The 112,491-nt window shown below is 70.3% G+C and carries 114 protein-coding genes, 2 tRNA genes and 1 pseudogene (2 of these 117 cut by a window edge); 54 read left to right on the top strand and 63 right to left on the bottom strand.

Annotated features, from left to right (window positions below; genetic code table 11):
- Positions 1–570 carry the 5' portion of a hypothetical protein gene (locus tag KALB_RS03845; protein WP_025354406.1) on the bottom strand. It extends 627 nt beyond the left edge of the window, so 570 of the gene's 1,197 nt are visible here — the first part of the coding sequence; it begins with the start codon at positions 568–570; its stop codon lies beyond the left edge, outside the window.
- 110 nt (positions 571–680) lie between these two features.
- On the bottom strand, positions 681–914 hold the full coding sequence (locus KALB_RS03840; protein ID WP_148309340.1) for a hypothetical protein: 234 nt from the start codon (positions 912–914) through the stop codon (positions 681–683).
- 128 nt (positions 915–1,042) lie between these two features.
- On the opposite strand from KALB_RS03840, the gene KALB_RS03835 reads away from it, so the two are divergent.
- On the top strand, positions 1,043–1,987 hold the full coding sequence (locus KALB_RS03835; RefSeq protein WP_025354404.1) for a lysyl oxidase family protein: 945 nt from the start codon (positions 1,043–1,045) through the stop codon (positions 1,985–1,987).
- A gap of 57 nt (positions 1,988–2,044) precedes the next feature.
- Here the strand turns inward: KALB_RS03835 and KALB_RS03830 are convergent, their stop codons facing one another.
- Positions 2,045–2,764, bottom strand: coding sequence for an ABC transporter permease (locus tag KALB_RS03830; RefSeq protein ID WP_025354403.1), 720 nt, complete (start codon positions 2,762–2,764; stop codon positions 2,045–2,047).
- Positions 2,761–3,678, bottom strand: coding sequence for an ABC transporter ATP-binding protein (locus KALB_RS03825; RefSeq protein ID WP_025354402.1), 918 nt, complete (start codon positions 3,676–3,678; stop codon positions 2,761–2,763). The genes KALB_RS03830 and KALB_RS03825 overlap by 4 nt, the downstream gene beginning before the upstream one ends.
- Positions 3,679–3,839: 161 nt before the next feature.
- Between KALB_RS03825 and KALB_RS03820 the strand changes: the two genes are divergently transcribed.
- Both KALB_RS03820 and KALB_RS03815 read left to right on the top strand, forming a co-directional pair.
- Positions 3,840–4,511 (top strand): response regulator transcription factor, encoded by a 672-nt coding sequence (locus KALB_RS03820; protein ID WP_025354401.1) that lies wholly within the window; start codon positions 3,840–3,842, stop codon positions 4,509–4,511.
- Positions 4,508–5,788 (top strand): sensor histidine kinase, encoded by a 1,281-nt coding sequence (locus tag KALB_RS03815; RefSeq protein ID WP_025354400.1) that lies wholly within the window; start codon positions 4,508–4,510, stop codon positions 5,786–5,788. The genes KALB_RS03820 and KALB_RS03815 overlap by 4 nt, the downstream gene beginning before the upstream one ends.
- Positions 5,789–5,793: 5 nt before the next feature.
- On the opposite strand, the gene KALB_RS03810 is transcribed toward KALB_RS03815, so the two are convergent.
- Positions 5,794–6,705, bottom strand: a complete 912-nt coding sequence (locus KALB_RS03810; RefSeq protein ID WP_338033848.1) for a LysR family transcriptional regulator — start codon at positions 6,703–6,705, stop codon at positions 5,794–5,796.
- A 64-nt stretch (positions 6,706–6,769) separates the two neighbouring features.
- On the opposite strand from KALB_RS03810, the gene KALB_RS03805 reads away from it, so the two are divergent.
- The gene (locus KALB_RS03805) at positions 6,770–7,714 is read left to right on the top strand and encodes a DMT family transporter (RefSeq protein ID WP_025354398.1); all 945 of its coding nucleotides are present in this window, start codon (positions 6,770–6,772) and stop codon (positions 7,712–7,714) included.
- Here KALB_RS03805 and KALB_RS03800 read toward each other — a convergent pair.
- The 7 genes from KALB_RS03800 to KALB_RS03770 form a co-directional block, all read right to left on the bottom strand.
- A complete protein-coding gene (locus KALB_RS03800) occupies positions 7,627–8,688 on the bottom strand; it encodes an SWIM zinc finger family protein (RefSeq protein ID WP_025354397.1) in 1,062 nt (353 codons plus the stop codon). The two genes, KALB_RS03805 and KALB_RS03800, sit on opposite strands and share 88 nt — an antisense overlap.
- Positions 8,685–11,324 (bottom strand): SCO1167/SCO6262 family helicase, encoded by a 2,640-nt coding sequence (locus tag KALB_RS03795; protein WP_025354396.1) that lies wholly within the window; start codon positions 11,322–11,324, stop codon positions 8,685–8,687. Before KALB_RS03795 ends, KALB_RS03800 begins: the two co-directional genes overlap by 4 nt.
- Positions 11,324–12,115, bottom strand: a complete 792-nt coding sequence (locus KALB_RS03790; RefSeq protein WP_025354395.1) for an ABC transporter permease — start codon at positions 12,113–12,115, stop codon at positions 11,324–11,326. The genes KALB_RS03795 and KALB_RS03790 overlap by 1 nt, the downstream gene beginning before the upstream one ends.
- Positions 12,112–13,050, bottom strand: coding sequence for a daunorubicin resistance protein DrrA family ABC transporter ATP-binding protein (locus KALB_RS03785; protein ID WP_025354394.1), 939 nt, complete (start codon positions 13,048–13,050; stop codon positions 12,112–12,114). The genes KALB_RS03790 and KALB_RS03785 overlap by 4 nt, the downstream gene beginning before the upstream one ends.
- Before the next feature lie 81 nt (positions 13,051–13,131).
- The gene (locus tag KALB_RS03780; RefSeq protein WP_025354393.1) at positions 13,132–13,707 is read right to left on the bottom strand and encodes a PadR family transcriptional regulator; all 576 of its coding nucleotides are present in this window, start codon (positions 13,705–13,707) and stop codon (positions 13,132–13,134) included.
- A 157-nt stretch (positions 13,708–13,864) separates the two neighbouring features.
- Positions 13,865–14,761 carry a CU044_5270 family protein gene (locus tag KALB_RS03775; RefSeq protein WP_025354392.1) on the bottom strand — a complete coding sequence of 299 codons (897 nt, stop codon included), beginning with the start codon at positions 14,759–14,761 and terminating at the stop codon, positions 13,865–13,867.
- Positions 14,754–15,365 carry an RNA polymerase sigma factor gene (locus KALB_RS03770; RefSeq protein WP_025354391.1) on the bottom strand — a complete coding sequence of 204 codons (612 nt, stop codon included), beginning with the start codon at positions 15,363–15,365 and terminating at the stop codon, positions 14,754–14,756. The genes KALB_RS03775 and KALB_RS03770 overlap by 8 nt, the downstream gene beginning before the upstream one ends.
- A gap of 127 nt (positions 15,366–15,492) precedes the next feature.
- Between KALB_RS03770 and KALB_RS03765 the strand changes: the two genes are divergently transcribed.
- Positions 15,493–16,026, top strand: coding sequence for a M78 family metallopeptidase domain-containing protein (locus tag KALB_RS03765; RefSeq protein ID WP_025354390.1), 534 nt, complete (start codon positions 15,493–15,495; stop codon positions 16,024–16,026).
- Entirely contained in the window at positions 16,019–17,182 is a 1,164-nt protein-coding gene (locus KALB_RS03760; RefSeq protein WP_025354389.1) for an MAB_1171c family putative transporter, read from the top strand. The genes KALB_RS03765 and KALB_RS03760 overlap by 8 nt, the downstream gene beginning before the upstream one ends.
- Here the strand turns inward: KALB_RS03760 and KALB_RS49025 are convergent.
- The 7 genes from KALB_RS49025 to KALB_RS03730 all read right to left on the bottom strand — a co-directional run bounded on the left by KALB_RS49025 (position 17,179) and on the right by KALB_RS03730 (position 22,212).
- A complete protein-coding gene (locus KALB_RS49025) occupies positions 17,179–17,595 on the bottom strand; it encodes a helix-turn-helix domain-containing protein (RefSeq protein ID WP_268872262.1) in 417 nt (138 codons plus the stop codon). The genes KALB_RS03760 and KALB_RS49025 overlap by 4 nt on opposite strands.
- 2 nt (positions 17,596–17,597) lie before the next feature.
- A complete protein-coding gene (locus tag KALB_RS49745) occupies positions 17,598–17,726 on the bottom strand; it encodes a hypothetical protein (RefSeq protein WP_268872285.1) in 129 nt (42 codons plus the stop codon).
- A gap of 655 nt (positions 17,727–18,381) precedes the next feature.
- Positions 18,382–18,454: transfer RNA gene (locus KALB_RS03750), tRNA-Ala, on the bottom strand.
- 73 nt (positions 18,455–18,527) lie between these two features.
- Positions 18,528–19,295 (bottom strand): divisome protein SepX/GlpR, encoded by a 768-nt coding sequence (sepX, locus tag KALB_RS03745; RefSeq protein WP_025354387.1) that lies wholly within the window; start codon positions 19,293–19,295, stop codon positions 18,528–18,530.
- A 141-nt stretch (positions 19,296–19,436) separates the two neighbouring features.
- A complete protein-coding gene (locus KALB_RS03740) occupies positions 19,437–20,093 on the bottom strand; it encodes a GNAT family N-acetyltransferase (protein WP_025354386.1) in 657 nt (218 codons plus the stop codon).
- The gene (gene glp / locus KALB_RS03735; RefSeq protein WP_025354385.1) at positions 20,090–21,313 is read right to left on the bottom strand and encodes a molybdotransferase-like divisome protein Glp; all 1,224 of its coding nucleotides are present in this window, start codon (positions 21,311–21,313) and stop codon (positions 20,090–20,092) included. Before glp ends, KALB_RS03740 begins: the two co-directional genes overlap by 4 nt.
- Before the next feature lie 8 nt (positions 21,314–21,321).
- Entirely contained in the window at positions 21,322–22,212 is an 891-nt protein-coding gene (locus tag KALB_RS03730) for a UTP--glucose-1-phosphate uridylyltransferase (RefSeq protein ID WP_025354384.1), read from the bottom strand.
- 38 nt (positions 22,213–22,250) lie between these two features.
- Here KALB_RS03730 and KALB_RS03725 point away from each other — a divergent pair, with 38 nt between their 5' ends.
- From KALB_RS03725 to mscL, 4 genes are all read left to right on the top strand, one after another.
- A complete protein-coding gene (locus KALB_RS03725) occupies positions 22,251–22,838 on the top strand; it encodes a 5-formyltetrahydrofolate cyclo-ligase (protein ID WP_025354383.1) in 588 nt (195 codons plus the stop codon).
- Between the two features lie 102 nt (positions 22,839–22,940).
- On the top strand, positions 22,941–23,282 hold the full coding sequence (locus tag KALB_RS03720) for an FmdB family zinc ribbon protein (RefSeq protein ID WP_025354382.1): 342 nt from the start codon (positions 22,941–22,943) through the stop codon (positions 23,280–23,282).
- An 82-nt stretch (positions 23,283–23,364) separates the two neighbouring features.
- Positions 23,365–24,006 (top strand): SAF domain-containing protein, encoded by a 642-nt coding sequence (locus KALB_RS03715; protein WP_025354381.1) that lies wholly within the window; start codon positions 23,365–23,367, stop codon positions 24,004–24,006.
- A gap of 57 nt (positions 24,007–24,063) precedes the next feature.
- Positions 24,064–24,447, top strand: coding sequence for a large conductance mechanosensitive channel protein MscL (gene mscL, locus KALB_RS03710; RefSeq protein ID WP_025354380.1), 384 nt, complete (start codon positions 24,064–24,066; stop codon positions 24,445–24,447).
- An 11-nt stretch (positions 24,448–24,458) separates the two neighbouring features.
- Here mscL and KALB_RS03705 read toward each other — a convergent pair whose 3' ends face one another.
- Entirely contained in the window at positions 24,459–24,644 is a 186-nt protein-coding gene (locus KALB_RS03705; RefSeq protein WP_025354379.1) for a hypothetical protein, read from the bottom strand.
- Between the two features lie 39 nt (positions 24,645–24,683).
- On the opposite strand from KALB_RS03705, the gene KALB_RS03700 reads away from it, so the two are divergent.
- Positions 24,684–24,968: a hypothetical protein gene (locus KALB_RS03700; protein WP_025354378.1), complete on the top strand. Its 285-nt coding sequence runs from the start codon at positions 24,684–24,686 to the stop codon at positions 24,966–24,968.
- Between the two features lie 45 nt (positions 24,969–25,013).
- Here the strand turns inward: KALB_RS03700 and KALB_RS03695 are convergent, their stop codons facing one another.
- Positions 25,014–25,514: a MogA/MoaB family molybdenum cofactor biosynthesis protein gene (locus tag KALB_RS03695; RefSeq protein WP_030109015.1), complete on the bottom strand. Its 501-nt coding sequence runs from the start codon at positions 25,512–25,514 to the stop codon at positions 25,014–25,016.
- A 94-nt stretch (positions 25,515–25,608) separates the two neighbouring features.
- Between KALB_RS03695 and KALB_RS03690 the strand changes: the two genes are divergently transcribed.
- Complete coding sequence (locus tag KALB_RS03690; RefSeq protein ID WP_025354377.1) at positions 25,609–26,670, top strand: NAD-dependent epimerase/dehydratase family protein; 1,062 nt, start codon at positions 25,609–25,611, stop codon at positions 26,668–26,670.
- 121 nt (positions 26,671–26,791) lie between these two features.
- Here KALB_RS03690 and KALB_RS03685 read toward each other — a convergent pair whose 3' ends face one another.
- From KALB_RS03685 to KALB_RS03675, 3 genes are read right to left on the bottom strand one after another with little or no spacing between them, the layout of a single operon-like run.
- Positions 26,792–27,796 carry a sensor histidine kinase gene (locus KALB_RS03685; protein WP_042221610.1) on the bottom strand — a complete coding sequence of 335 codons (1,005 nt, stop codon included), beginning with the start codon at positions 27,794–27,796 and terminating at the stop codon, positions 26,792–26,794.
- A 22-nt stretch (positions 27,797–27,818) separates the two neighbouring features.
- A complete protein-coding gene (locus tag KALB_RS03680; RefSeq protein ID WP_025354375.1) occupies positions 27,819–28,508 on the bottom strand; it encodes a response regulator transcription factor in 690 nt (229 codons plus the stop codon).
- A gap of 5 nt (positions 28,509–28,513) precedes the next feature.
- On the bottom strand, positions 28,514–29,788 hold the full coding sequence (locus KALB_RS03675; protein ID WP_236650165.1) for a hypothetical protein: 1,275 nt from the start codon (positions 29,786–29,788) through the stop codon (positions 28,514–28,516).
- Between the two features lie 133 nt (positions 29,789–29,921).
- On the opposite strand from KALB_RS03675, the gene KALB_RS03670 reads away from it, so the two are divergent.
- The 5 genes from KALB_RS03670 to KALB_RS03650 are packed head-to-tail and all read left to right on the top strand — an operon-like array spanning position 29,922 to position 33,427.
- Entirely contained in the window at positions 29,922–30,575 is a 654-nt protein-coding gene (locus KALB_RS03670) for a glycosyltransferase family 2 protein (RefSeq protein WP_025354373.1), read from the top strand.
- The gene (locus KALB_RS03665) at positions 30,572–31,255 is read left to right on the top strand and encodes a TIGR04282 family arsenosugar biosynthesis glycosyltransferase (RefSeq protein WP_025354372.1); all 684 of its coding nucleotides are present in this window, start codon (positions 30,572–30,574) and stop codon (positions 31,253–31,255) included. The genes KALB_RS03670 and KALB_RS03665 overlap by 4 nt, the downstream gene beginning before the upstream one ends.
- Positions 31,252–31,890: a methyltransferase domain-containing protein gene (locus tag KALB_RS03660; protein ID WP_025354371.1), complete on the top strand. Its 639-nt coding sequence runs from the start codon at positions 31,252–31,254 to the stop codon at positions 31,888–31,890. Before KALB_RS03665 ends, KALB_RS03660 begins: the two co-directional genes overlap by 4 nt.
- Positions 31,887–33,002 (top strand): molybdopterin-dependent oxidoreductase, encoded by a 1,116-nt coding sequence (locus KALB_RS03655; RefSeq protein WP_025354370.1) that lies wholly within the window; start codon positions 31,887–31,889, stop codon positions 33,000–33,002. The genes KALB_RS03660 and KALB_RS03655 overlap by 4 nt, the downstream gene beginning before the upstream one ends.
- Positions 32,999–33,427 carry a hypothetical protein gene (locus KALB_RS03650; RefSeq protein ID WP_025354369.1) on the top strand — a complete coding sequence of 143 codons (429 nt, stop codon included), beginning with the start codon at positions 32,999–33,001 and terminating at the stop codon, positions 33,425–33,427. The genes KALB_RS03655 and KALB_RS03650 overlap by 4 nt, the downstream gene beginning before the upstream one ends.
- A gap of 70 nt (positions 33,428–33,497) precedes the next feature.
- Here KALB_RS03650 and KALB_RS03645 read toward each other — a convergent pair whose 3' ends face one another.
- The 4 genes from KALB_RS03645 to KALB_RS03630 all read right to left on the bottom strand — a co-directional run bounded on the left by KALB_RS03645 (position 33,498) and on the right by KALB_RS03630 (position 38,966).
- A complete protein-coding gene (locus KALB_RS03645) occupies positions 33,498–34,970 on the bottom strand; it encodes a S1C family serine protease (protein WP_025354368.1) in 1,473 nt (490 codons plus the stop codon).
- A 66-nt stretch (positions 34,971–35,036) separates the two neighbouring features.
- On the bottom strand, positions 35,037–36,122 hold the full coding sequence (gene galT, locus KALB_RS03640; protein ID WP_025354367.1) for a galactose-1-phosphate uridylyltransferase: 1,086 nt from the start codon (positions 36,120–36,122) through the stop codon (positions 35,037–35,039).
- Between the two features lie 29 nt (positions 36,123–36,151).
- A complete protein-coding gene (locus KALB_RS03635; protein WP_025354366.1) occupies positions 36,152–36,955 on the bottom strand; it encodes a DeoR/GlpR family DNA-binding transcription regulator in 804 nt (267 codons plus the stop codon).
- 1 nt (position 36,956) lies between these two features.
- Positions 36,957–38,966: a beta-galactosidase gene (locus KALB_RS03630; protein WP_030107882.1), complete on the bottom strand. Its 2,010-nt coding sequence runs from the start codon at positions 38,964–38,966 to the stop codon at positions 36,957–36,959.
- Positions 38,967–39,195: 229 nt separating this feature from the next.
- On the opposite strand from KALB_RS03630, the gene KALB_RS03625 reads away from it, so the two are divergent.
- From KALB_RS03625 to KALB_RS03615, 3 genes are read left to right on the top strand one after another with little or no spacing between them, the layout of a single operon-like run.
- Positions 39,196–40,488 (top strand): ABC transporter substrate-binding protein, encoded by a 1,293-nt coding sequence (locus KALB_RS03625; protein WP_025354364.1) that lies wholly within the window; start codon positions 39,196–39,198, stop codon positions 40,486–40,488.
- A 5-nt stretch (positions 40,489–40,493) separates the two neighbouring features.
- Positions 40,494–41,387 (top strand): carbohydrate ABC transporter permease, encoded by an 894-nt coding sequence (locus KALB_RS03620; RefSeq protein ID WP_025354363.1) that lies wholly within the window; start codon positions 40,494–40,496, stop codon positions 41,385–41,387.
- A complete protein-coding gene (locus tag KALB_RS03615; RefSeq protein ID WP_025354362.1) occupies positions 41,384–42,250 on the top strand; it encodes a carbohydrate ABC transporter permease in 867 nt (288 codons plus the stop codon). Before KALB_RS03620 ends, KALB_RS03615 begins: the two co-directional genes overlap by 4 nt.
- Here the strand turns inward: KALB_RS03615 and KALB_RS03610 are convergent.
- Positions 42,236–43,684 carry a HAMP domain-containing sensor histidine kinase gene (locus tag KALB_RS03610; protein ID WP_025354361.1) on the bottom strand — a complete coding sequence of 483 codons (1,449 nt, stop codon included), beginning with the start codon at positions 43,682–43,684 and terminating at the stop codon, positions 42,236–42,238. The genes KALB_RS03615 and KALB_RS03610 overlap by 15 nt on opposite strands.
- Entirely contained in the window at positions 43,681–44,379 is a 699-nt protein-coding gene (locus tag KALB_RS03605) for a response regulator transcription factor (protein WP_025354360.1), read from the bottom strand. The genes KALB_RS03610 and KALB_RS03605 overlap by 4 nt, the downstream gene beginning before the upstream one ends.
- A 159-nt stretch (positions 44,380–44,538) precedes the next feature.
- Here KALB_RS03605 and abc-f point away from each other — a divergent pair, with 159 nt between their 5' ends.
- Positions 44,539–46,146, top strand: a complete 1,608-nt coding sequence (gene abc-f / locus KALB_RS03600; RefSeq protein ID WP_025354359.1) for a ribosomal protection-like ABC-F family protein — start codon at positions 44,539–44,541, stop codon at positions 46,144–46,146.
- On the opposite strand, the gene KALB_RS03595 is transcribed toward abc-f, so the two are convergent.
- Positions 46,147–46,749 carry a trimeric intracellular cation channel family protein gene (locus KALB_RS03595; RefSeq protein WP_035971223.1) on the bottom strand — a complete coding sequence of 201 codons (603 nt, stop codon included), beginning with the start codon at positions 46,747–46,749 and terminating at the stop codon, positions 46,147–46,149. It lies immediately after the preceding gene.
- A 184-nt stretch (positions 46,750–46,933) separates the two neighbouring features.
- Between KALB_RS03595 and KALB_RS03590 the strand changes: the two genes are divergently transcribed.
- Positions 46,934–47,596, top strand: coding sequence for a histidine phosphatase family protein (locus KALB_RS03590; protein ID WP_025354357.1), 663 nt, complete (start codon positions 46,934–46,936; stop codon positions 47,594–47,596).
- Between the two features lie 39 nt (positions 47,597–47,635).
- Here the strand turns inward: KALB_RS03590 and rpmF are convergent, their stop codons facing one another.
- The 3 genes from rpmF to mrf are packed head-to-tail and all read right to left on the bottom strand — an operon-like array spanning position 47,636 to position 49,285.
- A complete protein-coding gene (gene rpmF, locus KALB_RS03585) occupies positions 47,636–47,797 on the bottom strand; it encodes a 50S ribosomal protein L32 (RefSeq protein WP_025354356.1) in 162 nt (53 codons plus the stop codon).
- Between the two features lies 1 nt (position 47,798).
- Positions 47,799–48,053 (bottom strand): type B 50S ribosomal protein L31, encoded by a 255-nt coding sequence (locus tag KALB_RS03580; RefSeq protein ID WP_025354355.1) that lies wholly within the window; start codon positions 48,051–48,053, stop codon positions 47,799–47,801.
- Entirely contained in the window at positions 48,050–49,285 is a 1,236-nt protein-coding gene (mrf, locus tag KALB_RS03575; protein WP_025354354.1) for a ribosome hibernation factor-recruiting GTPase MRF, read from the bottom strand. The genes KALB_RS03580 and mrf overlap by 4 nt, the downstream gene beginning before the upstream one ends.
- 104 nt (positions 49,286–49,389) lie before the next feature.
- Here mrf and rpmB point away from each other — a divergent pair, with 104 nt between their 5' ends.
- Genes rpmB through rpsR form a run of 4 tightly spaced genes read left to right on the top strand, consistent with a single transcriptional unit; the run spans position 49,390 to position 50,346 of the window.
- Complete coding sequence (gene rpmB / locus KALB_RS03570; protein WP_025354353.1) at positions 49,390–49,626, top strand: 50S ribosomal protein L28; 237 nt, start codon at positions 49,390–49,392, stop codon at positions 49,624–49,626.
- Complete coding sequence (gene rpmG / locus KALB_RS03565) at positions 49,626–49,790, top strand: 50S ribosomal protein L33 (RefSeq protein ID WP_025354352.1); 165 nt, start codon at positions 49,626–49,628, stop codon at positions 49,788–49,790. The genes rpmB and rpmG overlap by 1 nt, the downstream gene beginning before the upstream one ends.
- The gene (rpsN, locus tag KALB_RS03560) at positions 49,790–50,095 is read left to right on the top strand and encodes a 30S ribosomal protein S14 (protein ID WP_025354351.1); all 306 of its coding nucleotides are present in this window, start codon (positions 49,790–49,792) and stop codon (positions 50,093–50,095) included. The genes rpmG and rpsN overlap by 1 nt, the downstream gene beginning before the upstream one ends.
- A gap of 11 nt (positions 50,096–50,106) precedes the next feature.
- Positions 50,107–50,346 carry a 30S ribosomal protein S18 gene (gene rpsR, locus KALB_RS03555; RefSeq protein ID WP_025354350.1) on the top strand — a complete coding sequence of 80 codons (240 nt, stop codon included), beginning with the start codon at positions 50,107–50,109 and terminating at the stop codon, positions 50,344–50,346.
- On the opposite strand, the gene KALB_RS03550 is transcribed toward rpsR, so the two are convergent.
- Complete coding sequence (locus tag KALB_RS03550) at positions 50,291–50,683, bottom strand: hypothetical protein (protein WP_148309336.1); 393 nt, start codon at positions 50,681–50,683, stop codon at positions 50,291–50,293. The genes rpsR and KALB_RS03550 overlap by 56 nt on opposite strands.
- 119 nt (positions 50,684–50,802) lie before the next feature.
- On the opposite strand from KALB_RS03550, the gene bluB reads away from it, so the two are divergent.
- The gene (gene bluB, locus KALB_RS03545; protein WP_025354348.1) at positions 50,803–51,435 is read left to right on the top strand and encodes a 5,6-dimethylbenzimidazole synthase; all 633 of its coding nucleotides are present in this window, start codon (positions 50,803–50,805) and stop codon (positions 51,433–51,435) included.
- A 107-nt stretch (positions 51,436–51,542) separates the two neighbouring features.
- A complete protein-coding gene (locus KALB_RS03540; protein WP_236650164.1) occupies positions 51,543–52,994 on the top strand; it encodes a GGDEF domain-containing protein in 1,452 nt (483 codons plus the stop codon).
- A 180-nt stretch (positions 52,995–53,174) separates the two neighbouring features.
- On the opposite strand, the gene KALB_RS03535 is transcribed toward KALB_RS03540, so the two are convergent.
- Positions 53,175–53,822: a response regulator gene (locus KALB_RS03535; RefSeq protein ID WP_025354346.1), complete on the bottom strand. Its 648-nt coding sequence runs from the start codon at positions 53,820–53,822 to the stop codon at positions 53,175–53,177.
- Between the two features lie 178 nt (positions 53,823–54,000).
- Positions 54,001–54,249 (bottom strand): hypothetical protein, encoded by a 249-nt coding sequence (locus KALB_RS03530; RefSeq protein ID WP_148309335.1) that lies wholly within the window; start codon positions 54,247–54,249, stop codon positions 54,001–54,003.
- A gap of 115 nt (positions 54,250–54,364) precedes the next feature.
- On the opposite strand from KALB_RS03530, the gene KALB_RS03525 reads away from it, so the two are divergent.
- Positions 54,365–57,628, top strand: coding sequence for a penicillin acylase family protein (locus KALB_RS03525; protein WP_030111644.1), 3,264 nt, complete (start codon positions 54,365–54,367; stop codon positions 57,626–57,628).
- Between the two features lie 16 nt (positions 57,629–57,644).
- On the opposite strand, the gene KALB_RS49740 is transcribed toward KALB_RS03525, so the two are convergent.
- Both KALB_RS49740 and KALB_RS03515 read right to left on the bottom strand, forming a co-directional pair.
- Positions 57,645–58,529: a hypothetical protein gene (locus KALB_RS49740; protein WP_025354343.1), complete on the bottom strand. Its 885-nt coding sequence runs from the start codon at positions 58,527–58,529 to the stop codon at positions 57,645–57,647.
- A gap of 12 nt (positions 58,530–58,541) precedes the next feature.
- Positions 58,542–60,263, bottom strand: a complete 1,722-nt coding sequence (locus tag KALB_RS03515; RefSeq protein ID WP_025354342.1) for a hypothetical protein — start codon at positions 60,261–60,263, stop codon at positions 58,542–58,544.
- 210 nt (positions 60,264–60,473) lie between these two features.
- Between KALB_RS03515 and KALB_RS03510 the strand changes: the two genes are divergently transcribed.
- Together KALB_RS03510 and KALB_RS45040 are read left to right on the top strand one after the other, a co-directional pair.
- A tRNA-Arg gene (locus KALB_RS03510) sits at positions 60,474–60,549 on the top strand.
- A 134-nt stretch (positions 60,550–60,683) separates the two neighbouring features.
- Positions 60,684–62,255, top strand: coding sequence for a site-specific integrase (locus tag KALB_RS45040; protein ID WP_148309334.1), 1,572 nt, complete (start codon positions 60,684–60,686; stop codon positions 62,253–62,255).
- A 12-nt stretch (positions 62,256–62,267) separates the two neighbouring features.
- Here the strand turns inward: KALB_RS45040 and KALB_RS45035 are convergent, their stop codons facing one another.
- Entirely contained in the window at positions 62,268–62,978 is a 711-nt protein-coding gene (locus KALB_RS45035) for an NUDIX hydrolase (RefSeq protein ID WP_081789176.1), read from the bottom strand.
- Positions 62,979–63,221: 243 nt separating this feature from the next.
- On the opposite strand from KALB_RS45035, the gene KALB_RS03500 reads away from it, so the two are divergent.
- On the top strand, positions 63,222–63,437 hold the full coding sequence (locus KALB_RS03500; RefSeq protein ID WP_025354340.1) for a hypothetical protein: 216 nt from the start codon (positions 63,222–63,224) through the stop codon (positions 63,435–63,437).
- Positions 63,438–64,600: 1,163 nt separating this feature from the next.
- On the opposite strand, the gene KALB_RS03495 is transcribed toward KALB_RS03500, so the two are convergent.
- The 5 genes from KALB_RS03495 to KALB_RS45030 all read right to left on the bottom strand — a co-directional run bounded on the left by KALB_RS03495 (position 64,601) and on the right by KALB_RS45030 (position 68,574).
- Positions 64,601–66,736 carry a cell division protein FtsK gene (locus tag KALB_RS03495; RefSeq protein WP_025354339.1) on the bottom strand — a complete coding sequence of 712 codons (2,136 nt, stop codon included), beginning with the start codon at positions 66,734–66,736 and terminating at the stop codon, positions 64,601–64,603.
- A gap of 2 nt (positions 66,737–66,738) precedes the next feature.
- Entirely contained in the window at positions 66,739–67,533 is a 795-nt protein-coding gene (locus tag KALB_RS03490; protein WP_236650313.1) for a hypothetical protein, read from the bottom strand.
- A 98-nt stretch (positions 67,534–67,631) separates the two neighbouring features.
- A complete protein-coding gene (locus tag KALB_RS03485) occupies positions 67,632–67,967 on the bottom strand; it encodes a hypothetical protein (protein WP_025354337.1) in 336 nt (111 codons plus the stop codon).
- Complete coding sequence (locus KALB_RS03480; RefSeq protein WP_025354336.1) at positions 67,964–68,299, bottom strand: WhiB family transcriptional regulator; 336 nt, start codon at positions 68,297–68,299, stop codon at positions 67,964–67,966. The genes KALB_RS03485 and KALB_RS03480 overlap by 4 nt, the downstream gene beginning before the upstream one ends.
- A complete protein-coding gene (locus tag KALB_RS45030) occupies positions 68,296–68,574 on the bottom strand; it encodes a helix-turn-helix domain-containing protein (RefSeq protein WP_030110929.1) in 279 nt (92 codons plus the stop codon). The genes KALB_RS03480 and KALB_RS45030 overlap by 4 nt, the downstream gene beginning before the upstream one ends.
- A gap of 168 nt (positions 68,575–68,742) precedes the next feature.
- On the opposite strand from KALB_RS45030, the gene KALB_RS03470 reads away from it, so the two are divergent.
- The 4 genes from KALB_RS03470 (at position 68,743) to KALB_RS46275 (ending at position 71,822) form a co-directional block, all read left to right on the top strand.
- Positions 68,743–69,171 (top strand): helix-turn-helix domain-containing protein, encoded by a 429-nt coding sequence (locus KALB_RS03470; RefSeq protein ID WP_025354335.1) that lies wholly within the window; start codon positions 68,743–68,745, stop codon positions 69,169–69,171.
- Positions 69,172–69,305: 134 nt separating this feature from the next.
- Positions 69,306–69,977 (top strand): NUDIX hydrolase, encoded by a 672-nt coding sequence (locus KALB_RS45025; RefSeq protein WP_081789175.1) that lies wholly within the window; start codon positions 69,306–69,308, stop codon positions 69,975–69,977.
- A complete protein-coding gene (locus KALB_RS45020; protein ID WP_081789174.1) occupies positions 69,970–70,389 on the top strand; it encodes an NUDIX hydrolase in 420 nt (139 codons plus the stop codon). Before KALB_RS45025 ends, KALB_RS45020 begins: the two co-directional genes overlap by 8 nt.
- Before the next feature lie 65 nt (positions 70,390–70,454).
- A complete protein-coding gene (locus KALB_RS46275; RefSeq protein WP_148309333.1) occupies positions 70,455–71,822 on the top strand; it encodes a hypothetical protein in 1,368 nt (455 codons plus the stop codon).
- A gap of 49 nt (positions 71,823–71,871) precedes the next feature.
- Here KALB_RS46275 and KALB_RS46270 read toward each other — a convergent pair whose 3' ends face one another.
- Both KALB_RS46270 and KALB_RS03465 read right to left on the bottom strand, forming a co-directional pair.
- Positions 71,872–72,192, bottom strand: coding sequence for a hypothetical protein (locus tag KALB_RS46270; protein WP_148309332.1), 321 nt, complete (start codon positions 72,190–72,192; stop codon positions 71,872–71,874).
- A 17-nt stretch (positions 72,193–72,209) separates the two neighbouring features.
- Positions 72,210–72,719 (bottom strand): nucleoside-diphosphate kinase, encoded by a 510-nt coding sequence (locus KALB_RS03465; RefSeq protein ID WP_025354334.1) that lies wholly within the window; start codon positions 72,717–72,719, stop codon positions 72,210–72,212.
- Positions 72,720–73,200: 481 nt separating this feature from the next.
- Here KALB_RS03465 and KALB_RS03460 point away from each other — a divergent pair, with 481 nt between their 5' ends.
- Entirely contained in the window at positions 73,201–75,348 is a 2,148-nt protein-coding gene (locus tag KALB_RS03460; RefSeq protein WP_025354333.1) for an ATP-binding protein, read from the top strand.
- Here the strand turns inward: KALB_RS03460 and KALB_RS03455 are convergent.
- Both KALB_RS03455 and KALB_RS03450 read right to left on the bottom strand, forming a co-directional pair.
- A complete protein-coding gene (locus KALB_RS03455) occupies positions 75,277–75,741 on the bottom strand; it encodes a hypothetical protein (RefSeq protein WP_025354332.1) in 465 nt (154 codons plus the stop codon). The genes KALB_RS03460 and KALB_RS03455 overlap by 72 nt on opposite strands.
- Positions 75,738–76,862, bottom strand: a complete 1,125-nt coding sequence (locus tag KALB_RS03450; RefSeq protein WP_051913301.1) for a hypothetical protein — start codon at positions 76,860–76,862, stop codon at positions 75,738–75,740. Before KALB_RS03450 ends, KALB_RS03455 begins: the two co-directional genes overlap by 4 nt.
- Positions 76,863–77,119: 257 nt before the next feature.
- Between KALB_RS03450 and KALB_RS03445 the strand changes: the two genes are divergently transcribed.
- The 6 genes from KALB_RS03445 (at position 77,120) to KALB_RS03425 (ending at position 84,403) form a co-directional block, all read left to right on the top strand.
- A complete protein-coding gene (locus KALB_RS03445; protein ID WP_025354330.1) occupies positions 77,120–80,137 on the top strand; it encodes an AfsR/SARP family transcriptional regulator in 3,018 nt (1,005 codons plus the stop codon).
- Positions 80,138–80,246: 109 nt separating this feature from the next.
- Entirely contained in the window at positions 80,247–80,423 is a 177-nt protein-coding gene (locus KALB_RS47435) for a hypothetical protein (protein ID WP_158510705.1), read from the top strand.
- A 330-nt stretch (positions 80,424–80,753) separates the two neighbouring features.
- Positions 80,754–81,404 carry a cupin domain-containing protein gene (locus tag KALB_RS03440; protein ID WP_025354329.1) on the top strand — a complete coding sequence of 217 codons (651 nt, stop codon included), beginning with the start codon at positions 80,754–80,756 and terminating at the stop codon, positions 81,402–81,404.
- A complete protein-coding gene (locus KALB_RS03435; RefSeq protein ID WP_025354328.1) occupies positions 81,401–82,612 on the top strand; it encodes an Nramp family divalent metal transporter in 1,212 nt (403 codons plus the stop codon). The genes KALB_RS03440 and KALB_RS03435 overlap by 4 nt, the downstream gene beginning before the upstream one ends.
- Positions 82,613–82,628: 16 nt before the next feature.
- The gene (locus KALB_RS03430; RefSeq protein WP_025354327.1) at positions 82,629–83,861 is read left to right on the top strand and encodes a chloride channel protein; all 1,233 of its coding nucleotides are present in this window, start codon (positions 82,629–82,631) and stop codon (positions 83,859–83,861) included.
- Positions 83,862–84,028: 167 nt separating this feature from the next.
- The gene (locus KALB_RS03425) at positions 84,029–84,403 is read left to right on the top strand and encodes a nuclear transport factor 2 family protein (RefSeq protein WP_025354326.1); all 375 of its coding nucleotides are present in this window, start codon (positions 84,029–84,031) and stop codon (positions 84,401–84,403) included.
- A 19-nt stretch (positions 84,404–84,422) separates the two neighbouring features.
- Here KALB_RS03425 and KALB_RS03420 read toward each other — a convergent pair whose 3' ends face one another.
- The 6 genes and pseudogenes from KALB_RS03420 to KALB_RS03395 form a co-directional block, all read right to left on the bottom strand.
- On the bottom strand, positions 84,423–85,388 hold the full coding sequence (locus KALB_RS03420) for a 4-hydroxy-3-methylbut-2-enyl diphosphate reductase (RefSeq protein WP_338033847.1): 966 nt from the start codon (positions 85,386–85,388) through the stop codon (positions 84,423–84,425).
- The gene (locus KALB_RS03415; RefSeq protein WP_025354324.1) at positions 85,378–86,418 is read right to left on the bottom strand and encodes a family 2 encapsulin nanocompartment cargo protein polyprenyl transferase; all 1,041 of its coding nucleotides are present in this window, start codon (positions 86,416–86,418) and stop codon (positions 85,378–85,380) included. The genes KALB_RS03420 and KALB_RS03415 overlap by 11 nt, the downstream gene beginning before the upstream one ends.
- 7 nt (positions 86,419–86,425) lie before the next feature.
- Positions 86,426–87,826: a family 2B encapsulin nanocompartment shell protein gene (locus KALB_RS03410; RefSeq protein WP_025354323.1), complete on the bottom strand. Its 1,401-nt coding sequence runs from the start codon at positions 87,824–87,826 to the stop codon at positions 86,426–86,428.
- 3 nt (positions 87,827–87,829) lie between these two features.
- Positions 87,830–90,076: a terpene synthase family protein gene (locus KALB_RS03405; protein ID WP_025354322.1), complete on the bottom strand. Its 2,247-nt coding sequence runs from the start codon at positions 90,074–90,076 to the stop codon at positions 87,830–87,832.
- A gap of 43 nt (positions 90,077–90,119) precedes the next feature.
- Positions 90,120–91,172, bottom strand: a pseudogene (locus tag KALB_RS03400) (terpene synthase family protein); the annotation flags it as partial.
- A gap of 22 nt (positions 91,173–91,194) precedes the next feature.
- Positions 91,195–92,613 (bottom strand): family 2B encapsulin nanocompartment shell protein, encoded by a 1,419-nt coding sequence (locus KALB_RS03395; protein WP_042220182.1) that lies wholly within the window; start codon positions 92,611–92,613, stop codon positions 91,195–91,197.
- A 606-nt stretch (positions 92,614–93,219) separates the two neighbouring features.
- Between KALB_RS03395 and KALB_RS03390 the strand changes: the two genes are divergently transcribed.
- From KALB_RS03390 to KALB_RS03375, 4 genes are all read left to right on the top strand, one after another.
- The gene (locus KALB_RS03390; RefSeq protein ID WP_025354319.1) at positions 93,220–94,020 is read left to right on the top strand and encodes an SDR family NAD(P)-dependent oxidoreductase; all 801 of its coding nucleotides are present in this window, start codon (positions 93,220–93,222) and stop codon (positions 94,018–94,020) included.
- 228 nt (positions 94,021–94,248) lie between these two features.
- Entirely contained in the window at positions 94,249–94,839 is a 591-nt protein-coding gene (locus tag KALB_RS03385) for a TetR/AcrR family transcriptional regulator (protein WP_025354318.1), read from the top strand.
- A gap of 79 nt (positions 94,840–94,918) precedes the next feature.
- Positions 94,919–95,515, top strand: coding sequence for a TetR/AcrR family transcriptional regulator (locus KALB_RS03380; protein WP_025354317.1), 597 nt, complete (start codon positions 94,919–94,921; stop codon positions 95,513–95,515).
- A 122-nt stretch (positions 95,516–95,637) separates the two neighbouring features.
- A complete protein-coding gene (locus KALB_RS03375) occupies positions 95,638–96,000 on the top strand; it encodes a helix-turn-helix domain-containing protein (RefSeq protein WP_025354316.1) in 363 nt (120 codons plus the stop codon).
- A gap of 162 nt (positions 96,001–96,162) precedes the next feature.
- On the opposite strand, the gene KALB_RS03370 is transcribed toward KALB_RS03375, so the two are convergent.
- The 5 genes from KALB_RS03370 to KALB_RS03350 all read right to left on the bottom strand — a co-directional run bounded on the left by KALB_RS03370 (position 96,163) and on the right by KALB_RS03350 (position 100,656).
- Complete coding sequence (locus tag KALB_RS03370; RefSeq protein ID WP_025354315.1) at positions 96,163–96,912, bottom strand: thioesterase II family protein; 750 nt, start codon at positions 96,910–96,912, stop codon at positions 96,163–96,165.
- Between the two features lie 26 nt (positions 96,913–96,938).
- Positions 96,939–97,931, bottom strand: coding sequence for an acetamidase/formamidase family protein (locus KALB_RS03365; RefSeq protein WP_201771880.1), 993 nt, complete (start codon positions 97,929–97,931; stop codon positions 96,939–96,941).
- A complete protein-coding gene (locus tag KALB_RS03360; protein WP_025354313.1) occupies positions 97,928–99,310 on the bottom strand; it encodes an APC family permease in 1,383 nt (460 codons plus the stop codon). Before KALB_RS03360 ends, KALB_RS03365 begins: the two co-directional genes overlap by 4 nt.
- 46 nt (positions 99,311–99,356) lie before the next feature.
- Positions 99,357–99,503, bottom strand: a complete 147-nt coding sequence (locus KALB_RS47430; RefSeq protein ID WP_158510704.1) for a VOC family protein — start codon at positions 99,501–99,503, stop codon at positions 99,357–99,359.
- Between the two features lie 103 nt (positions 99,504–99,606).
- On the bottom strand, positions 99,607–100,656 hold the full coding sequence (locus KALB_RS03350; protein ID WP_030108807.1) for an alpha/beta fold hydrolase: 1,050 nt from the start codon (positions 100,654–100,656) through the stop codon (positions 99,607–99,609).
- Positions 100,657–100,858: 202 nt separating this feature from the next.
- Here KALB_RS03350 and KALB_RS03345 point away from each other — a divergent pair, with 202 nt between their 5' ends.
- The 5 genes from KALB_RS03345 to KALB_RS03325 all read left to right on the top strand — a co-directional run bounded on the left by KALB_RS03345 (position 100,859) and on the right by KALB_RS03325 (position 106,582).
- Positions 100,859–101,683: an SAM-dependent methyltransferase gene (locus KALB_RS03345; RefSeq protein ID WP_025354311.1), complete on the top strand. Its 825-nt coding sequence runs from the start codon at positions 100,859–100,861 to the stop codon at positions 101,681–101,683.
- Positions 101,684–101,731: 48 nt separating this feature from the next.
- Positions 101,732–102,982, top strand: coding sequence for a cytochrome P450 family protein (locus KALB_RS03340; RefSeq protein ID WP_081789171.1), 1,251 nt, complete (start codon positions 101,732–101,734; stop codon positions 102,980–102,982).
- A 27-nt stretch (positions 102,983–103,009) separates the two neighbouring features.
- Positions 103,010–103,606 (top strand): phosphatase PAP2 family protein, encoded by a 597-nt coding sequence (locus tag KALB_RS03335; RefSeq protein WP_025354309.1) that lies wholly within the window; start codon positions 103,010–103,012, stop codon positions 103,604–103,606.
- Between the two features lie 104 nt (positions 103,607–103,710).
- The gene (locus KALB_RS03330; RefSeq protein WP_030108809.1) at positions 103,711–105,198 is read left to right on the top strand and encodes a glycoside hydrolase family 10-like protein; all 1,488 of its coding nucleotides are present in this window, start codon (positions 103,711–103,713) and stop codon (positions 105,196–105,198) included.
- Between the two features lie 73 nt (positions 105,199–105,271).
- On the top strand, positions 105,272–106,582 hold the full coding sequence (locus tag KALB_RS03325; RefSeq protein ID WP_025354307.1) for a C39 family peptidase: 1,311 nt from the start codon (positions 105,272–105,274) through the stop codon (positions 106,580–106,582).
- Here KALB_RS03325 and KALB_RS03320 read toward each other — a convergent pair whose 3' ends face one another.
- Positions 106,583–107,212, bottom strand: coding sequence for a TetR/AcrR family transcriptional regulator (locus tag KALB_RS03320; protein WP_025354306.1), 630 nt, complete (start codon positions 107,210–107,212; stop codon positions 106,583–106,585).
- Positions 107,213–107,306: 94 nt separating this feature from the next.
- On the opposite strand from KALB_RS03320, the gene KALB_RS03315 reads away from it, so the two are divergent.
- Positions 107,307–107,894, top strand: coding sequence for a TIGR03086 family metal-binding protein (locus KALB_RS03315; RefSeq protein WP_025354305.1), 588 nt, complete (start codon positions 107,307–107,309; stop codon positions 107,892–107,894).
- Position 107,895: 1 nt separating this feature from the next.
- Here the strand turns inward: KALB_RS03315 and KALB_RS03310 are convergent, their stop codons facing one another.
- Positions 107,896–108,708, bottom strand: a complete 813-nt coding sequence (locus KALB_RS03310; RefSeq protein WP_025354304.1) for a polysaccharide lyase — start codon at positions 108,706–108,708, stop codon at positions 107,896–107,898.
- Positions 108,709–108,851: 143 nt separating this feature from the next.
- The gene (locus KALB_RS03305; protein ID WP_025354303.1) at positions 108,852–112,067 is read right to left on the bottom strand and encodes a bifunctional cytochrome P450/NADPH--P450 reductase; all 3,216 of its coding nucleotides are present in this window, start codon (positions 112,065–112,067) and stop codon (positions 108,852–108,854) included.
- Between the two features lie 106 nt (positions 112,068–112,173).
- Between KALB_RS03305 and KALB_RS03300 the strand changes: the two genes are divergently transcribed.
- A protein-coding gene (locus KALB_RS03300; protein ID WP_025354302.1) for a LuxR C-terminal-related transcriptional regulator crosses the window boundary here: on the top strand, positions 112,174–112,491 show its 5' portion. The gene runs 303 nt beyond the window's last position; 318 of the gene's 621 nt are visible here — the first part of the coding sequence; it begins with the start codon at positions 112,174–112,176; its stop codon lies off the right edge, out of view.

Here is a 112,491-nt window from a genome sequence, read left to right as displayed (position 1 = left end):
GGCCACCGGGTCGGTGCCGCGCAGGGTGCCCGCGGCCAGCGCCTCGCGTGCCGCCTGCCAGCTGGGGCTCACCTCGACCGGGACCAGTGCTCCGGAGTCCGGGTGCCGCAGGTAGTGGATCAGTTCGCCGAGCAGCCACGCCTGGCCCGGTTCGGGCACCGCCAGGTGCTCGTGCTGCGCCAGCGCCTCGCACAGCACCTCGGTCCAGGTCAGGTGGTGTCCTCCCGGCTCGGCTAACCCGGGGCCGGTGGCGGAGATCGTGACCAGTGCGTCGTGCCCGCGCCGGGCGACCGGCTCGGGCCGTTCGGCGTCGGTGTACACCTCGACCAGCGCGGTCCAGGTGCGGTGTCCCCTGGTCACCCGCAGCAGCCCACCGGGTTGCTCCGCGCGGGTGAAGGTCCGTACCGGTCCGGCCGGGGCGCCCAGCCGCTGGGTCAGCGCGCGGGCGAAGTCGGGTACCGCGCCGAGCACCGCCATCAGCGCGGATCCCGCCCTGCGCCTTCGTTCGCGGGTGTCGTGCAGGCCTGAGGTGGGGAGCAGTTTCGCTGCTTGCCAGCTGTCCTCTGACATGCCTGCATCCTCTCGCCCGAGCGGGGTGCACCGTCAATGCGGTCTCTCACCCTGTCGGCGACCACCGGCCCGGTGTTAACCCGGGCCGGTGATCGGGAGTGGGTGCTCGGTCAGTCCTCGGTCAGCGTGGACTCGATGGTGGCCCGCCACGGGTTGTCGCAGCAGGGCCGTTCGATGCGCTGGCCCGCCTCGACCTCGGTGACCACGGCGCGGATGCGCGCCGCCACCTCCTTGTCCCGCTTGCCCACCAGCACGGCGAGGGCGTCCAGCACGAGCGCGGCCTCCCTCAGTGCGGGTGCGGCCACCACCCGGGCATCGGCCAGTGAGGGGATCGGTGCGGTCACCGGATCGATCGTGGAAACCTGCGAAGTCGACACGGAAGATCAGACTAGGCAGCGCGACCTCGGTCCACACTGGACCACTCGGCGATATCACCCGATCGAGGAACACCGTGCGGAGCTACCTTGTCGCCATGCGGCCGAGAACCCGACTGGCACTGGTGATGAGCGCTCTGCTCGTGTTGGGGCTCGCGCCCTCGGCGCAGGCGACGGAACCCTTCCTGCTGCCCGATCTGCGCCAGGCGCCGGTGGGCTGCCCCGGCGGGTACCGCGGGGATCCGGTCCAGTGCAAGGACTGGGACGTGTGCATGGTGGCTGACGTGTCCAACCCGAACGCCCCGTGCGTGCGGGACGGGGAGGTGCGGGCCGTCCGGCTGCGCTTCACCTCCGCCGAGGAGAACATCGGCGACGGTCCGCTGCTGTTCTACGGGCACCGGGACAGCACCGCGCAGCCGGAGATGACTGTGCGCCAAGCATTCCAGGTCGGGTACCACGGGAACATCCCGAGGTCCTACGACCAGGCGCAGCGCTCCTCGCGGACCTCGGCGTACTACGAACCCGCGCCCGCGCACGTGCACTGGCACCTGTTGCACTTCGAGCGCTTCCAGCTGCGCACCCTGAGCGGCAACACCCTGGTCACCGACCGGAAGAACGGGTTCTGCCTCGGTGACCGCTACTCCCCCGCCGACGCGGACACCATGCCGCACCGCGTGCACGAGGGCGACACCCCCGAGGCCCAGCTGCACGAGTTCCTGGGGCCCAACATGTGCGGGCACCACAACCCGCAGGCCCTCGACGTCACCGAGGGCATCTCGGTGGGCAGCGGGGACGACTACACCTACAAGGTGGACTTCCAGTGGCTGGACATCACCACCGTGCCCTCGGGGATCTACACGCTGGTGAACACGGTCAACCCGGAGCGCACGCTGATCGAGAAGGACTACGGCAACGACTCCTCCTCCGTCGCGCTGTCCATCCAGTGGCCCGGCGCGGCGAAGGCGGCGCCCGCCAGGATCACGGCGCCCCCGGTGGTGCAGCTGCTGCGCAGTTGCCCCGGCGAGGAGTTCTGCGCCGCCTGACCACGCCGGACGGGGTCGCGCGCTCCCCTCTGCCACGCGACCCCGCCCTGGTCGTGCTCACGCCCGTGCCGCGTCCCTGCGGTACCGGACGATCACCAGCACACCCGTGACCAGCAGCCAGGCGAACATCGTCACCAGGCCCTGCGCGGCGGGTGCGGTGCCCGCGAGCGCGTCGCGGCCGAACTCGGCCAGCCAGTAGGTGGGCAGCGCCCTGGCCACGGCCGCCAGGAACCCGGGCAGCAGGTCCACCGGCACCCACAGGCCGCCGAGCAGGCTCATGGTCATCATCGCCACGGCCGACATCGCCTGCGCCGAGTCACCGGTGGCCAGCATGCCGATCAGCAGGCCCAGCGCGGCGATCGGCAGCACGCCGAGCCAGCAGGCCAGCACCAGCCGGAGCCAGGTGCCCGCGTCCAGGCTCACGCCCTGGGTGAACGCGCCGACCAGGAACACCAGCAGTAGCGCGGGCAGCGCCACCACCATCGAGGCCAGCACCTTCGACACCAGGTAGCCGGGGGTGGGCAGCGGGGTCATCCGCAGCTGCCGGTTCCAGCCCACCTGCCGCTCGACGGCCACCCGCGAGCCGGTGTTGATCGCCGCCGACACCGCGCCGAAGGCCGCCATGCCCACCATCAGGTAGGCCGCCGCACCCGGCCCGGACCTGCCGTAGACGTTGCTGAAGATCAGGAAGAACACCACCGGGAAGCCCACCGTGAACAGGGCGAACCGGGGTGAGCGCGCGATGCGCCGGATGTCGAACAGCAGCAGCGCGGTCATCGGGCCGCCCCCTCACTGGTCAGTGCGAGGAACGCCGCTTCCAGGCCCGCACCGCGCACCTCGATGTCCATCGCCTGCGGATACCTCGCCAGCAGCTCGCGCAGCGCACCGTCGGAGTCCACACAGGACAGTTCCACGGCGTCCCCGCGTGACTGGACGTCCACCACACCGGCCACAGTGGACAGTTCGGCCGCGCTGACCCCCGGTACCCGCGCGCTGATCACCCGGCCCGCCGCCCGCGCCCCGATCTCGGCCACCGAGCCGTCCGCCGCGACCCGGCCCGAACGCAGCAGCACCACTCGGTCCGCGTAGTCCTCCGCCTCGGCCAGGTAGTGCGTGGCGAACAGCACCGTGCGCCCGGTCGAGGCGTAGGCCCGCATCGCCGCCCAGAACTCGCGCCTGCCCTCCACGTCCATCGCCACCGTGGGCTCGTCCAGCACCAGCAGGTCCGGGTCGCTGGCCAGCGCCGTCGCGAACCTGACCCGCTGGCGCTGGCCGCCCGACAGCGAGCCGATCCTGCGCTTGGCGAACTCCGCCACCCCCGCGCGCCGCATCGCCTCCGCGGCGGACAGGGACTTCGGGTAGACCGCCGAGAACAGGCCCACGGTCTCGGCCACCGTCGCGTCCTCCAGCAGGCCGCCGGACTGCAACATCGCGCCCACCAGCCCGGCGCTCACCGCCTCGCGAGGCGAACGCCCGAACAGGGTCACCGCCCCGCTCGTCGGGGTGCTCAGGCCCAGCAGCACGTCGATAGTCGTGGACTTGCCCGCTCCGTTCGGGCCGAGCAGGGCGACCACCTCGCCCGGTGCGATCGTCAGGTCCACCCCGTCCACCGCACGGACGCCCCCGTAGTGCTTCACCAGGCCCTGGAGGCTGACCGCCGCGCCCCGGACAACCGTGTCTGTCTGTTGCATACCCCGATCGTGGCCGGGCGGACCCGGTCGGCCCTGGCACGACTGTCACGACCCGGCCGTGACAGGTGTCAGGGGCTGTCATGAAGGTGCCGTTCACGACGTTCAACGTCCTGAACGGCACCTTCATGACGCCGGGAGTGCGCGCAGGTAGCGTCGTCACCATGCGTGTACTGGTCGTGGACGACGAGTTGGCCGTCCGGCAGTCGGTGGCACGCGCACTGGTCGTGGCGGGCCACGAGGTCCGGGAGAGCCAGGACGGGGCGGGAGCGCTGGCGGAGGTCAGGGCGTGGCGGCCGGACCTGGTGGTGCTGGACGTGCTGATGCCGTTCCTGGACGGACTCACGGTGTGCCGCCGACTGCGGGCGGACGGGGACCGCACGCCGATCCTGGTGCTGACCGCGCGCGACGCGTACGAGGACCGGGTGTCCGGTTTGGACGCCGGGGCGGACGACTACCTGGTCAAGCCGTTCGACCTGGGCGAGTTGCTGGCCAGGGTGCGGGCACTGGCGCGGCGCAGCCACCCGGCGGACCCGGCGGTGCTGCGCTGTGCGGACCTGGTGGTGGACGTGGCGGCCAACCGGGTGCGTCGCGGCGACCGCGAGGTGGAGCTGTCCCGCACCGAGTTCGCGCTGCTGGAGGTGTTGGCGCGCAACAGCGGCCGGGTGCTCACCCGCGAGGTGCTGATCGACCGGGTGTGGGGCGCGGACCCCGGCATGGTGTCCAACTCGCTGGCGGTCTACATCCGCTACCTGCGCCTGAAGTTGGAGGCGCACGGGGAGGTCCGCCTGGTGCACACGGTGCGCGGGGTCGGCTACCGGCTGGACGCGCCGTGAGGCTCGCGCTGCGCACCAGGGTCGCCGTGGCCGGGGCGTTGGCGGCGGCAGCGGCGGTCACCGGTACGGCGGCGGTCGCCTACGTGGTGGTGGACCACGAACTGCGCCGGTCCCTGGACCTGGAGCTGAGCCGGGACGTCACGAGGCTGGGCCGCACCACCGGCTGGTCCCCGGAGGGGCCGTGCCAGTTCCTGGCGGCCCCGCTGTGCGAGCAGAAGATCACCGACTCGGGCGCGACCGGCTCCCCGCTGCCGATCAGCGCCGAGGCCAGGCAAGTCCTTGCCGGGCAACGGGATTCGTTCTACAGCGATGCGGTGTTCGAGGGCCAGCCGGTGCGCATGCTCACCGCGCCGCTGCCGCAGGGCGGGGTGGTGCAGGTCGCGGCGCGGGCCGACCGCATCGAGGAGAGCCTGCACCGGATCGGGCTCGCCCTGCTGCTGGCCGGGTCCGTGGGCGTGGCGCTGGCCGCACTCGCGGGCTTCCTGGTCGCGCGCACCGGGCTCAAGCCGGTGCGCGAGCTCACCAGGACGGCCCGCGAGGTGGCGGCGACCCGCGACCCCGCACGGCGCATCGAGGTGGGCGGGCACGACGAACTGGCCAGCCTCGGCGCGAGCATGAACGTGATGCTGGCGGAGTTGCAGGCCGCCAGCCAGGCGCAGCGCAGGCTGGTCGCCGACGCCTCGCACGAGCTGCGCACCCCGTTGACCAGCCTGCGCACCAACATCGACCTGCTCGACCGGCTGGACCCCGAGCAGCGCGCGGAGGTCATGGCGGCACTGCGCGCGCAGGCCGCCGAGCTGACCGGGTTGATCGGCGACCTGACCGAGCTGGCACGGGACGAGCCGCCGCAGGAGGAGCCCGAGCCGCTGCGGCTGGACCTGCTCGTCGCGCGCTGCGTGCACGCGGCTCGCCGCAACTGGCCCGCGATCACGTTCACCGCGGACCTCGATCAGACCACTGTGGACGGTGTGCCGCCGCGGCTGTCCCGTGCGGTGGCCAATCTGCTCGACAACGCCGCGAAGTTCAGCCCCGGCAACGGAACCGTGGAGGTGAGCCTGCACGACCGCGAGCTGCGCGTGCGCGATCACGGCCCGGGCATCCCCGCCGAGGACCTGCCGCACGTGTTCGACCGGTTCTACCGCGCCGACTCCGACCGCGGACTGCCCGGTTCCGGCCTGGGACTGGCCATCGTCAGCCAGGTCGCCGCGCGGCACGGCGGCACCGTGACCGTGCGGTGCCCGCCCGAGGGCGGCACACTGATCACGCTTCGGCTGTAGAACCGTTACGCCATCACGGTTTGCACGGCCGCTGACACGGCGTCCACACAGGCGCGGATCGCGGGCCGGTCGGAGTCCGAGCGCCAGGCCGCGTAGATCTTGCGGGTGATCGGCGGGCGGGTGGCCATCAGCCGCACACCCTCGGGGATCGGCAGGCGTCCCAGCCGGGGCACGACGGCCGCGACCAGGTCGGCGGCGACCAGGGCCAACTGGGTGTCGTAGTCCGGCACCGCGCAGGTGATCGTTGGCGTGACGTGATGACTGCGCAGGGTCTGGACCAGCCACTCGTAGCAGGCGCCGTGCTGGGTCCAGCCCGCCCACGGCGTGCCGTCCAGTTCCTCGATGGCCACGACCTTGCGGTGCGCCAGCCGGTGCTTGGCCGAGATCGCCACATCGGCCATGTCGGAGAACAGCAGCTCGCGCGAGATGCCCGCGGGGATCGGCGTGGGCTGGTTGTCCCAGCTCTCGATCAGCGCCAGGTCCAGGTCCCCGCGCAGCACCGCGGGCAGGTTCTCGTCGTACTCGCCCTCGGTGAGGGTGACCGCGAGCCTGGGGTGCTTGTCGCGCAGGGTGGACAGGGCCGGGGGCATCAGGGTGCGCGCCGCCGTGGAGAACGCGCTGATCCGCAGCGGCCCAATGATCTCGCCGTGCAGTTGGTCCAGGTCCGACTGGGCCTCGGCGAGCTGGCTGAGCACCCGTTCGGCGTGTCCGTCCAGCACGTACCCGGCCCTGGTCAACCGCACTCCCCTGCCCTCGGGTTCGAGCAGTTGGTGGCCGACCTCGCGCTCCAGCTTGGCCAGCTGCTGGGAGACGCCGGAGGGCGTCACGTGCAGTGCCGTGGCGGCAGCGGCGACCGAGCCGTGTGTGGCCACGGCGTGCAGCGCACGCAGGCGTTCAAGGGAATACACGGTAGACATGCTACTGGTTTATCCGCAGAAACATTCACTTGTAGTCAACAGTGCTGGTCACGATGCTGGACACATGGACTCGGCACGGGTTGATCCCAGGGTGATGGCGGCGCTCGGCGCCTCGGTGATCTCACTGTCAGCGATCCTCACCAGGCTCAGCGGCACGACCCCGGCCACCGTGGCCTTCTTCCGCGGTGGCCTGGCCCTGCTGGTGCTGATCCCGCTCGCGGTGTGGGAACGCCGCAGGACCGGCGCGCGCTGGCGGTGGGCCGACCTGGTCGGCGGCCTGTTGCTGGGCCTGGACTTCGTGCTGTGGGGACAGGCGATCCTGGACGTGGGCGCGGGCATCGCCACGGTGATGGTCGGCGTGCAGGTGCTGGTGCTGCCGCTGCTTTCCCTTGCCCTGAACGGGGAACGCCCGGGCCTGCGGTTCTGGCTCACCGTGCCGGTCATCCTGGGCGGGGTGGCGCTGGCCGCCGGGCTGGCCGACACCACCGCCTTCGGCGAGCACCCGGTGCGCGGGGTGCTGTTCGGCACCCTCGCCGGGGTGGCCTACGGGGTCTACCTGTTCCTGCTGCGCCGCGGCGGCCAGTCCGGGCAGCGCTACACCCCGGTCTGCACCGCCACGGTCGGCACGGTGCTGCTGGCACTGGTCACCGGCGGGCTGGTGGACCGGATCGACTTCACCCCGGGCTGGACCGCCTTCGCCTGGCTGGTGGTGCTGGCCCTGTCCGCGCAGGTGCTCGGCTGGCTGCTGATCGCCAACGCACTGCCCCGGCTCAGCTCCAGCGTGGGCGCCACCCTGCTGATGATCCAGCCGGTCGGCGCCGTGCTGTTCGGCATGCTGCTGCTGCGCGAACGGCCCGGCACCTGGCAGCTGGTCGGCTGCGCCGCGGTGGTCGCCGCGGTGTGGGTCACCGCGATGAGCCGTCAGCCGAGGAGCAGTTCCGCCAGCGCCGTGGCGGGCAGCCCCGCCGGGGACCCGGCGGGCCACCAGCCGGTGGGCTCCGCACGGTAGGGATACCAGCGCTCGTCCCGCCCGTACCGCAACTGCACCCCCAGTTCCGCCGCGGTCCACCAGTTGTGCGCCACCTCCAGTTCGGGTTGGTCCTCCTCCCATGCCTCCCGTGCCCTGCGGTCCACGGACCTGGGCGGGTCCCAGGTCTCGGTGAGCACGGCCAGCCCCGGCAGCCCGCCGAACTCCCAGGCCCGCGCGGCCAGCGGCAGATCCGCACGGCCGCTGGCCTCGCCCAGCCTGGGAGCCAGTTCCCGGTGCTGGGCGGCGATGCGCACGGTGTCCTGCCACAGGTCGAGTTCCGGCTCGGGCGTGGCCGAGAGCAGGTCGCGGGCGCGGGACGCGGCGTTGGCCACGAGGAACTCCATGGCCACGGGGTCGATGCCCGCCGGCTGGTCGGCGGTGATCGGCGCGGCCTCGCGCGAACGCAACTCCGCCAACAGTTCCTGCTCACCTCGGCCGCGCAGCAACAACAGCACGAACGGGTCCTCGTCCAGCAGCCAGGCCGCCTGGAAGCACAGTGCCGCCGCGTGCATGCAGGGGTGCTCCCAGCCCGGGCAGCCGCATTCCGGTTCCAGGTCACCGATCCCCGGCAGCAGCGGCACCCCGGCGGTGTCGGCCGCGTCCACCAACTCGCGCGGCACGTACCGGTCCAGCAGCGCGGCGATGTGCCCGGCCTTGCCCGCCACCTGGTCCAGGAACCGAGCCCAGTCCCGGTCGCTGAGCTGGTCGACCAGTACCACGGTGTGGTGCGGGGTCTCGTCGGCCTCGTACACGGTGGCCGCGATCCGGCCCGCGCTGACCGTGATCGGGCCGACCCTGCCCGCCGCCGCGTAACGACGGCCCTTGCGGAGTTGGGCCTGGTCCATGGAGGTGTCCTCCAGGGCCTGGAGCCAGGCGTCACCCCACCAGGACCGGCTGGCCGCCGTGCGCCGCTTCCCCTTGGGGAACGCGGGAAATCCCTTGACCTCGCTCATGCTCGCCCCCTGAGTTCGACCAGCCCGGCCAGTTCGGTGTCGGACAGCTCGCTGAACGCGGCCTCCCCCGCACCCAGCACCGATTCGGCCAGCCCGCGCTTGGCCCGCAGCATCTCCGCGACCCGCTCCTCCACGGTGCCCTCGGTGATCAGCTTGTGCACCTGGACCGGCCGGGTCTGCCCGATGCGGTAGGCACGGTCGGTGGCCTGGTCCTCCACCGCCGGGTTCCACCAGCGGTCGTAGTGCACGACGTGATCGGCCCGGGTGAGGTTGAGCCCGGTGCCCGCCGCCTTGAGGGACAACAGGAACACCGGGACCGCACCGTCCTGGAAGCGCTGCACGAGTTGCTCGCGCACGGCCACCGGCGTGCCTCCGTGCAGGAACTGGGTGGGCACGCCCCGGTCGGCCAGGTGCCGCTCGATGAGCCGGGCCATGCCCACGTACTGGGTGAACACCAGCACCGCCCCGCCCTCCGCGAGAATGGTGTCCAGCAGCTCGTCCAGCAGCGCGAGCTTGCCCGAACGCCCGGCGAGCACGCTGTCCTCCCGCAGGTACTGGGCCGGGTGGTTGCACACCTGCTTGAGCGCGGTGAGCAGCTTGAACACCAGCCCGCGCCGGGCCATGCCGCTGCTGCCCCTGATCTCGGCCATCGCCTCGCGCACCACCGCCTCGTACAGGGCGGCCTGCTCCCTGGTCAGCGCGACGGCCTGCTCGGTCTCGGTCTTGGCGGGCAGCTCCGGCGCGATGCCCGGGTCGGACTTGCGCCGCCGCAACAGGAACGGCCGCACCAGCTGGGCAAAGCGCTGTGCCAGTTGACTGTCCCGGTCCGACTCGATGGATTTCGCCCACCGGGCGCGGAAACCCGCGAGCGAGCCGAGCAGTCCCGGTGTCGTCCAGTCCAGGATCGCCCACAGCTCGGACAGGGTGTTCTCCACCGGGGTACCGGTCAGCGCGACCCGGGCCCGGCCGGGGATGGTGCGCAACGCCCTGGCCGTGCCGGAGGCGGGGTTCTTCACGTGCTGGGCCTCGTCGGCGACGACCAGGTCCCAGTCCTGCTCGGCCAGTTCGGCCGCGTCCAGCCGCATGGTGCCGTAGGTGGTGAGCACGAACCCGCCGGTGATCCCGGCCAGGTTCCGGCCGCCGCCGTGGTAGCGGCGCACCTGGGTACCGGGCGCGAACCGGCGGACCTCGCGCTCCCAGTTGCCCAGCAACGAGGCCGGGCACACGACCAGGGTCGGCCCGCCGCCCCGGTGCAGGTGCAGTGCGATGAGCGTGATCGTCTTGCCCAGGCCCATGTCGTCGGCAAGGCAGCCGCCCAGCCCGAGCGAGGTCATCCGGTCCAGCCAGCGCAGCCCGCGCAGCTGGTAGTCGCGCAGGGTCGCGGCCAGCGCGGCGGGCTGCGCCAGCGGCTCCTGCCCATCGTCGGCCTCGGCGATGCGCTGGCGCAGCTCCTCCAGCCAGCCCTCGGCGCTGACCGGGACCTGTTCCCCGTCCACCTCGGCGGTGCCGGTGAGCGCGGCACCGAGCGCGTCCATCGCGCTGAGCGGCTTGAGCCCCCGTTCACGCGCCTTGCGGGCCAGCTCGGGGTCGACCAGCAGCCACTGGTCCCGCAGCCGCACCACCGGCCGGTTCGCCTGCGCGAGCTGGTCCAGTTCGGCCGCGCTGAGCTGCTGACCGCCGAGCGCCAGCTGCCAGTCGAAGGCGAACAGCTCGCCGCCACCGAGCATGCTGGGCAGGTCGGAGGGCGGACTGTCCGGCCCGCTCAACACAGCGCGGGCGGCGAGGTCCCGCACCAGTTCCCTGGGCCAGTGCACCTCGACTCCGGTGGCGGCCAGCCGGGTCGCGGCCCAGCCGAGCAACTCGCCGACCTCCTCGTCGGCGAGCACCAGCTCGTCGGGCACGCTCAGGTGCAGCAGCCGGTCCAGCGGCGACCAGACCCGTGCCGCGCGCCGCAGGATCACCGCCGCCTCGACCAGGGCGCGGGGCCCGAACCCGTGCTCACCGCCCAGGTCGGCGACCAGCGCGGGATCGGCCAGGCTGTGCAGCTGCACCACGGCGGTGAAGGCCCCGCGGTGGTAGTCCCCGCCGGGCACCTCCACCCGCAGGGAGACCCGGATCGCCGAGTCGAACCCGGCCGCCCAGCCCCGCAGGTGCTCCACCCGCTGCGGGGCCCGCGCGGCGAAGGCGTGCTGCCCGGTGGCCCGGATCGCGGCGGGCGAGCGCGGCATGCCGTCGGCCACCGCGTCCAGGAACTCGCGCACCAGCTCGGGATCGGGCCCGAGCCCGGTGACGCGCTCGGCCTCGGCGGCCTCCAGCGGGCCGACCCGCCAGGCGTCGAAGCCCCCGCTGGTGACGGCCGGGCGCAGCCGTCCCCGCGCGACCAGTTGTAGTGCCAGCACCGTGGCCTGACCCCACAGCTGGGCGGACGGGTGCGCCCGGCCGTCGGTCCGCGCCTTGCTGAGCACACGGACCGCTGCGGCCACCGGCAGCCGCAGCGCCGGATGGCCGTGCGCCTCGCCCGGTTCGCCGATGCCCTCGGGCAGCTCGGCGCCATCGGGGTGCCAGAACACCACGCGTCCCTGACGTGGCGGATCGGCGGGTTCGAAGTCGACCGAGCACCGGGCGAGGTAGTCCACTAGCGGCTCATCCTCCGGAAGGCGCGGACGGACAACGGGAAGAACACGGCCAGGATGACCAGCGGCCACAGCACCGCCATCAGCATGGCGTGCTGCGCGATCCAGGATCCGCCGCCCCAGCCGGGGTTGCCGAACAGCTCACGGGTCGCTGTCACCGTGCTGGACAACGGGTTCCAGGAGGCGATCGTGCCCAGCCAGCCCGGCATGGTCTCCGGGGCCACGAACACGTTGGACAGGAAGCCGATCGGCCACACCAGGATCTGCACCGCCATGACCGCGCCCGGGTTGGCGAACACCAGCCCGAGGTAGATGCCCACCCAGAGCAGGGCGAAGCGGAGCAACAGCAGGAGCACGAAGGCGGTCAGCGCGGCACCGGCCGAGCCGTGCCAGCGCCAGCCGACCAGCAGCCCGCAGGCGACCATCACCAGCAGGGCCAGCATGGAGTTGAGCATGTCCGCCCCGCTGCGCCCGACCACCACCGCCGAGGGCGCCATCGGCATGGAGCGGAACCGGTCGGTGATCCCGCGCGAGGCGTCGGTGGTCACGGCGAGCATGGTGCCCTCCACGCCGAAGGCCACCGTCATGGCGAACATGCCGGGCAGCAGGAACTCCCGGTAGTCCCCGCCGCCGGGCACGCTGATCGCACCGCCGAACAGGAAGCCGAACATCAGCACCATCATGATCGGCATCAGCAGTCCGACCACCACCGGAGCGGGCTGGCGCACCCAGTGCAGCAGGTCCCGCTGGGTGACCGTCCAGCCGTCAGCCACCGCCCACCGCAACCGGTTCACGCGGCCACCCCCGATCCGGTCAGTTCCAGGAACACCTCGTCCAGGGTGGGCCTGCGCAGCGCGATGTCCTGGACCGGCACCCCGCGCTCGGCCAGTGCGCGGACCACGTCGGTGAGCGCGGCCACCCGGTCCCGCACCGGGGCGCTGACCCGCCTGCCGTCCCGGTCCACCTCCACGGCGGCCCCGCTCACCCGCCGCACCACCTCGGCCGCCGCCGGGAGGTCGGACTCCTCGTGCAGCACCAGCTCCAGCTGATCACCGCCGATCCGGGACTTGAGCTGCTCGGGCGTGCCCTCCGCGATGACCCGCCCGTGGTCGATCACCGAGATCTGACCGGCCAGCTGGTCGGCCTCGTCCAGGTACTGGGTGGTGAGCAGCACCGTGGTGCCCTCGGCGACCAGCGCGCGAACGGCGGACCACACCTCGTTGCGCGCCCTCGGGTCCAGCCCCGTGGTCGGCTCGTCCAGGTAGAGCACCGCGGGCGCCAGGATCATGCCCGCGGCCAGGTCCAGCCGCCTGCGCATGCCGCCGGAGTACTGCTTCACGGGCTTGCGGCCCGCCTCGGCCAGCCCGAACCGGTCGAGCAGCTCGGCTGCGCGCGCCCGTGCCCGCGCGGCGCCGAGGTGGTGCAGCCGCCCGAACATCACCAGGTTCTGCCACCCGCTGAGCACCTCGTCCACCGCGGTCTGCTGGCCGACCAGCCCGATGCGGGCGCGCACGGCCGCCGCGTCGGTGCCGAGGTCCAGCCCGGCCACCCGCGCCCGCCCGCCGTCGGGGCGCAGCAACGTGGCCAGGATGCGCACCGCTGTCGTCTTGCCCGCCCCGTTCGGGCCGAGCAGCCCGCACACCGTGCCTTCCGCCACGGTGAGGTCGAACCCGTCCAGGGCCATCTTGTCGCCGTACTGCTTGCGCAGCCCTTCGGCAACGACTGCCATCCATCCCCCTTGCCGGTATTAAAACTTGAATACGGCCCCGCCAGTGTGCACCCTGAGGGGGGAGGTGTGCAAACTTGAATATCAGGCAGGCAGGGGCCAGCTGCCCGCGACACCGGGCGATCCGGGGTCACCGGCCATCGGGTACTCGCCGGAGCGCAGCCGGTCGATCAGGCCGCGAGTCCAGGAGATACCGCCGTCGGCGGTGTGCACCCACAGCCCGTACAGCTCGCGCACGTGCGGCGGCTCCTGCCAGCCGTCGAGCTTCTCGGCGGCCTCGGCGCGGGCCGACTCCAGGTGCGCCAGGCGCTGTTCGAGCAGGCCGATCGCCTCCTCGCGCTCCAGCGAGGGCAGCATGGCCAGCCCGGCGAACAGCATGTCCGGCCGGGGTTGCGGTCGGCGGAACGCCTCGGCCAGCAGCCGCTTGTACTCGAACTCGCCGGCCTCGGTCAGCTGGTAGTCGGTGCGGCCGGGCACCGGCCAGTCCTCGTCGAGGTAGCCGTCCTTGGTGAGCTGCTTGAGCGCGTGGTAGATCGAGCCCCACTTGATGTTGGCCCAGTCCCCGGCGCCCCAGGAGATCAGGTCGTTGCCGATCAGGTAGCCGTGCGCCCTGCCGTAGCCGCGCACCACACCCAGGACCAACAACCTCGTCGCCGACACTGGGAAAGCCTAAGCCGGGGGTGAACCAGCACCTGGCAACCGGTCCGGTGAGGTCGTGCTGGGGCAATGCCCGCCCGCGTGCACTCGGTGACCGACGAGCGGGACAACCTGCTGGAGCTCGTGGTGGCCAGCGGCGCCTCCTTCTTCACGGACTGAGTCAGGGCGTCTGGCCCACCGCGCCGACGAGCCCGGCGGTGACGCGCACGACGTCCTGGCGCTGGCCCGCCGGCTCGCCGTCGGCGTTCACGCCCAGCACCCGGTAGTCCCCGGGGGCCAGCACGAGCGTCCAGTAGTCGGTGCCCGAGCGGTTGGCCGCGCGCACACCGAGCCCTTCCCTGCCCGAGGCGTCCCGCACTTGGCCGACCAGGCTCGTACCGGGGATCGTGGCCAGCACCTGGACCAGCGCCGCCTGCTGGGGCCGCGGCACGAACTGGTCGCGCAGCACGGTGATCACGAGCTTGGCCGCGTCCAGGTCCTGGTCGGCGCCGGGCTTGACCTGGCCGAACACCCGCTGCCTGAGCGAGGACACCTCGGTGGGCAGGCCGACCAGGTAGTCGTAGACGCCTCGGCGCAGCTCGGGCAGGTCCTGGCAGTCGATCACCCCGCGCGGGGTGCAGCTCACGCCGCTCTTGGTGTACTGGCCGCCGACCCAGAGCCGGTGCTCCTGGGCGCCGACCCCGTCCGCGGGAATCCAGTCCTGCGCGCGCAGTCCCAACTGCCCGTCCCGGTACACGGTGTTCTCCACGTAGCTGTACTCGCCAGCACGGGCCACGGGCGCGGGTTGGGCAGCGGCCGCGATGCGCTTGCCGAGCTCGGCGAGGGTGCTGGGCGGTCCGGTGTGCAGCAGCACAGGCAGGGTGGCGACGAGCACGAGCGTGCAGGACACCGCGGTGGCGGCGAGCACCGCGATGCGGGGCCGCCACGCGGTGGCCCTGCGCGTCGATCCGTTCGTGGCCTCCCGGAGCAGGCTCGCGCGGGCCGCGCGCAGCGGGGCGTCGTCGACGGGGCGCAGGCTCGCACGCAGCTTCTCCAGTTCTTCCAACTCGTCAGCCATCGATCGGCTCCTCGACGGGGCAGGTGGGGTCGGTGCCGCCGAGTGCGGCGCGGACCTTGGCGCGGGCCCGGCTGATCCGGGACCGCACGGTCCCGATCGGGACGTCCAGTGCGCAGGCGATCTCCTCGTAGGACAGACCGGCCCAGGCCAGCAGCAACAGCGCCTCGCGCTCGCCCGCGTTGAGCCTGGCCAGTGCGGCGGCCAACTGCCGGGTCACGGTGCCCGCGGCCACCCGCGCGGAGACCGCCTCGGCATGTCCCTCGGTGGCCGGGTCCACCCCGGTCCTGGCCAGGGCCCGGTACTGGCGGACCTCGGCCCTGCGGTGCTGGCGCAGCAGGTTGGCCGCGATGCCGTACAGCCAGGGCAGCGCGTCCGGCCGGTCCTGGTCGTAGCGGTGGCGCAGCCGGAACGCGGTGAGGAAGGTCTCCGCGGTCAGGTCGTCGGCGAGCTGGCTGCCGACCCTGCGGGTCAGGTAGCCGCGGATGGTCGACGCGTGCCGGTCGAACACCGCGGCGAACACGGCGGGCTCGGCCAGTGAACTCCTGATCACCGCGGCGTCCGACAGCGCCACGGTCGGCTCGCGGTGCTGCGCGAGCTCGGTCATGGCCATCTCGGCGGCGGGGTCGGCACGGCTGGACTCCGATCTGTCAGGTCCTCCACCTGCCATTGGCCGTTCGCCCCCGTCGAGTTCCCCGCAGGTCAGCGCCCGGGGCTACCTATACTGCCCAGCGATGAGACGGCGCGCGGAGATCCGGGGGCGGATCGAGGAGATCCTCGACGGCCTGCCCATCGGCGACCCGTTCGACATCCACGAGTTCTGCGCCGAGCTGGGCCGTCGCCGGGACCGCCCGATCCAGCTGGTGCCGATGGGCAGGTCCTCGCTGTCGGGGGCGTGGATCGCGCTGCCCGAAATGGACCTGATCTTCTACAGCGACGCGACCTCGCCGCTGCACCAGGAGAACACGATCCTGCACGAGGTGGGGCACATGCTGTTGTGTCATCGGGGTGGGGACCCGCTGCGCGATCAGCAGCTGCAGCTGCTGAAGGCGCTGATGCCGGACCTGTCCGAGGAACTGCTGCGCGAGGTGCTCGGGCGCACCGGCTACAACAACGTCGAGGAGCTGGAGGCGGAGATGTTCGCCGCCGCCGTGTGGCAGCGCGCGGGCCGCAGGCGCAGCCTGGACGAGCCGGGCGCACGGCTGCCCGAGGACGACGCCAGGGTGCTCGACCACCTGGCGGACGCGCTCGGCCCGGCGGATGACTAGCGCCGCACTGGCCGCTCTGGTCACCGCGCTGCTGGTGGCCGCGGTGGAGCTGATGTGGCTGCGCGCGATCCGTCGCAACGGCAACCGCGCGCTGCGCGTGATCTGGCTCGGTTGCCTGCTGCTCGGCGTGGCCGTGGCCATCCAGCCGGTCCACCCGGAGATCAACAGCCTGGCCGGGTTCAACCTCACCTGGCCGGTCCAGCACGTGCTGGTGGTGGGCGCCGCGCTGGCACTGCGCTCGTTCTTCACCTACTCGGTGCACGGCAGTCGACGGGTCCGGCCGCACCTGGCCTCGGCGCTGGTCGTGTCGGCGGCGCTCGTCGGGCTGTTCGCGCTGGCCGGTGACCAGATCGACACCCGGTTCGGTCCCGGCGCACCCTGGTCGGCGGTGGCGGCGGCAGCCCTGTACGACGGCTACCTCGGCGTCACGGTGGTGTCCATCGGCCTGTTGTCCTGGCGGTGGGCGGCTCGGGAGACCTCGCGCCGCTGGCTGCGCCGCGGGCTGCGCACCATCGCGGTCGGCTGCCTGGGCGCCACCGCGTTCGTCCTGCACGACCTCGTCTACATGGCCGTGTCCCTGGCCGGTGACCGGCCGTTCTGGCCGGATCGGCTGGTCAACGAGGTGGTGGCCCCCGTGTCGGTCGCGGTCTCGGTGTTCGGCGCCGCGCTGCCCACGCTCGGCCCGCGCGCCTCCGCCGCGGTGCGCGCCTGGCGGCGACGTCGCGCGCACCGCAGGCTCTACCCGCTGTGGGCCGCCCTGCACACCGCTGCCCCGCAGATCGCCATGGACCCGCCGCGCACCGCGTGGCACGACCGCGTCCGGATGCAGGACGCCGACTGGCTGCTGTACCGGCGGATCATCGAGATCTGGGACGGCCGCTCGCAGATCGGCCCGTACGTGGACAACGAGGTGCGGCGCAGGGCCGCCGAGTTGGGTGCCGAGGCCGGGCTGACCGGCGAGGACCTGTCCGCGCTCGTCGAGGCGGCGGGCATCGCCTCCGGGCTGGCCCGCGCGGAGCACACGGTGACCGCGGAGCAGGAGGACTCGGTGCCCGCCCTCACCGGCACCGCGGATCTCGCCGCGGAGGTGGCCTGGTGGACCAAGGTCGCCGTGGCCTTCGACCGGTCACCGCTGGTCCCCCGCAGCCAGCACTAGACCTCCCGGTAGCCGCGCAGGTGGAAGTGTTCCCGGTCCACCAGCACCACGGAGGCCCGGTCGTGACGGCGCCTGGTCCTCAGCAGCGAGGCGAACGCCGGGGTCTGCAGTGCCTGCGCCAGTTCCGCCTGCGCGCGCTGCCACAGCCGCTGCCACTGGTCGACCTCCCGCTCGTCGCAGCCGCAGGCCCGCACGTAGGCCAGGGTCAGCTCCAGGCCGGGCATGCGCCTGCCGTCCGCAGCCTTGGACAGCGCCGTGTACGAGAAGTGCGCCCTGCGGGCCATCTCGCGGTAGGTCGGTGTGCCCGAGCGCTCCCGCAGTCCGCGCAGCGCCCGCGCGAACCTCGACGTCGCACCGTCACCCCGGACCGCCGCCTGCGGTCGGCCCGAGGTGCGCTTCCCCGCCCCGCTGATGGCTAGCCCCTGGCCGGGCGGCGGTAGGCCCCTGTCGCCAGCGCGGTCACCGCGGACAAGGCGGTCACCGCGACCGGTACCGCGACACCTGTCACCACCATGGCCGTGACAGCGATCACAAGAACCAGCACGACGACCACTTCGGTCGGCGTGGTGGGACATCCGCGGCGTACTGGCGGGTGCGCGCGCCTGATGGTGGAGCCCAAGGCAGTTGCCTCTCTTCGACGTGGTGAACCGGATTCACGGGCGACGCCCGTCCGGGTCCCCAGAATGCCCGAGCCCGCGAGGCTCCTCCAGCGTTGCAGAGGAGTCGTCAACAATCAGCGGCGAGCCGCAACAAGCCTTTCCGCCCCGTTCTCCCACAAACCAGGTAGACACCCCTGGACCAGCACAAACGCCGCATGAAGATCAAATTCACCGCTGCGCCCACCGGCCCCCACCCATCGCCCAACGGCCCCCACCAATTCACCCCCACCGAATTCCCCACCCATTCGCGAACAGCTTTCGGCTACGAAGGCTGGCGCCCAGCCCCAGTGCTCGGGGGCGAAGCCCACCGGAGGCATGGGGGTCGCCCCCCCAGAACAAACAACGAGAAACCCCCGTCCGCGTTTTCCGCGGACGGGGTTCCCGGACTCGAGTGGACCTGGCTGGCACTTACTCCAACCCGGCACCCCGATCGGGGTGCGGAGCGGAGCCCCGGCGTGGGGGCCTGGGGGCTCGACCCCCAGAAACAAAACGAAAGACCCGTGTTCGCGCTTCCGCGAACACGGGTCTCCCGGTATTGAGTGGAGCTGAGGGGAATCGAACCCCTGACCTTCTCGATGCGAACGAGACGCGCTACCAACTGTGCTACAGCCCCGCTTGCACCATCAGCTTCCGCCTTAGTGCTCTTGAAGCATAGCAGGCGCCAAGGGGTGCTTCGCACACCCCCCTCATTCGCCGACGGCCCGCCGGAACTGCCTGCGTGCGGGCACGTCGAGGTCCTCGAAGGCGGGGTCCTCGTCGTCGATGTCGACCACGACGGTGCCGGGTGCGGCCTGGCGGGGGCGGAACACGGGGCGGCTGGGCGGGCTCTGCCGGGGAGCCTCCTCGACGAGCTGCTCGGGTTCGGCGGGCTCCTCCGCGTGCTGCTCGGCCTCGTACTCGTAGCCGTCCTCGTCGTACTCCTCGTCCTCGACCAGGTGGCGGGTGCGGGCGGAGCGGCGCTCGCGGATCTCCTGTTCGATGCGCACCTGCCTGCGCAGGTACACCAGGTAGCCGACGAGCACCAGGTCGACGGCTCCGTGCGCGCCCCAGACCAGGGGCAGCGCGAGCCCGGCGACCAGGCCGGTGACCACGGCGGCGAGCAGCAGGAGCAGCACGACGCGCTGCCGGAAGGCATACTTGGCGCGGGCGGTGGCGGCCGCAGCCTCGGGGTCGTAGCCGCCGCGACCGGGCCGGTAGGGCCTGGGCTGCTCGTAGTACTCGGGCTGTTCGGTGACCTCGTCCTCGTCGGGCGTGGCTGTCTCGGACTCGCCGACGTGTGCCATGTCGAGCTCCTCCTCAGCGTCCTCGGCTTGCGCGTGTGCGCCGCGGACCACTCGGGAGGCCAGGGCCGAGTCGGCGGTCTTGGCGACCTCCTGGCGCTTGCGCGCGATCATGGGGACCAGAACGACGAGCCACGCCACCACCAACGCGACGATGATCAACGAGCTGGGCACGTCGTCACCTCCCCTGGAGTCCGAGTGGCGCACTGACCGTCTTCGCCACGTTAGTCACAACAGTCACACGTGTCTCCGAGGCACGCCGGAGATACACGGTTCCGCAAGTGTGGTGAATAGCGCACTTTCGGGTGAACCTGGTTAGACGAGCCGGGCCCTACCGCCTGCGACCAACCGGCCTACCAGGCCGTCGGTGGCCTCCTCCGCCGTCAGGGCGAAGCAGATGTGGTCCCGCCAGTCCCCCGCGACGTCCAGGTAGCGCTGGAACAGGCCTTCCTCGCGGAACCCGGACTTGGTCAGCACGCGCAGGCTGGCCCCGTTCTCCGGACGCACGGTGGCCTCCAGCCGGTGCAGTCCGGCCGCACCGAAGCAGTGGTCGGCGACCAGCGCGACGGCGGCCGTGGCGACCCCGCCGCCGACCAGGTGGCTGGCCACCCAGTAGCCGACCCAGGCCGAGCGCAGCGAGCCGCGCAGCACGTTGCCGACGGTGATCTGCCCGGCGAGCTGGTCGTCCACGGTGATCACGAACGGCAGGGTCTGCCCACGCCTGGCCAGTGCGCGCAGGGTGGACCACTGGGCCGGCCAGGACAGCAGGCCGTTGCGCTCCGCCCAGGTGCCCGGCGCGCTGGGCTCCCAGTTCTCCAGGTGGTCGCGGTCGCGCAGGCGCAGCTGGCTCCAGGCCGAGGCGTCGCGCAGCCGGGGCGGGCGCAGCCGCACCACACCGGCCGCCACGCGCAGCGGCCCGAGCCGGACCGGCCAGCCCGGGTGCCTGCCGACGGGTGGCTCGGTGGGGGTCATCCGCGCTGGGCGAGGAAGCAGACCTGGACTTCGTCGCCGATGGCCACGTCGGTGATGTCCTCGTCGACCACGGCGAGGCAGTTCGCCTCGGCCAGTGAGGCGAGCAGGTGCGTTCCGGAGGTGCCCAGCGGCTGGAGCAGGTAGTCGTCGGTGTCGGTGTCGCGCAGCAGCTGGCCGCGCACGTACCCGCGGCGCCCCTTGGTGGAGGTGATCGGGGAGAGCAGCCGGGCGGAGACCATGCGCCGGTGCGGGTTGCGCTTGCCCAGCGCGGTCCTGATCAGCGGCCGGACCAGCACCTCGAACACCACCAGGGCGCTCATCGGGTTGCTGGGCAACAGGAAGGTGGGCACCGAGTCCGGCCCCAGCCTGCCGAAGCCCTGGGCGGAGCCGGGGTGCATGGCCACCCGGGTGGTGTCCAGCTCGCCGAGGTCGGCCAGCGCCGAGCGCACCTCGTCACCGGCGAAGCCGCCGACGCACCCGGCGACCACCACGATCTCCGACAGCAGCAGCCTGCCCTCGATCACCTCGCGGAGCCTGCGCAGATCGCTGCTGATGATGCCGACCCGCGACACCTCGGCGCCCGCGTCCCGCGCGGCGGCGGCCAGGGCGTAGGAGTTCACGTCGTAGACCTGGCCCGGGCCGGGCGTGCGGTCCACGTCCACCAGTTCGTCGCCGACGCAGATGATCGACACACGGGGCTTGGGGTGCACCAGCACCTTGTCCCTGCCCACCGCGGCCAGCAGGCCGACCTGCGCCGAGCCGATCGTGGTCCCGCCGCGCACGGCCACGTCCCCGGTCTGCACGTCCTCGCCGGTGCGCCGAACGAACGCCGCCGAGGGCACCGGGACCTGCACGGTGACCCGGGCCTGGTGCCCGTCGGTGTAGCCCAGCGGCACGACCGCGTCGGCCAGCGTGGGCAGCGGCGCCCCGGTGACCACCCGGACCGCCTGCCCCGGCTGGAGCCGCCGGGGCTGGCGCGAGCCCGCCGCGATCTCGCCGACCACCGGCAGCTGCACCGGCTCCTCGGCCGCGGCCTGCACGTCCACGCTGCGCACCGCGTACCCGTCCACGGCGGCCTGGTCGAAGCCGGGCAGCGCGCGCTCGGCGACGACCTCCTCGGCGCAGAGCAGGCCCTGCGACTCGGAGATCGCCACCCGCACGGGTGCCGGCCGCACCGCGGCGCCGAGCACGCGGGCGAGCTGGTCGTCTACTGACCTCATGGTGCCGTTCAAGCTGTCCCGATCCGACCTTCCAACCACTGACGCAGGTCAGGGCCATACTCCGGGTCCTCGAGGGCGAAGTCCACTGCGGCACGCAGGAAACCCCCCGGGTTCCCGAGGTCGTGTCGCCCACCCCGGTGGACCACCACGTGCACGGGGTGCCCCTCGGCGATCAGCAGCGCGATGGCGTCAGTGAGCTGGAGTTCGCCGCCGGCACCCGGGGTGATCCGCTTGAGGGCCTCGAACACGGCGCGGTCCAGCAGGTAGCGGCCGGCCGCCGCGAAGGTGGACGGGGCCTGGTCCGCCTTGGGCTTCTCCACCATGCCCACGACCCGCTTGACGTCCTGCTCACCGATCTCGCGCACGTCGAACACTCCGTAGGCGGAGATCTCCTCGCGCGGGATGTCGAAGGCGCAGAGCACGCTGCCGCCGTACTGGGCGCGCACCTCGGCCATCCTCGTGAGCACCCCGCGCGGCAGCACCAGGTCGTCGGGCAGCAGCACGGCCACCGCGTCGTCCTCGCCGGTCAGGTTGCCCTCGGCGCAGCCGACGGCGTGCCCGAGGCCCAGCGCCTTGTCCTGGATCGCGGTCTCCACCTGGAGCAGTTCGGGTGCCCGGCGCACCTTCGCCAGCAGGTGGTCCTTGCCGCGTTCGGCCAGGGTCTGCTCCAGTTCGGGCTGCGGCCGGAAGTACTGCGCCACCGCGTCCTTGCCCGGTGAGGTCACGATGACCAGGCGGCTGGCCCCGGCCTCGGCGGCCTCGGTGGCGACCAGCTCGATGCCCGGCGTGTCCACCACGGGCAGCAGTTCCTTGGGCACGGCCTTGGTGGTCGGCAGGAAGCGGGTGCCCAGGCCCGCGGCGGGCACGATGGCGGTGCGGAAGGGGCTCGTCGAGCTCATGGCAAGCAAGACTATCCGTCACTCTGCGAGGTGGGTTCGTGACACTGCCCGAGTTTGGTTCCGGCAAGCAGGAATGGCGAAAGCACCTGGTCAGCAGGCGCAAGGCGGTTCCAGCCGAGGTGCGCGAGGCCGAGGCGCAAGCGCTTGCGCGGTCGGCGGCGGCCCTGGCCTGGCGCGCCGCGACCGTCTGCGCCTACGTGCCGATCGGCAGCGAACCGGGTTCGCTGGCCCTGCTGGACGAACTGCGCTCGGCCGGACGGCGGGTGCTGCTCCCCGTGGTCACCGGCGCCGCACCGCTGGACTGGGGCGTGTACTTCGGCGAGGACAGCCTGGTGCCCGGCCCGCACGGGCTACGCGAGCCCAGTGGGCTGCGGCTGGGCCCGAACGCCGTGGCAAACGCCGACGCCGCGCTGGTGCCCGCGCTGGCGGTGGACCAGCGCGGGGTCCGGCTGGGCCGGGGCGCGGGGCACTACGACCGCTCGCTGGCCGGGGTGTCGGGGGTGCCGCTGATCGCCGTGGTGCGCGACGAGGAGCTGGTCGACCTGCTGCCCGGCGAACCACACGACGTGCGGATGACCGCCGCGCTGACCCCGGGCGGAGGCCTGGTCACCCTGTCAGGGATGTGACAGAGCACGAGAAGGTTTGCTTCCGGCCACCCCGGTGGCGCAGAATTGTTCTGGCACTCTGGTCCTACGAGTGCCAACACTTGAGTGCCTCACGGAGGAACCGTGCCGACCTACCAGTACGCGTGCACTGAGTGCGACCACCGGCTGGAGGCGGTCCAGTCCTTCAGCGATGACGCGCTGACGGTGTGCCCGGAGTGCGGCGGCAAGCTGCGCAAGCTCTTCGGCTCGGTGGGCGTGGTCTTCAAGGGCAGCGGCTTCTACCGCACCGACAGCCGCAACGGCTCCACCTCCGCCACTCCAGCGGCGGAGAGCAAGCCGAAGTCGGCCTCGACCAGCGAGAGCAAGTCCGAGTCGAAGTCGAGCTCGACCGACTCCAGCAGCTCCAGCTCCGCCAGCAGCAGCACAAAGTCCGCTACCAGCACAAAAGCCGCCGCGGCCTCCTAGGTTGTCCACAGCCTCGGCAAGTTGTCCACAGGCTGGGGATTGACTCTTCCGGTCGGTCCGGCGCGCTCCTAGCGTCGGATCCATGGTTATCGCACCGAAGGTCTGGCTGGCCAGGCTGGTGAGCGCCGCGGGATGGAACAGGGCAGTCCTGGTCCGCCGCGCGGTGGCCGTGCTGCTCGTGCTGGCCGCCGCCCTGATGGCGGGGTACTCCGCCCTGCACGGCCGGGAGCACGCCGTGCCCGTGCTGGTCGCTGCCAGGGACGTGGCGCCGGGCAGCACACTGCACGCCGAGGACCTCAGCGTGCGCGAATTACCCGCTGCCGCCGTGCCGGTCGGCGCGCTGCGCGAGCGGGCCGCGGCGGTCGGGCAGGTGCTGGCCGGTGCGGCACGCCCCGGCGAGCCGATCACCGACGTCCGGCTGGTCGGGGCGGAGAACACCCGGTTGAGCACGGGCGATGCCGGGTCGGCCGCCGTGCCGGTCCGGTTGGCCGAGGGCGGCGTGGCCGAACTGCTGCGGCCCGGCAGCCGGGTCGACGTGATCGGGCTGGCACCCGGACGTGAGGGTGATCCCGTGCTGGCCGCCGACGGGGTGGTCGTCACTGTGCGTCCCGCGGCCCAGCAGGGCGAACGCGGTCGGCTGGTGCTGGTGGCACTGCCCAGGCAGAGCGCGACCAGGGTGGCCTTGGCGTCACTCTCGCAACCCGTGACCGTTACCCTGCGCTGACCATTGTCTGGGCCGGCCGCCTCCCCCAGCGGTCGGCAGCTTCGAGGAGTCAGCCCCATGCTCAAGGGATTCCGGGATTTCCTGTTCCGCGGCAACATCGTCGACCTCGCCGTCGCCGTGGTCATCGGTGCCGCGTTCACCGCGCTGGTCACGGCGCTGGGCAACGCGTTCATCAACCCGCTGGTGAAGGTCTTCACCGGTGGCGGTGTCGGCGGCACGTTCACGCTGCTCGGCGTCACCTTCGACTACGGCGCGTTCCTCACGGCGCTGATCAACTTCGTGATCGTGGCCGCGGTGGTGTACTTCCTGGTCGTCGTGCCGGTGCAGCGGCTGACCAACCGGTTCAAGAAGGTCGAGGAGGAGAAGCCCGCCGGGCCCACGGAGCTGGAGTTGCTCGGCGAGATCCGCGACCTGCTGCGCGCCCAGCAGGGCCGCGACTGACCCTGGCCCGCTCAGCGGTCCTCGTGGTGGGGCGGCCGGTTCTCCCGGTACCAGTCGTCCCGCTCTCGCTCCGGCGCGCGGGGGCCGCGCTCGTCGGAGGTGGTGTCCGGCAGCACCTCGCCGAAGACCTCCTCGACGGTCGGGCGCTTGCGCGGCTGCTGGTCGTGTGGCCGTGTCACCCGTCCATCGTCCACCATGGTGGTACCCGCATTTGCATTGAGGAAGGCTGGGACGAGATGAGCTTCATCGACAAGGCCAAGGAGCTCGCGAACGACCTCGCGGAGAAGGCCGCTCCGCTCAAGGACAAGGCCACCGAGGTGGCCGGTGACCTGGCCGAGAAGGCGGCACCGCTGCGGGAGAAGGCAGAGCCCTACGTGGAGCGGGCCACCGAGGCCGCGTCCAAGGGCGTGGAGGCCGCCGTGTCCAAGCTGGACGAGATCACCGGCGGCAAGTTCAGCGAGGGCGTGAAGACCGCGGGCGAGAAGATCGACGGTCTGTTCAACGGCGAGAACAAGAAGTGAGTGCCGCGCCGGGCCCGCGAACCCCGCGGGCCCGGCGCTGCTCGCTCAGTCCTCGTCCAGCCCGGACAGCTCGCCGATGACGTGCGGCACCAGGGCGGACAGGGTGGCCATGCCGTCACGCACCGCGGCACGCGAACCAGCCAGGTTGACCACCAGGGTGCTGCCGGACACGCCGACCAGCCCGCGGGAGATGCCCGCGTCCACCGCACCCGCGGCGAGGCCGGAGGCCCGCAGTGCCTCCGCGATGCCCGGGATCGGCCGGTCGAGCACGCCCAGGGTGGCGTCCGGAGTGGCGTCACGCGGGGACACGCCCGTGCCGCCCACCGTCACCACCAGGTCGACGCCGCCGATCACGGCGGTGTTCAGCGCGTTGCGGATGGCGACGGCCTCACCGGAGACCGCGACCACACCGTCGACGATGAACCCGGCCTCTTCCAACAGCTCCGTGACGAGCGGACCGGTCTTGTCCTCGTGCTCGCCGTGCACGACCCGGTCGTCGACGATGACGACGAGGGCACGGCCGAGTCGCTGTGCGCTGCGTTCCATGACACCAACCTAGTGGTCGTCGAGTTCTGACGGTTCTGTGACGTACCGGCCCGCAGGGGCTCGGTGACGCGTTCCCGGCCCTAGCTTCGTGGGTGTGCGAGTCCTCATCACCGGAGGGGCCGGGTTCATCGGCTCCCACATCGCCGACGAACTGGCCGAGCGCGGCCACCAGGTCCTGGTCCTCGACGCCCTGCTGCCCAAGGCGCACGGCGGCAGCCAGCCGCCGGTCTGGTGTGCGCGGCACGAGTTCGTCGCGGGCGACGTGCGCGACGCCGAGACGGTCGGCGGGCTGCTGCGCGGGGTGGACGTGGTGTGCCACCAGGCGGCTGTCGTCGGGCACGGCGTGGACCCCTCCGACGCGCCGGAGTACGCCTCGCACAACGACTACGGCACCGCCGTGCTGCTCGCCGCGATGCACGCCGCCGGTGTGGGCCGTCTGGTGCTGGCCTCGTCGATGGTCGTCTACGGCGAAGGCCGCTACGCCTGCGCCGAACACGGCGTTGTCCGCCCGGAGCCCCGGCGTCAGGCCGATGTCGACGCGGGCCGCTACGACCCGCGGTGTGCCGCCTGCGGTGCCTGGCTGTCCTGGCGCCTGGTGCCTGAGGACGCACCGCTGGAGCCACGCAGCACCTATGCCGCGACCAAGTTGGCACAGGAGCACCTCGCCGCGGCGTGGGCGCGGCAGACCGGCGGCGACGTGTGGGCGATGCGCTACCACAACGTGTACGGCCCCCGGATGCCTCGGGACACTCCGTACGCGGGCGTCGCCTCGCTGTTCCGCTCCGCGCTGCGCCGGGGTGAGGCGCCAACGGTGCTGGAGGACGGCCGTCAGCAACGCGATTTCGTGCACGTGACCGACGTGGCCCGGGTCAACGCGCTGGCCGTCGAACAGCCCGGCACGAATGGGGAATTGACACCGCTGAACGTGTGCTCCGGCGAGCCGCACACCGTCGGCGAGTTGGCCGCGGAGTTGGCCCGTGCCTGCGACGGCCCGCAGCCGAAAATCGTTGGTGGCGCTCGTCCCGCGGATGTCCGGCACGTGGTCGCCGACCCCGCCCGTGCCACCGAGGCGTTGGGTTTCCGCTCGCGGGTCGGGTTCGCCGAGGGGGTCGCCGCCTTCGCCACCGACCCGCTGCGCGAGCCCGCCACGGTCTAGTTGTGCACAGCCGCCGAGTTGTCCACACGTGGATCTTCAGCAAGATCAACTAGGGGGTGCGGGCGGTAGACTGGGATCGGGGACGCCCCCCAGGGAGTGGCGGGGGACGTTCATTGGTGGGTCAGACCGCGATCGGCAGGCGGACCTCGAAGCGGCAGCCGGGGCCGTGGTTGTGTGCGGCGATCTCACCCTGGTGCGCCTCGACCAGGCCGCGGGCGATGGCCAGGCCGAGCCCGGCGCCCGCGGGCTGCTCGGAGCCGGTGCTGGGGGTGCGGGCGGAGCTGCCGCGGAAGGCCACGTCGAACACGCGGTCCAGTTCGTTGCCGGGGATGCCGCCGCAGGCATCGTCCACGCGCAGCAGGGCCTGCCCGTCCTCGGTGCCGACCAGCACGGCGACCGTGCCGTCGGGCGGGGTGTGCCGGATCGCGTTGGACAGCAGGTTGCGCACGACCCGGGCGAGTTCGGGATCGCTGCCCAGCACCACCGGCCAGGTCTCGGCCTCGGCGCGCAGCCGGACGCCCTTGCTCGCGGCGACCGGGCCCTCGGCGGCGACGGCCTCGCTGACCACGTCGCGCAGCGGCACGGCGGACATGCTCAGCCGCAGCGCGCCCGCGGTGATCCGGGACAGCTCGAACAGGTCGTCGACCATGCTGGACAGCCGCTGCGACTCGGCCCCGATACGAGTGGCGTAGCCGACCACCTCGGCGGGCTCGGACACCACCCCGTCGGCCAGCGCCTCGGCCATGGCCCGGATGCCCGCCAACGGGGTGCGCAGGTCGTGACTGATCCACGCGACGAGCTCCCGGCGAGAGGCCTCGGCGGCGCGCTCGCGGGCCCTGGCCTCACGCTCCCAGACCGTCCGCCGGGCGATGCCGCGGCCGAGCAGCACGGCGGCGGGCACGGTGATCACGGCCACCCACAGGAAGATGAGCAGCGTGGTGTTCAGCATCGCGTTGAACATGAACCCGCTCACCCCCAACACGCCGACAGCGGTGGCCAGCAGCGGGACGAGCACGAGCACGGTCAGGGAGCTGGGCAGCGAGCGCTCGCGCAGCCACTGGAGGAGCACGACGCCCAGCAGGGCTACGGGCAGGGTGAAAGCGATCGCGTACGGCGCGATGTGCATCAGTTCGGTGAGCACGGCGGCCTCACCCCGTCCTGTCGTAGCGGTAGCCGACTCCCCACACGGTGGCGATCCGCTTGGGGTTGGCGGGTTCCTCCTCCACCTTCTCCCGCAACCGTCGCACGTGGACGGTCACAGTGGACTGATCACCGAAGTCCCAGCCCCACACGCGTTCCAGGAGCTGCTGGCGACTGAAGGCGTTGCCGGGGTTGGTGATCAGGAAGGAGAGCAGGTCGAATTCCCGTGTGGTCAGGGACAACGGCTGAGCGCGCAGGAAAGCCTGCCGCGCAACGGTGTCCAGGCGCAGGTCCCCGTCGACCAGCTCGGCGGGCACGGCGGAGGGGGCGGACCCGCGGGCGCGGCGCAGCACCGAGCTCACCCGCAGCGCGAGCTCGCGCGGACTGAACGGCTTGGTGACGTAGTCGTCGGCGCCCAGTTGCAGGCCGACCACGCGGTCCTCCTCCTCACCGAGCGCGGTCAGCATGACCACCGGCACCTCGTGCTGGCGGCGCAGCCTGCGGCACACCTCCAGGCCGTCGATGCCGGGCAGCATCAGGTCCAGCACGACCAGGTCCGCTGGCTGCCTGGCGAACTCGGCCAGCGCGCTCTCCCCGTCGCCGACCACGGTCACCGCCAGCCCGGCCCGCTCCAGGTAGCGACGCACGACGTCGCGCACGGTCTCGTCGTCGTCGACCACCAGCACCCGTTCAGCCATGACCCTCACCAGTTCGTCAGCAGCACGTGGTTGACCGCCAGCGCGGTCAGCGCCTGAGCGGCCAACCACCAGCGGCGGGCCGGTCCGGGCAGCAGGGCAGCCGCCGGTACTAGCCACACCGTGAACGGTAGCCAGATCCGCTCGACCTCGGCCTTGCTCAACCCGGTCAGGTCGGCGGCGAGCACCGCGAGCAGGGCGGCCCCGGTGAGCAGCAGCAGCGGCTTGGCGGACCGGTTGAGCCTGGTCAGGCCCGCCGCGGTCGCCGGGCCGGCGGCCAGCGCGAGGGCGGCGAAGTTCGCCCACACCCAGTACCCGTACGGTCGAACCGAGGCGATGCCCTGGTAGTACCGCTCGACGACCAGGTGGTAGCCGTCCAGCCACCAGAACCCGGCGGCGGCGAAGGCCGCGACCACGGCGAGCGCACCGAGGACCGCCAGCGCGAGGCTGAGCCAGCGGCGGGTGGCGAGCACGACGCCGAGCGCGACGAGGCCGAGCAGCACCAGGCCGTACGACAGGAAGATGCCGAAGCCGAGCAGCACCCCACCACCGAGCCACGCGGCCCAGTGCCGACGTGCCAGCAGGGCGATGCCCACGGCGGTGACCCCGGCGAACAGGCCGTCGGCGGAGACCCCGACCCAGACCGCGCCGGGCAACAGGGCCAGGAAGGGCAGCGCGGACCTGGCCAGCGAGTCGGAGCCGAGCGCACGGATGGTGCCGGGCACGGCGACCGCGGTCAGCGCGCCGACGAGGACGCACAGCATGGCGGCCCACGCGCCGCCGCCCAGGCCGAGGCGGTCCAGCCACACGAACACCAGGGTCGCGCCGGGCGGGTGACCGGCCACGTGCGTGGTCCAGGAGTCGGGCTTGAAGTCGAGGATCCGCGCGCTGAACCCGCGCAGCATCGCACCGATGTCGGTGATGCCGCCGACCTCGTGCAGGTACTCGTCCTTGCGGGCCAACCGGTCGGCGACACCGCGCTGCCAGCCGTCCACCAGTGCCAGCGCGAAGGTCCACGCCACGGCGGTGAGGTAGGTCAGGGCGAGCGCGGGCCGCCAGCCGAGGCGGGCGGCCAGGCCGGGTCCCCAGAACACGACGGCCGCCGCCACGGCCAGTGCCAGCGGTGTGCCGGGACCGACGTGCGGGAGCAGCACCGCGAACAGCGGCGGGGCGCCGGCGAACAGGCTGGGCGTGTTGACCCCCACCACCGCGGCCAGCGCCACGAGCACCAACGAAGCGGCGCCTGCGATGAGATCCACACGCGATCCGGTGCGTTGGGACACCAGGCCACGATAGGGCCCGCACGGGACAGCGGACCCGTTCTGTCAGAACTTCGTAAGGAGTGGGTCGACGTCATGATTCGGTAAGCAGCGCAAGGGTTCTGCCAGTGTCCACGATGGACATACCGTCGGCTGGGTGGATCGAGTCGATGTTGTGTTGCCCTGCCTGGACGAGGCAGCGGCCCTGCCAGGGGTACTGGGCGGGTTGCCCGCCGGGTACCGCGCGATCGTGGTCGACAACGGGTCGCGGGACGGCTCCCCCGAGGTGGCCGCCGCACACGGCGCCACCGTGGTGCACGAACCGCGCCGGGGTTACGGCGCGGCGGTGCACACCGGGTTGGAGCACGCCACGAGCGAGATCGTGTGCTTCCTGGACGCCGACGGCTCCCTGGACCCGGCGCAGTTGCCGATGCTGGTGGCGCCGGTGCTGGCGGGCAAAGTCGACCTGTCGGTGGGCAGGCGAGTGCCTGTGGGGCGCGGCAGTTGGCCGTGGCACGCGCGTGCGGGCAACGCCGTGCTGGCCGCGCTCATGCGACGCCGTGGGCTCACGGTGCGGGACATCGCGCCGATCCGGGCCGTCAGGCGCACTGACCTGCTCGCGCTCGGGGTGCACGACCGTGCGTTCGGTTATCCGCTGGAGCTGCTGATCCGTGCGGCGCAGGAGCAGTGGCGGGTGGTCGAGTCCGATGTGGTGTACCGGCCCAGGACGGCGGGCACCAAGTCGAAGGTCTCCGGCTCGGTGCGCGGCACGCTGCGCGCGGTGCACGACATGGCGGGGGTGCTGCGATGACCCCGCGCTGTTGTGTGCTGGTGGTGGCCAAGGCTCCGGTCCCCGGCCTGGCCAAGACCCGCCTGTGCCCACCGGCCTCGCCGGAGCAGGCCGCCGACATCGCGGCGGCTGCGCTGCTGGACACCTTGGACGCGGTGCGCGCCGTACCCGGTGCGGCGCCAGTGGTCGCCCTCACCGGTGACCTGGCGCGGGCCAGGCGGTCCGCGGAGCTGGAGCGCGCGTTGGGCTGGTTCGACGTCATCCCGCAGCGCGGGGACGGGTTCGGTGCCCGGCTCGCGGCGGCGCACGCGGACACCGGCCAGCTGCACCCCGGCCTGCCCGTGGTGCAGATCGGCATGGACACCCCGCAGGTCAACGCCGCACTGCTGGAAAGCACGATCGTTCGTACAGTTTCCCATGGCGCGGCGCTCGGCCTGGCCGAGGACGGCGGCTGGTGGGTGCTGGGGCTGCGCGACCCGCTGCGGGCGCAGGCGCTGCGCGAGGTACCGATGTCCCAGGCGGACACGGGACATCGCACGCTGGATGCCTTGCACGATCAGGGTCTGCGCGTGGCACCGATGCCAGTTCTGTCCGATGTGGACACAGTGGCGGACGCACTCCGCGTGGCCGAGCGGATCCCGACGAGCCGGTTCGCGGCGGCCGTCGCCCAGCTGCGCAGCCTCGCCGGGGGTGTGCGGTGACGGCACCGGCCCGGGTCGCCGGGTTCGACCGCGGGCTGCTCGGCGAGCGCTGCTGGCTGGAGTGCGTCAACGGGGAGCGGGTGGTGTTGCCGGTGACACGGTGGCGTGATCGGCCCGACGCGGCCGACGAACTGCTGCTGGCGGCGTGCACGGGGCCGACGCTGGACATCGGCTGCGGACCCGGTCGGCTGGTGGCCGCGCTGACGCACCGCGGGGTGATCGCGCTGGGGGTGGACATCTCGCCGACCGCCGTGCGGCTGACCAACGAGCGTGGGGCGCCCGCGGTGTGCCGGGACGTGTTCGACCGGCTGCCCGGGGAAGGCCGCTGGCGGCACGTCCTACTGGCGGACGGCAACATCGGCATCGGCGGGGACCCGGTGGCGCTGCTGCGCAGGGTCAGGCAACTGCTGCGGGTCGGCGGCACAGCGCTGGTGGAGGTGGAACCGCCCGGCAAGGCACTGCCGCACAACCAGGTCCGACTGTCCAGTGTGGACGAGAAGGGCGACTGGTTCGACTGGGCATGGCTGGGTTCGGACGAGCTGGCCGAGGCCGCGCTGCGGGCAGGGCTGCGCGTGCGGTGGCTCGGGGAGCGGGACGGCCGCTGGTTCGCGGAGCTGGAGCGGGGTCGGTCATGAGGCTCAGGTTGCCCAAACCGCCGCAGGAGAAGGACTTCACCAGCCCGGCGCACCACGAGCGGGTCACCTCGAAGGTCGGGCTGTGGCTGGGGATCGCGTTCGGGGCCTGCTTCGTGACGGGCCTGCTCAGCCACGCCGTCCAGCACCCACCGGACTGGTTCTTCTGGCCCAGCAGGCCGATCAACCTGTACCGGGTCACGCAGGGGCTGCACGTGATCTCCGGCATCGCGGCGATCCCCTTGCTGCTGGCCAAGTTGTGGAGCGTCTACCCGAAGCTGTTCGCCAAACCGCTGGTGAGGTCCGCGCTGCACGCACTGGAGCGCGGCTCGATCTTCGTGCTGATCGGCGCGGCCTTCTTCGAGCTGGCAACGGGTCTGTTCAACGCGGCGCAGAACTACCCGTGGCAGTTCTACTTCGTCAGCGCGCACTACGCGGTGGCCTGGATCGCGGTCGGCGCGCTGCTCGTGCACATCGCGGTGAAGCTGCCGGTGATCCGCGGGGCGCTCACCCGTGAGCGGACCACGGACCTGGACCGGCGTGCGTTCCTGCGCACGACCTGGCTGACCACCGGTGTCGCCGTGCTGGTGACGGCGGGCTCGACCGTGCCCTGGCTGCGGGAGGTCTCCGCGCTGTCCTCGCGCTCGGACAAGGGGCCGCAGGGCCTGCCGGTGAACCGCAACGCGCTGGCCGCGGGCGTGACGAACGTGGCTGCCAACTGGCGGCTGGAGATCATCGGCCCGCACGGCACGACCTCGTTGAGCCGCGAGCAGTTGCAGGCCATGCCGCAGACCACCGCGGAGCTGCCCATCGCCTGCGTGGAGGGCTGGAGCCAGTCGGCGACCTGGACCGGGGTTCCGGTGGCAGAGCTGATCAGACTCGTTGGCGCGCAACCGGGTTCGGTGGTCCGGGTGGACTCGTTGGAGCGCGGCGGCCTGTACCGGTCGAGCACGCTGCCCGGCGAGCACACCAGCGATCCGTTGACCTTGCTGGCCTTGCGCCTGGACGGGCACGTGCTCAGCCCGGACCACGGCTACCCGTGCCGGATCATCGCGCCGAGCAGGCCAGGGGTGTTGCAGACCAAGTGGGTCAGCAAGCTGGAGGTGCTGGCATGAGGATCGTGCTCGCGGTGCTGGGGCTGGCGGCGGGCCTGTGGGGTGCCTGGCTGGCACTGCCGCTGGTGACCTTCTCCCCCTCGGTGACGGTGTCCGTGCTGGCCTGGCTGGGCGGTGGGCCGGTGCTGCACGACGCGCTGCTGGCCCCGGTCGTCGGCGGCGTGTCCTTCGCGGTGCTGCGCTGGGCGGCCCCGGCCTGGCGGCGCCCGCTGCTCTGCGGCCTGGCGATCACCGGTGTGGTCAGCCTGCTGGCGGTTCCCGCGCTGTGGCGCACCTATGCCAACCCCGAGGCCACACCTGGCCTGCACGACCGGGACTACGCGCTGGGCGTGGCGGTCACACTCGCCGTGGTGTGGCTGCTCGTGGTGCTGGTGGGCCTGGTGCGCCAGCGGCACGAGAAAGCGGGGCCACGCTCGGCCGGGTGAGGGGGAGGAACCCGGCTTTCGCGTGACCCCGCGACCCGGTCCGATGGCGGCGGACCGGGAGCTTGGTCGATCAGTTCTGGACGTTGACCGGGACCCCGGTCAGGGTGGCCTCCACGGTCTTGCCGCTGGCCAGGGTCAGCGTGACCTTGTCGCCGGGGGCCTGGGCGTGCACGGCGGCCACCAGGGAGTCCGAGGTGGTGATCGCACGGTCGTTCAGCTTGGTCACCACATCGCCCGGCTTGAGCCCGGCCTGCTCGGCCGCGCCGCCCGCGGTGACGGTCTGCACCGAGGCCCCGCCGCTGTCGGCGTTGCCCACGGTCACGCCCAGCAGGGTCTGCGTGGCCTTGCCGGTCTGCTGGATCTGCTGCGCGGTCCGCTTGGCCTGGTCGACCGGGATGGCGAAGCCGATGCCCACCGAGCCGCCCTGGCTCTGCGCCGAGGAACCCGGGCTGGAGATCGCCGAGTTGATGCCGATGACCTGGCCCTGCATGTTCAGCAGCGGGCCGCCGGAGTTGCCCGGGTTGATCGAGGCGTCGGTCTGGATCGCGTCCAGCACGGTGGCCTGCGAGGTCTGGCCCTGGTCCTGGCTCTGGCCCTGGTTGCCCAGCCCGCCGCCGTTGCCCCGGCCGCGCGGGGTCTGCGGCTGCTCGGAGCCCACGTTCACCGGCCGGTGCAGCGAGCTGACGATGCCGGTGGTGACGGTGCCCGCCAGGTCGAAGGGCGAGCCGATGGCCACCACCTGCTGGCCGATCTGGAGGTCGTCGGAGCGGCCCAGTTGCGCGGTGGTCAGCCCGGACACGTTCTGCGCCTTGATCACGGCCACGTCGGTCGTCGGGTCGCGGCCGATGATGACGGCGGCGGCCTTCTTGCCGTTGGAGAAGTCCACCTCGATCTGCCCGCCGCCCGCGGCGGAGGCGATCACGTGGTTGTTGGTGAGGATGGTGCCGTCGCTGGTGACGACGATGCCGGAGCCCTCGCCCTCCTGGGTCTTGATCTCGACCACCGCGGGCGCCACCTTGTTCGCCACGTCGGTGACGGACCCGGGGGTCACGTTGGAGGCGTTCTTGGCCGGGGCGGGCGCGTTGAGCGCGTTGATCACCTGGCCGCCCTGCTGGGCGAACAGGTAACCACCCAGCGCGCCCGCCCCTCCGCCGACCAGCAGCGCCAGCACGGTGACCCCGACCACCAGCTTGGCGCCGCCGGAGCGGCGGGGTTCGGCGACGGGCATGTGCACGGTTGTCGGACCCTGCTGCCCGTCGAAGGTTTGGTAACCGCCGAAGGGCTGGGGCCCCTGCTGCCACTGACCCGTCGGCGGCTCCTGACCCGGCAGGCCCTGCACCTGCGCGGGTTGCTCGTGACCCGGCGCGCCCTGTCCGGCGGGCTGCCCGGTGTACCCCGGCGCCCACGGGCTCTGCGGCGTGGACGGCGGGGTGCTCCCCGTGGCGGGCGGCGGCGTGCTCGCGCCCTGCTGGGCCGCCTGGTCGGCTGACTGCTCGGGCCGCTCAGGAGTGGACCCCGCGGCTCCCGGGAAGTTCTCGGTCATGGCACCTACTGTGCCGGGTGTTGCTGAGAGCGACCTGAGACACACCTAGGGGTCGGGTGAGGAAATTCAGCCGACCGCGCGCAGCCGCTCGGCGATCTGCTCCGGGGTCACGTCGTTGATCCACACGGCCATGCCCGACTCGGAACCGGCCAGGTACTTGAGCTTGTCGGCCGTGCGCAGCACCGAGAAGACCTCCAGGTGCAGCCAGGACAGGTCCCGCCCGGTGCGGACCGGCGCCTGGTGCCAGGCCGCGATGTAGGGCAGTGGACGGTCGTACAGCGCGTCGAGCCTGCCCAGCACGCGCAGGTAGAGCTGGGCGAAGTCGTCCCGCTCGGCCTCGGACAGCGCGGGCAGGTCGGGCACCTGGCGGTGCGGCACCACGTGCACCTCCACCGGCCAGCGGGCCGCCGAGGGCACGAAGGCCGTCCAGTGCTCGGAGGTCTCGATGACGCGGGTCCCCGCGGCGCGCTCGGCGGCGAGCACGTCGCCCAGCACCGCACGACCGTTCATGCGCTGGTACTGCTCGGCCACGGCGAGCATGCGCTCGGTCTTGGGCGTGACGAAGGGGTAGCCGTAGATCTGCCCGTGCGGGTGGCTCAGCGTCACCCCGATCTCCTCGCCGCGGTTCTCGAACGGGAAGACCTGTTCCACCCCGGGCAGGGCGCTGAGCGCCTCGGTGCGATCGGCCCAGGCGTCCACCACGGTCCGCACCCGGGAAGGTGTGAGCTGGCCGAAGGACTTGGTGTGCTCGGAGGTGAAGCACACGACCTCGCAGCGACCCCTGCCCGCGGCGCGCGCCACCATCGGCATGCCCGCCACGGTGGCGGGGATCTCCGGTACGTCCTGGGCGAAGGACGGGAAGCGGTTCTCGAACACCACCACGTCGTAGCTGGACTCGGGGACCTCGGTGGGCCGCCCCTCGGTACTCGGGCACAGCGGACACAGGTCGGCGGGCGGCTTGTAGGTGCGGGTCTGCCGGTGCGCGGCCATGGCCACCCACTCCCCGGTCAGCGGGTCGCGGCGCACCTCCGAGCGCGGCGCCTGCTCAGGCAGGTCCCTGGTGTCCACCGCGGTGCGCGGTGGCGCCTGTGGTGTGTCGTCGAAGTAGATGATCTCCCGGCCGTCCGCCAGCCTCCGCGAGGTCCTGGTGATCCCGGTGGACGTCCCGCCCGTGAGCTCGGTCACGCACCTACTCCCTGTTCCTTCTCGTCCGGCGGCTCGGCGAGCCGCAGTTCGCCCACGTGCTCGGTGAGCACTTCCCTGGCGTCGGTGTTCAGGCCGACGTCGCTCACCAGCACGTCGGCCTCGTCGAGGTCGGCGATCGTGGAGATGCCCACGGTGCCCCACTTGGTGCTGTCGGCCACCACGACGACCTTGCTCGCGGCGTCGACCAGCGCGCGGTTGGTCTCGCTCTCGTTGAGGTTCGGGGTGGTGAACCCGGCGCGCGGGGCCATGCCGTGCACGCCGAGGAAGACCACGTCCAGGTGCAGTGCCCGCAGCGCCTGCACGGCCACCGGGCCGACCAGCGCGTCGGAGGGGGTGCGCACCCCACCTGTCAGCACGACCGTTCGATCGGTTCTGCCGCGCTGCTGGAGCACGTCGGCGACCCGGATCGAGTTGGTCACCACGGTCAGGTCCGGCACGTCGTCCAGGAAGCGGGCCATGGTCCAGGTGGTGGTCCCCGCGGACAGGCCGATCGCCGTGCCCGGCCGCACCAGTTCGGCGGCCAGCCGGGCGATGTACTCCTTCTCCGGCAGCTGGCGCACGGACTTGGCCTCGAAGCCCGGCTCGTCGGTGCTGCGCCCGGCAACCGTGGTCGCCCCGCCGTACACCTTCTCCACCAGCCCGCGGCCGGCCAGCACGTCCAGGTCCCGGCGCACGGTCATGTCCGAGACGCCCAGCCGGATGACCAGGTCGCTGACCTTCACCGCACCGGTGCGCCGGATCTCCTCCAGGATCACCGCCTGACGCTGACGGGCGAGCACATCACACCTCCCGGACCACGGCGGTCCCACCAGCGGGCACCGCCAGACAACCGGGCACATCGCTGCCCGCGGCCAGTTCGATACCCCGGACCGGCAGGACGACCTCCGCCCCGGTGTGGTTGACCACCACCAGCCACGATATCGGCCCCCGCGGACCTTCGCCGGTCCTGCGCACGACCTCCACCCCGGCAGGTGCCCGCACGACCGGTCGTGCACCGGCGCGCTCGGCGACCTCGCGCACCAGCCCGAGCATCGAGTCGGGGTCCAGCGTGGTCGCCACGTACCAGGCCAGACCCGAGCCGTGCTCGTTGCGGGTGATCGCGGGCACCCCGGGCAGCGGGCCGTCCACATGGGACGCCACGACCTCGGCGCCCTCGGGGTGCAGCAGCTCGGTCCAGGTGTCTGCCGTCGCACCGTTGCTGAGCCGGACCCGCTCCCCGGCGCCGAGCGGGTAGAACTCCTCCACCCGGACACCGAGCAGGTCGGCGAAGGCACCGGGGTAGCCGCCCAGCCGGACGCGGGCGTGCTCGTCGGTGATGCCGGAGAACCAGGTCATCAGCAGGTGCCCGCCCGCGGCCACGTACTGATCGAACGATCGTGCGTTCTCATCGCTGACCAGGTAGAGCGCGGGCACGACCACCAGCGGGTAGCGGCCCAGGTCGGCGGAGGGCGGCACCACGTCCACGGTGATCCCGGCCTGCCACAGCGCCCGGTACACCCCGAGGACCGCCTCGTGGTAGCGGAAGTCCTGGGTGGGGTGGGCGGGCTGCTCGGCGGCCCACCCGGCCTGGAAGTCGAACACCAGCGCGGCCTGGGCGTCCACAGTGGACCCGACCAGTTCCGCGCAGCGCCGGTAGGCGGCGCCGAGCTCGCACACCTCGCGGAACACGCGGGTGTCGGAGCCCGCGTGCGGCAGCATCGCCGAGTGGTAGCGCTCGGCACCGGCCCGCGAGGCGCGCCACTGGAAGAACAGCGTGCCGTCCGCGCCGCGCGCCACGTGGGACAGGGAGTTGCGGGCCAGCTCACCGGGTTGCTTGGCGCGGTTGCGGGGCTGCCAGTTGACCGCCGAGGTGGAGTGCTCCATCAGCAGCCACGGCTTGCCGCCGGCCAGTCCGCGCACGAGGTCGGCGGACAGCGCCAGCTCCACGTGCCGCTGCTCGTCCTCGGCACGGGTGTAGTGGTCGTTGGACACGAAGTCGACCTCACGCGCCCAGGACCAGTAGTCCAGCGCGCCGAAGGTCCAGCCCGCCATGAAGTTCGTGGTGACCGGCACGTCGGGGGTGATCGCGCGCAGCACGTCCCGCTCGGCCACGAACAGCTCCAGCAGGGTGTCGCTGCCGAACCGGTCGAAGTCCAGCAACTGCCCGGGGTTGCCGTAGGTCGGCGTCACCCTCGGCGGCTGGACCTGGGCCCAGTCCGAGTAGTGCTGGCTCCAGAAGGCGGTGCCCCATGCCTCGTTCAGTGCGGCCAAGTCCTTGCTGTAGCGGGCTTTCAGCCACTCGCGGAAGGCCTCGGCGCAGCGCTGGCAGTAGCAGCGCCGCACGTGGCAGCCGTACTCGTTGTTGACGTGCCAGGCCGCCAGCGCCGGGTGTTCGGCGTAGCGCAGCGCCAACTTCTCAGCCAGGGCAACGGACTTCTCGCGGTAGACCGGGGAGTTCGGGCAGTACTCCTGGCGTGAGCCGTGGCTGAACCGCACCCCGTCCTCGCGCACCGGCAGCACCTCGGGGTACCGGTGGGTGAGCCAGGGCGGCGGTGAGGCGGTGGCGGTGGCCAGGTCGACCCGGATGCCGCCTTCGTGCAGCAGGTCCAGCACGCGGTCGAGCCAGCCGAACTCGTAACGGCCCTCCTCGACCTCCAGCAGGGCCCAGGAGAAGATGCCCACGCTGACCAGGTTGACCCCGGCTTCGCGCATCAGGGCCACGTCCTGGGCCCATACCTGCTCAGGCCACTGCTCCGGGTTGTAGTCCGCACCCCAGCAGAGGCCAGGCACACGCTTCGGCCACCCGGTCACGCTCGCCAGGGTGGCGCACAGATACACCAAACGTCAACACAGTCAAACACAGCCCATGTTAATAACTGTGCGCCCCGTCACAGTTACCAACCGCAGTCACTCCTCGAAAAGGCTGCTCTAGCTGGAGTAACCCGATTCGGAAGGGTATTGACAACCGGTGTGACGAGTACAACATTGTGCGCAACTTTGTTTGAGTACGTTGGTTCCACTCACCCGGAGGAGGGGCTCGATGGTGCGCCCGAGACCCATGCCCACACTGGACCGCAGGACCGCGCTCAAGGCGCTGCTGGCCGCCACGGGGCTGGCCGCCACGCCCGGACTGGCCGCCTGCGGCTCCGGTGCCGCGGGCTCCGACGCCAAGTCCGTCACGTTCGGCTCGAACTACTCCGACGCGGTGCCCCGGCAGGCGATCGCCGCGGTGCTGGACGGGTTCAAGGCCAAGTCGGGGCTCGGGCTGTCGATCAACACCAAGGACCACGAGACCTTCCAGCAGCAGATCAACAACTACCTGCAGGGCCACCCGGACGACGTCTACACCTGGTTCGCGGGCTACCGGATGCGCTTCTTCGCCGCGAAGGGCCTGGCCACCGACATCTCCGACCTGTGGGGACAGCTCGGCGACAACTACACCGCGGCGCAGCGCGAGGCCTCCACCGGGGACGACGGCAAGCAGTACTTCGTGCCGTTCTACTCCTACCCCTGGGCGCTGTTCTACTCCAAGAGCACCTGGAGCAAGCACGGCTACCAGGTGCCCAAGACCTTCGACGAGCTGATCGCACTGGGCACCAGGATGCGCGCCGACGGGCTGGTCGCGCTCGCGGCGGGGCAGAGCAACGGCTGGCCCCAGCTGGGCACCTTCGACCAGCTCAACTTCCGCACCAACGGCTACGAGTTCCACAAGAGCCTGATGGCGGGCAAGGAGGACTGGAAGGGCGCCAAGGTCCGCGCCGTCTTCGACAACTGGAAGCGCTTGCTCCCGCTGTACCAGGACAACGCGCTGGGCCGGAAGTGGGAGGAGGCCGCGCAGGGCGTGCTCGCGGGCACCTCGGGCATGATGCTGATCGGCTCGCAGCAGATCGGCCAGCAGTTCGCCAAGAAGCTGGACGACCTGGACTTCTTCGCCTTCCCGGAGATCGACCCGAGCTTCGGCACCGACACCGTGGAGGCCCCGATCGACGGCTTCATGCTGTCGCGGAAGGCGGCCAACCTCGACGGCGGTCGCAAGCTGCTCGCCTACCTGTCCACCCCCGAGGCGCAGCTGACCTACCTCAAGAGCGACCCCACCTCCATCGCCGCGAGCTCCAAAGTGGACGAAGGCGGCTACAACGAGCTCCAGCGCAAGTGCGTGGAGTTCGTCCGCAACGCCAAGCACATCACGCAGTTCCTCGACCGGGACACCGATCCGGGCTTCGCCGGTGACGCCATGACCAACGGCATCAACAGCTTCCTGCAGAAGCCGAACGAGGTCGACTCCGTGCTCAGCGGCATCGCCGAGCAGGCAAAGTCGATCTTCGCGAAGTAGCGGCCGTGCGCAACAGGAACAGGGCCACCGCGCTGGCCGGTGGCGACCGGCTGGTCGTCGCACTGATGCTGGGCATCCCGACCCTGCTGCACGTGGCGCTGGTCTGGCTGCCCGCGCTGGCCTCGGTCGGGCTGTCGTTCACCGAGTGGGACGGCATCGGCGGGCTGGCCGACATCCACTGGGTTGGCGTGCAGAACTACGTGGACATCTTCACGCACTACCCGAGGTTCTGGCCCGCACTGCAACACAACCTGGTGTGGCTGCTGTTCCTCATCGTGCTGCCCACCGGGTTCGGGCTGCTGCTCGCGGTGCTGCTGGACCGCAGGCTGCGCTTCGGCGCGCTCTACCAGAGCGTGCTGTACCTGCCGATGGTGCTCTCGCTGGCCCTGGTCGGCTTCATCTGGCAGTTGGTCTACCAGCCCGACCAGGGCCTGCTGAACAACCTCGCCGGGCTGCACGTGAACTGGCTGGGCGACCCGGACATCAACCTGTACGCGGTGCTGGTGGCCGCGGGCTGGCGGCACGCGGGCTACGTGATGCTGCTGTTCCTGGCCGGGCTCAAGGCGATGGACCCGGCGCTGAAGGAGGCCGCGGCACTGGACGGGGCCAACTCCTGGCAGACCTTCTGGCGGGTGACCCTGCCGGTGCTGCGGCCGATCACGATCATCGTGCTGGTGGTGACGGTGATCGAGGCGCTGCGGGCCTACGACATCGTCTACATCCTCAACAAGGGCCGCAACGGGCTGGAACTGCTGTCCATCCTGATCACCGACAACATCATCGGCGAGGCGAGCCGGATCGGCTGGGGCTCGGCGCTGGCCGTGGTGCTGCTGGCGATCTCGCTCGGGTTCATCATCACCTACCTGGTGCAGGTGTTCCGCAGGGAGGAACGCTCGTGAGCACGCTGCGACCGAACGCGGGCCGCGTCGCCCTGCACACGTTCCTGGTCCTGACCTGCCTGGTGTGGCTGGCCCCGCTGCTGTGGGCGGTGTTCGCCTCGCTGCGCGGCTACGCCGACACCGCCACGCACGGCTACTTCTCCTGGCCGTCCACGCTGACCCTGGACAACTTCGCCAACGCCTGGACCCAGGCGGACCTGCCGCACTACTACCTGAACACGCTGTTCGTGGCCGTGCCCGCGGTGCTGGTCACCCTGCTGTTCAGCTCGCTGGTGGCCTTCGTGCTGTCCCGCTTCAGCTTCCGGTTCAACCTGCTGCTGCTCATGCTGTTCACCGCGGGCAACCTGTTGCCGCAGCAGGTGATCGTCGTGCCGCTGTACCGGCTGTACCTGCTCACCCCGCTGCCGGGCTGGCTGTCCGACAGCGGTTACCTGCTGGACTCCCAGTTCGGCCTGGTGCTGATCCACGTGGCCTTCCAGAGCGGTTTCTGCACGTTCGTGCTGAGCAACTACATGAGGACCATCCCGCACGAGCTGACCGAGGCCGCCAGGGTGGACGGGGCCGGGGTGTTCCGGCAGTACTGGCAGGTGGTGCTGCCGCTGTGCCGCCCCGCGCTGGCCGCGCTGGCGACCCTGGAGTTCACCTGGGTCTACAACGACTTCCTGTGGGCGATCGTGCTGATCCAGACCGGTGACCGGATGCCGATCACCTCGGCGCTGAACAACCTGGGTGGGCAGTTCTTCACCGACAACAACCTGGTCGCGGCCGGGTCGTTGCTGGCGGCACTGCCCACCCTGGTGGTGTTCTTCGCACTGCAACGGCAGTTCGTCGGCGGCCTGACCCTGGGCTCAACCAAGGGGTGAGGCGGCCGGGGTCGGGCGCCCTGGCAACCTGATGGTCATCAGCGCGCCGCCCTCGGGTGCCCGGCCCGCGAACACCGTGCCGCCGTGCCGGTGCACGGCCTGCGCCACGATGGCCAGCCCCAGCCCGGAACCGGGCAGGGTGCGCGCCTCCGAGGACCGGTAGAACCGCTCGAACACGTGCGGCAGGTCGGCCTCGGCGATGCCCGGCCCGCTGTCGGCCACCTCGATCAGCATCGCCCCGTCGGTGGTGGAGCGCATCGTCAGCCGCACCACCCCGTCGGAGGGGCTGAACTTGATGGCGTTGTCCAGCAGGTTGAGCACGGCCCGCTCCAGGGCGTGTGCCTCACCGAGCAGGAACCACGGTTGCAGCTGCACCTCGAAGCCCACGCCCGAGCCGCGCCTGCGGGCCCGGTCCAGCGCCCGCTCGACGATCTCCACCAGCTCCACCGGCTCGTGCACGGCCTGCGGGGCGTCCTCGCGGGCCAGCTCGACCAGGTCGCCGATCAGCGTGGTCATCTCGGCGATCTGCGCCCGCACGTCGTCGTAGATCTCTGCGCGGTCCTGCTCGGACAGCGTTGGTGCGCCAGGCTTCTCCGAGGCGAGCAGCAGTTCCAGGTTGGTACGCAAGGAGGTCAGCGGGGTGCGCAGCTCGTGACCGGCGTCGCCGACCAGTCTGCGCTGCCGCTCCTGGGACTCCGCCAGCGCGCCGAGCATCGCGTTGAAGCTGGTGGTCAGCAGCGCGAGCTCGTCGTCCCCGGACACCGGTATGGGCGTGAGGTCACCCGTGGCGGCCACCCGCTCGGTGGCCTGCCGCAGCCTGCTCACCGGGCGCAGACCGCCCTGGGCCACGGCGGTGCCCGCCAGCGCGGCGACCAGCACCCCGCCCAGCCCGACGAAGACCAGCACCAGGCTGAGCTTCTTCAGCGTGTTCTCCACCTGGTCCAGCGGTTCGGCCACCACCAGCGCCGTGCCCTGGGTGAAGGGCACGGCCACGATCTCGTAGCCCCCGTACTCGCGGCTGGAGACCTCGGAGCTGCCCGAGGCCACTGCCTTCTCACCGGCACCGAGCCAGCCGTGGTTGAGCCGCATCGGCATGGGCACGTTGGCGTAGGAGGACCCCTTGGAGTCCACCACGTCCACGTGGACCTCCTCCAGCGGGAAGAGGTTGTTCACGTCCACCCGCGGCCCGCTGCTGCCCGACAGCGACTTGCTCAGTGCCTGCACCCGCACGATCAGGCTCTCCCTGGCCTGGGCGTACAGGTTCTGGCTCACGGTGAAGTAGGCGCCGATGGACACCAGTGCCACCGCGCCCGCCACGCAGAACGCGGTGAGCAGGGTCACCCTGGAGCGCAGCGAGATCCGCTGGCTGCGCTTGCGGGGGCGCAACTGCTCCACGGGCACGCCGTGCACCTCGGGGTACTCGGTCGCGGTCACGGAGGGGTCTCCCGCAGCACGTAGCCCACGCCGCGCACCGTGTGCAGCAGGCGCGGTTCACCCTCGGCCTCGGTCTTGCGGCGCAGGTAGCCCACGTAGACCTCCAGCGCGTTGCCCGAGGTCGGGAAGTCGTAGCCCCAGACGTCCTCCAGGATGCGGCCCCTGGTCAGCACCTGCTTGGGGTGCGCCAGGAACAGCTCCAGCAGGCTGAACTCGGTGCGGGTCAGGCTGATCGGCCGCTCGCCGCGGCGCACGTCGCGGGTGCCCGGGTCCAGCTCCAGGTCGGAGAAGCGCAGGGTCGGGGCGGTGCCCAGCTTGGCGTTGTCCTCGTCGGTGACCGCCCTGCGCAGCAGCGCGCGCAGTCTGGCCAGCAGCTCCTCCAGCGCGAAGGGCTTGGGCAGGTAGTCGTCGGCGCCCGCGTCCAGCCCGGCCACCCGGTCGGACACCGCGTCGCGCGCGGTGAGCACCAGGATGGGCAGGTCGTCACCGGTGCCGCGCAGCCTGCGGCACACCTCGAGTCCGTCCAACCGGGGCATCATCACGTCGAGGACCATGGCGTCGGGCCGCTGCTCCGTGACCGCCTGCAACGCCTGTTGGCCGTCACCGGCCAGTTCGACCTGATAGCCGTTGAACTGCAGCGAGCGACGGAGCGACTCGCGCACGGCCCGGTCGTCGTCCACTACGAGGATGCGCATGAAGTCAGTGTTACGTGCGGGCCTGAGAGGCGCCTGAGAAGGGTCCAAGCGCAAGCCGTGCATTTTCGGGTGACGAGGTCAGGGGCGCGCACTACCCTGGGTACGTGGTCATCTGACGAACCCTCCGCACCCAGTGCCCTTACGAGTGTTCGGGATCAGATGACGTCTCAGTTGGCCCTTCGGGGTGTCCGCAAGTCCTTCCAGGACCGAGTCGTGCTCGACCAGGTCAGCCTCACCGTGCGCCCAGGCGAGCACGTGGGGGTGGTCGGCGAGAACGGGGCGGGCAAGTCCACCCTGCTGCGCCTGATCACCGGGCTGGAGCGGCCCGACTCCGGTGAGGTCACCGTGCACGCCGGGGGCGGCACCGGCCACCTCGGACAGACCCTGGAGCTGCCCGACCACGCCACGGTCGCGCGGGCGGTGGACGTGGCGCTGGCCGACCTGCGCGAGCTGGAGCGGGCGCTGCGCGCGGCGGAGGCGGGGCTGGCCGACTCCGGGGAGCGCGGGCTGGCCGAGTACGGGGACCTGCTGGCGGCCTTCGAGGCGCGCGGGGGCTACCAGGCCGACGCGCGGGTGGACGCCGCGCTGCACGGGCTCGGGCTCGCCTGGCTGCCGCGCGACCGGGAGCTGGGCAGCCTGTCCGGCGGGGAGCGGGCGAGGCTGGCCCTGGCCTGCCTGGTGGCCGCGGCGCCGGAGCTGATGCTGCTCGACGAGCCGACCAACCACCTCGACGCCGCGGCGATGACCTGGCTGGAGGACCGGTTGCGGGCGCACCGGGGCACGGTCGTCGCGGTCTCGCACGACCGGGTGTTCCTGGACCGCGTGGCCACGGCGATCATCGAGGTGGACGCCGAGCGCCGGACCGTGACCCGCTACGGCGGGGGCTACGCGGGCTTCCTGGCCGAGAAGGCCGCGGCCAGGCACCGCTGGGAGCTGGCCCACCAGCAGTGGTGCGAGCAGGTCGGGGAGCTGACCGAGCGGGCCGCGACCACCGCGCGCCAGGTAGGCTACGGCCGGCGCAGGGACGGCAACAAGGCGGGGTTCGACCGGCACGGGGCCCGGGTGCAGAACACCATCTCGCGGCAGGTCCGCAACGCCCAGGAGCAGTTGCGCAGGCTCACCGCGCAGCCGGTGCCGCGCCCGCCGGACCCGCTGCGGTTCCGCGCGGACGTGGGCGACGCGGGCCGCGCGGGGGTGCTGGGCAGCCTGCGGGGTGTGCGGGTCGGCGACCGGTTGGACGTGCCGGAGCTGGAGATCAGCTCCGGGGACCGCCTGCTGCTGCACGGCCACAACGGGGCGGGCAAGTCCACGCTGCTGCGGGTGCTGGCCGGTGCCCTGGAACCGGATCGCGGCCAGGTGCACCGCGCGGGCCGGTTCGGCTACCTGCCGCAGGAGGTGCCGCTGGCCCGGCCCAGGCGCAGCGTGCTGGCCACCTTCGCGCAAGGCCTGCCCGGTGTGCCCGAGGAGCACGCGGAGCGCCTGCTCGGGCTGGGCCTGTTCCGGCCGGAGGACCTGTCGGTGCCCACGGGTGTGCTGTCCGTGGGCCAGCGGCGCAGGCTGGCCCTGGCCCGGCTGGTGGTACGCGAACTGGATCTGCTGTTGCTGGACGAGCCGACCAACCACCTGTCGCTGACCCTGGTGGAGGAGCTGGAGCAGGCCCTGTCCGGGTACCGGGGCGCGCTGGTGGTCGTCTCGCACGACCGCTTGCTGCGCAGCAGGTTCACCGGCGAGCAGCGGGAAATGCGCGCGGGCCGGCTCCTCGCGTGATCAGGCCTTGGGCACCGGCGCGTTCCAGCGCCGCCACAGCGCCAGCAGCCTGATCGTCACGACCAGGGCGGCGCCGACCACGGTCCCCCACAGCTCGGGCAGTCCCAGCCAGGCGCCCACCGCCACCACCACGGCCCCGGCCAGTGCCGCCACGGCGTAGATCTCCTTGCGCAGCACCATGGGGATCTCCCGCAGCAGTACGTCGCGCAGCGCCCCGCCGCCGATGCCCGCGGTCATGCCGATCAGGCAGGCGGTGTACGCGGGCACGCCGTGTTGCAGGGCCGTGGTGGTGCCCGCCGTGACGACGAGCCCCAGCCCCACCGCGTCGGCCAGCTGCATGGCCACCCGCAGCCGGGCCACCTGCGGGTGCGCCCAGAACACCAGCAGCCCGCTCAGCGCGGGCACCAGCAGGTACGGCCAGCTGCGCAGGGTGGTCGGCGGGTGCACGCCGAGCAGCAGGTCGCGCATGATGCCGCCGCCCAGTGCGGTGGTCATGGCGAGGACGACAACGCCGAACACGTCGAGCCGGGCACGCACCGCGGCCAGCCCGCCAGAAGCCGCGAAGGCCACTAGCCCGATCAGCTCAAGCACCACGGCTGGCAGCGTACGGGCAGGCCGTGACCGGTGGAGAGGCACAGCTCACACCGGGACTGCTCTGCGTGACTATCGGTCCTACGATCCGTGAATGCCCGTCGCCGAACGGATCAGTGCAGGTGACGGGCACCCACGCGGTGTTTGCCCCACGCGAACCGGCTGGTCCGGTTGGGCCTGACAGGACAATGAGGACATGAGGATCATCCTGGTGCGGCACGCGGAAAGCCTCGGCAACGTGGACGAACTGGCCTACTGCCGCATCCCGGACCACGCGCTGCCGCTGACCGCGCGCGGGGAGCAGCAGGCGGTGGACATCGGCCCGCGGATCCGCGCCCTGCTCGGCACCGGCCCGATCGCGGTGTACGTGAGCCCGTACCTGCGCACCAGGCAAACCCTGCAACTGATGGAGATCGACGACCTCGCGGACCGCATCGTCGCCGAGCCGAGGCTGCGCGAGCAGGACTGGGGCAACCTCCAGGACCCGGTGGAGCAGGAGGTGCAGAAGCGCCAGCGGCACGAGTTCGGGCACTTCTTCTACCGGCTCGCGCACGGCGAGTCCGGGGCGGACGTGGACGACCGGGTCGCCAGCTACCTCGCCGAGCTGGAACTGCGCATGCTGCGCCAGTCCTCGCACCCGACCACGGTGCTGGTCGTCTCGCACGGGCTGGCGATGCGCCTGCTGTGCCGCAGGCTGTTCTCCTGGAGCATCGAGCTGTTCGAGTCGCTGTCCAATCCGAACCACTGCGAGTTCCGCGTGCTGGAGCGGGACGAGCAGGGAGTGTGGAGCATCGACCGGCCGTTCACCCAGTGGCGCCAGTCCCCCGACGGTTCCACGCAGAAGACCTCCGTGCGCTGAGCCGGTGTCGCGCGCCGGGTGGCACGCGACACCGGTGGCTCAGCCGAGCAATCCGCGCTGGTAGGCGGCGACCAGCTTGCGCGGCACCAGGATCCGCTTGCCGCGCACCACGATCGGCACCAGGTCGGGGGCCTGCGCCTTCCACTGGGACCGGCGGTGGCGGGTGTTGCTGCGCGAGGTCTTGCGCTTGGGCACTGCCATGTCAGCGATCCCCCCGCCTACCGTAGCGGCGGTGGAACTTCTCCACGCGGCCCGCGGTGTCCATGACGCGTTGCGCGCCGGTCCAGAAGGGGTGCGAGTCGGCGGTGACGTCCACCAGCAGCAGCGGGTAGGTGTTGCCGTCGGTCCACTCGATCGTCTTGTCCGAGGTGGCCGTGGACCGCGTGAGGAACGCGGTCCCCGTGGCGGCGTCCTTGAACACCACCGGGTGGTAGTCGGGGTGGATGCCCGGCTTCATCGGTTCTGGTCCTTCCTGTTGCCCGCGACGCTGTCGTCGCTGGTCTCGCGGTCCTCGCAGGGGTCGACGTGCCAGGAGCCGAACGGGTCGGGGTAGGCGTCCCAGGCCGAGGAGCCCTCGGCCAGCTCGGCGTCGGTGAGCAGCGCCCCATGCAGTGCCGCGCTGATGTCCTGCCCGCTGGCCTCGTGCGCGACGACCACCAGCTCCTGCGCGCGGTCCCCGTAGTAGGGGTCCCAGTTCAGCGCGGCCATCGCCCGCCGGTCGGCGTCCACCCCAGCCCAGTCCTCGGGGTCCAGGGCCGCCAGCCACGGCCCGGCGTGCCCCACGCGCAGCCCGCCGCCCGCGGATTCCAGCCACAGCGCCACATCGGGCTGGCTGGCCACCCAGACCCGGCCGCGCGTGCGGATCACGCCGTCCAGCAGCACGTCGAGCGTCTCGTGCAGTCGTTCGGGGTGAAACGGCCTGCGCTGGCTGAACAGCACCACCGACACCCCGCTGTCCGGCTCCAGCGGTGGTTCGCCGCGCAGCAGCGGGCCGTGCGGGCTGTCCAGCCGCCCGCGGCGGGCCTGCTCGGGAATCGCCCCCAGCCACTGCAAGCCGCCCAGCGGGGCGCGCACCGCCGTGGGCGCCAGCCGGTCCAGCACCGCGTGCAGCCGGGCGGTCTCCCAGGCGCCCGCCGCCGCACCGCTGATCACCAGCACGTCGGCGAACTCGGTCTGCCCCACGACCACCTGTGCGACCGTTCGTTCGTCGTCGGCGCTGGCGGCCAGCCCGCGCTCGGCGAGCGGTTCGTCCCCCTCGGCGTCGGCCAGCCAGGTCGCCGCGTCGATCGCCGTGACCACCGCCTCGACCCGGGCGACGGCCTCGGTGGTGCGCTCGCCGACCACGACGTGCCGCAGCGCCCAGCAGATCGCCTCCGGCTCCAGCGCGGGGTCCAGGTGCAGCACGATGCGCCGCACGTCCTCGCGGGCGGCCAGGGTGTGCACCAGCGGCAGCAGGTCCTCGCGCAGCGTGCAGGAGACGCAGCCGTGCGCGAGTTCCAGCACGACCGTTCGATCGGTCCTGCCGTGCCGCAGCCGCCGCCGCACCACGCCCTCGGTGATCCGCCGCAGGTCGTGGTGCACCACGAAGGTGCCCTCCTGCGCGGTGAGCAGCTCCTCGGCAACCTGGCTGGCCGCGGTCGCGGCCAGGCCGCCGACCAGCAGCAGCGGGACACGGCGGTCCTCGGACACAGCCCCTCCTAACGGGAACGATTTCCATCTTCGTCAGGCGCACGCTACCCTGCCGGACAAGATTTGTGAAAACGGATGTCGTTACCAAGTGAGGAAGGAGGGTCATGTCCGCTCGGTGTCAGGTGACCGGCCGCGAGCCCGGTTTCGGCAAGCAGGTCTCCCACTCCCACCGGCGCACCTCGCGCCGCTGGCTGCCCAACGTGCAGCGCCGCCGCTACTGGCTGCCCTCGGAGGGCCGCTGGGTCTCGTTGCGGGTGTCGGTGAAAGGCATCAAGACCATCGACCGGCGCGGCATCGAGTCCGTGGTGGCCCAGCTGCGGGCGCGTGGGGTGAAGGTCTAGTGGCGCGCAACGAGGTGCGGCCGATCGTCAAGCTCCGGTCGACCGCGGGCACCGGCTACACGTACGTGACCCGCAAGAACCGGCGCAACGACCCGGACCGCATGGTGCTGCGCAAGTTCGACCCGGTGGTGCGCAGGCACGTGGACTTCAAGGAGGAGCGCTGATGGCCAAGAAGTCCAAGATCGCCAAGGACGCGCAGCGCCGCGCGGTGGTCGACCGGTACGCGCAGCGGCGAGCCGAGCTCAAGCTCGTGCAGGGCTCAGCGAGTGCCAGCCAGGCCGAGCGCGAGGCCGCGGGCCTGGCCCTGCAGAAGCTGCCGCGCGACGCCAGCCCCACCCGGTTGCGCAACCGGGACGCCGTGGACGGCAGGCCGCGCGCGTACTTCCGCAAGTTCGGGCTGTCCCGGCTGCGGCTGCGCGAGAAGGCGCACCGCGGCGAGCTGCCCGGTGTCAGCAAGTCCAGCTGGTGAGGAGAACGACCGTGGCCAAGCTCGACCGCCGCCCGCCCAAGCGCAAGGTCAACCTGCTCAGGCGCGAGGGCGTCACCGTGGTGGACTGGAAGGACGTCACCCTGCTGCGCAAGTTCATCTCCGACCGGGGCAAGATCCGCTCCCGGCGGGTGACCGGGCTGACCCCGCAGCAGCAGAAGCAGGTCGCGACCGCGATCAAGAACGCACGGGAGATGGCCCTGCTGCCCTACCCCGGGGTGGCCGCGCGCTGACCAGGTGGGCCGCCCTGCTGGCCGAGACCGCCACGCCCGCCAGCAGGGCGACCGCCACCAGCACGACCAGGGCCCGCCCGCTCTCGGCGGTCATCGGGATCTCCCCGCGCCGACCGAGCAGGAAGCCCGCCCACAGGCCCCAGCACTGCACGGCGGCCAGCACCGCCCCCGGCACGTTCGTGCAGGCCGCCACGAGGGCCACCGGCACCGCCAGCAGCACCAGTCCGAACTCGGGGTGGTCGGCCGCGCCGAGCACAGCCGCGATCGTCGTGGCGGCGACGCCGATGCCGAAACCGAGCGCCGCGCCCATGCCTGCGCCGTACCTGGGGATGTCCACCCACCCAGTGCAGCCCATCCCGAGCGGGTCGTCGGCGGTCCTGCCACAGCCTTGACGTGACGCAGGTGACTGTTGACGCGGTCCTGACACCGGCCCCGGCTGAGGCAGGATGGCCGTCCGTGACGCTCTACGACGTGCTGCACCGACGCCGCGACACCCGTGCCGAGTTCACCGGTGAGCCGGTGGACCCCGAGGTGCTGCACAGGGTGCTGTCCGCGGCACATGCCGCCCCCAGCGTGGGGCTGTCCCAGCCCTGGGACTTCGTGCTGGTGGAGGATGCCACCACCCGGCGCGCCTTCCGCGACCACGTGCAGGCCGAGCGCAGCGTGTTCGCCGCCTCCCTGGACGCCGAGCGGGCCGAGGTGTTCTCCCGGATCAAGATCGAGGGCGTGCTGGAGTCCAGCCTGGGCATCGTGGTCAGCTACGACCCGGACCGGGGCTCGCCCGCCGTGCTGGGCAGGCACGCCATCGCCGACGCCGGGCTGTACTCGGTGTGCCTGGCCATCGAGAACCTGTGGCTGGCCGCCACCGCCGAGGGCCTCGGCGTGGGCTGGGTGAGCTTCTACCGGGAGGAGTTCCTGCGCCGCCTGCTCGGCCTGCCCGCCGGGCTGCGGCCCATCGCCTGGCTGTGCGTCGGCCCGGTCCGGGACCTGCCCGGCACCCCCGATCTGGAGCGACACGGCTGGCGCCGACGATTGCCACTCGATGACGTTGTGCACCACGAGAGGTATGGTCAGCGGCCATCCCGGTAGCCTGACCCGGGTCGGACCGGCATCGAGAGAAGCAGGGGACGTCGAGGACTGAAGTGGATCAGGACGATTCGCCCGTAGCGGGTCAGCTCCCGGAGCAGGACCAGCAAGTGCGCCTGCTGCTTCATGCTGGCCGCGTTGCGGACGCGAACACCCTGTTCGACCAGGTCATCTCCCGTGCGCCGGTCGGCGACCGCTGGTCCCGCTCCTACGTGCTGGTCTTCCGGGCGACCATGGCCTGGCGGCTGCGGCGCATCCCGCTCGCCCTGGAACTGGCCGCCGAGGGCTGGACCGATCTGGACTCCGAACGCCCCAAGGGCGTCGCCGCCGCGCGCACCATCAGCATGCTGGGCTACCTGCTGGAGGGCATCGGCCACCGGCGGGCCGCGCTGGACATGATCCGGCTCGCGGTGCACGTGGCCAGGGAGGCCGGGGACCTGCCGACCCTGGCGCAGAGCCTGCAACGGCTGGGCGGCACGCTGAACTTCCGCGCCGTGGACGGCTCCCCGGTCAACGCCGACGAGATCTTCGGCGAGTCCCGCCAGCACCTGGAGGAGGGCCTGTCCCTGGTCGGCCCCGAGGACCCCAGCTACTGGGCGCTGCGCGGGGCCTACAGCCGCGCGCTGGCCGGTACCGGGGACCTGGCCCAGGCCCAGGCGCACGCCACCGAGGTGCTGCGCTCGGGTCGTCAGCGGGAGGACCTGTGGTCGACCTCGGTGGGCAACTGGGTGCTCGCCGCCGTGCACCGCCAGCAGGGCGACCTGGTCACCGCCCGCACCCTGGGCAGCCGCGCGGTGCGGGAGGCCGAGGAGATCAACGACACCTCGCTGCTGCTGCGCTTCTCCCTGGACCTGGCCGCGATCTGCGCCGAGCTGGCGGACCCGGTCGGCGAGGCCGCGGCCCTGCGGCGCAGCGTCAAGGCCAGCCGGGTGGCCGCCGAGACCCTCCAGGAGGGCCTGGGGCAGGCCCTGGAGCAGCGCAGGCTCGCCGTGCAGGCGCAGCGGCTGGCGATGGCCGCGCAGGAGGCCGCCGCCCGCGACCCGCTGACCGGGCTGGCCAACCGCCTCGGCCTGGAGCGCAGCGCCCCCCGCCTGTTGGAGGGGACCGCCGCCAAGGGCCGGGTGCCCTGGCTGGTGCTGGTGGACGTGGACTGGTTCAAGGACGTCAACGACGACGCCGGGCACGCGGCCGGGGACGCCGCCCTGCGGGAGATCGCCCGCCTGCTGCGCCGCGAGTGCCGCAGCGAGGACCTCGTGGCCCGGTGGGCCGGCGACGAGTTCGTGGTGCTGCTCGGGGACGCCTCCGCCAGCGACGTGGGCCCCGCCGTGGCCGAGCGCATCCGCGCCGCCGTGGACCAGCACGAGTGGACCATGGTGCTGGGCACCGCGCGCCGCCCCACGGTGTCCATCGGCGTGGCGGCCGGTCCGGCCAAGCTGGACCAGTTGTTCGCCGCCGCCGACATCGCCCTGTACCGGGCCAAGCGGCAGGGCCGCAACCGGGTCGAGGTGCACGACACCGCCGTCACCAGCCGCCGGGACGGCCAGCACGCCGAGTTGGGCTGAGCCGGGCCGCAGGCCCCGTTGGCTCGCCCGGACCTCGCCCGACCTGGGCGCAAACGTTTGTCCACAGGCGGCGAGTTGTCCACATGTGGATCTTGAGCAAGATCAGGTGTCGGGGGTGGGCGGTAGACTGGTGTCGGGGTCGCCCCCCAGGGAGTGGCGGGGGATGTTCATGGGTTGGTGCTACGCGATGAGGCCGCCGCGGTAGGCGACCAGTGCGGCCTGCACGCGGTTCACGGCGCCGATCTTGCCAAGGACCGAGGACACGTAGCCCTTCACGGTGGCCTCGGACAGGTGCAGGGCGCCACCGATCTCGGCGTTGGACATGCCCTGGCCGATCAGCGTCAGCACCTCGCGCTCCCGCTCGGACAGCGAGGTGAGCAGCCTGCGCGCGGGCTCGGCGGCCCGTTCCCCGTCGGCCACGGCGGCGAGCACCCTGGCGGCGACACCGGGATCGAGCACGGCCCCACCACGGGAGAGGTCGCGCACGGCCTTGACCAGCTGCTCGGGCTCGGTGTCCTTGAGCAGGAAGCCGCTTGCCCCCAGCCGCAGGGCCTCGCTGACGTACTCGTCCACGTCGAAGGTGGTCAGCATGGCCACCCTGGGCGGCTCGGGCAGCGTGCGCAGCCTGCGCAGCGCGACCAGGCCGTCGGCCGAGCGCATGCGGACATCGAGCAGCACGACGTGCGGCCGGTGCTGTCGTGCCAGGTCGGCGACGAGCAGGCCGTCATCGCACTCGGCGACCACCTCGATGTCGCCGGCGCTGCTGAGAATCATCCTGAGGCCGGATCGGACGAGGTCCTCGTCGTCTGCCAGCATCACTTTGATCACGGACGCCTCCCCGATTGGGCGTTACGTGCGCGCACCCGCCAAGTATCACTCATCTTGACGCAACCACGGGTTATCGCGGTGTTATCTCATCATGCGGGCCCAGTTTTGCCTAGAAGTTCCCGCCAGATGACGTCATGACAGAAATATCAACGGTTATCCAGCTGTGAACGCCTGTTTATCACCTTGAACCGAGGTGCCTGCCCTCCGCGCGGAAGCTGCGCACGGCCGCCAGCACGAGCCCGCCGGCCAGCCAACCGCCCACGGTCCCGAGCACGGCGCCGAACACGCCGGAGCCGAGCAGCACGGCCAGCAGACCACCGGCGCCGCCACCGGCCCGCATGCGCCATCTGCCCTGCTCGGAGCCCAGTTCCTGAGCCAACCCGAGCCGCTCGGACCACCTGCCGACCAGCACCCCGACTCCGCGCACACCGCAACCAAACAGTCACCCCTTGGAGTGAGTCAAGAACGCGAAGGTCTTTCGCATTGCGCTACCGGGAAGTAACGTGCGTCACGTTCGACTCCGGGAGAGGAGCCCCCTGCGCATGCTCAGAACTGCTCGCGCCACCGCAGTCGCGACCCTGACCACCCTGACCGCTGCCGCCCTCGTCCTGTCGAGCGGCCCGGCCTCGGCGGAGGCCCCGCAGCCGAGATCGGCCAGTTACGCCTCCAACGACTACTGCCTCGGCCAGTGCGACGACGTCCTGCCACCGGGTGAGAACGGCAACGCCACCCTGGCCGACATCCTCGCCAACAAGGTGTTCGGCACCAGGCCCGCGCACACCGACGACCAGCTCGGCAAGTACGCCGACCTGATCAACAACTACACCGGGCTGAGCAACGGCCAGCTCGGCTCCTTCTTCGACGACGCCTCCTTCGGGGTGCCGCCGGACCAGGTGGAGAGCACGATCAAGCCCCGTGAGGACGTGACGATCGTCCGGGACAAGGCCACCGGGGTCCCGCACATCACCGGCACGACCCGCTCCGGGACCGAGTTCGGCGCGGGCTACGCGGCGGCCAACGACCGGCTGTGGCTGATGGACGTGTTCCGGCACGTCGGACGCGGGCAGCTGACCAGCTTCGCGGGCGGCGCACCGGGCAACCGCGCGCTGGAGCAGTCCTTCTGGGCGGCGGCGCCCTACACCGAGCAGGAGTTGCAGGCCCAGCTGGACAACGCCGTGACCACGCACGGGGCACGCGGCGCGCAGGCCATGCAGGACGCCAAGGACTACGTGGCCGGCATCAACTCCTACATCACCAAGGTCTACAACAACCGGACCTTTCCCGGTGAGTACGACCTGACCGGGCACATCGACCCGATCACCAACGCGGGCTCGATCGACCCGTTCAAGCCCACCGACCTGGTGGCCATCGGCGGGGTCATCGGTGCCCTGTTCGGCGCGGGCGGCGGCGGTGAGGTGCAGTCGGCGCTGGTCAAGCTGGCCGCCGAGGCCAAGTTCGGCGTCACCGAGGGCGACAAGGTCTGGCAGTCCTTCCGCGAGCAGAACGACCCCGAGGCCGTGCTGACCCTGCACGACGGGCAGTCCTTCCCCTACGCGGCCGACCCGGCCAACCCGCAGGGCGTGGCCATGCCCGACCCCGGCTCGGTGACCCCGCAGCAGCTGGTGTTCGACCCGACCGGGTCGGCGACCTCCGCCACGCAGGTCAAGAGCTCGCCCCCGGTCCCCACGCGGGTCCCCGACGAGGACAAGGCGCGCGGGATCTTCGACAAGGGCGTGTTGCCGCCCGACCTGATCAGCGCCAAGCACGGCATGTCCAACGCGCTGGTGGTCTCCGGCCAGCACACCGACAGCGGGCACCCGGTCGCGGTGTTCGGGCCGCAGACCGGCTACTTCGCCCCGCAGCTGCTCATGCTGGAGGAGTTGCAGGGCCCGGGCATCAGCGCGCGCGGCGTGGCCTTCGCCGGGCTGAGCATGTACGTGGAGCTGGGCCGCGGCCAGGACTACTCCTGGAGCGCGACCTCGGCGGGCCAGGACATCACCGACACCTTCGCGGTGGACCTGTGCGAGCCCAACGGGGCACCGGCCACCAAGAACTCCAACTCCTACCTGTACCACGGGCAGTGCCTGCCGATGGAGCAGCTGGAGCGGGACAACTCCTGGAAACCGACCATCGCCGACAGCACGGCGGCCGGGTCGTACAAGCTGATCGCCTTCCGCACCAAGTACGGCCTGGTGCAGTCGCGGGCGACCGTGGGCGGCAAGCCGGTGGCCTACACCAGCCTGCGCTCCAGCTACCGGCACGAGGTGGACTCGATCATCGGGTTCCAGGAGTTCAACGACCCCTCGGTGGTGCACTCGGCGGCCACGTTCCAGCAGGCCGCCTCGGACATCAACTTCACCTTCAACTGGTTCTACGTGGACTCCAAGGACACCGCGTACTTCAACTCCGGCAACAACCCGGTGCGGGCCGCGGGCACCAACCCGAACCTGCCGATCCGCGCGCAGCAGTCCTACGAGTGGCAGGGCTGGAACCCCGACACCAACACGGCCAGCTACACGCCCTTCGCCCAGCACCCGAACTCGGTCAACCAGGACTACTACGTCAGCTGGAACAACAAGCAGTCCAAGGACTTCAGCTCGGCGGGCTTCGGCAACGGCTCGGTGCACCGCGCCAACCTGCTCGACGACCGGGTCAAGGCGCTGGTCGGCAGCGGGCAGAAGGTGACCCGTGCCGCGCTGACCAAGGCCATGGCCGACGCGGCCGTCGCCGACCTGCGGGCCGAGGACGTGCTGCCGGAGCTGCTGCGGGTGATCGGCAGCCAGCCGGTGACCGACCCGAACCTGGCCAAGGTCGTGGACGGGCTCAAGGCCTGGCAGCAGTCGGGCTCGCTGCGCAGGGAAACCACGCCGGGCAGCCACACCTACGCCAACGCCGACGCCATCCGGGTGCTCGACGCCTGGTGGCCGCTGCTGGTGCAGGCCGAGTTCCAGCCCACGCTGGGCGCCGACCTGTTCGGCACGATGACCGGGGCCATCCAGGTCAACGAGTCGCCCTCCGGCGGGCAGAACGTGGGCAGCACCTCGGGCGGGGCCAACGAGTCCCAGCCGCACAAGGGCTCCGCCTTCCAGTACGGCTGGTGGAGCTACGTGGACAAGGACCTGCGCTCGGTGCTCGGCGACCCGGTGCGGGGCGCGCTGTCCAGGTCCTACTGCGGCAACGGCGATCTCGGCCAGTGCCGCCAGGCCCTGCTGAGCAGCCTGCAACAGGCCGCCGCGCAGACCCCGGCGCAGGTCTACACCGGGGACGCGGACTGCTCGGCCGGTGACCAGTGGTGCGCCGACGCGATCATCCAGCGACCGCTGGGCGGCGTCACCGACGGCAAGATCAGCTGGCAGAACCGGCCCACCTACCAGCAGGTGGTGCAGTACCCGGCGCACCGGGGCGAGGCGATCGGCAACCTGGCCCAGGGCAAGGCGGTCACCGCGAGCAGCCACGAGACCGGGGCGTACAACTCACCGCCCGCCAACGCCGTGGACGGCAGCGGCACCTCGCGGTGGGCCAGTGACTGGAGCGACAACCAGTCGATCACCGTGGACCTGGGTTCGGCCCAGCAGGTCGGCCGGGCCGTGCTGCGCTGGGAAGCGGCCTACGCCAAGGGATACCGGATCGAGGTGTCCGACAACGGCACGGACTGGCGGGCCGTCTGGTCCACCAGCACCGGGGCCGGTGGCACGGACAACGACTCGTTCACCCCGACCACCGCGCGCTACGTGCGGATGACCGGGGTGCAGCGGGGCACCAAGTACGGCTACTCCCTCTACGAGTTCGAGATCTACCCGCGCTGAACGGTGGGCGCGGCGGTCAGGCCGGTTCCTGACCGCCGCGCTCGGCCGGTCGCAGTTGCGGCAGTTCGCTGGCCAGATCAGGACTCCCGTAGTGGGAGAACACCTCGGCCAGATTGCTCAGCAGCCGCCAGCGAGCCCCCTCCGGCAGCCTGTCCACGAATCTGTCCACAAGGGACATAACTGTGTCCGGATTGGACTGTTCGGGCTGGTCGGCGAGCACCTCGGCCAGCCTGCGCAGCTTCGTGGACATCTCCAGTGCCTGGTCCACCTGGTTGCCGTTGTTGTGCAGCCACCACACCGTGGCCATCGCCGGGTCGCTGAGGATGTCGTCCTTGAGGTGCCGCAGTTCCTCGATGTGCAGGTCCCGCTCCCAGCCACGGGCCAGCTTGCGGCGCTGCACCTCCTGGTACAGCTCGGTGGCCGCCCTGGACTCCTCCGGGACCGCCAGCTCCACCTCGCGCACCTGCACCGAGACCTGGCTGCCCTCCACCCGGGTCAGCACGCCGAGCTCGGCCTCGATCCGGTGCTGGACCTGCTCGCTGTGCAGCACCAGCGCCGTGGCCGTGATCTCCGCGGCGCGCCGCTCGATCTCCCGCCGCGCCACCGACTCCGGCTTGGCGTGCACGGCCTCCGTGCCCGCGGTGACCTCCCAGGCAACGGTGATCGTCGCCTGGAACTCCGCGTGCGGCACCCGGCTGGGCAGCACTGCGGTGAACTGCACCGTGGGGTAGGGCGGCGGGGCGGGCGGCTGGCGCAGTTGCAGGGCCACCGGCTGCTGCTGTTGCGGGCCGTACACCCAGTCGTGCTCGCGCTGCGCCCTGCGCTGCTGCCAGCGGCGCAACCAGTTGCCGAACCGGCCGCGCATCGTCGGCTTGACCTCCGACCAGGGATCGGTGCCCATCTCTCCCCTTGCTCAGCTCGAAATCGCGGCGCGGACCAACGGGTCCGCGCGATTCACCTTGGCCAGCAACAACTCCTGCACCCGCTGGCGGTCGGCGCCGCCCGCGCCGCGCCACCGCAGGGCGGCCAGCTCCAACGCCCCCAGGTCCTGCGGGCGCCCCGAGCAGGCGGCCACCAGCTGGTCCAGGATCCACCCTCGACCGTCCTGTTCGGACTCCGCAGCGTCCAGCAGTGCCGTCACCACCAGGTCCCACGGCGCGGTCCCCTCGCCCAGCCAGCGCCTGAGCCGGATCACCACCTGCGTGAAGTGCTTGTGCGCCAACGAGGACAGGGCGTCGAGCACCGGCTGCGCCAGCTCCTCGCGGGCCGCGAAGTGCCCGATCCTGGTCAGCGCCACCTGCGGGTAGCGCTGCCCCAGCTCGCCGCCGCAGACCGCGAGCGCCACGGTACTCAGCGGGGTGGACAGGTCCCTGCGGCAGGACCAGTCGTAGATCGTCCTGCGCACGGCGAAGCCCAGGCCGGTGTCCAGCGCGCCCGCCACGAGCAGCCGCTCGGCCAACCGCCGCAACGGGGTGCGCTCCGCCCAGGCCGCGACCGCCGTGGTCAGCACGGAGGGCACCGCGAGGTCCATCAGGTGCCCGGCCACCACCTCGCCGTCGCCGTACCGCTCCGGCAGCGAGATCATCCAGCGCACGAGGTGATCGCGCAGTGCGGGGAAGTCCCGCCAGGCGTAGCCCAGCACCGACCTGGCGTAGTCCGGTTTCGGCAGCCGCACCCGGTCGTTGTCCACGACCGCGCCGACCGAGGCCAGGCGTGCGGCCAGGCCCTCGCCCGCCAGCGGGTGGACCTCCTCCTCAGCCACGTAGCCGGTCGCCCGCAGCAACGCCTCCGAGGCCGCCAGCACGCTGTCCGGGTGCGCCTGGTCCAGCACGGCCGCCGCCAGCAGCAGGGCACGCCACGGCACGTCCGGGTGCGCGCGGAACTCCGCCGTGAGCTGGTCCGACCAGTCCCGCAGCGCCGCGACCACGTCCGCGCAGCACTGGGCGAAGTCCCCGTCCTGCGCGCTGACCCTGCGCACCAGGTCGGCCATGCGCGCCGCGTCGCTGACCCGCGCACCGGCCAGCAGGCGCCGCACCTCCGGCTCCGCCAGCCACTTGTCCGCCTGGTCGTCCAGGCCGTCCGCGGCCAGGTGCGCCAGCAACACCTCGTCGGCCGCGGGTGGCCGCAGGTCCACCAGCTCCGCCTCGAACAGGTGCCCGTGTGCCGGTGGCACCACCAGCACCAGCCAACTGCCCTCCGCCGACAGCTTCGCCCGGAACGCCGCCAGCCCCGTGGCCGTCTGCTCCACCGTGCGGTCGTCCGCCGTGGTCAGGTCCAACAGGTAGCCGTGCCGCGGCGACACCGGGTGCTTGGCCAGCGGCGACTCCTCGTCCACCTCGATCTCGGCCAGGCTCAGCCCGCCGACCCCGTCCAGCAGGCAGGTCGCCGCCGTGCGCCGCCCCGTGCCCCGGCGCGAGGCCAGCACGACCACCCGGTCACCGGCCAGCCTCGCCAGCGCCACCCCGAACCCGCCCGGTCGCACGAACCGGCTCGCCGCCCTGCCCGCGTCCAGCACCGTGCTGACCGGCAACCCGCGCCGCGCGTAGTTGTGCGTGACCACCGACACGTCCCGGAACTGGTACACGTCGCCGCCGACCGCCGCGTGCACGGCGTTGTCGGTGTCACCGGGCGTCACGATCGCTCCTCTGGTAGCTGGGTGCCACCCACGACTATGCGGGAAGACCTGCCCGGCAGGGGGAAAGTTCCACTGTTCGTAGGCGTCTTGGTGCACTCCAGCGACACCCCGCGTGAATGCCACTGCTCCACCCGGTGGATACCCCTGACACGGTGGACCCAACGCCACCCCCGACCGCCCGCCCGCTATGCTGTGGTCGCCAGAGCGCGCGCCCTCGTAGCTCAGGGGATAGAGCATCGGTTTCCTAAACCGTGTGTCGCAAGTTCGAATCTTGCCGGGGGCACCACCTTTCACCGGGTGAAGCTAGGGCCTCTGACCTGCAAAAACAGGTCAGAGGCTCCAGCGAGGCAGCCCCTCGCTGATGATCTTCGGGTCATCGCGTGGGGCTATTTGTGGTGCGAGCTGGTCTACAGTGGCCCCATGGGCGCGACGAAGACAGACTGCAAGCGCCGCACGCGCGGCGAGGTCGAGACGCTGCCGAGCGGATCGCTGAGGGTCAAGGTGTACGCCGGGATCGACCCGCTGAGCGGTCGCCGGAACTACCTCACCGAGACCATTCCAGCGGGACCGACCGCCGAGAAAGACGCCGAGAAGGCTCGGATTCGCCTGATCAACCAGGTTGACGAGCAGCGCAATCCTCGCACCAAGGCAAACGTCAATCAGCTCATGGATCGATACCTTGAACTGCTCGACGTCGACACCAACACGCGCAAGAGCTACGAAGGCTACATCAACAACCACATCCGGCCGCTGCTTGGCAAGCTCTCGGTCGGCAAACTCGACGGCGAGACGCTCGATTCCTTCTACAAGATCTTGCGAACCTGCCGCGTGCACTGCGGCGGCAAAAAGTTCATCGAGCACAGGACAAAGCGTCCACACGAATGCGATGCGCGTTGCAAGCAACATGAGTGCCGCCCGCTCGCTACGTCCTCGATCCGCCAGGTTCATTGGTGTCTCAGCGGAGCCTTGAAGCGCGCTATTCGCTGGCACTGGATCACCATCAACCCGCTCGACCAAGCCGAGCCACCGAAGGCTGTTACGCCAGACCCACATCCGCCAACGCCGGAGCAAGCCGCAGCCATCGTCAATGAGGCTTTCAAAGACCTCCCATGGGGCATGTTGGTATGGCTGGCGATGACCACAGGAGCCAGGCGCGGCGAACTGTGCGCGCTCCAATGGCACCTACTCAACCTTGACAACGCCGCTTTGGGAATCCGCACCAGCATCGGACAGGATGGCTCGAAGACCTGGGAGAAAGACACTAAAACTCACCAGCAGCGCCGAATCGCGCTCGACGCGGATACTGTTGCCCTCCTGCGTGCATACCGGCAGCACTGCGAGTCTCTGGCGGCAGAGATGGCGCGGAAGATCGACCCACATGGCCGGGTGTTCTCATCGTCGATCGACCACAGCACCTGGCTCAAGCCTGACTCTGTCTCGCAGCGCTACCGACGGATGTGCGAAAGGCTCGGGTGGGATATGAGCATCCACGATCTTCGGCACTACTCGGCGACTGAACTCATCGCGTCCGGGGTCGATGTTCGCACCGTCGCTGGTCGGCTTGGACATGGCGGCGGAGGCGCAACGACCCTCCGCGTGTACTCGGCCTGGGTGTCCGAGGCTGACCAGCGAGCAGCAGGCAACCTCAGCGCGCGTATGCCGAGCGCCCCGATCGAAATTGATCCTGTTGGTACGCCAATGACGACACTGCGACCAGAGGAGCCGAACAGCCCGTACAAGAAGATTGCCAGCGACCTACGCGGCGCCATTTCTTGCGGAGCGCTGCGCCCCGGTGCCGTGATGCCGACTGTTGCAGAACTCGCCGCACGCTATAACGTCTCGGTCGGCACCGCACACCGAGCGATCGCAGAACTGAAGGCGATCGGACTTGTCACCGCCAGTCGAGGGCGACGAATCGTCGTGGCGGAGCGTGAGGGTGGGCATCACGTGGCAGCGGTCGCAAGCCTGCGCGCGAAGCGTGCCGCGAAGTAGGCGAACACTTTTTCAAACGCAGGCGCCTTCGCCCGAGAGTTCGAGCGCATCGAGTATCGGTGGATAGATTCGATCCACAGGAATGAGCCGAGTCAGGACCGCCTTGTCGACCCATGCGACATCAACGTTCTCGAACACGTCGACGTTCGTCGCTTCTCCCGTGACGTAGTCGCATAGCACGTAGTCACAGAAGACCTTCGTCGCCGGATGAAGCCTGCTCCCCAAACCATGCCGCGCGACGCAGTGCACGGCCGTTTCTCCGAGAGTCTCTCGGATCGCAACCGCATCCGGTTGCACTCCCGGTTTGATCATGCCTGCTGGGAACTGCCACGGGACTCCGTCCGCTACTTCTCCCCTACGGCGGACGACAAGCACGTCCTTCCCTTTCAGTACAACGGCAACAGCTACCCGCAACGGATGAACTGTCACCGCCTGCTGTTCGGCGACCACAGGAGGAGCGAGAAGCTCGTCAATGCTCAGCCCAAAAATTCGCTCAAGCAGTCGCGCCGTTGCCGGTCGCACGCGTCCGAGCGGACTACCGTCCGCGCGTCGGCCCGCAACGAGCCGCTGAAGATGGCGGACGCTCAGCGTTCCGGGCTCGCTGTACTCGCGAGCGAATCGTTCGGCGTACTCGGCGAACTCCTCGAAGGTCTGCCGACGGTTCCTGATCTGTTGTTCGAGCACGGTACGAACGGATGAGTGACCGAGTTCCTTCTCCACCATCGCAGTCCTCCCGTCGTCACCTCGACGTCATCCACTGGGCCTGTCCGTGTCGTGCTCGCGTCGTGTTGTTCGTCGCGGGTCAACGACAGTCTGATTTCAGTCTGACATGACCGACCTCGCCCGGTCATCAGACCGTCCGGTGGCTTCTCCTCGCTGTGTTCCGTTCCGCTGCCGGACAAGCGCCTCGGCTGGGGGTTGTCCCCCGACTTTCCCCAGCCGAGGCCCGACTCCGGAGGTAGCCCCATGGCCGCTGGCGTTCCGCCGAAGATGCTGGGGATGCTCGTGCAGGTGGAGGGCGACCGTGCCTACCTCGCTCGACATCTGGTGTTCGAGGATGCGGAAACCAAGGTGGTGGACGGACGAACCGCATATCTGTCAGACGACGGGTACTGGTGTTCGTGGATCATGCGGTGTGCATCCGCCCCGTTCGTGCGTGCAGTGCAGCACCAGGTTGCGTGAAGTCGCCGCGAGCCGACGCGCTCAGCGCCCCGTGATCGATGTCGTGGAAGGCTCGACGTGCCGAACCGTTCGACCCTGATCAGACGCCTTGCCGCTCTTCGGCGGCGGTTCACAGGGGAGCCCACGAGCGCTCTGATGCCTGCGCTCGTGCAGGCACTCGACCCATTGGGTACTGGTGATCGCCGTTTGCTACTCGACGCGCTTGACGAACTTCTCGACGTGCCGCTATCACCAGCCGTTCACCGTGCGGTTCTGCCGGACGCCCGCACAAGCGATCAGCAGTACCTAGAGGCTGGAATCCTCTACGCAGCAAGCCGAGTCTCCCCGGCAGCGGTCTTCCGGATGGTACGCCCACTAGGACATGAGCTGTGGCTTCACATCCGCGACGAGGCCGTGACACCGCTGCTCGCTGAACTGCTGCCACGTGTCACCACCAACGGCTTGGGAGGTGTCCCTGGCTTGCGTATTAGCCTGTACCGCAGGCATATCGAGTTGTACCTAGTGGACAGTGATGCGCGTGTGCTTCTGTCAGGGGTCACCTACAGACAGTGGGCCGACACACTGTCTGCCTTCAGCACATGCGGAGACGTTCCATTGTGGGGGCAGTGGAAGCATCCTCATCCACTGACAGACACCGAACGAGCGGCGAGCCGCAGAGAGCACGTCGCTGCCGCAGCGGTCAGCAGCGCGCTTCTCCGGCGCATCAGTTTGTTCACCACGGTCCCCCGCATCGTGCATTCGCCGTTTGCGCTCGGAGCGTGTGGTGTGGATTGGTCTGAAGGACCATCCACGAGCGAGATAGCTGGCGTACTCATGAACCCCGTATGCGGCCTGCCCAACGGACTCGCCGATGCTTGCCTGGTGACTGACCGGTACCTCACGCTCAAAGCTGCAACAGGCTCGCCGTCAGTGCTGCTCTCCGGTCCGGACCTGCCCGCGCTGGACCTTGCCCCCACCCGCCAACAGATGTCTCGGCTACGGGCAAGCTAGCCGCCACAGTGACGGGTGAGACGGGTCCACGGTGGACCCGTCCCACCCGTCACACTCGCCGTTCTTGCTGGTAGGGGCGCAGGTCGACCCGTCACGGTGGTTGTGACAGGTACCCGACGTTGTGACGCCCGCTGTGACGGGTCACGGGGTTCGCTGTGACGGCCGGTGGCTGGTCAGTCGGTGCCATCGTCGTCGGTCTCTTGCTCGCCTGCGGCGGCGAGGGCCGCGCGGATGTCGGCTGTGAAGTAGCCGCGTACCTGACGCACGCTGCCGTCTGTGGTCGGTATCCGCTCCCGTTTGGACCGGCAGCCGAGGTCGGCCATCTGCTTGCCGAACGCGGTCGGCTCGACGCCGAGCGCTTCGACCAGTTCGGCGGTGGGAACGAACGCGCGGCCGTCGTGCTCGGCGAGGTCATCGCCGAGGTAGTCCACAACGGACGCGAGCGGCTCGGGCACGTCGACCAGCTCGGCATCGTCCACAGTGGCCGTGCTGCTGCCGATGGCCTTGGCTACGGCTGCCAGGTCGAGCATCGGCGCCGAGTTCGCCCCGATCGCGTGGCCCGTCAAGGTTCCCGCCGCCTCGCGCAGCATCCGGCCACGCTCACAGATGGTCTTCCAGTCGGTGTTGGGCATGTAGTAGGTGCGCACCGTCATCGCGAGCACGTCAGCGCCCGCCTCGGTGTCGCCGTCCGGCCGGAGGATGCCGACTCCCTTGTGTGAGGCGAACAGCTTGGAGGAGTCATAGCCTCGGGTATTCATCTGCTCGCCGAGGATGATGTTGGAATCGCGCCAGTCCATCACCCGCAGCGCGAACCGTGACCCCAGTACCGCCCGCAGCGCGGTCGGCAGGCTGCTCGCGTCCGGGCGTTGGGTGGCCAGGATGACCACGACCCCGGCGGCTGGTCCCTTCTTGGCCAGCCAGGTGAGCAGTTCGCCGAGATACTTGCCGAGCGGGACCTTCGTTCCCTCCACTTCGATAGTGATGCGGGACTCCAAGGGGATGTGTGCCTCGTCCACGATCACGGCCGTGATGGGCATGTTCAGCGACGTGTCCCGTGAGATGGCAGGGGTGATCTTGGACTCGGGGCAGGTCTCGTCATCGAGTTTCCGCATCCGTCCATACCTGCCTTGCGTCTCTGACACCAGTTCCTCAAGCCACGCCTTGAACGCGAACAGGTGTTCCTCGTCGTCACCGGAGAAGAACCGGTGTGCGCACGGCTGGCAGGCGTCCCAGTCCTTGCCGCCCTTGAAGTCGGCGACGTACAACCGGGTGTAGGGGTCCAAGATCAAGCCCGCGGCTGCCAGCCGCTCGGCGAACGTCTTGCCCTGCCGCGGAATCGCACCGATTAGCAGCGATGTCCACACCAGGGGCAGGGAGACCTTGCGGGCGCGGGCGTCGTGTCCGAACGGGACCGGCCGCCACGCGTCCCAGTGCTGCACACCCAGCAGGGGCGTCCGCAGCGGCGGTCCCGCGTACGGGTCCTCATCGGCCACCCACAGCGCCACGCGGCCCGCATGACCGCCGTTGCCTCGCACCCGCTCGGCGATGAGCTGGACCTCATCCACCGCCAGCGCCGAGGCCAACGCCTCCCGGTTACGCACTACGTCGGCCGCCTTACGGGTCGCGGGCAGATCCACGATGATCGCCCACCCCTCACCCTGCCGATGGGCACGTTCTACCAGTCGCAGCGTCTCGTCCTTGCCGATCAGCTTCGCGTCCCGGAACGCGTCCACCAACACCTGTGGGTCCATCGTCCAGGTCAGCGAGCGCGGACCCGACAGCACCGGCTTGCGGCCGGGGCTGCCGTCCTTGCGGCGGCCCAGGATCGCCAGTGCGACCGATGCGGCCCCGCCGAGGATCCACCACACCGCCGACCCGTACAGCAGCTCAGTCACCAGCACCGCGAGCACCCCGGCAACAGCCGACGCTGCGGTGACCTTCCACCGGAACAACGTGAGTGCGCGGATCTCGGTGAACTTGTCGGCGAGCTTCTCGGACTGCTCGGCGGCGTCGCGGTAGTCGTGAACGGTGACCCACCTGCGCCACCACCGCACGGCAGCGACCAGGCCCCGCACGACCGCACCGACGTAGTGGACCGGTGAACACAGCGCGCGAACGGCACCGTCCTTCACTGCTTGCGTGAACGCCTGTCGGTTCTTCAGCGCGACCGGTACCCGTGGTGAACGCTGCCACCACGAACCGAGCCGTTGCCCCACAGTCGGGCGAGTGCGGGCGGACACGGAGTCGTCCACCAGTTCTGCGTCGTAGACCGGCGGAGCAGGCTCGACCTGATTTCCTGGCGAAGTCATTGCTACGCCTCACTTTCTGGCGTCGCAGCAGAAGCATCGTTGTCAGTAGTAGCAGTATTGGCGTCGGAACGCTCCACTTCGGACAGCAGCGTGGCGGCCAGCTTCGGTGACAGCCCGCGCGCGCAGTCGGTCACCGACCGCACCCACGCGGGAGTGATCACGACACCGGGTGACCACGCGGCACGTGCCTCGGCGAGGTAATCGCCGAACAGCTTGCGCCGACGACCGCCCGCGCTGGTGGGCTTCGGCCGTCGTGGATTGGGCTGGTGAACGCTCGGCGGTGTGTTCACCGCCGAGGCGGTCATGAACGCTGCGGTGACTGCCTCGGTCAGCTTGTCGCGTAGATCGGTGACCGCCTCGGCGGCCACGAACACCACCAGCGGCGGCACCGAGTGCAACACGATCCCCGACAACGAACCGGCCACGTAGGACGCCCACGTGTTCATCACGTACGTGGCGCCGAGAGTGAGCCACTTCGCGCGACGCACCCACGGACCGGTACAAACCTGGTAGCGGGAGGTGATCTGTTCAGCCCGCAGGATCGCCAGCAGCACCAGCGAGACCGTGGGGTCCAGCAGCCACGCGGCAAGCCATGGCAGCGACCATGCCGCCGAGCCCGCAGCGGCGAAGGCTTGCACGTTGGTCATAGTGAATCCGAGCCCGAGCGTGATGCCCGCCCAGCACAGCCGGTCCACCTGGGTACGCACCTGCTCGACCCGCAGGGCCACCACGTCCGGATGGGTCTGGTAAGCCCGGCGCTTGGCCGCCTCGGCGGCATCGGCGGCGAGCTGGTCCATACGGGCCGGGCGGAGCCATGCCGCGAGGGGGCCGGGTGGCCGCCCGTAGGCGGCCACCACTACTCCCCTTTCGTATCGTTCCTTCCTGGCGCGGCCGGTCATCGCCGGTCACCCCTGCTGCGCCGAGTCGGGCCGTCGAGCGTGCTCACGGTCAGGGCCTTGGTGAGCACGAAGGCGGCGAACAGGTCCGGCAGGGCGAGCACCACCAGGAGCAGCGTCGTGTTGTCCGGGTGGGTGATCACGATCCACTGCACACCGAAGATCACGGCACCGCCGAGCAACACTCGACCAGCCAGTGACACCAGCCGCGCCCCGGCGCGTGCCGCCTCTGCGGCGGCCTTCGCACTGCGGCGCCCAGCGCGCCACACCATGATCAACCCGAACAGCACGCCCACCCCGCCGAGCAGGGGCAGCATCGGCACGTTGACGCTCATGGCCGCTCTCCCTGCCGACGAGCGCGCCACACGGTGTAGACAGCGCGGCGATCCTCTTCGGACAGCGCGCCCCACACGCCGAGCGTCTCGGCGCCAGCGGTACGCAACTCCAGTTCCAAGCACTGACGGCGGACCGAGCACCCTGCACAGATCTTGGCTGCTGCCTCCCGGTCGGTGAGTTCCTCGCCGGGCCACTCCGGCTCCTCGTCAGTAGCAACCAGCCACATGCAGGCCCCGTCAGTGGTCACGATCTCCAACAGCACGTTGTCGGGGACTTCGGCGAACCGGTCGAGATCAGCCGCGACCACCTGGAAGTACTCATCGGGGTTCACCACGACGCACCCCCGGTCAGTCGCTCGGCCTCACGGGCAGTTCGGCGCTCGGCAGCTATCCGGGCGGGATCGACGAGCCCGCCAGTCTCGGCAACAGCGGCGAGCAAGGCGTCCAATGCAACGGCTGGCACGACGTAGCGGGTACGGACACGGACGGCGGGGAAGTCACCTTCCCTGATGGCCCGGTAAAGGGTGGACGGAGCGAGGCGGAGGATCCGTGCGGCCTCCGTCACCGTGTAGAACGCCGGACCGACGTTCTGAGTACTGCTGTGCATTGTTGGCTCTCTCTGATCGAGAAAAGTCTGATTTCAGTCGCATTATCGGGATGATTTCATCCCAACTAGACGCAGAGGGGGCCAAATCCGCTGAAACCGACGCAGAAGTCGGACTACGGAATTGCGCCCGCGCTACCCTCGGTAGGGCGGCGGAGCGCGGAGGGATACGTGTCGGCAGACTGGGCAGCGGTCGCGAGAGCGATCAATCAGCGCTTGACCGAGCTGGGCCTGAGTCAGCGCGAACTCATCGCGCGCTCGCACGTCTCGAAGGCGATCGTCGCCGAGATCCAGCACAACACTGTCGCGCGCCGACGCAGCGCCCGCACGCTCGAAGCGCTTTCGCTGGCACTGGAGTGGCACCCCGACCACCTGGCCGCCGTACTCAGCGGGCACAGGCCGCCCGAACCGGGTGAGCCCGTTCCCAGGTACGAGGACGACGTACCAGGACGTCTGGCGGTCATCGAGCACCAGCTCCGCGAGATCACCAACCGACTCGGCGAGATGGGCGCAATCAGTGCACGTCTCGACGAGATCAACGCCAATGTCGCGACTGTGATCGGACACGTAAGCCCGAAACACAAGCGACCCGGCAATTAGGGGGTTCGCGTGGCTGCTGTTCATGACAAACAGTCAACGACGAATCAGCTGCGCCAGCGATGCATTGACAGTGCAGCGGTAGTGCGCCACCAATGCACTCACAGTGCATATCCCACTTTCGACGGGCACATGCGATGGACGTAGTCCACGACTGGACCGGCCGGACCGCTTGCGCGCTTCAAGCGGCACTACGTCTCAGCAACGAGTCCTTCTCACGGAAACTCGATGTTGCCGTCCGCACCGTCGCCGGGTGGCATGAGAAACCTGACTTGGTGCCACGCCCAGAGACTCAGCAACTGCTGGATATCGTTCTTGAACAAGCACCCGACAGCACTAGAGCGCGGTTCTTTCAGCTGATCGACACGAAGAACCTCACTCCACTTTCCCAGCCCGCCGAGGCTCGGAGTGCACACGCACTGAAAGTGGCCATTGCCGTTGTGGTCAACGGGTCCACCGTACTGATCGTGCAGCGCCGAGGCGAAGATATGCGAGGCATATCCTGGCAGTTTCCAGCGGGCGTAGTGAAGCCAGGCGTTGCGCCCGAGATGACCGCCGTGCGGGAGACATTCGCTGAAACCGGGGTTCATTGCAGCGTGATCCGCAGCCTAGGTAGTAGGCTGCACCCTGTCACCAAGGTGTATTGTGACTACCTTCTCTGCGAGTACCTCGCCGGAGAGGCACTGAACATGGATGTTGTGGAGAACGTCAGCGTCACGTGGGCAGCGACGGACAGACTGACCCGTTTCATACCAGTCGAACGGATTTTCCCGCCGATATTGGAAGCGTTGGAGGTACCACATGAGTGAGCCGACTCCCGCCAGCGAGCGGCCCCCCATTGCGGCCGCGGTCATCGTGCATGACGGGAAGGTGTTGCTCGTCAAGCGCCGCGTCAAGGAAGGCAGCTTGTCGTGGCAGTTCCCAGCCGGCGAAGTTGAGATCAAGCAGGCTGAATCGGCTTCTGCGGCAGCTGTGCGCGAAGCTCACGAGGAGACCGGCCTAACGGTATCTGCATCAAAGGTTATCGGCGAACGAGTTCACCCCAACACCGGGCGCACAATGATTTACGTCGCCTGCAACGTTGTTGAAGGTAATGCAAGCGTAGTCGATGACGAGGAGCTCATAGAATTCGCTTGGGCAACTCGGGCACAGCTCGCCGAATACGTCCCATACGGCTTCTTTGATACCGTTCAACAATACTTGAAATCAAACCTGAAATAACGATCGCAACAACTTTCCATCAAGTGCCTCCGGATTCAAACAGTCCAAGTAAAGGGTGAGTAATATTGACAGAAAAGGCGATCGAGCCGACATGTGAAGCCCTAGTGAGATCGACAACTCAAGGCCACTTCGCTCCCGCCAAGGAAATCCAACTCGGCCACCATTGGCTTCTAGATTGGATAGACGAGTTTGATATACAGAGTGGCCAAACAGCGATTGAAAGAATCGCCCTACCCGGCCCTTTGGCAAGGCTATACGAACTCGCCTGCAACGAGAAGACTGCAGTTCGCTATACAATGCCTAATAAAAACGCGATTATCGGCGGCCAAGGATTCGACATCGGTGCCCAAACCGGATGTCCAGGTTTCGATTGTCGCTCAAAGATAATCGACAATGAACTAGCACAGATACTTCACTTCTTTGACTACACAATAATGGAGGGGCCATCAGCTTTCGAGTGCCGAAAGGCCATAGAGGAACTTGACAGCGAGGAATCTTCGCTCCGATTTGCAATGAAATTGATGTCGCACATCGACACGCTTCTACATGCACGCGCCATAGGCCTACTAAACTATACATACTTCGTGCGAAAGCCGACCGGATTCTGTCAAGATCACTTTACGATTCACGCAAAAGAAATAGGACTTGACGACTTTGCCGAACGCAATGTAACCAAAGAACTGGCTCGACGAATCGCACGCGAAGGTTCAGTCGAGATCAAACAAGCCAGCAAGGAAGTCTGGGTCTACACTATTAATCACCCCATCTTTGCGGGCTTTTCCACACCGCCAATGGTAAGCTTGCGCGCAAAGTCTGCCCCTCCACGATATGTGGCTGTGGAGGCGATCCTTTGGCTAGTTTCGTCTGCAGCAGTTTCAGACCTCGCGACAGCAAGGACGCTCGGCGCCCCACTAGTCACAATTGGTCCCGCGAGCCTGCAAAGCCAGTTCGACAAATCAAACGACAGTAAGCTTCAAGAAGTAGCACTCCTACTGAATCTCCCCTTCTTCAGTGGATTGGGAGCTAAAGACTTGATACGACTACGCGAAGAGCAAAGTGACAACTTTACCCGATTCCGCGCAAGTTTGATTGTCGCAATCAAGGAATGTATCGAAAAGTCGGGATCTGCGGCACCAGCAGAGATAGCCCAATCTGTTCGCAGCGAGTACATCGAGCCAGCACTCGCCGATATCGCAAGGCAAGACAAAGCAAAATCACGATCGGTGCTGCGAAAGATTGCCTCTGGCGTAACAATAGGCGGAGCAATCACAACCTTTGGCGCGATCACTTCTATGCCCTTGCTCGTCGCCGCAGGTATAGCTGCTTCCGCAACCCCGCTTCCGCAAATCTATAAATACTTCGAAGACAAGCAGGCCGTCGAACTCTCGGACATGTACTTCCTATGGCAGGCATCCCGCTACGCGAAACACTAACATTACCAGCACTCGAATTCTCGCCAGAGGCGCAGCCAGCCATAAGAACCTAGGCGAGAATGTCATTTAGTCGCAGCCGGACTACGTTCGAATGCAGCAGTTCAGGCAATGCAACACCTCCAACGGAAGCGCGCGTACTGGAAACCTGATCAATGGTTTCAGACGGTAGCGAGTCGAGGAGTTCGACAGCACGCGTCGCCCAAATTTTGGCGATGTCAAAATTTCGAACTCCGTCGACATCCTCGTTTCGATAGCGAAGCGCAAGCGCGTATGCTATCTCCGCAGCGATCCTCTTATTAGAGTCCAATTCGCAATTGAACGTGACTTGCAACTCTTCGAGAGATTCCTTGTTGCTCGTCTCGCCGGGCATGGTTCCGCTCCGCATGCTCAGTAGGCAAACTTCTCGACGATGGTCTCGTACTCGAACTGCTCGTCAGCACCGAACCACAGTTCGACTTCATACTTGGCTTCCTCAGAGTTCCCGGAGGCGTGGACCAGGTTCATAATCGCCTTACCGCTCACTTCAGACGACGGCTTGGTCTGGTGGGCAAAATCGCCACGGACGGTGCCAGGCGCAGCCTGATCCGGGAAGGTGGCACCGATGATCTTCCGCACTTTCGCGACAGCATCGACACCTTGCAGGGCCAACGCGATTACTGGGCCGCTCTGCATGAAGTTCGCTGTGGTGTTGTAAATGACCGAGCCTGCACGCTCTTCGAGGTCGAAGTAGTGCTTGCGCGTGAAGTCACTATCCATGTGTTTCATCTTCACGCCAACGATCTTCAGAGCGGCGTCTTCGAAGCGGGTGATAATGCGCCCTGCGAGGCCACGCGCAACGGCGTCTGGCTTCAACAGGACCAGGGTCCGCTCAACACCAAGATCTGCCGCGTCAGTCATAGTTGCCTCCCGATCAACGTGTGACCTCGACCGTAGCGTTGATGTACGGCAGGCGACATTCAACGGCTGGGTGAAGCTGAGGATTGATCAACTCCTGTGCCCTGCTGGGTAGAGTTGATCAAGCATCAGAGCGGTCGGCGGCGTGGTGCCGATCGTGGTGCGAACTGTGAGACAACCGTGACCATAGCTGCCATGGTGCGAGTCTCACTGCCCACAAACACCCAGGTAGACAGCAGTGAATGGCCAGATATGGACATTCCTAAACCGTGTGTCGCAAGTTCGAATCTTGCCGGGGGCACCACCTTTCACCGGGTGACATCGGGGCTGACCAGCGGAATCACAGGTCAGCCCCGATTGCTACCCGCTCCCGGCCCATTGCACGAAACGAGTGGTTCCGCGCTGTTGCGGGCCACGCCGAATGTCCCGGCACGTACGGTCCAGGCGAAGTGCCAGAGGTGACAGGCGTGGCTGCGGGGGTGCCATGACGGGGCTGGGGGGTGAGCCGACAGCGGCGCACAACAGCTTCAGCGGCGAAGGCGTCGGCGCCGTGGTCCAGGCCGGTGTCGTGCACGGCGACGTACACGTGCACAGCCCGCGAGCACACCCGCAGGTGCCCGTTCCCCGGCAACTGCTCGCGCCTTCGCCGCGCTTCACGGGGCGCCAAGCGGAGATCAGGGCGTTGAACGCGGCTCGGGCCAGCTCGGCACGGACGGGTTCCCGGTGCACGGTCGTGCTCAACGGACCGGGCGGGATCGGCAAGACGGCGCTGGCGCTGCACTGGGCGCACCAGGTGCGGGAGGAGTTCCCGGACGGGCAGCTCCACGTGGATCTGGCCGGGTTCGGGGTGGACCGGCCGGTACTGCCGACCCAGGCGCTGGGCATGTTCCTGCGGGCGCTGGGCGTGCCGCCGGGTGAGGTGCCGGTGGAGCTGCCGGAACTGGCCGCGCTGTACCGGTCGCGCACCGCGGACCGGTCCCTGCTCGTGCTCCTGGACAACGCGCTCTCGGCGGCGCAGGTCCGCCTGCTGCTGCCCAGCTCCCCCACCAGCCTGGCGCTGGTCACCAGCCGGAACCGGTTGGCCAGCATGGTCGTCGACGGGGCGAGCCTGCTGGACCTGGGACCGCTGGAACCGACGGGGGCGCTGCGGCTGCTCACCAGCACGATCGGCGAGCAGCGGGTCACGGCACAACCCGAGCAGGCCCAGCGGCTGGTCCAGTTGTGCGGTGGACTGCCCATCGCGATGTGCGTGGCCGCGGCACGGCTGGCCGCGCACCCGCGCTGGTCGGTGCGCAGGGCCGTCGAGGAGCTCACCGACGAGCACTCGCGCGTGTCGAACCTGTCGCGTTCCGCGGAGTTGTCGGTGACCACGACCCTGGACCTGTCCTACCGCGCGCTTCCCGCCAGGACGGCGCGGTTGTACCGCCAGCTGGCCCTGCACCCGGGCAGGACGTTCGGGGCCGAGGTCGTCGGGGCGTTGGACGCCGAGGCGGATCCGGTCCTGGAGGAGTTGGTCGAGGGCAACCTGATCGAGGAGATCGGCGAGGACCGCTACCGGTTCCACGACCTGCTCCAGCTGTACGCCAGGCAACAGGCCGGGCAGGACGGGGACGAGGAGCGGGACGGGGCGCTGCGCGCGGTGCTGGAGTGGTACCTGGCGAAGGCCAGGGAGGCGGACCTGGCCGTCACCCCGCACCGCAGGCGACTTGCGTACGCGCCGCGGGCGCACACGGCGGAGGTGTCCGGGTTCGCCGACCGGGAGGCCGCGTTGACCTGGCTGGAACTCGAACGGGTCAACCTGGTGGCCGCGAGTCGTTCGGCACTGGTGAGGCAGTGGGCCGAGCTGGCGTGGCAGCTCTGCGACGTGCTCTGGCCGCTGTTCCTGCACCACAAGCACTACTCGGACAGGGCAGAGGTCGACCAGCGCGGGGTGGACGCGGCCCGCGCGTGGGGCAACGCGTTCGCCGAGGCCGACATGCTCAAGCGGTTGGGCCGGGTGTGCACGGTGCTCGGCCGGTACGACGAGGCCGAGGACCACTTCCGGGCGGCCGCCGCGCTCGCGGGCGAGATCGGCGACGAGCGCGGGGTCGCTGACGCCCGCGAGGGAATGGCCCTGCTGTACCGGGATCGCGGCGACCTCGCCTCGGCGATCGAGTTGTTCCGCGAACTGGCCGCACGCAACCGCGAACTCGGCGCGCAGCGCAGCCTGGGCCTGGTCCTGATCAACCTCGGCGCCGCGCTCTGTCGCACCGACCGCACCGGGCAGGCCCTGCCGCTGCTCGCCGAAGCGGGCGACCTGCTCGGTGCGCTGACCCCGCCGGACCGGTACAACCAGGCGCGGGCGGCCATCGTGCGCGGGCGGGCCTGCCTGTCGGTGGGCGAGGCGGAACTGGCCGAGAACACGGCGCGCAGCGCGCTGGCCGCGATGCGCGAACTCGATTCGGTGCACGGACAGGCGGAGGCGCACGAGGTCCTGGCCGAGGTGGCGCGCCAGCGCGGAGATCACGCCACGGCGGCACACCACCTGCGCCACGCCCTGGACCTGCTCAGCTCGATCCACTCACCGCAGCAGGATGCCGCCCGCGCCCGGTTGGCCCTGCTGGACCGGGCTGAGGGCCAAGCCGCCACATGAGGCCGTGGGCGCCCGGTCCGCGGCGTGCCCCGGACACCAGACGGGAATCTGCTCGGTACCCAGCCGCACCAGGTCCAACCTCGCGGTCCACCAGGCGTGCAGGGACATCCCGGCGGACCACATGGCCTGCGCCCAGGACAGGCAGCGGCCACTGGTCCCCGCGGGCCGCAGCACGAATCGCCGACCACCGCGCGTGCCCACGGTGATCTGGCGGTCCGGTACGCCGACGAGCACGAGGTCGGCCGCCGGGTACCGCGCACACACCAGGTCGCACAGCACTGTCGCCTCGCGATCGGAGTGGGCCCGGCACAACAGCACGTCGGCCAGTGCGCACTCGGCCTGGCCGTGGGGATCGCGCACCCACGTGGCCAGGCAGTCCGGCGGGGCCGTCACCGCGCGATCCGGTGTGGGATCCCGACAGTGGGTGTGGCTCGGTGGCGGCCGGGCTCGGTGATCTCGAGCAGCCGGTAGATCTCCTGCCGGAGCAGGGCCGCCGACCGACCTGGTTTCGAGGTCAGGGCGCGGCTGACGGCCCGCCGCACAGCCGGGGTCTGTTCCCGCGCCGCGGCGAGCTGTCCGGCGAGCGGCCGCGCCAGGTCGAGGTGCTGCCCGCGTCGCGCGAGCACGGCCTGGGCCGAGTTCGGCGCTGTCTGCCCGGCATCACCCACGAGCAGGACGGCGCGGCCGGTCGCCGCCGCATAGGTGGTCACCGAACCATGATCGCCGATCACGTGGTCGGCGGCGATGACGGCCGCGCGCCAGTCGGCCTCCGGTCCGATGAGCAGCAGGCCCGCGTCCAGGCAGTCCGCCAGCCACGCCCTGATCTGGCGCGGACCGTGGCCGAACCAGACGGCGGGGTGCACGAGGGCGGCGATGCGGTGGTCGGCACCGGGGAGCGCGTCGAGCAGGTGCGGGAGCAGGTCCCGCCCGAACAGGGACGTGCTCCCCCAGGTGGACGTGGCGAGCACGAGCTTCTGCCCGCTCCGCACCCCGAGCGCCTCCCGGTAGACCTCGCGCAGGTGCTCGCTGGCCACCAGCCTGTCGTAGCAGGGATCGCCCGCCACGACAGCCACTTCGGCCGCCTGCGGGCACTGTCCGCGCAGGACCCCGAGCTGGTCGCGGTGGGACAGCACGAGGGACCGTGGCAGCACCCTGCCGTTGTGCAGCAGGCGTTGTGCGTCCAGTCCGTACACAATGCCCGTCGGGTACGCCTTGCCGTAACCGGCACCGTGCGGCATCAGCAGCAACGGGGCGTGCAGTTCGTGCAGCGCACCACAGGACGCCGCGATGGCGAGGTCGAACTCCTCCCGGACCGCCTGCTGCCAGGGCAGGGTGATCCCCTCGGTGGCGCGCAGGAAGTCCTCGACCCCGTTGCCGAAGACGTCGGGCGCCTTGGTGAACACGACCTGGACGCGCGGGTCCTGCTCCACCAGTTCCACCGCTTCGAGCAGGCGCTGCCCGCTGGTGACCGTGTGCACCACGGCGAGCACCTTGTGGCAGCCGGCGCGTGTCACCCACCTTTCCGCGTCGAGACCGACTGGTACGTGCAACCACTCCGCTGTTGACATCGTTCCCCCTGTCCTCCCCGAAAGACATCGACCCGAGGCTCACAGGCGTGCTTGCGCAAGCACTTGCGATTCGCTTGCACATCTCGGCGCCGTTGGTCCGATCGGGAGCATTCCGCCGGAAACCGCTGTGCGGCCGGGGCCGCCGGTCCACACTGGGGTGCCAGAGCACGTCAGGACCAGCGAGGGGAACGCTGGTGGATTTCATGATCCTCGGCCCGACGCAACTGCGGGTTGGCTCCGAACTGGTCAACCTCGGCACGGCCAAGCAACGCGCGGCGCTCACCGTGCTGCTGTTCGAGGCAGGTCAGCCGGTCGGGATTGACATGCTTGTCGGTGAATTGTGGCCGGACAAGTCGTTCGACCAGGTGCGGGGGAACCTCCAGGCGTTGATCAGCCGACTCCGCCAGGTGTTGTCGCGCGCCGGGGTGCCGGGCGGCATTGCGCACACGGGGACCTCCTACCGGCTCGAACTGGACCCGCTGCTGGTGGACTACCACCGTTTCCGTTCGTTGGCGGCGAATGCGCGAATCGCGGCGGCCGGGCAGGACCACGCGGGGGCGCGGGCGCAGTTGGAGGAGGGCTTCGGCCTGTGGCACGGGCGACCGCTGGACCAGTTGCGCGGCCCGTGGGCCGACCAGTGCCGGGAGCAGATCGAGGCCTTCGACCGGCTGCCCGCCTGCTACACGCTCGTGGACTGCCAACTCTCGTTGGGCGACCACACGGCCGCACTGCGCACGCTGCAACCACTCACCCGCACCTACGAGCACGACCAGATCCTGGCGTTGCAGTGGATGCGGGCGTTGCGCGGGCTGGGGCGCAGCCCGGAGGCGACCGGTTTCTACCACCAGTTCCAGCGCAGGCTGGCCCAGGAGTACGGCGCGGCACCCGGTGAGCAGCTGCGCGAGCTGTACCTGGCCCTGCTGCGCGAGCAGGACCAGCCCGAGGCGGGCGCCCCGGCGCACCCCGGATCCGGCGCCGCGGGGAACTCACCGGTGCCGCGCCAGGTCCCCCGCCCGGTGGCGCACTTCACCGGGCGCCGCAAGATGCTGGCGCGGTTGGACACCATGCTGGACGCCCCGCAGGAGGCGGGGTACCGGCCGGTGGTCGCCCTGCACGGCATGCCGGGCGTGGGCAAGAGCGCGCTCGCCGCGTACTGGGCCAACCTGCGGCAGGACCGGTTCCCGGACGGCCAGTTGTTCATCGACCTGCGCGGCTACGGTCCGGCCGAGCCGATGGCCGCCGACGACGCACTGGCGATCCTGTTGGCATCACTGGGAGTTCCACAGAGTGAGATGCCCAAGACCCGCGCCGAGCGGCAGGTGCGGCTCAACAACGCACTGAGCGGCAAGCGCATGCTGATCTTCCTGGACAACGCCCGCGACAGCACCCAGGTGCGCCCGCTGCTCGCCGCGACCCCGAACTGCTTCGGCCTGATCACCAGCCGGACGCGGCTGCGCGGGCTGAGCATCCACGACCAGGTCCAGGTGCTCGACGTGCCGACCCTGACCAGGAACGAGTCGGTCGCGCTGCTGGTGGCCGAACTGGGTGAGGAGCGGGCGGGGCAGGACGAGGCGGCACTGCGGACCGTGGCGGAGCTGACCGCGGGTCTGCCGCTCGGGCTGCGCATCGTGACCCAGCAGATCGCCGACCGACCGCACACGACGCTGGCCGAGCTGACCAACGAGTTGCAGGTGCACGAGGGCCTGGGGGTGCTGGGCACCCAGGAGGACAGCGACGACGACACGGCGACCCTGTCGGTGGCCTTCTCCTGGTCCTACCAGGCACTGCCGCCCGGCACGGCGCGGGCGTTCCGGCTGCTGGGGCTGCACCCCGGCACGGACTTCAGCCCGGAGGCGGCCGGTGCCCTGCTCGACCAGGGGCAGGGGGAGATCGCGGCGATCCTGCGCTCGCTGGCGAAGATGAACCTGCTCCAGCCGGGTACCGGTCGGCGCCACCGGCTGCACGACCTGCTGCACGGCTACGCCGGGGACCTGGTGCACCACGAGGAGTCCGAGCAGGACAGGCGCGCCGCGGTGCGGCGGCTGCTCGACTGGTACGTGGTGTCGATGGCCACCGGCAACCGGCTGCTCAACCCCAGCGGCGCCACCATTCCCGACCTGCCCGGGGCCGAACAGGTCCCCGCGATGACCTTCGACGGCGAGGAGCAGGTGGTCGCCTGGTGCACCACCGAGGCGGCCAACCTCACCGCCGCGGTCCAGTCCGCGCACCGGCACGGCTTGCACGGGCACGCGTGGCGGCTGGCCGCCAACGTCCACGAGGTGTTCGAACGCCTCGGCTACTACGACAAGTTGATCGTGAGCCATCGCACCGCTCTCGACTCGGCGCGGACGGAGGGCGAGAGCGAGGCGGAATGCGGGACCCTCAACAACCTCGGCGTCATCCAGTACCGGCTGGAGCGGCACGACGAGGCACGGGCGACGCTCCAGGAGGCGCTGGGCACCGCGTTCAGCGGAGAGCACCGGGAGTTGACCGGGGTGGTGTTGCACAACCTCGCCAGCGTTCACCTCGCGCTGCGCAACGCGACGACCGCGGTGGACCTGTACAAACAGGCCATCCACCTGTTCCGGACAATCGGGAACCAGTACATCGAGGCGACGACACTGGATCAGCTCGCCAATTCCTACCGCCTGCTGGGAAGGGACGACCTCGCTCTCGTCCACTACTCCAGGGCCCTGGAGATCCGGCGTGAGGTCGGCCACCTGCGCGGGCAGGGCACAACGCTCACCGAGCTGGCGAAGCTGCACCACGAGCACGGTGAGAACGACCACGCCCTGCGGGTCTGCCTACAGGCGTTGGAGATCCACGAGAGGAGCGGGGACCGGATCCGGACCGCCGAGGCGCTGACCGTGGCCGCCGAGATCTACTACGACCTCGGCTCGTTCGAGCAGTCCGCCGCACAGGCGGAGCAGGCCCTGCCACTGGCCCGCGGTCTGGGGTCGGTGCCCGGGGAGGCACAGGTCCTGCGGATACTCGGCCTCGCGCTGGCCGCCCAGGGAGACGTCCAACTGGCGGAACGGATGTGGGCGGAGGCCACCGCCATGCTGGCCCGCAGGGGCACCCCGGAGGACGACCCGCTGCTGGTCCACCTCCGCTCGCTGACCCGCGTGCGCCGCCAGGCTTCCGACCAGTGGGCCAGGAATCCGCACCGACCTGCGGAAGATCATCAGGACGAGCGCCGCACCGGTACAACGGGAATATAATTCGGGTTTCAACCGGCTCGTAATAGGCTCACCTAACATTCGTGCCAGTGACACCCACTCGGGCACCCGCCCGCACTCACAGCAACTAGGTTGTGCAAACATCTGGCCCATGAGCACGATCAAGTTCCACGGGTTTGCCCTGCTCCTGGCGACAGCGACCGCCGGGCTCCTGCCCCTGTGCACCGCCGCCCCCGCATCGGCGGCCACCCAGAAGGGCACCTCCATCACCGCTTCGGGGGATTCGGCGGCCCTGTGCCTGAAACCCGCCTGGGGCATGATCAACTGAGTTCGAGAGCACCCTGCCGATTTTTGAAACAATTCCGGGAAAGATTCCGCGTCGACCCCGTCGCCAATTCTCCACTGTGCACAGAAACGGCGACCGGTCCCGCACACCACCCCGGCACGTGCCTCCTGCGCCCCGAGCGCAGGAGGCACTCCACCACTCAGTCCCCAATGGCAGGTAAAGCGAGTTTCACTCATCACGGGACATGATGACAGTCAGCTCGTGAGCCGCCTTGCCGGGGAACGGACCCGCCCAGAGAATGGGATCAACACGGAAGAAGATTCCACTTCCGTTGTCCCACAACAATTCCCTTCTCTGCGTGAGGACTGTGCGATGACTGAGATGAACCGCCGCAAGCTGCTGGGCACCGGGGTCGGCGTGGGTGCGGCGGCGCTGGCCGGTGGTGTGGGCGGCGCGGGCACGGCGGCAGCGGCGGCGGGCGGGGACCCGGCGGGCAGGAGCCCGTCCCCGCACCTGTTCCACCTCAACGCCTCGAAGCCGGGTGTCTACAACGGAGGCTCGCTGCGCGGGGCCAACGAGGAGAACTTCCCCATCCTGAAGGGGCAGAACGGCTCGGTCTACTACGTGACCCTGGAGGTGGGCGGGGTTCGCGAGCCGCACTGGCACCCGAGCGCCTGGGAGCTGAACTACATCATCTCGGGCTCGGCGAAGTGGACGGTGCTGGGCACCCACCCGGACGGCTCGTACCACAACGACGCGTTCGAGGCGGGCCCCGGCGACCTGGTCTTCGCCCCGGAGGGGTTCTTCCACTACTTCGAGAACTCCAGCCCCACCGAGAAGTTGGTGGTCCTGATCATGTTCAACTCCAGCACGCCCGAACCCAATGACGACCTCGGCATCGTGGCCTCGTTCAACTCCGTGCCGCGGGAGGTGCTCGCGGCCTCGTTCGGGGTGCCGGTCTCGGCCTTCGCCGCGATCCCGAAGGAGGTCAAGCCGGTGGTCATCACCAAGAAGACGGCGTGACGGTCGCCGCTCGGGCCAGGGCCGGGCTGGCGCTGCTCGGCCCGGCGTTCGTGGCGGCGATCGCCTACGTGGACCCGGGCAACGTGGCCACCGACGGCCAGGCCGGGGCCGAGTTCGGCTACCTGCTGGTGTGGGTCGTGGTCGCGGCCAACGTGATGGCCGGGCTGGTGCAGTACCTGTCGGCGAAACTGGGTGTGGTCACCGGCAGCACGCTGCCCGCCCTGCTTGGCGACCGGCTGGGCGGCCCGGCCAGGCTGGCCTTCTGGGCCCAGGCCGAACTGGTCGCGATGATCACGGACCTGGCCGAGGTGCTCGGCGGGGCGATCGCACTGCACATCCTGTTCGGACTGCCGCTGCCCCTGGGCGGCGTGCTCACCGGCCTGGTGTCCACGGCACTGCTTGCGGTGCAGAGCCGGTCCGGCCAGCGGCCCTTCGAGCGGGTGGTCACCGCGCTGCTGGCGGTGATCGCGGTGGGCTTCCTGGCCGGGCTGGTGGTCCGCCCGCCCTCGGCGAGCGCCACGGCAGCCGGGCTGCTGCCGCACTTCGCGGGCGGCGACAGCGTGCTGGCCGCGGCGGGCGTGCTCGGGGCCACCGTCATGCCACACGTGATCTACCTGCACAGCGCGCTGGTCGGGGACCGGTTCGGGCGGCGGTCCGACCCGGTGCGGGTGCTGCGGGCCACCAGGGTCGACATCGGTGTGGCCATGACCATCGCGGGCGGCGTGAACCTGGCGATGTTGTTGCTGGCGGCCACTTCGCTGCGCGGCGCCCAGGGCGCCGGTTCGATCGAAGGGGTGCACGAGGCGCTGGGCGGTGCACTGGGCGGCACCGTCGCCGGGCTGTTCGCGGTGGGCCTGCTGGCCTCGGGCCTCGCGTCGACCGCGGTCGGCGGCTACGCCGGATCGGTGGTCATGGCCGGGCTGCTGCACCGCAGGGTCCCGGTGCTGGCCCGCAGGCTCGTCACGCTGGCGCCCGCACTGGCGCTGCTGGCCTTCGGCGTGGACCCGGACCGCGCGCTGACGCTGAGCCAGGTCGTGCTGTCCTGCGGCATCCCGTTCGCGCTGGTGCCGCTGGTCGTGCTGACCGGCCGCCGGGCGGTGATGGGTGATCAGGTCAACGGGCCGGTGCTGACCACCTGTGCCACGGTGGTCGCGGGCGGTGTGGTCGCGCTCAACCTGGCACTGGTCTGGCTGACGTTCACGCGGTAATCGGCGGAGGTGTGCGGTGCGGGCTGATCGGCTGTCGCGGCTCGTGGTGGTCACCGCGCTGGTCGGCGTCGGCGCCGGTCTCGGTGGCATGGCCCTCGCGCTGCTGCTGCACCTGGTGCAGCACCTCGCGTACGGCTACGTGGACAACTCGTTCACCGGCGGGGTGGAGTCCGCGCCCTGGCCGCGGCGCGTGCTGGTGGTCACCGGCGGCGGGCTGGTCGCCGGGTTCGGCTGGTGGGCCCTGCACCGGTTCGGCCGCCGCCTGGTGGGCATCGCGGCGGCCGTGCGCGCCGAGGACCCGCGCATGCCGGTGCTGACCACGGTCTGCCACGCGCTGTTGCAGATCATCACGGTGGCGCTGGGCTCACCGCTGGGCCGGGAGGTGGCCCCGCGCGAGATCGGCGCGGTGATCGCGGGCTGGATCAGCAGCCGGGCCGGGCTGAGCCCAGCGCAGTGCCGGACCCTGGTGGCCTGCGGGGCGGGGGCCGGTCTGGCCGCGGTCTACGACGTTCCGCTCGGCGGGGCGGTGTTCACGCTGGAAGTCCTGCTCGGTTCGTGGTCGGTGCGGGCCGTGCTGCCCGCGGTGGTGACCTCCGTGCTGGCGACGGTCGTGTCCTGGATCGGCCTGCCCAACCAGTCCCAGTACGAGTTGCCGCGGCTGACCGTGGACGGCTCGCTGATCGTGTGGAGCGCGGTGATCGGGCCGGTCGCGGGCGTTGGGGCGTACTGGTTCTCGCGCGCCACCTCGGCGGCACGCCAGCGCGCACCGCGGGGCCGCGCCCTGCTTGTCACCGCCCCGCTGGCGTTCCTGGTCCTCGGCCTGCTGTCGATCCCGTTCCCGCAGTTGCTCGGCAACGGCAAGGGCCCCGCGCAACTGGCCTTCGACAGCACGCAGGCGCCGGCGTTGTTCGCCGCGCTCCTGGTGTTGCGAGCCCTGATCGTCGTGCTGTGCCTGGGATCGGGCGCCGCCGGCGGCCTGCTGACCCCGTCGCTGGCCAACGGCGCGCTGCTGGGTGTGCTGGCCGGTGGGCTGTGGGCGCTGGCGTGGCCCGGCGCCTCGCCCGGCTCGTTCGCGGTGGTCGGTGCGGCCGCGTTCCTCGCTGCGGCACAACGCATGCCGCTCACCGCGGTGGTGCTGATCATGGAGTTCACCAACGCCTCGCACGACCTGCTCGTCCCGGTCCTGCTCGCCGTGGCGGGGGCCGTGGCCACGGAGCGGCTGTGCGGACGGCGGGCGAAAACCGGTTGAGCGCGGCCAGCGGGGTTTGCCAGGATCTGGGCATCCCGACAGAGCAGTGCCCCGGGGCGCTAGACCGGTGGGAGCAGGAGGCGGTGGGCGGGAAGCCCGCACGCGTGACGCACGATCGGCGTCCTGAGCAGCCCCACCGGACCCGGCCCAAACCTATGATCGGCTCCATGGAGCACAACGAGGCAGTGGCCTTCGCGCAGTCCTGGGCCCAGGCGTGGAACAGCAGGGACCTGGAGCGGGTGCTGAGCCACTTCGCGCAGGACGTGGTGTTCACCTCACCGGTGGCGGCGCAGTTCCGGGACAGCGGCGTGATCACCGGCAAGGACGAACTGCGCGAGTACTGGGCCGAGGGCCTGCGGCGCATCCCGGACCTGCACTTCGAGGTGCTCGGGGTCTACCTGGGCCTGCACACGCTGGTGATCAACTACCGGAACCAGCTGGGCAGGCTGGTGTGCGAGGTGCTGGTCTTCGAGGGGGACCTGGTCGTGCGGGGGCACGGGACCTACCTCGGTGAGGCTGGCAACCCGGCCGGGGTGCGGTGAACGGCCCCGGCCGGGTCGGCTACGCACGCGGTGTGCGCAGCACCGAGGGCATTCCGAAGTGGATGGTCTCCCTGGTGACCTCCCGCTCGGTCACGGTGACCGGGCCGAAGCCGCGCAGGTAGTCGATGACCTCCTCGACCAGTCGCGGCGGCGCGGAGGCGCCCGCGGTCAGGCCCACGGTGCGCACCCCGGCCAGCCACTCGGTGTCGATGTCCCCGGTGTCGTCGATCAGGTAGGCGGGGGTTCCCCTGCGCTGCGCGAGTTCCACCAGCCGCACCGAGTTCGAGGAGTTGCGCGAGCCGACCACGAGCACCAGGTCGGACTCGTCCGCGATCGCGGTCAACGCCTCCTGCCGGTTCGTCGTGGCGTAACAGATGTCCTCACTGCCCGGTGCGCGCAGCGCCGGGAAGCGCTCGCGCAGCGCGGCCACCACCTCGGTGGTCTCGTCCACGGCGAGCGTGGTCTGGGTCAGGTAGGACACCCGCTCCGGGTCGGGCACCTCCAGCGTGGCGACCTCCTCGGCGTTCTGCACCAGGATCGTGTGCTCCGGCGCCTCACCGAGCGTGCCCTCCACCTCCTCGTGCCCGGCGTGCCCGATCAGCAGCACGGTGTCCCCGCGGGCGGCGAACCGGCGTGCCTCCACATGCACCTTGGTCACCAGCGGGCAGCTCGCGTCGACGACCTCCAGCCCGCGGCCTCGTGCCTCGTCCCGGACCGCGGGCGACACGCCGTGCGCGGAGAACACGACGGTCGCCCCGTCGGGCACCGCGTCCAGCTCGTCGACGAAGACCGCGCCACGGGCTTCGAGATCGGCGACCACGTGCACGTTGTGCACGATCTGCTTGCGCACATAGACCGGCGGCTCGCGCTGGTCCAGCACGCGCTCGACGATCTCGATGGCCCGCTCCACCCCGGCGCAGAACGATCGGGGCCCGGCCAACAGCACGGTCCTCGGCTCGGCCATCCTCGCCTTCCTAGTGGTCACGACGGGTGGCCATCCTGGCCAGCGCGGCCAGTTCGGCGGCCGCGCGGTCACAGGGCTCGGCCGCACCGAGCACGCGCACGGCCTCGGCCAGCAGGTGGTCGGCCCGGTCCTGGCTCCACGTCCGGCCGCCCGCCCGCTCGATCAACTCGGCGGCACGGGACAGTTCCGCCGTGGTCAGTGGCTGATCCCGTTGGTACAGCACGGAAAGCTCGGCGGCCTCCACCGTGCCCGAGGTCAGCGCGGCCACCACCGGCAGCGACTTCTTGCGGCTGCTCAGGTCCGAGTGCACCGGCTTGCCGGTGACCTGGGTGTCGCCCCAGATGCCGAGCAGGTCGTCGACCAGTTGGAAGGCCAGCCCGAGGTTCTCACCGAACCCGTGCAGCAGCCGGACCCGCTCGGTGCTGGCACCGCCGTAGAGCGCGCCGATCGCGCAGGAACACGCCAGCAGCGCGCCGGTCTTCTTGCCCGCCATGGTGAGGACCTCGCGCAGCTCCACGTCGGAGCGGTCCTCGAAGGACACGTCCTCGGCCTGGCCCTCCACCAGTTCCTGCACGGCGGCGGACAGCATGCGCACGCCCTCCTGGGTGGCGGGGTGCCCGCTGCCCACGAGCACGTCGATGGCCAGGGTCAGCAGCGCGTCCCCGGCGAGGATCGCCGAGCTGACCCCGAACACGCTCCAGGCCGTGGGGCGGTGACGCCTGCTGACGTCACCGTCCATCACGTCGTCGTGCAGCAGTGAGAAGTTGTGCACCAGCTCCACGGCCACCGCGGCGGGCACCGCGGCGGCCGCGCCACCGCCGACGGCCTCCGCCGCCAGCAGCACCAGCGTGGGTCGGATCGCCTTGCCGCCATCACCTCCGGTCGGCGTGCCGTCGGCGTCCCACCAGCCGAAGTGGTAGCCGGCGACCCGGCGCATCGAGGCGGGCAGCGTGTCCACCGCCGCCCGCAGCGCCGGATCGACCAGTCCCCGGCTCCAGGCCAGGGACTGCCTGGCGGAGCGGGCATTTGTCATGACGTCAATGGTGACCATCTCCCCTCTAGGAACCGATCTGGACGTCTTCGAGCACGCCGAGCGCGTCGGGCACGAGCACCGCGGCGGAGTAGTAGGTGCTGACCAGGTAGGAGATGATCGCCTTCTCGCTGATCCCCATGAACCGCACGGAAAGCCCCGGCTCCACCTCGTCGGACAGGCCGGTCTGGCGCAGGCCGATCACGCCCTCGCTGTCCACGCCGGTACGCATGGCGATGATCGAGGAGGTGTTGTGCTTGGAGATCGGCAGCTTGTCGCAGGGCAGGATCGGCACCCCGCGCCAGGACTGCAACTGCCTGCCCTCGAAGGCCGTGGTGGGCGGCAGGATGCCGCGGTGGTTGCACTGCTTGCGGAAGGCCGCGATCGTCCTGGGGTGGGCGACGAAGAACTCGGTCTTGCGCCTGCGGGCGAGCAGGTTGTCCATGTCGTCGGGGGTGGGCGGGCCCGAGCGCGGGTGGACGCGCTGCTTGAAGTCGGCGTTGTGCAGCAGGCCGAAGTCGCGGTTGTTGATCAGCTCGTGCTCCTGGCGCTCGCGCACCGCCTGGATCGTCAGCCGCAACTGCTGCTCGGTCTGGTTCATCGGCTCGTTGTAGAGATCGGCCACCCGGGAGTGCACCCGCAGCACCGTCTGCGCGAGGCTGAGCTCGTACTCGCGCGGGAACTCGTCGTAGTCCACGAACGTGCCCGGCAGGTCCGGCTCGCCCACGTGGCCCGAGGCCAGGTCGATCGCGGCCTCACCGTGCTTGTTCTGCGACTGCGAGCCCGCGGCGCGGAAGCGCTCCAGGTGTGCCCGCAGCTCGGCGGACTGCTCGGCCACCTCGCGGAAGGACTGCGCGGACAGGGTGAGCACGGTGCAGCGGGTGTCCGCCTTCGCGGTGAACGACCAGTTCAGCTGCTCGGCGGCCAGCGCGCCGTCACCGAGGAAGTCCCCGTCGGCGACCACGCCGAGCGCGGTCTCGTTGCCGTACTTGCCTTCTCCGGTCTTGGTCACCCGGCCGTGCACGATCAGCACGACCTGGTCGACCGCCGACCCGGCCTCCGCGAGGGTCTCGCCCGCGGACAGCTCGCGCTGCACGAAGCGGTTGGCCAGCGCGCTGAGCACCTGGCTGTCGTCGAACCCGCGCAGCGCGGGGATCTCGCCCAGCTCGGCGGGGATCACCCGGACCTGCGAGCCGGTGGCGACGAACTCGATGCGCCCGTCACCCACGGAGTAGGTCAGTCGGCGGTTGACCCGGTAGGCGCCGCCCTTGATGTCCTCCCAGGGCAGCGCGTGCAGCAGCCAGCGCGGGCTGATGCCCTGCATCTGGGGCACGGACTTGGTGGTGGTGGCCAGGTTCCGCGCCGCGGCGGTGCCGAGACTCTGCGGTGACTGTCCCGTGTCGACACCAGGCTCAAGCGTCTCGGTCACGGCTCAGAACTCCATTCCGGTCAGTGCGGGGATGCGGACGGCGGCGGTGCCGAGCCCGCTGGGGGTGGGGACGGGGAGGTCGGTGGGCTCGTACCTGAGCTTCAGTTCCGGTTCCTTGTAGCGCGAGGTCTTCACGTGCCAGTGCAGGATCGCCGCCATCCAGTCCTGGAGCTCCTCGACGTGCTTGCGCAACCCGGCGCGCTGCCTGTCGTCCAGCTGGAAGTCCTCGGCCACGACCGGCAGGTCCTCGTCGGCGACCCGCTGGAACTCCTTGATGCGCAAGGTCATCAGGTCGTTGACGATCGCCACGGCGTGGTCCCGGTCGGTGTTGAGGAAGTCCTGCACCACGATGACCATGTTGTGCAGCTCGCCCTCGTACTGCATCTCCTTCTGGTACGAGAAGATGTCGTTGAGGAAGCACGCGTAGTCCTCGGCGGCGTTCTGCAGTTCCCGCATCGGCGTGGTCTCGAAGATCTCGTCCGGCAGCACGTTGTCCGGGCGCAACCGGGCCAGGCTCTCGGTGAGGTCGGAGCCGAAGGTCTTGCGGCGCATCTCGATGTAGTCCACCGGGTCCGGAACGCGGTGCTGGAACTGGTTGTTCAGCTCCCACAGCCAGCTCTCCAGCATCATCTCGATGGAGTTGCGGAACTTGACCCGGTTGCCCTCGGGCATCGGTCCCGCCGTGCGGACCCACAGGTCGGCCAGCCCCTTCTCCACGGGGTTGGTCGCAACCGCGGTCTGCACGCAGTCCAGCGGCATGAACTCCGACAGCCGCCTGGTCTGCGCGATACCGGTATCGATCCTCCTCGTCGCGCCGAAGACCACCGGGTAGTAGTCGTCGCCGTAGGTGCCCCAGGTCAGCCACTCCGCCGACAGGTCCAGCTCCTCGCGACCGCAGTCGGGGTCGATGCCCGCCGAGCACAGCGCGAAGTCGAAGCCGCGGTTCTCCCGCTCGCTCCACAGTGGAACGGACAGCACTCCGGGCACCGCGTCGTAGAAGCCCATCTCGCCCGCCCAGGCGATGCTCGCGGCCCGCGATGCCTCCAGGTGCGGGTTGAGCTGCAACCGGTAGGGCATGTGGATCTTCGGCAGCGGGGTGGGCCCGACCTTCTGGAAGGGCACGTGCCTGTGGCTGTTGAGCCGGACCCGGCCCGGGGCCCCCGCCTGGTCGCCCTTCGGCACGGGCAGGTCCGGGCTGGCCGGTGGCCGGGGCACCGCAACGGAACTCGGCGCGGGCGGCGGCACCGGCAACGGCTCGGCATAACGGGGGTTGTTGTGCTGCCAGAGGAAGGCCCCCGCGGTGAAGGCCCGCAGCGCGTCCACGTACTGATCGAGAAGTTCGCGGGCCCTGTTGTCCAGCCCGAGGTCCTCCGCCATCGCGGGCAGTTCGTGCTCGGCGACCCGCTGGAACTGCGCGACCCGTTGCCGCATGAGGTCGTGCACGATGTGCACGGCCCGTTGCAGTTCGCAGTCCAGGAACTGCTGGGTGAGCAGGACGAGGTTGTTCGTCGAACCCTCGCGGTGGATCTCGTTGTCGTAGGAGATGATGTCGTTGCCGAGGGCGTTCACGTCCATGCAGGTCTCGTCCAGCGTGCCCATCGCCCTGCTGGCGAACACCTTCTCGGACAGGTCGGGAGCGACCAGCAGCCGGGTCAGCGCGACCACGAACTCCCCGAAGCTGGTCCTGCGCCGCATCTCCACGAAATCGACCGGATCGGGCAGCCGCCCCTGTATCAGGTTGTGCAGCTCCCACAGGAAGCTCTCGGCGGTGGATACGATGGCCGCGGAGAACAGCTCGCGCTGCTTCGCGGACATGCTGGGCGCGGTGCGCGTCCACAGGTCCGCCAACCCCAGCTCGATCGGATTGGTCGGCACCGCGGCAGGCGTGCCCGCCGCGGACATGAAGGCGGGCAACCGTTCCACGAAGGCCTTGGCGCCCGCGTAGTCCCTGTTCCTGCCGAACGCCGCCAGGAAGTAGTCGTCGAGGAAGAAGCCCCAGCTGATCCAGTCGGCGGCCAAGCCGAACAACTCGGCGGGGGCGCTGGGCAGGACGAGACCGGAGAACAGCACGTAGTCGTGGCTGTCGAAGGTCTGCTCGGTCCAGACCGGAAAGCCCCTCGCGCCCGGTTGCGGGCTGAAGAACCCGGTGTCCCGAGCCCACTGCTTGGCCCTGGGCCGGGTCCGGTCCACGTGCGGGCTCATCCTGGCCTCGAACGGGATGTCGAACACCGGCATGTCGAACGAACTCATCGGATCACCCGCCCAGCCCGACGAGCGAGCCGATCGAGGCCGTCGCGGTGCCGAGACCCCTGGGCCCACCAAGGAAGGAGCCCAGGGACGGGCTGGCGGTCGCTGCCGTGCCGCCCTCGTTCATGTACCGGTTGGAGCGCATGTGCCACTCGTGGCCGCCGGACTGCCAGTCCTGCAACCCCCTGGCGTAGACCAGCACCCGCATCCGCTCGGCGGGGTCCAGCCCGTTCTCCTCGCACAGCAGCGGCAGCTCGGTGAAGAAGGTGTTCTCGAACTGGTGCAGCCGCGAGGTGATCATGTCGTTGACCGCGTCGGCGGCCCGCTGGGTGTCGTAGCCGAGGAACTCCTTGAGCACCAGCACCGCGTTGGCGTTCTCGCCCTCGTCCTCCACCTCGCGCTGATAGGAGAACAGGTCGTTGCGCAGGTGCACCCCGTCGGAGAAGGTCTCCTTGAGCACGCGCAGCGGTCGGCTGTGCGCCACCGAGGCGGGCACCTCCGCCTCGGTGGCCACCTCGACCAGGTCCGCCGACCAGGGCGCGCCGCCGACCTTGCGGCGCATCTCGATGTACTCGATGGGGTTGGCCACCCGCCCCTCGACGATGTTGGCCAGCTCCCAGACGCAGTCCTTGAGCAGGTTCTCCGTGCTCACGATGAACCGCTGCCGCCAGGCATCGGACATCCTGGGGATGGTCCGGTTCCACAGGTCCTCAAGACCCGCCTCGACCTGGTTGGTCGGCTTCTCGGTGATCGGACCGGAGTGCGGCATGAACAGCGAGAGCCGGTCCAGGTACGCCTTGGCGCCGGGCTGGTCCTTGGTGCGCTTGAAGACCTCGAGGAAGTGGTCGTCGAAGAAGAAGACCCAGACGTACCAGTCGGTGATCAGGTCGAGCATCTCCTGATCGCACTCGGGATGGGTGTAGGCGCAGAGCAGCGCGTAGTCCATGCCGTCGAACTGTCGCTCGTCCCAGACGTTCGAGCCCTCGATCATCCCGAACTCCCGCGCCCACGCCTTGGTGTGCACGCGGGCCCCCTCCAGGTGCGGGTTCAACCTGGCCGGGTGGGGCATGTAGAAAGTCGGCAACTCAAAGGGCTGCATGGCCTGCGCCCACCCCTCCCTGCTAGTTGGCGCGGCCCAGTTCGACGTCCTCCAGGATCGCCAGCGCGTCGGGCACCAGCACGGCGGCCGAGAAGTAGGCGCTGACCAGGTAGGAGATGATCGCCTTCTCGCTGATCCCCATGAACCGCACGGAAAGCCCCGGCTTGTACTCGTCGGGGATCGCGGTGGGCTGCAGGCCGATCACGCCCTGGCTCTCCTGACCGGTCCGCATCAGGATGATCGAGGAGGTGGCCTGCTCGGTGACCGGGATCTTGTTGCACGGCAACAGCGGGATGCCGCGCCACGCGGGCACCTGGTGGCCGTTGAAGTCGATGTTCTGCGGGTACAGGCCCATCCGGGTGCACTCCGCACCGAAGGCCGCGATGGTCTTGGGGTGGGCGAGGAAGACCGAGGGGTCCTTCCACACCTTGGACAGCAGCTCGTCCATGTCGTCGGGGGTGGGCGGGCCGGACCGGGTGGGGATGCGCTGGCTGAAGTCGGCGTTGTGCAACAGCCCGAAGTCCCGGCTGTTGACCATCTCGTGCTCCTGGCGCTCGCGCAGGGCCTCGATGGTCAGCCGCAACTGCTGCTCGGTCTGGTTCATCGGCTCGTTGTAGAGATCGGCCACCCTCGAGTGCACCCGCAGCACCGTCTGCGCCACCGACAGCTCGTACTCCCGCGGCGCGGAGTCGTAGTCCACGAAGGTGCCCGGCAGGTCCGGCTCACCGGTGTGGCCCGCCGACATCTCGATCGAGGCCTCGCCGTGCTCGTCGGTGCCCAGCGCGGCGTTGGCCTGGAACATCACCAGCTGCTCACGCAGCGCCTCGGAGGAGGTGGACACCTCCTGGAACGCCGCGCGGGACAGGGTCAGCACGGTGGTGCTGGTCGCCGCCTTCGCGGTGAACTCCCACGCCCCCTCGGTCTCCACCAGGTTGCGGTCGCCGAAGTAGTCCCCGTCGGCCAGGGTGCCCAGCACGGTCTCGTCCCCGTACTTGCCCGCACCGACCTTGCTGACCTTGCCGTGCGCGATCAGCACGACCTGGTCGGCGGCCTGCCCGGCCGCCACGATGGTCTCCCCCGCGCTGAACTCGCGCTGGGTGAACCGCCCGGCCAGCGCGGTCAGCACCGCCATGTCCTCGAAGCCGCGCAGGATCGACAGCTCGCCCAGCTCGGCGGGGATCACCCGCACTTCGGCGCCGGTGGCCACGAACTCGATGCGCCCGTCACCCACCGTGTAGCTCAGCCGCCGGTTCACCCGGTACACGCCACCGTTGACCTGCACCCAGGGCAGCACCCGCAGCAGCCAGCGCGAGGTGATCCCCTGCATCTGGGGGACCGACTTGGTGGTGGTCGACAGGTTCCGCGCGGCGGCGGTCCCCAGGCTCAGCTGGGACTGACTCTCGGTGCCGACACCCGGTTCCAAGGTCTCCGTCACGACCAACAGCTCCTATCCGATGTGATCCAGGGGCGGGCGATTTCGTGCATGCTGGAGGAACGCAAACACGAGAAGAACTACGTGTGTCCGCGCTGCCACGTATTAATTTCGAGGGCATGAGCAAACCGACGAATTGGGCCTAAATTGCCCTCCGTCGGTTTGTGAGTCAAGTTCAGCTGCCAGCAACAGGAAGCTAGCACCCGGGTTCAAAGCTCGTACAGTCACTCGAAGGGGTGGCGCCATCGCGTTCTTTGTGATCGTGAAAAAGAAGTCGTTACTCCCTCGATCCGGTGACGAAAAAAGACGCGAAGTAGCATTCACGTTGCGACTGCCACCCAGTTGGAGCAGCGCATTGGTACCGATGAGGGGGCCAATAGCCCGCCAGGAGACACCAAACGGTTGGTTTCACTACTCCAAATGAGCAAGGAAGTTGACGAGACATCTAACCGCGCCCCTGGGGCGGCCGGACGTGCCCCTACGGCGACACAATTGCGACACCCTGCCGATAGCGCGTCGCTTTCCTTGTCGTACCAGCATTTTTGCCTAAACAACCCGAGTGCCGTGGACGCCCCGCCGTAGCCTGCGAGCAGGACCTGACACAGAGGAGGCGTGGTGCGGCGGTTCGAGGACGAGGTCGCGGTGGTGACCGGCGGTGCGCACGGCATTGGTCTGGCGATCGTGCGCCGGCTCGCCGAGGAGGGCGCCGTCGTGGCGGTCGCCGACCTGGACGGCGCGGTGGCGGAGTCGGTCGCGGCGCAGGTCGGCGGGCTGGCGATCACCTGCGACGTGGGCGACCGGTCCTCGGTGGACGCCGCGTTCGCCACCGTGCTCCACCGGTACGGGCGACTGGACGTGCTGGTGAACAACGTGGGCGTGTGCGTGCTCACCCCGTTCGAGCAGACCGACGACGAGGTGTGGCAGCGCAGCGTGGATCCGACGCTGACCGGGGCGGTGCGCTGCATCCAGGCCGCCCTGCCGCACCTGCTGGCCAACCCCGCGGGCGGGTCGGTGGTGTCGATCGGCTCGGTGAACGGGCTGATGGCCTTCGGCGATCCCGCGTACTCGGCGGCCAAGGCGGGCCTGCAGAGCCTCACCCAGAACATGGCGGGCCGCTACGGGCCGCAGGCGCTGCGGGCCAGGGGGCAGGGCGGCCCTGGGGTGCGCTTCAACCTGGTCGCGCCGGGTACGGTGCGCACCAGGTCGTGGACCTCGGACGAGAACAAGGCCTCGGCCCTGGACCGGGTGGCCAGGCACTACCCGATGGGCCGGGTCGGCGAGCCCGAGGACATCGCCGCGGCGGTGGCCTTCCTCGCCTCCTCCGACGCCGCCTGGATCACCGGCGCGGTGCTGCCGGTGGACGGTGGCATCACCGCCGTACACAGCGGATTCGTGCTGGACGTGGACCGCTGGTGACAGTGATTCCCGTGACCTCGCCACGGTGTGCGATTAACAGACAGTTCACCGGAGCTCGTGTGTGAAGTGTGGAAAGCCCGTACGCCATTCACCGCAGAAAGCGGGTACCCCTCCACCGCTACACTTGACGTGCGAGAACCACACACGATTCACGGAGAAAGTGGCGGACACCACATGACGCAGCGGCAGGGTCCTGCTGGTCCCCCAGCGGGCACCGAAGCCGCTGCCGTGGTCAGACAACGGGGCCGTCCGAGCACCGGTGTTCGGGAGGCTGTGCTCGCGGCGACCGCGGAGATACTGCGCGTGGACGGAATCGCACGACTGAGCACGAAGGAAGTGGCTCGCCGTGCGGGAGTCGCCGAATCCAGCATCTTCTACCACTTCGGCGACAAGCACGAGTTGTTGCAGGCCGTGGTGCGCGCGCAGACCCCGGAGTTGGCGGAGTTGCGGTCCACCGGCGGGTCGTTGCGCGAGGGGCTGATCGCGCTGTGCACCACGCTGGAGGAGCACTACGCACGGTCACTGCCGGTGCTCACCGCCGTGCAGGCCGACGGCGAGTTGCGCAGGCGCATGGCGGAGGGCGGCAGGCAGTACTGCCAGGCCCCGCTGTCCGCACTGGACCGGATCACCGAGCACCTGTCGGCGGAGATCGAGGCGGGCAGGCTCCGGCCGGGACTGGACTCGCGCACCGCCGCGCTGTTGCTGCTCGGCGCGAGCTACCAGCGGGCACTGCACGTCTACATGGGCTGTCCGGCGGAGGTGCTGCCCACCGTGAGTGACCTCGTGGACGCCCTGCTGCCCGAACCCGGTCACGCGTGACCCGGTTGCGAAATTGACTCACATTGGTATAGACACGCAGGGTAGCGGTGGGACTGCCCGAGGCGATCGGAGTGCGGCCATGCACGACCAGGAGACCGGGGCGGGCCGAAGGCTGCTGCCCCGCAGGGAGCGTGCGGCCAGCATCAGGCAGGCCGCGGCGCGGGCCTTCGCGCGTGGCGGCTACGTGGGCACCTCGATGGAGGACCTGGCCACCGAGGCCGGGGTCACGAAGATCATCCTGTACCGCCACTACCCCACCAAGCGGGAGCTCTATCGCAGCGCGCTGGACAACACCTGGGAGCAGCTGGTGGCCACCGCGGGCATCGGCTACGACACCGAGGAGGGGCTGCGCGCCCTGTTCAGGGCCGCGCGCAACGACCCCGACGGCTTCACACTGCTGTTCCGGCACGCGGTGCGCGAGCCGGAGTTCGCCGAGCACGCCAACGAGCTGATGAGCCAGTCCGTGCAGCTGGCCGACCGGGCGCTGGGCCAGTCGGTGACCGATCCCGTGCTGCGCTCCTGGCTGGCCAAGGTGGTCACCGAGCTGGTCGTCAACGGGGTGCTCACCTGGTTGGCCACCGGCAGCGCGGACCGCGACGAGGAGGCGGCGGGCCTGCTGTTCCGCACCGCCGCCGCCGCGATCCTGCAGCACCGCGAGCGCGTCGGCGCGCACTAGTACCTGCACGGGCGTGCCCGAGCGTGAATTCTTGGCACGGATTGGTATGTCCAAAACTGTATACTGAGCGGTTGCTCAGGGAGTACTGTGACGCCTCCACGGTCAATTCTGGGGAGGTGACAATGGCGACAGACCACTACACGGCGGATGACGCCGATGCCGCCGCGAACGTCTTCGCTGGGGAGCTCAAGCGATGGCGGACGCTGCGGGGACTGTCGAGGACCACGTTGGCACGACGGATGGGCTACGACCGCTCATACGTCTCCAAGGTGGAGAGTGGGGCGAAGCCCCCGTCGAGGGATTTCGCCTTCCACGCCGAGAAGGCACTGCACTCCGGCGGGGCGCTGTACAACGCGTACCGGGAACACGCCGCGACGACTGATCGGACTCGCCCCGTCGACGGGCAGTTCGCGCGGGTCAGCCCGCAGCCCGCGGTCCAGTACGCCGACATGATGGCCGGCGGGGCACCGCCGGCGGGGAGGTGACCGGGCACCACTAGGGGAGGCGGTCGAGCCTTCCAGTCGGCGCGAACCCCCGCCGTGCCCACCGGATCTCGGCCAACACAACGTTGATCTACAACCCGCACGACGGCGGACCGCAGCCAGCGGCCCGCCGTCGTGTCGTTGTGGGCAGCCCCGCCGCCACGCCTATCCCAGCGACACGAACCGCTCGGGCAGGCGGTCCCAGACCTCGGGCGTGTAGAAGTGGCCACCGGCCAGCTCGGTCACGGTGACCGGCCCGGCGCCCAGCACGGACCAGCGCTTGGCCTGGGCGGCGGCGTCCGCACCGTCCTGGCTGCCGTACAGCACCTGCAACGGCGCACGAACGGTCGTGCCGGGCTCGTAGCGGTAGTCGGCGCTGACGGTCAGGTCGGCGCGCAGCAACTCCAGGGCAATCTGCACCAGCTCGGGCTCGGCGAGCAGTTCCGGGGACAGCTGGCCCACGGTGCTCATCCACTCCAGCAGCTCGGCGTCGGTCTGCGACAGGGCGGGCGGCCGGTGCAGCTTGACCGCCCAGTCGGTGGGCGCCTCGCTGGCGGAGGCCACCACGGCGCTGGGCCCGCGCAGACCGGCCCGTTCCATGCGGACCGCCACGTCGAAGGCCACGGCGGCGCCCATGCTGTGCCCGAACAGCACGAACGGTCGGTCAACTTGTTCGTGCAGCGCACGCACGATCGGTGCGCACAGCTCCTCCCAGGTGGTGGCGAAGGGCTCGGCGAACCGGGACTCACGGCCCGGATGGCAGATCAGCACCAGCTCGGTGTTCTCGGGCAGGACCCGGGCCCAGCGCCGGAACGGCGCGGTGCCGCCACCGCTGTAGCCGACGCACACCAGCGCCCGCTCCGCCGAGGGCCGTGGCAGCGGCCGGACCAGCGCACTCTCGTTCGTACTACTCACGGCACCAAACTACCCAGCACTCCCGACTACGCGGCGGCCACCGCACGCAGCCGCCGGTGCGCGCCGCCGTAGGGCGAGACCTCCCCGAGGTGCTGCTTGGCCAGCTTGGCGACCATCGTGTAGTTGCTGTCGCAGACGTTGCCCACCGGCGCCTGCCCCGCCTGGCTGACCAGCTGGTAGGCGTCCATCGGGTGCAGGCCGGTCAGCTCGCCGACCCAGCCGACCAGGTCGTGCTGGCTGATCCGGTACGCGTCCTCCAGCGGACGGGCCGAGCCGGTGGACATGATCGAACGGTCGTCCTCGATCCTGGGCCACGGGGTGCTCACGCCCTTGATCACCTCGACCGCGATCACCGTGTCCATGGCGGCCTCCACCGCGGTCCCGCACACCTCGCCGTGCCCCTGGCGGCAGTGCCCGTCGCCCAGGGCGAGCAGCGCGCCCGGCACGTTGACCCCGAAGTAGGCGGTGACCCCGGCGCGCAGTTCGGGGGTGTCCATGTTGCCGCCGTGCGCGTCCGGGGTGATCGTCATGCGCGCCTCGAAGGCGGCGGGCGCCACGCCCACGGTGCCGTGCATGGGTTCCAGCGGCAGGTCCACGGTGAACTCGCTGCGCAGGGCCCGGTAGCGCACGGTGCGGCGCTCCCGGTCCACCTCGTAGCGCCACACCAGTTCCTCCAGCGGCTCGTGCAGCATCGCGGTGGTGTGCGTGGTGGTGAGCGCGCCGAAGTGCGGGAAGGTCGTGGACACGGCCCAGTCGCGGGCCGGCTCGATGGCGGCGAAGTGCACGGCCAGGGTGTCCCCCGGCTCGGCGGTCTCCACGTAGAACGGACCGGAAACCGGGTTCAGGTAAGGGAATTCGCACACCTGTGAGGGCAGGTCCTCGACCGAGCGCACCCGGCCCCCGAAGCAGTCCTCGGTGCGGACCCGCAGCAACTGGCCCGGTCGCAGGCTCAGCACGGGAGCGACCCCGCCGAAGGTGTAGGCCAGCTCGGTGGGCTCGGGGCGGTAGTCGATGATCACTCAGGCTCCTCGGACAGTCCGGACAGACGGGGGCTGCGGCCCGCGATGTGCGCGACAAGCAGCACCACGGCGCCCACGGCCAGCCAGCCGAGGCCGAGCTCGCGGGCGGCAGCCTTGGCGTTGACGATCACGTACAGCAGCACGGCGAACCCGATCAGCGGGATGACCAGGTGCCGTACCCAGTGCCTGCTGCGCCCGCGGATCACGTGGTGCACCACCACCGAGACGTGCAGGACCAGGAAGGCCACCAGGGCGCCGAAGTTGACCAGCGAGGTCAGCAGCGGCACACCGTCCCCGGACAGGGCCAACGGCACCCCGACGGCCAGCGACACCGCCGCCACCAGGAAGGTCGCGTTCGCGGGCGACTGCCTGCGCCGGTCCACCCTGGCCAGGAACCCGGGCAGCTGGCGGTCCCTGGCCATGGCGAACAGCAGGCGGGCGGTGGCCGCCTGGGCCACCAGCGAGCAGGCGAAGCCCCAGGCGATGGCGGTGGACAGCGCGGTGAGCACGCCCAGCCATGGCCCGGCCGCGGCGGCAGCGGTGTCGTAGAACGCCGTGCTCGCCGGGTCCCCGTCCCGCAGCAGGCGTGTGGGGTCGGGCACCAGCAGCGCGGCGACCCAGGTCTGCGCCACGAACAACGCGGCGGCCAGCACCAGCGCGGCGATCATCGCGCGGCCGATCTGCCGTGCCGAGCCGCGGTTCTCCTCGGCCAGGGTGGAGATCGCGTCGAAGCCGAGGAAGGACAGCACCGCGACCGACACCGCCCCGAAGACCACCGGCAAGGAGAACGTGGCGGGGTCGTAGAACGGTCGTGCGGAAATCCCCTGGCCAGCCCCGCCGAGCAGCGCGACCAGGCCGAAGCCGAGGAACAGCGCCAGCACGACCAGCTCGGCGACCAGCACGATCCGGTTGACCCGCGCCGTCAGCTGGATGCCCAGGTAGTTGACGAGGGTGTTGAGCAGTACGAAGGCGATGACCCACAACCAGGGCGGCACGGCGGGCACGAAGGAGCTCATCGCCGCGCCCGCGACCAGGTACAGCAGCGCGGGGACCAGCACGTAGTCCAGGAAGATCGCCCACCCGGCCAGGAAACCGATCGAGGGCGAGATGCCGCGCCCCGCGTAGGTGTAGACCGACCCGGCCATCGGGAAGGCGCTGGCCATCTCGGCGTACGACCGTGCGGTGAACACCATGGCCACCGCGCCAATGACGTAGGCGAGCGGGACCATGCCGCCGGATTCCTGGTACACACCACCGAAGATGCCGAAGGGCGCGATCGGCACCATGAAGATCAGCCCGTACACCAGCAGGTCACCCAGGCTCAGCGAACGCCGGAGCTGCTGGCGGTACCCGAAGCTCGCGAGCGGATCATCGGCCATGCCCGGACCCTAGTGGTGCGGGCGGGCGCGGCGACACCGTCGGAGGTCAGATCTTCTCGATCACGTTCACCAGCGTGCCCGAGGAGTCGGTGCGGTAGAAGTGCCGCTGCCCGAACGGTTCCTCGCGCAGCTCCTGCACGACCGGCACCCCGGCGGCGGTGATCGAGGCCAGCGCCGCGGCCGCGTCCGGCACGCCACGAGCACCGTGCTGCCGAACGAGATCGCCACGACCGCCCCCGAACAGTGTCCTGCCCCGGCCGACAGGGCGTCGACCGGGGCAGGACGAGGATGCCAGTTCAGGCGAAGTCGTGCTCGTGCAGCCACTTCAGGGTGGCGGCGCGGTAGTCGGCGGCGTTCTCCGCGAGCCCGAGGCCGTGACCGGCACCGGGCAGCACGAACACCGACAACTGGGCGGCGTCACTGAAGTACGGGGCCTCACCGGCGCGCAGGGCCTGCGCGCTGGAGCAGTCCCGCAGGAAACCGCAGAAGCCCGTGTCGTTGCCGCCGTCGGCCAGCATCACCGGCACGCTGATGGACCGGGACAGCGGGCTGACCAGGCCAAGACCGATGATCTCCACCAGGCTCACCGCGGACACCTGGTCCTTGGCGTACTGCTCGTCGGCGGCGACCACACCGGGCTCCACGTCGGAGGCACTGAAGTACATGATGTTGCGCTCGCCCGGCCTGCTGGTCAGGTAGCCGGGGTCCCCGCCCCTGCTGGACAACAGCGGGTCGACGGTCACCGGTTGCAGGCCGACCGCCACGTCCTTGAGCAGGACCGGCATGTTCGGCAGGTGGGTCATGCCGGTCAGCAGCACGCCGTCCACGTCGTGGTAGGTGGCCGACTCGATGATCGACAGCGCGGAACCCGCGGAGTGCCCGCCGATGAGCACCTTGCCGAAGCGGGTGCCGCCCACCTTGCCCGCGCGCAGTGCCGAGATCACCTGGTGCATCGCGGAGGCCTGGCCGGCGCCGGTGACCAGCGCGCTGAGCGGGCGCGAGCTCTGGCCGATGCCGATCGGGTCCACGGCGAAGGTGGCCAGCCCGTTGCGGGCCATGTCCCGTTGGTAGGAGTACTGGTCCGGCTTGTACGGCAGGTCCCAGTACTTGCGGTTGAAGGTTGCACCCGGCAGCAACAACTGGACGCTCTTGGCGGTGACGCCTTCCGGTGCGCACAGCTGACCGTGGATGGTCGCGGGCAGCACGAGCGCGGTCACCGGGACATCGGCCTCGGTGCAGGTCACCGTGGGTGCGGTGGCCGACGCGGGCTGGGGCGCGGCGAGCATTCCGGCGACAACCGCACACCCGGCGAACAAGGAGGTTGCCAGGAGGGGGAGGGATCTCACGGAGCTGGCCCTTCTGAGATCGACTTGGCAGCGAGGTGAGCAGGGTATAGCCAGCTGAACCGGACGAGTCACCGTTCAACACCTTTGAGTGAACTTTGCTGTGTGGCAACGGCTTACTGGTCACTTCGAGCGTCATTGCCCCCTCGACCGTGGGAGTAGGCTCTATGGGCTGTCGCCACTGCCGCCGGAACGGAGTCGCGCCTTGGCAGGTGAGAACGCCGACTGGATCCCCGAGGACGTGGACCTGTTCCGGGCCAGCCCTTCGCGCGTCTACGACTACCTGCTCGGTGGTGGCTGCAACTTCGCCGTGGACCGGGACTGGGCCGAGCAGGCCATCGAGAAGATGCCGTGGATCCGCGCCGCGGCCAGGTCCAACCGGGCCTTCCTGCGCCGCGCGGTGGTGTACTGCGCCGAGGCGGGCCAGCGGCAGTTCCTCGACCTGGGCTCGGGAATCCCGACCGCGCAGAGCGTGCACGAGATCGCGCACCGCACCGACCCGCGCTGCCGAGTGGTCTACGTGGACAACGAGCGGGTCGCGGTCTCGCACAGCGAGTTGCTGCTGGCCACGGTGCCCACGGCGGGCATCGTCGAGGCCGACATGTGCGATGTGGACAAGGTGCTGGGCCACCCGGTCACCCAGGAGCTGCTGGACTTCTCCCGTCCCGTCACGGTGATCAGCACGGCCGCGCTGTACTACATCCCCGACGACGACCTGGCGGCCAAGACCGCGCGCAGGTACCTGGACGTGCTCGCCCCCGGCAGCATGTTCGTGCTCTCGCACGCGACCCTGGGCCCGCACGAGCGGGACAAGATGAAGCTCGCCGACGTGCTGAAGATGACCAAGACACTGACCAGCTCGGCCACCGCCCGCAGCCCGGAGTGGATCCTCTCCCTGTTCGACGGCATGGAACTCGTGCCGCCCGGCCTGGTGTACACCCCGGACTGGCGCCCGGACCGGCTGCAACTGGCCGAGGAGTCGCCCTGGCAGGCCGCGGTGCTGGCCGGGGTCGCCCGCAAACCTGACTGACCTCGTCAGCCGCCTGCGACAACTGCGCGAACGAGAAGGTGATCGGTCATGGCAGCCACGTCCTCGGCAGGTGATCCGGTCCGCGTCCCGGAGCCGCTGTTACCCGCGGCGCGGGCCTGTCCGGCGAGCGGGAGCGCCGCGGCGGTGGGTCCCGCGCACCGGGGCAGACTGGTCACCGGCATCGAGTCCTGGCTGGTCACCCGGTACGAGGAGGTGGCCGCGGCGCTGAGCGACCCGCGGCTGGTGATGTCCGCCCCGCGGATCCAGCAGGAGCTGGTGGACCGGGGCGCGCTGCCGGAGCGGTTCGGCAGCCTGGTCCAGCGCAGGACGAGGACCCTGCTGAGCACCGACCCCCCGGAGCACAGCCAGCTGCGCAGGCTGGTCAACCCGAGCTTCTCCGGGCGGACCGTGGACCTGTTGCGCGAGCGGGCCCGGCAGGTGTGCGGGGACCTCCTGGCGGCCATGCGTGAGCGATCCCGGCAGGGCGAGGTGGTCGACCTGGTCGACGAGTTCGCCTTTCCCCTGTCCGTCACCATGATCTGCCAGTTGCTCGGCGCCCCCGCCGAGGACCGTGAGCGCTTCCGGGAGTGGTCGCAGGCCATCGTGTTCGACCACGGGGACGCCGAGTCGGTGGCCGCCTACCAGCGCGCGATGGCCGCCATGGACGAGTACTTCGGCGAGCTGATCGCGGCCAAGCGCGCGGCCCCGGCCGAGGACCTGGTCAGCCAGTTGGTGGCCGCCGACGACGAGCGGGGCGGCGAGGACCCCGCCGAGCTGCGCTCGATGCTCTCCCTGCTGATGATCGCCGGGCACGAGACCACCGCGAACCTGATCGCCAGCGGGGTGCTCGAACTGCTGCGCAACCCCGAGCAGCTGGCCGCGCTGCGCGCCGATCCCGGCCTGCTGAACCCGACCGTGGAGGAGTGCCTGCGGCACGCCGGTCCGGTGGCGTTCAGCTCGATGCGGTTCACCACCGAGGAGATCCGGTTCGGCGAGGTGCTGGTGCCGCGCGGCGAGGTGGTCTCGCTCGGGCTGTGGGCAGCCGACCACGACCCGGCCCACTTCCCGGACCCCGACGCCTTCGACGTGCACCGCAGGGGCGACCCGCACCTGGCCTTCGGCCGGGGCGCGCACTTCTGCGTGGGCGCGAACCTGGCCAGGATGCAGGCGCAGGTCGCGCTGGGCACCCTGCTGGACAGCTTCGGCGAGATCAAGCTGGCGGTGCCCGAGGAGGAGCTGAGCTGGCGCCCAGCCAACACCCGTGGCCCGCGCCACCTGCCGCTGCGGCTCACCGAGTGATCAGGCGGAGGTCCGTACGCTCGTGCTGTGCACCCTGATCATCGTCTCCGGCAGGCGATCACGGCCTACCTCTGGCTGAGCGCCCTCGTGGTGGCGGCGCTGTCCGCGCTGACCTGGCACGGGCGCCGTGGCACCGGGCTGGACCTGGCCGTGGACGGCTGGATCGAGCGCACCTTCAGCCAGGACCTGCTCCGCACGGTCGTGCACCTGGCTGACCTGCCGGTGCTGGTGGGTGTGCTGGCCCTCGTCCTGGTGCTGGCCCTGGTGCGGCGCGACCGCGAGCTCGCACTGCTGGCCGTGCTGGGGCCGACCGCCGCGATGCTGCTCACCGAGCTGGTGCTCAAACCGTTGGTGCACCGCACTTACGGCTCGTGGCTGGCCTTCCCCAGCGGGCACACCACGGCGATCACGGCCACCGCGACGGTACTGGCACTGCTCGCCGCCCGGTTGCCCCTCGCCGCACGAACGGTCGTGCACCTGCTGCTGCTCGCGGCGGTGGTCGTGGTGGCCATCGCGCTGATCGGTCTGGACTACCACTACTTCACCGACACCGTGGGCGGGTTCTTCGTGGCCACCGCCTGCGTGCTGCTGGTCTCCCGGCTGCTGGACCGAACGGCCGATTAGCGGGTCTTGCCGGAACCTGCACTTCGCCAGCTATTTACAGCGCTGGGCTCCATCGCGAAAATCGCTGACAAAGCGTCTCGCGACAGGCGGAGAGGTGACCGGCGGTGCGCAGGTTCGCTGGAGTACTGGCAGCAGTGCTCGCGATTGTCCTCGGCACGGTCGTGCAGTTTTCCGGCACGGCCTCGGCGGCGCCCAGCCCGGCGGCGCGGGAGTTGCGCGGCATGTGGATCGCCAGCGTGGCCAACATCGACTGGCCCTCCCGCCCCGGCCTGCCGGTGGCGCAGCAGCAGGCGGAGTACCTCGGCCTGCTCGACCGCGCCAAGGCGACCGGGATCAACGCGGTGTTCGTGCAGATCCGGCCGACCGCCGACTCGTTCTACCCCTCGAAGCTGGAGCCCTGGTCCCAGTACCTGACCGGCACCCAGGGCCAGGACCCCGGCTACGACCCGCTGGCCTTCCTCGTCCAGCAGGCGCACCAGCGCGACCTGGAGTTCCACGGCTGGTTCAACCCGTACCGGATCAGCCAGCAGCCCGACCCGGCCAAGCTGGCGCCGAACCACCCGGCGCGGCTGCACCCGGACTGGGTGGTCAGCTACGGGGGCCAGCTCTACTACAACCCCGGCGTGCCCGCCGCACGAACGTTCGTCGAGCGGGTCATCCTGGACACGGCCACCCGGTACGACCTGGACGGGGTGCACTTCGACGACTACTTCTACCCGTACCCGGTGGCGGGTCAGGCGTTCCCCGACGAGCAGGCGTACCAGACCTGGGGCGCGGCCAGGTTCCCGGACCGGGCCGACTGGCGGCGGGACAACGTCAACCAGCTGGTGCGCGAGCTGTCCCGGCAGCTGCACGCGGCCAAGCCCTGGCTTGCCTTCGGGGTCAGCCCGTTCGGGGTGTGGCGGGACAAGCGCACCGACCCGACCGGTTCGGACACCACCGCGGGCGTGCACGACTACGACGAGCTGTACGCCGACACCAGGACCTGGATCCGCAACCGGTGGGTCGACTACGTGGCACCGCAGCTGTACTGGCCAATCGGCTTCACCGTCGCCGACTACGCCAAGTTGCTGCCCTGGTGGGCGAACGAGGTCAGGGGTACCGGCGTCTCGCTCTACATAGGACAGTCGGCCTCCCGGATCGGCATCGCCAACCCGCCCGCCTGGCTCAACCCCGAGGAGATGCCGAGCCACCTCGCGCTGAACCGGGCCACGCCCGGGGTCTCCGGTGACATCTTCTTCAACGCCAACGCCTTGCTGGGCAACAAGCTGGGCTTCACCGACCGGCTGCGCACCGACCTGTACCGGGAACCCGCGCTGGTCCCGGTGCGCGCCACACTGCCGGGGCACACGCCGCCCGCCCCGCTCGCCCTGTGCGCGTACGACCGGGTGCTGAGCTGGCTCGGTTGGCCCACAACGACTTCGTACGGCATCTACCGGGACGGCCGGCTGCTGACGACCGTTCGTGCCACCGGCCCGGTGATGGGCTACACCGACACGTCGGCCACCGCCGGCGAGCACCACGCGTACTCGGTGACCGCACTGGACCGCGGTCACCACGAGAGCCGCCCCCGGACCCTGGAGGACCAGTGAGCGAGCCTGCGAGCGAACCATCAAGCACAGGCCGCGCGCGAAGCGCCGCGCCGAGCGCCAGCGAGGTGCGGCGATGACCGCACTACCGGCGAAGGTGATCAGGCTCGCGCTGGCGGGGACCGCGACGGCGGCGCTGCTCGCACAACTGGCCCTGGCCCCGGCGAGCGCGGGCACGCTGGCGGGCCAGCCCGGTAGCGGGACGGGTGCCGCCATCGACTTCCACCGCTGGCACACCGAGGACGAGTTCGACGCGGGGCAGTACGAGGGCCTGCGCGCGCACGCCGGTGGCGGGCTGGTGATCAGCAGGCCGGTCGGCACGATCGTGCGCACCGAACCGAAGCTGGGCACCACCACGACCTACGAGTACGGGCGCTGGACCTCTCCCCGGTACAGCCAGCACTTCGGCGCCACCCAGCTGATCGCCTCCTGGAACGCCACGACCCCCGCGGGCACCTGGTTGCAGGTGGAGATGCGCGGCAGGACCTCGACCGGGGTCAGCACCGGCTGGTACGTGATGGGCCAGTGGGCCTCGGGCGACAGCGACATCCAGCGCCGCAGCGTGTCCGGGCAGAGCGACGCCGCGGGCACGGTGGACGTGGACACCTTCGAGTCGGCCAGCGGCGTGACCCTGAACTCCTACCAGCTGCGCGTCACCCTGTACCGGCTGCGCGGCGCCCAGCAGAGCCCCCGGCTGAGCATGGTCGGCGCGATGACCTCCGCGGTGCCGGACCGGTTCACCGTGCCGACCAGCCCCGGCGGCGGGGCCTGGGGCGTGGAACTGCCGGTGCCGCGCTACTCGCAGGACGTGCACAAGGGCGAGTACCCGCAGTACGACGGCGGCGGTGAGGCCTGGTGCAGCCCGACCTCCAGCCAGATGGTGATCGAGTACTGGGGCAAGCACCCGACCGAGGACCAGCTCGCCTGGGTCGACCCGAGCTACGCCGACCCCAGCGTGGACCTGGCCGCGCGCGGCACCTACGACTACGACTACCAGGGCGCGGGCAACTGGCCGTTCAACGCCGCCTACGCCGCCAGCTACGGGTTGCAGGCGCACGTCACCCGGCTGCACTCGCTGACCGAGCTGGAGCGGTACATCAGGCGCGGCATCCCGGTGATCACCTCGCAGTCCTTCCTGGCCAGCGAGCTGGACGGGGCCGGGTACAGCACCTCGGGCCACATCATGGTGGTGGTCGGCTTCACCGAGACCGGGGACGTGATCGTCAACGACCCGGCCTCCCAGGACGACAACGCGGTGCGCAACGTCTACAAGCGGGCCCAGTTCGAGAACGTGTGGCTGCGCACCAAGCGGCACCTGGCCGACGGCTCGGTGGGCGGCGGTTCCGGTGGGGTGGCCTACATCTACACCCCGCGCGGCCGGGACTGATCAGATCAGCGGGCTCGGGGACGCCGCGCTGATCCGGTTCATCACGGCCAGGCTGGCCTTGATGTAGGCGTCCCCGTCGCCGTGCAGCACCGAGGCGGTGTTGGCGGCGTGCGCGAACGCGTCGAGCTCGAAGGCCAGCTGGGCCGGGTCGGTGTCCTGGCCGAACTGGCCGAACTCGCGGGCCTCGGCCACGGCGGTCACCAGCAGGGCGGTCCACCGGGTGCCCGCCTCGGCCAGCGCGTCGCGGACCCGGCCCTCGCGGGCGCCGGAGCCCCCGGTGACCGCGGCGAAGAAGCAGCCGCCGGGGAACACCCGGCCCGCCGAGTACTTCAGCCAGCCGTTGACCAGGGCGCGGACCCGGCGCACCCCGGCCTGCTCGGCCATGGCCGGGTCGACCACCGCCTCGGTGAAGATCGCGGTGGCGGCCCGGATGGTGGCCAGCTGCAGCTCCTCCTTGGAGCCGAAGTGGGCGAAGACCCCGCTCTTGCTGATCGCCAGGTCGGTGGCGAGCCTGCCGATGGACAGCCCGTCCAGGCCCTCGACGGAGGCGATGTCCGCGGCACGGCGCAGGATCGCGCGCCGCGTGCTGTCCCCGCGCTGGACCCGGCCGTCCGACTGCCCGTCGATCATGACCTCATCGTAGGGCCGTGGGCACGGGCTGCCAGTTGGCGCGAACTAATAGTACGATCGTTCGTACACTTTGCTGGCGACGGAGGGGGCCGGGATGGACCTGCTCGACCTGCACGAACGCGCGGTCAACCAGTTCGGGGACCTGATCGATCTGGTGCGCGCCGACCAGTTGGCGCTGCCAACCCCGTGCGCGGACTGGACGGTGCGCGGGCTGCTGCGCCACCAGGTGAGCCAGAACCTGGGCTTCGCGGCGGCCGCGCGCGGTGAGCGACCGGGGCTGGCGGTCTGGGACAGCGGGGAGCTGGGCGGCAACCCGGCGGGGGCCTATCGGGAGTCGGCGGCCCAGGTGTGCGCGGCCTTCGCGGAGGACGGAGCGCTGCGCGGCAACGTGTACCTGATCGACCTGGGCGGGGAGTTCGCCGCGGCGACGGCGGTGGTCTTCCACCTGGTGGACTGCCTGGTGCACCGCTGGGACCTGGCCAAGTCGATCGGCGCGCCCGCGGAACCGGACGAGGAGCTGGCGGGGATCGCCGCCGAACTGATGGCACGACCGTTCGTGCGGCCGGACGGCCAGCCGGTGCGCAGGCCGTTCGCCCCGCCCGTACCGGTGCCGCAGGGCGCCTCGGCGGGCGAGGCGCTGCTGGCCCGGTTCGGGCGGGACCCGAACTGGTCGGCCGGCTGAGTCAGCTCTTCGCGGTGCTCACCGAGAAGTCGGAGAAGTACGCGTGCACGGTGGACTTCGGCCCCCAACTGGTGTCGTGGCCGCCGAAGAAGGTGGAGAAGAACACGCCGCCGAACTTGATGCCGGAGATCCCGGTGACCGACTTGCTGGACAGCACCTGGGCCCCGTCGTACCAGACCGTCACCACCCCGGTGGAGCGGTTCACCGACTGCTCGATGGTGTGTGCCTTGTCGTCCGCGGCGAACTTCCAGCTGCCCAGCCCGATGTCCTCGCCGTAGCCGTCACCGGAGGGCGTGTAGACGTAGACCTCACCGGCGGAGCTGCCGCTCTTCATGCGCCACATGAAGCGGGTGGACCAGCCGTTGCCGTGGTTGCCCCCGCTCTCGCTGCCCGGGGTGCCGCCGTAGAACCCGGGCAGCTTGCCCGCCTTGCCGAAGTCGAAGTTCGAGGGGAACCGCACCTGGTAGCGCAGGTACAGGGTGGTGGCCGACTGGAGGTCGGCGTGCCCGGCCTTGGCCAGGTCCTGGTAGAACTGCCCGCCTCCGGTGTTCGGGCAGTTGGTGCAGGAGTTGGCCGAGGATCCCTTGCCATAGGTGACGTCCAGTGCGGACCCGCTGGCCTTCAGGTCCTTGAAGCCCCACTGGCCACTGCCGGAGATGCCCCAGGAGTTCTGCCAGGAGGTGCCGGGAAAACCGGTGAAGTTCCCAGACCAGGTGGTGGCCGTAGGACCGGCCGCGGCGGAGCCGCCCGCGAGGGCGGCCAGCGCCAGTGCGGCGATCAGTGCGCGACGGACCAGCGACGTTGCTCGTGCCATGCGTTCTTGTCTCCCAACCAACAGGGCGGCGTTGGTGTGGGCGGCGGTGCCTGGCACGGTAGGGCGGAACACCGGGCCGTTTCAAGGGGTTCGCCGAAGTTCATCGACGTGAACGCCCGCGACCCGGTGTCCCGCAAGGACAATCAGCCCGCCCAGACGTCCTCGACGTAGCGGTCCTCGCTGATCAGCCCGTCCAGCCAGGCCCGCGCGGCGGCCTCGTCCCCGCCGGTGTTCTCCCGCTGCACGCGTTTGAACGCCTCGCGCACGGCGGGCGCCATTCCCTTGCCGTCACCGCAGATGTAGACGCGGCCGCCCGCTTGCATGACGGCCCAGACATCGGCCCCGTCGGCGGCGATGCGGTCCTGCACGTACTTGCACTCGTCCACCGGGGCACGGGAGAACGCGGGCCGCATCGAGACGACACCGGCCTTCTCCGCGGCCTCCAGCTCGGCCCGGTGCAGGTAGTCCACCTCGGGGTGGCGCACGCCGAAGAAGCACAGCGCCTGCCCCAGTTCCACCCCGTCCGCGGCCTGCTGGGCCCGGTCGCCGATGAAGCCGCGGAAGGGCGCCAGCCCGGTGCCCGCACTGATCATGATCACCGGCGTGGCCGGGTCCTCGGGCGCGCGGAACGCCTCGCGGGCCGGGTCCACCCTGGCGCGGATCCGCTCACCGGCGGCCAGGGTGGACAGGTAGTACGAGGACACCCCGTGGAAGGTGCCCGACCCGCTGCGCGCCGGGCCGGAGAGCACGCCCACGATCAGCTCCACCTCGCCGGGGCTGGCCTTGGCCGAGGAGGAGATCGAGTAGTGCCTGGCCTGGATCGGGGAGAGCATCTCCAGGAACACCTCGCCGGGCAGCTGGCAGGCGGGGTTCTCCTCCAGCAGGTCCAGCACGCTGCGACCGCAGTCGGTGACGTACCTGGCGAACTCCTCGGCGTCCTGGGCCAGTGCCTGCAACGCCTTGCGCTCCGGCGGGCAGGGATTGGCCTCGGCCAGCACCGCGACCTGCGCCTGGGTGGCCGGGTTCTGCAACTCCACGAAGTGGGTCAGCAGCTGGCGCACGGTCAGCGGCCGGTCGATGGGCAGCGCGCGGCGGGTCTTCTGCCTCGGGTTGATCGACAGCACCAGGTCCAGGTCCACCCCGAACCGGTCGGCGGCCCTGCGGACCAGCTCCGGCGGGTTGTCCGGCACCACGGTCAGGTGGTCGCCGGTCCGGTAGGTCACGCCCTCGGGCAGCGCGATGCGCAGGTACCGCTTGGAACGGCCGATCGGGCTGTCCACGTCGACCAGTTCCTCGTTGGCCAGCACCGTCATCGGCGCCACCTCGTAGCGCGCGTCCAGCGCCGAGGTGACCCCGCCCTTGAGGACCTGGATGTCGTAGAGCCGGTCGGAGGTGGGCTCGGCGGCGGGCTCGGCGTCCGGGTCCCCGTAGCGCTCCAGCAGACCGCGCCACAGGGCGTCGCTCCAGGTCTCCACGTCCCCGGACAGGTCGCCGGAGGCGTCGGCCTCGCAGCGGTCCACCAGCCGGGTGCCGCCCAGCTCGGCGAGCCGGTTGTCGATCAGCGTGGGCACGTGCTGGTAGGTGGCCGCCCAGTTGCGGTCGCCGACCCCGAGCACCGCGTAGGACACGGCGGACAGGTCGTCCTCAGTGGACTCCGCGAGCCAGCCCACGAACTGGGCGGCGTCGTCGGTGGGCTTTCCGTTGTAGGAAGCGGCAACGATCACCACGGGCCCGTCGGTTGGCAGCTTGCCCACGTACTCGTCCAGCGGGGCGGCCATCGCGGTGAAGCCCCGGTCCTCGCCCTCGTCGGCGAGCTGGCGGGCGAAGGCGCGGCAGGTGCCCAGGTTCGAGCCGTGCAGCACGGTCAGCGCGGTGCCCTGCCTGGCACGACCGTTCGTGCCGCCGGTGCTGTGCTCCTGCGTGGTCGTGACCTGCGGCTGCCTGCGGTCGGCCGAGGTGCGGCGGGCCAGCCCGAGCCGGAACCCGGCGGGCTTGAGGGTCAGCGTCTCCTTGACCTTGAGCTGGTAGTCCTCGGTGTCCAGCAACCGGTAGCGGTGGATCAGCATGCCCAGCAGCAGGGTCGCCTCGTGCAGGGCGAACTGGCGGCCGATGCAGGCGCGCTCGCCGGTGCCGAAGGGCTTGAAGGCGTGCACCGGGCGGGCCTTCTCGCGCTCGGGGGTGAACCGCTCGGGGTCGAAGGCCTCCACGTTGTCGCCCCACACCGGGTCGCGGTGCAGCGCGGGGGCCAGCACGACCACCCACTGCCCCTTCTTCACCGGGTAACGCCCGCCGAGCACGGTGTCCTGGGTCGCCTCCCTGGAGTACGCGGCGGCGGTCGGCCACAGGCGCAGGGCCTCGTTGAGCACCTGCCGCACGTAGCGCAGCTTGCCGACCTCCTCGAAGGTGGGCTGCGGGTCGGCCTGGTCGCCCCACATGGCGTCCACCTCGGCCTGCGCCCGCGCCAGCACCGCGGGGTTCTTGACCAGGTAGTGCAGCGCGAAGGACAGGGCGCCGGAGGTGGTCTCGTGCCCGGCGATCAGGAAGGTGATCACCTGGTTGCGGATGTTGACGTCGTCGAGCACCTCACCGGAGACCGGGTGCGGGGCGTTGAGCATCAGGCCAAGCAGGTCCTCGGTGGCGGTGTCCCCGCTGTCCTTGCGGGCCTTGATCACCTCGTCCACGATGCCCGCCATGAACTCGGCGTCCCCGGCGAAACGCTCGTCGGCGCCCCGGTTGAGGATCGGCCCGATCCAGGGCAGCTCGCGGCTCTTGGCCTGGGCGTGCGCCAGGGAACGAACCAGGGCCTGCACGAAGGGGTGCGGCTCGGCGCGCTCGAAGGAGGTGAAGTCGAAGCCGAACCCGGACAGGCCGATGGTGTCCAGGGTCAGCCGGGTCATGTCCTCGGCGACCTCCACCAGTGGGCCGTCCACGTGCGCGTCCCAGTGCGCGACCAGCCGGTTGGCCACCTCCAGCATGGTCGGGTGGTAGCCGCGCATGGACTGCATGGAGAAGGCGGGCAGCAGGATGTCGTGCGCCTTCTGCCAGTTGGGCTCGTGGTTGTAGGCGGTGAACAGCCCGTCGCCCGCGATGCCCCGGATCCTGGCCAGCGCCGGTGCCACGTGCTTGGCGAACCGGGTCTCGTCGGACAGCTCCGCGACCAGGTCGGCGCCGGAGACCAGCACGACCTCGTTGTCGAAGAAGCGCTTCGCGAAGATCGGGCCGAGTTCCTTGGCCAGCTTCATGTTGTCCTGGATCGGTGTGTCCCCGGAGACTCCGAGCACGTCGCCGACGAAGGGGATCCGGTTCGCCGGGTGCGGCATGCCGGTCGTGTCGATCCCGGTGGTCTCGGGTGTAGCCATCGTTCTACCTCGCCCCAGATTCATTGTCTTCCCGCTGGCTCCCAGCCTGGCAGCACCGGGAGGGCACTGCCACGAGTCGGACTACAGGATCTTGTAGTCTTGCCCGGTGGGTGACCCGGAGCACGAGATCGCCGAGCTCCAGCTCGCCCGGCGGCAGCTGGCCGTGTGGCGCAACAGGTTCTTCGCGTTGCTGGACCGCACCCCGGTGCCGACCGCGATCTGCCTGGTCAACGGCACCGTACTGGGCGTGAACCCGGCCATGGCCGAGCTGTTCGGGACCTCCCCCAGAAACCTGCACGGTCGTGCGGTCATCGAGCTGGTGCAGCCCCGCTCACAGCGGGACTACGAGCGGGTGGTGCGCGACCTGGTCACCGGGCGGCGCACCCGCCGGGTGCTCGCGGTGCGCTGGGCCCAGGGCACCGGC

It is taken from the genome of Kutzneria viridogrisea DSM 43870 (genome assembly GCF_000525635.1).
GTDB classification, from domain to species: Bacteria; Actinomycetota; Actinomycetes; order Mycobacteriales; family Pseudonocardiaceae; genus Kutzneria; species Kutzneria viridogrisea.
This window is presented reverse-complemented; position numbering and strand designations above follow the sequence as displayed.

Excerpts from the sequence above, each read along its gene's own strand:
- KALB_RS03835 (WP_025354404.1), top strand. The coding sequence starts at position 1,043 with ATGCGGCCGAGAACCCGACTGGCACTGGTGATGAGCGCTCTGCTCGTG.
- KALB_RS03830 (WP_025354403.1), bottom strand. The coding sequence starts at position 2,764 with ATGACCGCGCTGCTGCTGTTCGACATCCGGCGCATCGCGCGCTCACCC.
- KALB_RS03825 (WP_025354402.1), bottom strand. The coding sequence starts at position 3,678 with ATGCAACAGACAGACACGGTTGTCCGGGGCGCGGCGGTCAGCCTCCAG.
- KALB_RS03820 (WP_025354401.1), top strand. The coding sequence starts at position 3,840 with ATGCGTGTACTGGTCGTGGACGACGAGTTGGCCGTCCGGCAGTCGGTG.
- KALB_RS03810 (WP_338033848.1), bottom strand. The coding sequence starts at position 6,705 with ATGTCTACCGTGTATTCCCTTGAACGCCTGCGTGCGCTGCACGCCGTG.
- KALB_RS03805 (WP_025354398.1), top strand. The coding sequence starts at position 6,770 with ATGGACTCGGCACGGGTTGATCCCAGGGTGATGGCGGCGCTCGGCGCC.
- KALB_RS03800 (WP_025354397.1), bottom strand. The coding sequence starts at position 8,688 with ATGAGCGAGGTCAAGGGATTTCCCGCGTTCCCCAAGGGGAAGCGGCGC.
- KALB_RS03785 (WP_025354394.1), bottom strand. The coding sequence starts at position 13,050 with ATGGCAGTCGTTGCCGAAGGGCTGCGCAAGCAGTACGGCGACAAGATG.
- KALB_RS03775 (WP_025354392.1), bottom strand. The coding sequence starts at position 14,761 with ATGGCTGACGAGTTGGAAGAACTGGAGAAGCTGCGTGCGAGCCTGCGC.
- KALB_RS03770 (WP_025354391.1), bottom strand. The coding sequence starts at position 15,365 with ATGACCGAGCTCGCGCAGCACCGCGAGCCGACCGTGGCGCTGTCGGAC.
- KALB_RS03765 (WP_025354390.1), top strand. The coding sequence starts at position 15,493 with ATGAGACGGCGCGCGGAGATCCGGGGGCGGATCGAGGAGATCCTCGAC.
- KALB_RS03760 (WP_025354389.1), top strand. The coding sequence starts at position 16,019 with ATGACTAGCGCCGCACTGGCCGCTCTGGTCACCGCGCTGCTGGTGGCC.
- KALB_RS03740 (WP_025354386.1), bottom strand. The coding sequence starts at position 20,093 with ATGACCCCCACCGAGCCACCCGTCGGCAGGCACCCGGGCTGGCCGGTC.
- glp (WP_025354385.1), bottom strand. The coding sequence starts at position 21,313 with ATGAGGTCAGTAGACGACCAGCTCGCCCGCGTGCTCGGCGCCGCGGTG.
- KALB_RS03730 (WP_025354384.1), bottom strand. The coding sequence starts at position 22,212 with ATGAGCTCGACGAGCCCCTTCCGCACCGCCATCGTGCCCGCCGCGGGC.
- KALB_RS03715 (WP_025354381.1), top strand. The coding sequence starts at position 23,365 with ATGGTTATCGCACCGAAGGTCTGGCTGGCCAGGCTGGTGAGCGCCGCG.
- mscL (WP_025354380.1), top strand. The coding sequence starts at position 24,064 with ATGCTCAAGGGATTCCGGGATTTCCTGTTCCGCGGCAACATCGTCGAC.
- KALB_RS03705 (WP_025354379.1), bottom strand. The coding sequence starts at position 24,644 with ATGGTGGACGATGGACGGGTGACACGGCCACACGACCAGCAGCCGCGC.
- KALB_RS03700 (WP_025354378.1), top strand. The coding sequence starts at position 24,684 with ATGAGCTTCATCGACAAGGCCAAGGAGCTCGCGAACGACCTCGCGGAG.
- KALB_RS03695 (WP_030109015.1), bottom strand. The coding sequence starts at position 25,514 with ATGGAACGCAGCGCACAGCGACTCGGCCGTGCCCTCGTCGTCATCGTC.
- KALB_RS03685 (WP_042221610.1), bottom strand. The coding sequence starts at position 27,796 with ATGCACATCGCGCCGTACGCGATCGCTTTCACCCTGCCCGTAGCCCTG.
- KALB_RS03680 (WP_025354375.1), bottom strand. The coding sequence starts at position 28,508 with ATGGCTGAACGGGTGCTGGTGGTCGACGACGACGAGACCGTGCGCGAC.
- KALB_RS03665 (WP_025354372.1), top strand. The coding sequence starts at position 30,572 with ATGACCCCGCGCTGTTGTGTGCTGGTGGTGGCCAAGGCTCCGGTCCCC.
- KALB_RS03655 (WP_025354370.1), top strand. The coding sequence starts at position 31,887 with ATGAGGCTCAGGTTGCCCAAACCGCCGCAGGAGAAGGACTTCACCAGC.
- KALB_RS03650 (WP_025354369.1), top strand. The coding sequence starts at position 32,999 with ATGAGGATCGTGCTCGCGGTGCTGGGGCTGGCGGCGGGCCTGTGGGGT.
- KALB_RS03645 (WP_025354368.1), bottom strand. The coding sequence starts at position 34,970 with ATGACCGAGAACTTCCCGGGAGCCGCGGGGTCCACTCCTGAGCGGCCC.
- KALB_RS03625 (WP_025354364.1), top strand. The coding sequence starts at position 39,196 with ATGGTGCGCCCGAGACCCATGCCCACACTGGACCGCAGGACCGCGCTC.
- KALB_RS03605 (WP_025354360.1), bottom strand. The coding sequence starts at position 44,379 with ATGCGCATCCTCGTAGTGGACGACGACCGGGCCGTGCGCGAGTCGCTC.
- abc-f (WP_025354359.1), top strand. The coding sequence starts at position 44,539 with ATGACGTCTCAGTTGGCCCTTCGGGGTGTCCGCAAGTCCTTCCAGGAC.
- KALB_RS03590 (WP_025354357.1), top strand. The coding sequence starts at position 46,934 with ATGAGGATCATCCTGGTGCGGCACGCGGAAAGCCTCGGCAACGTGGAC.
- rpmF (WP_025354356.1), bottom strand. The coding sequence starts at position 47,797 with ATGGCAGTGCCCAAGCGCAAGACCTCGCGCAGCAACACCCGCCACCGC.
- KALB_RS03580 (WP_025354355.1), bottom strand. The coding sequence starts at position 48,053 with ATGAAGCCGGGCATCCACCCCGACTACCACCCGGTGGTGTTCAAGGAC.
- rpmB (WP_025354353.1), top strand. The coding sequence starts at position 49,390 with ATGTCCGCTCGGTGTCAGGTGACCGGCCGCGAGCCCGGTTTCGGCAAG.
- rpsN (WP_025354351.1), top strand. The coding sequence starts at position 49,790 with ATGGCCAAGAAGTCCAAGATCGCCAAGGACGCGCAGCGCCGCGCGGTG.
- KALB_RS03525 (WP_030111644.1), top strand. The coding sequence starts at position 54,365 with ATGCTCAGAACTGCTCGCGCCACCGCAGTCGCGACCCTGACCACCCTG.
- KALB_RS49740 (WP_025354343.1), bottom strand. The coding sequence starts at position 58,529 with ATGGGCACCGATCCCTGGTCGGAGGTCAAGCCGACGATGCGCGGCCGG.
- KALB_RS45040 (WP_148309334.1), top strand. The coding sequence starts at position 60,684 with ATGGGCGCGACGAAGACAGACTGCAAGCGCCGCACGCGCGGCGAGGTC.
- KALB_RS45035 (WP_081789176.1), bottom strand. The coding sequence starts at position 62,978 with ATGGTGGAGAAGGAACTCGGTCACTCATCCGTTCGTACCGTGCTCGAA.
- KALB_RS03500 (WP_025354340.1), top strand. The coding sequence starts at position 63,222 with ATGGCCGCTGGCGTTCCGCCGAAGATGCTGGGGATGCTCGTGCAGGTG.
- KALB_RS03495 (WP_025354339.1), bottom strand. The coding sequence starts at position 66,736 with ATGACTTCGCCAGGAAATCAGGTCGAGCCTGCTCCGCCGGTCTACGAC.
- KALB_RS03490 (WP_236650313.1), bottom strand. The coding sequence starts at position 67,533 with ATGGACCAGCTCGCCGCCGATGCCGCCGAGGCGGCCAAGCGCCGGGCT.
- KALB_RS03485 (WP_025354337.1), bottom strand. The coding sequence starts at position 67,967 with ATGAGCGTCAACGTGCCGATGCTGCCCCTGCTCGGCGGGGTGGGCGTG.
- KALB_RS45030 (WP_030110929.1), bottom strand. The coding sequence starts at position 68,574 with ATGCACAGCAGTACTCAGAACGTCGGTCCGGCGTTCTACACGGTGACG.
- KALB_RS45025 (WP_081789175.1), top strand. The coding sequence starts at position 69,306 with ATGGACGTAGTCCACGACTGGACCGGCCGGACCGCTTGCGCGCTTCAA.
- KALB_RS45020 (WP_081789174.1), top strand. The coding sequence starts at position 69,970 with ATGAGTGAGCCGACTCCCGCCAGCGAGCGGCCCCCCATTGCGGCCGCG.
- KALB_RS46270 (WP_148309332.1), bottom strand. The coding sequence starts at position 72,192 with ATGCCCGGCGAGACGAGCAACAAGGAATCTCTCGAAGAGTTGCAAGTC.
- KALB_RS03465 (WP_025354334.1), bottom strand. The coding sequence starts at position 72,719 with ATGACTGACGCGGCAGATCTTGGTGTTGAGCGGACCCTGGTCCTGTTG.
- KALB_RS03460 (WP_025354333.1), top strand. The coding sequence starts at position 73,201 with ATGACGGGGCTGGGGGGTGAGCCGACAGCGGCGCACAACAGCTTCAGC.
- KALB_RS03445 (WP_025354330.1), top strand. The coding sequence starts at position 77,120 with ATGATCCTCGGCCCGACGCAACTGCGGGTTGGCTCCGAACTGGTCAAC.
- KALB_RS47435 (WP_158510705.1), top strand. The coding sequence starts at position 80,247 with ATGAGCACGATCAAGTTCCACGGGTTTGCCCTGCTCCTGGCGACAGCG.
- KALB_RS03440 (WP_025354329.1), top strand. The coding sequence starts at position 80,754 with ATGACTGAGATGAACCGCCGCAAGCTGCTGGGCACCGGGGTCGGCGTG.
- KALB_RS03425 (WP_025354326.1), top strand. The coding sequence starts at position 84,029 with ATGGAGCACAACGAGGCAGTGGCCTTCGCGCAGTCCTGGGCCCAGGCG.
- KALB_RS03415 (WP_025354324.1), bottom strand. The coding sequence starts at position 86,418 with ATGGTCACCATTGACGTCATGACAAATGCCCGCTCCGCCAGGCAGTCC.
- KALB_RS03405 (WP_025354322.1), bottom strand. The coding sequence starts at position 90,076 with ATGAGTTCGTTCGACATGCCGGTGTTCGACATCCCGTTCGAGGCCAGG.
- KALB_RS03380 (WP_025354317.1), top strand. The coding sequence starts at position 94,919 with ATGCACGACCAGGAGACCGGGGCGGGCCGAAGGCTGCTGCCCCGCAGG.
- KALB_RS03375 (WP_025354316.1), top strand. The coding sequence starts at position 95,638 with ATGGCGACAGACCACTACACGGCGGATGACGCCGATGCCGCCGCGAAC.
- KALB_RS03360 (WP_025354313.1), bottom strand. The coding sequence starts at position 99,310 with ATGGCCGATGATCCGCTCGCGAGCTTCGGGTACCGCCAGCAGCTCCGG.
- KALB_RS03340 (WP_081789171.1), top strand. The coding sequence starts at position 101,732 with ATGGCAGCCACGTCCTCGGCAGGTGATCCGGTCCGCGTCCCGGAGCCG.
- KALB_RS03325 (WP_025354307.1), top strand. The coding sequence starts at position 105,272 with ATGACCGCACTACCGGCGAAGGTGATCAGGCTCGCGCTGGCGGGGACC.
- KALB_RS03320 (WP_025354306.1), bottom strand. The coding sequence starts at position 107,212 with ATGATCGACGGGCAGTCGGACGGCCGGGTCCAGCGCGGGGACAGCACG.
- KALB_RS03315 (WP_025354305.1), top strand. The coding sequence starts at position 107,307 with ATGGACCTGCTCGACCTGCACGAACGCGCGGTCAACCAGTTCGGGGAC.
- KALB_RS03310 (WP_025354304.1), bottom strand. The coding sequence starts at position 108,708 with ATGGCACGAGCAACGTCGCTGGTCCGTCGCGCACTGATCGCCGCACTG.
- KALB_RS03305 (WP_025354303.1), bottom strand. The coding sequence starts at position 112,067 with ATGGCTACACCCGAGACCACCGGGATCGACACGACCGGCATGCCGCAC.